Source organism: Streptomyces sp. NPDC054975, from assembly GCF_053609105.1.
The window spans coordinates 1-111,694 of the sequence record NZ_JBSGWV010000010.1 but is presented as its reverse complement, the minus strand read 5'-3'; the positions used below and the strand labels follow the sequence as shown (position 1 = coordinate 111,694).

The window sequence follows — 111,694 nt, the reverse complement described above, 5'->3', positions numbered from 1 at the left end:
CCGGGCCGCCGGCGTCATCCGCGACAGCGCCCACGAGGCGCTCCAGGACCTCCGCGAGATCATCGGGGTCCTGCGCGCGCCCGGCGAGGGCGGCGAGGGCGACCGGCCCCAGCCGACCCTGGCCACCCTCGACGAACTCGTCGCCGAGTCCCGCGCCGCCGGGGCGAAGGTCGTCCTGGACACCACCGTCGACGACCCGGCCGCCGTCCCCGCCGCCACCGGCCGTACCGTCTACCGGATCGCGCAGGAGGGGCTCACCAACGCCCGCAAGCACGCCCCGGGCACCGACGTCACGGTCACCGTGCGCGGCCGCCCCGGTGAGGGACTGACCGTCGACATCCACAACCCCGCCCCCACCGGCGAGGTCCCGCACGTCCCCGGATCCGGCCAAGGCCTCATCGGGCTCACCGAGCGCGCCACCCTCGCCGGCGGGCGCCTCGACCACGGACCGGCCCCCGACGGCGGCTTCACGGTCCACGCCTGGCTACCGTGGCCCCCATGACCATCCGGCTGCTCATCGTCGACGACGACCCCCTGGTCCGCGCGGGACTCACCCTCATGCTCGGCGGCGCCGACGACATCGACATCGTCGGCGAGGGCACCGACGGCCGGGACGTCCCCGACCTCGTCGCCCGACTCGCCCCCGACGTGGTCCTCATGGACATCCGGATGCCGTACGTCGACGGCCTGACCGCCACCGAACGGCTGCGCGCCCGCCCCGACGCGCCCCAGGTCGTCGTCCTCACCACCTTCCACGCCGACGAACAGGTCCTGCGCGCACTGCGGGCCGGAGCCGCCGGTTTCGTCCTCAAGGACACCCCGCCGGCCGAGATCGTCGCCTCCGTGCGCCGGGTCGCGTCCGGCGACCCCGTCCTCTCCCCGGCCATCACCCGCCAGCTGATGACGCACGTCGCCGGCCACCAGGAGCAGCCGCGGCGCGCCACCGCGGGCGGCCGCCTCGCCGAACTCGCCGAACGGGAACGCGAGGTCGCGATCGCCGTCGGCCGCGGCCAGTCCAACGCCGAGATCGCCGCCGCCCTCTATCTGAGCGTGCCGACGGTCAAGACCCACGTCTCGCGCATTCTGGCCAAACTCGGCCTCAACAACCGTGTCCAGATCGCCCTCCTGGTCCATGACGCGGGCCTCCTGGACGAGGACGGCTCCTAGGCACGATCTAGGGTGGGTGAATGTCCGTCATCGATCTGGGGGAGTACGGCGCGGACTTCACCGCGAACCCGTATCCCTACTACGCCAAGCTGCGCGAGAGCGGCCCCGTCCACCACGTACGGATGCCCGACGGCTGGGAGTTCTGGCTCGTCGTCGGCCATGAGGAGGGGCGGGCCGCCCTCACCGACCCCCGCCTGGTCAAGTCGCCCTCCGTCATCGGCTTCACGCCGGTCGACGAGGAGGTCATCGGCCCCAACCTGCTCGCCGTCGATCCGCCGGACCACACCCGGCTGCGCAAGCTCGTCGCACGGGAGTTCACCGCCCGGCGGGTGGAGGCCCTGCGCCCCCGCGTCCAGGAGATCGCCGACGAGCTGGCCGACGCGATGGCACCGGCCGGCCGCGCCGACCTCGTGGACGCCTTCGCCTTCCCGCTGCCCATCACCGTCATCTGCGAGCTCCTCGGCGTGCCGGCGGCCGACCGCGACACCTTCCGCGTCTGGTCGAACGAACTGGTCGCGCCGACCGGCGGCACGCCCGAGCGGGAGGTCGTCGAGGGGTTCGGCGCCTACCTCGACGCGCTCATCGAGGACAAGCGGGCCGCGGGTCCCGCGGACGACCTGCTGTCCGCGCTGATCGCGACCCGCGCCGAGGACGGCGACCGGCTCTCGCTGCCCGAACTGCGGGCGATGGCCTACCTGTTGCTCATCGCCGGGCACGAGACGACCGTCAACCTGATCTCCAACACCATGCGGGCCCTCTTCGCCCACCCGGACCAGCTCGCCGACCTGCGGGCCGACTTCGGCCTTCTGGACGGAACGATCGAGGAAGGGCTGCGCTACGACGGCCCGGTGGAGACCAGCACCTTCCGGATCGCCAAGGAGGCGACCACCATCGGGGGCACGCCCATCCCCGCCCTCGCGCCCGTCTTCGTCTCCTTCGCCGCGGCCGGCCGTGACGCGACCCGCTTCCCCGAACCGGACCGCTTCGACATCCGCCGCGAGCCGCGCGGGCACCTCGCCTTCGGGCACGGCCTGCACTACTGCCTCGGTGCGCCGCTCGCCCGCCTGGAGGGCGCCATCGCGATCCGGACACTCCTGGAGCGCTTCCCGCGGCTGGAACTCGACCCTGACGCCGCTCCGTGGGAGTGGATGCCCGGCCTGCTCATCCGCGGCGTGCGCCGCCTTCCCGTCCGGTGGTGACCCTCTGAGGGGTCGGCGCCCGAGGTGGTCCGGCGCGGTCAGTGCCGGGCCACTCGCCGCCTGCGGGGACCGAGCAGCACGCCGAGGATCACCATGCCGGCGCCGAGGCCGAGGTGGAGCCAGTTGTCGGCGTCGTTGAGCGGGATGACGTTGTCCTCGCCGTCGAGGTCGATGACCAGTCCGTAGACCCACAGGGCGAGATAGATGACGCCGCCGCCGATCAGGAACGCCCGGGCGCCGGGGGCGGTGCGGGCCATGACGAGTCCGGCGACCCCGAACAGCAGGTGCACGAGGTTGTGCAGGATCGACACCTGGAACACACCGAAGAGCTCGGCCTCCGAGTGCTCCGCGAACTCGAGAGCGTCGTGGTTCGTCGTGACCCCCGGGATGAACCCGAGGACCCCGACCACCAGGAAGACCACTCCCACCAGCAGGGCCACCAGCTGCACCATGGCGCGGGTCCTGGCCATGACGATCGCCTCCTCGACGCGCACGTCGGTCAGCACCGCGTCTACCCGTTCCGCGGCGGGTCAGCCGCCCGCTCGGGCAGCTGTCGAGGAAATCTCGTCCAGGGCGACCGGGCGCCGCTCGCACCGCGAGCGCTCGCACGCCTCGGCGATCCGGAGCGCCTCCAGGGCCTCCCGGCCGTCGCAGGCGTTCGGCGCCTCGCCCCGTACCAGCCGTACGAACGCGTCCAGTTCGGCCTCGTACGCCGGAGCGAACCGCTCCAGGAACCCCGCCCACGGCTTGACCGGGGCCGCCGGGCCCGACAGCTCCACCGAGGTGAGCGGGGTCCGGTCGTCCAGGCCGACGGCGATCTGATCCCGCTCGCCCGCCAGCTCCATCCGTACGTCGTACCCGGCGCCGTTGCACCGCGTCGCCGTCGCCGTCGCCAGCGTGCCGTCGTCCAGGGTGAGCACCGCCGCCGCCGTGTCCACGTCGCCCGTCTCCCGGAACATCGCCGGGCCCGCGTTCGAACCGGTCGCGTACACCGAGACGACCTCCCGGCCGGTCACCCAGCGCAGTATGTCGAAGTCGTGCACCAGGCAGTCCCGGAAAAGGCCCCCGGAGAGCGGCAGGTACGCGGCGGGTGGCGGGGCCGGGTCCGAGGTCGCCGCCCGTACGGTGTGCAGCCGGCCGAGCCGCCCGGAGCGCACCGCCTCACGGGCCGCCGCGTACCCGGCGTCGAAGCGGCGCATGAACCCGAGCTGCAGCTCCGTCCCCGCCGACTCCACCGCCCGCAGCGCGCCGAGCGTGCCCGGCACGTCCAGGGCGATGGGCTTCTCGCAGAAGGCCGGCAGCCCGGCGCCCGCCACGCGGGCGATCAGCTCGGCGTGGGCGGCGGTGGCGGAGGCGATGACGACGGCGTCCAGGGCGTGGTGGTCCAGGAGCGCGTCGACGGTCGGCGCCACCTCCGCGCCGAGCGCCCCGCCCACCCGCGCCGCCCGGTCGGCGTCCGCGTCCGCCACGACCAGGGCGGTCACCTCCGGATGGCGGGCGAGCGCGCCCGCGTGGAAGGCGCCGATACGACCCGTTCCGATCAGTCCGATACGCATGGCCCCCAAGGTGGTGCCGGACCGGGACCCTGTCAAGGATTTGTCAGGACAATCGGACTTCACCACTTCCTGTCATCATCTCCTCGGGCTACGCTCCCGTCCGTGTCCCCGCAGTCCAAGCAGCCCTCGTCCGAGCCGCCACCCCTCTCCGTGGACCGCACCAGCCCGGTCCCGCTCTACTACCAGCTCGCCCGGCAGCTGGAAGCGGCCATCGAGAACGGGTCCCTGGCCCCCGGCAGCCTGCTCGGCAACGAGATCGACCTCGCCACCCGCCTGGGCCTCTCCCGCCCCACCGTCCGGCAGGCCATCCAGTCCCTGGTCGACAAGGGCCTCCTGGTCCGCAGGCGCGGCGTCGGCACGCAGGTCGTGCACAGCCAGGTCCGGCGCCCGCTGGCGCTCAGCAGCCTCTACGACGACCTGGAGGCGGCCGGCCAGCGCCCCGCCACCCGGGTCCTCGTCGACCGCGTCGAACCCGCCACCGCCCCGGTCGCGGCCGCCCTCGGCGTACCGGAGGGAAGCGACGTCCGGTACGTGGAGCGGCTCCGTACCGCGCACGACGAGCCCATGGCGTACCTGCGCAACCACCTGCCGGCCGGGCTGCTCGACCTGGACGCCGGCCGACTGGAGACGACCGGGCTCTACCGCATGATGCGCGGCGCCGGTATCACTCTGCACAGCGCCCGCCAGACCGTCGGCGCCCGGGCCGCCACGGCCGCCGAGGCCGAACTGCTCGCCGAGAACGAGGGGGCACCGCTGCTCACGATGGAACGCACCACCTTCGACGACACGGGCCGGGCCGTCGAGTACGGCTCCCACCTCTACCGGGCCTCCCGGTACGCCTTCGAGTTCCAGCTCCTGGTCCGCCCGTGAGCCACTGACGACCCACTGAAGTCCGCGCGACCCCCATGACCGATACTGCAATGCACGCAGAAGGACACAAAGGAGGGCACGGCCTCGTGACCAGGCTTCGGACAGGAGGGGTACGCGCCGCAGTCGGCGCCGTGCTCGCGGTGGCGCTCACCGCCGCACTCGCGGGGTGCAGCAGCACCGGCGGGAAGCGTGCGGAGGACGCCCGCAAGGCGGCCGCGGCCCAGGGGAAGGCCGCCGTGAACACCCCCCGGTGGACCTTCGCCATGGTGACCCACTCCGGCGACGGCGACACCTTCTGGGACATCGTCCAGAACGGCGCCGAGCAGGCCGCCGTCAAGGACAACATCAACTTCCTCTACGCCCACAGCGACGAGGCGCAGGCACAGGCCCAGCTCATCGACTCGTACATCGCGAAGGGCGTCGACGGACTCGTCGTCACGCTCGCCAAGCCCGACGCGATGAAAGCGGCCGTCGAGAAGGCGGTCAAGGCCGGCATCCCGGTGATCACCGTGAACTCCGGCTCCGAGCAGTCCAAGGCCTTCGGGGCGCTCACCCACATCGGCCAGGACGAGACCGTCGCGGGCGAGGCCGTCGGAGACGAGCTGGACGAACGCGGGAAGAAGAAGGCCCTGTGCGTCCTGCACGAGCAGGGCAACGTCGGCCACGAGCAGCGCTGCGCCGGAGCGAAGAAGACCTTCGACGGCGAGATGGCGAACCTGTACGTCGACGGCACCAACATGCCCGACGTCCAGGCCTCCATCGAGGCCAAGCTCCAGGCGGACCCGGCCATCGACGCCGTCGTCACCCTCGGCGCGCCCTTCGCCGACGCCGCCGTCCAGGCGAAGAAGGCCGCGGGCTCCCAGGCCGAGGTCGACACCTTCGACCTCAACGCCAAGGTCGCCTCCGGCCTCTCCGCGGGCACCCTCGGCTTCGCCGTGGACCAGCAGCCCTACCTCCAGGGCTACGAGGCCGTCGACCTGCTCTGGCTGTACAAGTACAACGCCGACGTCCTCGGTGGCGGCAAGCCGGTCCTGACCGGCCCGCAGATCATCACCAAGGACGACGCCACCGCGCTGAAGGGCTACACGGAGCGGGGCACCCGATGAGCGCGAGCGCGCCCACGGGGAACGGCCTGGACCATGTCGACGAGCGGCTGCTGCGGACCTCCCCGCTGAAGAAGCTGCTTGCCAGGCCCGAGCTCGGCTCGGTCGTCGGCGCGGCCGCGGTCTTCGTCTTCTTCGCGATCGTCGCCGACAGCTTCCTGAAGGCCTCCAGCCTGGGCACCGTCCTCTACGCGGCCTCCACCCTCGGCATCATGGCGGTGCCCGTCGCGCTGCTGATGATCGGCGGCGAGTTCGACCTGTCGGCCGGCGTGCTGGTCACGACCTCGGCGCTGATCTCGTCGATGTTCAGCTACCAGATGACCGCGAACGTCTGGGTCGGCGTCGGCGTCTCGCTGCTCGTCACCCTCGCCGTCGGCGTCTTCAACGGCGTCATGCTGACCCGAACCAAGCTGCCGAGCTTCATCATCACCCTCGGCACCTTCCTGATGCTGACCGGTCTCAACCTCGGCCTCACCAAGTTGATCAGCGGCACGGTCTCCACGAAGTCGATCGCCGACATGGAGGGCTTCCCCTCCGCGAAGAAGCTGTTCGCCTCGCAGCTGACCCTCGGCGGCGTCGATCTCAAGGTCACCATCCTGTGGTGGATCGTCCTGGTCGCGCTCGCCACCTGGATCCTGCTGCGCACCCGCTTCGGCAACTGGATCTTCGCCGTCGGCGGCAACGCCGACGCGGCCCGCGCGGTCGGCGTGCCGGTCCTCCGCACGAAGATCGGCCTCTACATGGGGGTGGCGTTCTGCGCCTGGATCTCCGGCCAGCACCTGCTCTTCTCCTTCGACGTCGTCCAGTCGGGGGAGGGCGTCGGCAACGAACTGATCTTCATCATCGCCGCCGTCATCGGCGGCTGCCTGATCACCGGCGGCTACGGCTCCGCCATCGGCTCGGCGGTCGGCGCGTTCATCTTCGGCATGACCAGCAAGGGCATCGTGTACGCGGAGTGGAACCCGGACTGGTTCAAGTTCTTCCTCGGAGCGATGCTCCTGCTGGCGACCCTGCTGAACGCCTGGATCCGCAGGCGCGTGGAGGCGACGAAATGACCACGGAAGCCACCCCTCTCGTCGAGCTGGACGACGTCAGCAAGTTCTACGGCAACATCCGCGCCCTCGAAGGGGTCTCCCTGGAGGTCCACGCGGGCGAGATCACCTGTGTCCTCGGCGACAACGGCGCCGGCAAGTCCACCCTCATCAAGATCGTCGCGGGCCTGCACCGACACGACGCCGGCGCCTTCCGCATCGAGGGCGAGGACGTCTCTCTGGCCAACCCGCGCGAGGCGCTGGACCGCGGCATCGCCACCGTCTACCAGGACCTGGCCGTCGTCCCGCTCATGCCGGTCTGGCGGAACTTCTTCCTCGGCTCCGAGCCGACCAAGGGCGTCGGACCCTTCAAGCGCCTCGACGTGGAGCTGATGCGCGAGACGACCCGTACCGAGCTGCTGCGCATGGGCATCGACCTGCGCGACGTCGACCAGCCCATCGGCACGCTCTCCGGCGGCGAGCGCCAGTGCGTGGCCATCGCCCGGGCGGTCCACTTCGGTGCCAAGGTCCTGGTCCTGGACGAGCCGACCGCCGCGCTCGGCGTCAAGCAGTCCGGGGTGGTCCTGAAATATGTGGCCGCCGCCCGTGACCAGGGCCTCGGCGTGGTCCTCATCACCCACAACCCGCACCACGCCTATCTCGTCGGCGACCGGTTCGTGCTGCTCAAGCGCGGCGTCATGGCCGCCGGCCACACCAAGGACTCCGTCACCCTGGACGAGTTGACCCGGCAGATGGCGGGCGGCAGCGAGCTGGAGGACCTGCGGCACGAACTGGAGCGCCCGAACCCCGCGTGACGGCACCCTTCCTTCGTGGCCGCCCCGCGATCCGTCGTCACGGCCCCCCGACACCGCACCTGGCAGAATCGAGTCGATGAGTACCTACCGCGACCTCACCCCCGGAGGCGCCGCACGCGCCACGGTGCTGCGGACCGTCGGCACCCGGGAACGGCGCTCCCACCTGACCGCGCCCCGGGTGCCCACCGTCGGCATCGACATCGGCGGTACGAAGGTCATGGCCGGGGTCGTCGACGCGGACGGCACGATCCTGGAGAAGGTCCGCACCGAGACGCCGGACAAGTCCAAGAGCGCCAAGGTCGTCGAGGACACCATCGTCGAACTGGTCCTGGACCTCTCCGACCGGCACGACGTGCACGCCGTCGGCATCGGGGCGGCCGGCTGGGTCGACGCCGACCGCGCCAGCGTCCTCTTCGCCCCGCACCTCGCCTGGCGCAACGAGCCGCTGCGCGACGCCCTCCAGTCCCGGCTCGCCGTCCCCGTCATGGTCGACAACGACGCCAACACCGCCGCCTGGGCCGAGTGGCGCTTCGGCGCCGGGCGCGGCGAGGACCACCTCGTCATGATCACGCTCGGCACGGGCATCGGTGGCGCGATCCTGGAGGACGGGCGGGTCAAGCGCGGCAAGTACGGGGTGGCCGGCGAGTTCGGCCATATGCAGGTCGTCCCCGGCGGCCACCGCTGCCCCTGCGGCAACCGGGGCTGCTGGGAGCAGTACAGCTCCGGCAACGCCCTGGTCCGCGAGGCCAGGGAGCTGGCGGCCGCCGACTCCCCGGTCGCGTACAACATCATCGAGCGGGTCAAGGGCCACGTCCCGGACATCACCGGCCCGCTCATCACGGAGCTGGCGCGCGAGGGCGACGCCATGTGCGTCGAGCTCTTCCAGGACATCGGACAGTGGCTCGGCGTCGGCATCGCCAACCTCGCGGCCGCCCTCGACCCCTCGTGCTTCGTCATCGGCGGAGGTGTCAGCGCCGCCGACGACCTGCTGATCGGCCCGGCCCGGGACGCCTTCCGGCGCCATCTCACCGGCCGCGGCTACCGCCCCGAGGCCAGGATCGCCAAGGCGCAGCTCGGCCCGGAGGCCGGCATGGTCGGCGCCGCCGACCTCGCCCGGCTCGTCGCCCGCCGCTTCCGCCGCGCCAACCGCCGCCGTCTCGAACGCTACGAACGCTACGAGCGGTACGCCCAGGTCCTCCGTGGCACCACGGACGCCCGCTCCTCCTCCCGTACCACCCAGGACCCGCCTTCATGACGCTCCCCTCCCCGACCCTCTCGCCCGAGCAGGAGACCAAGCTGCCGGAAGACCGGCGGCACATGATCCGCCGCCGGTGGCTGACGGCGATCATCATCGTGCTGCTCGTCGGCATCCCCGCCGGGTATCTGGTGATCTCCGCCGGGCAGAGCCGCGACAGCGGCCGCGACAAGGAGCGCGAGTCCTCGGCCACGGGCCTGAGCGACAACTGGCCCTCGCTGATGAAGCGCCGCATCTTCGAGGTCCCGATCCCCCCGGGCAGCTCGGAGGTCGCCTACTACGAGACCAGCAACTGGAAGACCAGCCGTCTGTACGTCCAGTTCACGACGAGCGCGGGCCGCCTCGACACCTTCCTGAAGGAGGTCGGCTCCAGCCGCACCGGGCTGGCCCCCGGCTCGGTCACGGTGAGCGACCGCGACGCGGACATCGTCGGCTGGACGTTCCCGGCGGACCGCGACTGGTCCTCCACCACGGTCACCCGCTCCAAGCCCCGCCCGTCGCAGGACATCACCGTCGACCTCACCGATCCGGCGTCACCCACGGTCTACGTGGTCTCCACGACGACACCCTGACCGGCCGCCGCGCGCGACACCCGGCGGCGAATCGGGGACCGGCCTGAGGCAGGCCCGCTCAGCGCGTCGCCAGGGTCTGCGCGACGCAGCTGGTGCGCATGGCCTCCAGGGCCCTGGCCTGACGCCGGGCGCGGCGGATCAGGGCGTCCAGGCGGGCCGGGTCCAGCCGGGAGTCCGTACGGGCCAGCGTGCGCAGCGAGCGCCAGCACGCCTCCTTGCCCTCGACGCCCAGCCGCATCGCCTCCAGCTCGACGACATCGCTCAGCGGCGAGCGGGTGAAGAGCCGGCCGTTCAGCTTCAGCCGCCCCGCCCTCTCCAGCACGCGTCCCAGCGCCGCCCGGCTCCGGCGCCGCGGGACGCCGAGCGTGGACATGGTCCGGCGCAGGGTACGCCGGTCCTGCCGCACCTCCTCCGCGAGCGTCTCCAGCTGAGGCCCGAGCGGACGGCCGCGATGGGCCCGGGCCATGCGCCGCGTCAGGGCGACACCCGTCGTGGCTCCGGTGAGGTGGTCGTTGAGGTAGGTGTCGAGCAGCCGCGGGTCGGGGGCGTCAGGCGCGTCCTGGGCCCGGGAGTGCCGGACCCGGCGGAGGACGGCGCGAAGGCCCCTGAAGGGGAGCGCGACCGCGAGCGTCCGGCGCCACAAGGCCCGCCGGCGCCCGGTCCCGTGGTCGTACCGCCCGAGCCGGCCCGCCCGCGCCCAGGCGGTGAGCCAGGCGATCTCCTTGGCCGCGTCCATCAGGTACGCGGGGCTGATCCGGCCGGGCGGCACGTACGCCAGGTCGACGGCGAGGAGGGTCGCTGCCGTCCCGACGCCCGTGCGTCGCGCGTGCCGCAGCCCTTCGGGGGTCCGCGCCGCCCGCAGCATGCTCACTCCCGAGACCACCAGGAGACCCCCGGAGGTCTTCTGGAGCCAGTCGTCCGTCTTGGGGCCGTAGACGCGTTCGAAGGTACGCAGCGACACCAGGGGCCACAGGCCGCCGGCCACGTTGAACAGTCCCTGCGCGCGGGCCACCGTCACTGGCGTGACCATGGACGACTCCTCTCGGGGAAGTGGTGCGACGGTCGGCGGGTGGTACGCCCGCTCATGAGCCGTCCGAGCCGCGGAAGGCGTCCCGCGCGCGGTCCATCAGGGCCGTGAAGGGACCGATCGTCCACTGCGCGGCGGTCGAGCCGGCCGTCGTGGGGTGGGGGTGCGTGGGGGCCAGGCGTTCGGCCATGCGCAGGCGACGCCCCATGGACCGGCGGTCCTCGATGTCGCAGCGGGCGCGGATCGCGGGGAGTTCCTCGTGCTCCTCGTGCCGGGCGTGGTCCTCCACCGCCTGCTGGAAGGCGGTGAGGCGGGCGTCGAACTCCTCGCTGTGCACGTCGAGCCCCTCCAGTTCGGCCAGCGCCTCGTTGGCCCGGGACTCCTCCGCGTTGCGGGCCGCCGCCTCGTCCTTGCCCGCGACGCGCCTGGCCACGGGCCGCAGGACCATCTCCTCGGCGGCCTCGTGGACGGCGAGCAGGCCCCGCAGCTCGTCGAAGCGCCGACGCTTGGCCTCGCCGTCCGCGTCGAGGGTCTCGGCGAAGAGCTGCCGGATGCGGTCGTGCTGCTGGAGCAGCTGTTCCACGATGTCGTCCTCGGCGTCCGCCGCGCTTCCCGTCGCTCCGGAGGCGGCCGACCCGGACACCTGGCGTTCCTGCGTACGGATACGGGTGCGCAGGCGCGCTTCGAGGCGGCCCTCCACGACGCGGGTCTCGAACGCGGGCTGTGGCGCGGTGGCGGGACCGGTCACGTTCCAGCCGTCCGTGAGCCGGAAGGTGCTGCCGTGCCAGGGGCAGCGGACGCAGCCGTCGACGATCGTGCCCTCGGCGAGCGGCCCGCCCATGTGGCTGCACCGGGCGGCCAGGACGCGGACGTCGTCGTCGGCCATGCGGACGATCACGACCGGAACCTCGCCGATCCGGCCCTGCCAGGGCCCGCCCTCGGGCAGGGCCGCGACCTCGCCGAGGTCGTGCCAGCCCGGGTCGACCAGGGCGGTGACCTCCTCGGCGTGGTTCGCCCCCGCGGCCTGCCGGTACGCCAGATGGCCGCCGATCGCCCCGCCGACGCCGATCGCCGTCAGGCCGCAGTACCCCCAGACCTTCCCGCGCCAGTGCCGGCCGCGGGACCGGGCCGCGAAGGAGGCCGCGTAGCAGGCCACGCCGGTGATGTTGGCCGCCGCGTGCACGAGCCCCACCCGTAGCTGCGGGCGGCGCAGCTCGGCCCAGTCGGTCCAGCCCGCCACCGCTCCCGGTATGGCCCCCGCGAGGCCGGTGCCGACCAGGACGTGGGCGGCGCGGCGCTGGCCGGGCAGCAGGTCGAGCACGGCGGCCGAGACCCAGGCACCGATCGGCACCTGGACGAGGAGCGGGTGGAGCGGGTGGCCGAGCCACCGTCCGTGCAGGGCGTCCCGGGCCGGCCCGAGCGGCAGGCCTTGAACGGCCCGGCGCACGGCGTCGACGACGCGGTCGGCCCTGGGCGAGTTCTCGATGCGTTCCATCACCCCCAGGACCCGGCCGGGGCCTCTGCTCGAAGGCAGCGCCGAGCGGGCGGCTGCGAGGGTACGGCTGCGTGTTCCATGGGTGTCCATGGCGGGCGTGTAACCCGTGGGCTCCGCGGGAAACGACGCGGCGGCAGAAGCCTGGGACCCGAAGACGCGCGCGGGCCGAGGCGCCTTGGCCCGAGAGGTCCCCGCCCCGCGTGGCCCCAGCCCGGGAGTCCCAGCCCCGCGTGGCCCCGGGGCCACGGGAAGCATGGCTTGCCTTCGAGAGGGCAGCCGGACCTGAGACGAAATGGGGGGATCTTCTCGGAGGTTCGTATGAGCAAAGCCCACGACCACGCCCGCGCGCCCGTCCTGGAGGCCCTGGAGGAGTACGGCCGCGCGGGCCGTATCGGCTTCACCCCGCCGGGCCACAAACAGGGCCGCGGAGCCGACGCCCGCGCCCGTGCCGTGCTGGGCCCGGGGGTCTACCTCTCGGACGTGCTCGCCACCGCCGGCCTCGACGACCGGACCAGCTCCGGCCGCGTCGTGGAGCGGGCCCAGCGGCTGATGGCGGACGCCGTCGGCGCGGACCACACGTTCTTCTCGACCTGCGGAAGCTCCCTCTCCGTCAAGAGCGCCATGCTCGCGGTGGCCGGACCCCACGAGGAGCTGCTGGTCGGACGGGACGCCCACAAGTCGGTGGTCTCCGGGCTGATCCTCTCCGGGGTGCGCCCGGTGTGGGTCGAGCCGAACTGGGACCCCGACCGGCACCTGGCCCACCCGCCGTCCGCGCAGGCGTTCGAGGAAGCGTTCGAGCGCCATCCGGACGCCAAGGGCGCCCTGGTCACCAGCCCGACGCCGTACGGAAGTTGCGCGGATCTGCGCGCCCTCGCCGAGGTCTGCCACCGGCGCGGTCGCCCGCTGATCGTCGACGAGGCGTGGGGCGCGCACCTGCCCTTCCACCCGGATCTGCCGACCTGGGCGATGGACGCCGGCGCGGATGTGTGCGTCACCTCGGTGCACAAGATGGGCGCGGGACTCGAACAGGGCTCCGTCTTCCACCTCCGCGGCGATCTCGTCGATCCCGCCGTCCTGAGGTCCCGCGAGGACCTCCTCGGAACCACGAGTCCTTCCGTCCTCGTCTACGCGGCCCTCGACGCCTGGCGACGCCACATGGTGCAGCACGGCGAGGAGTTGCTCCAACACGCCCTGGACCTCGCGGGCCGGGTGCGCGCCCAGATCGAGACCATGCCCGGACTCCATGTCGACGGCCCCGAGTACGTGGTCCCCGGGCGGGCCGCTGAGCTCGACCCGCTGCCCGTGGTCATCGACGTGTCGGCCCTGGGCATCCAGGGCTACGACGCGGCCGACCGGCTGCGGGAGGAGCACCGCATCGATCTGCACCTCGCCGATCACCGGCGGGTCAGCGCCCAGTTGACGCACGCGGACGACGAGACGACCACCGGCGCCCTGCTGGCCGGTCTCGCCGCCCTCGCCGAGAACCCCTCCGGCAACGGCAGGCGCGCCCGGGACGGCGGCACCGGGCAGCCGACGACGGGTCCCCGTGTCCACGTGCCCTCGCCCCAAGAGCTGCGGCTGGAGCAGGAGATGCTGCCGCGGGACGCCTACTTCGGCGCCACCGAGCAGGTCCCCCTCGACGAGGCGGAGGGGCGGATCGCCGCCGAGATGCTCACCCCCTACCCGCCGGGCATTCCGGCGGCCCTGCCGGGGGAGCGGCTGACCGGCCCGCTGCTGGAGTACCTGCGCACGGGCAGGGCGGCGGGGATGGTCGTACCGGATGCCGCCGACACCGAACTGAAGTCGGTACGCGTCCACGTACCCGGTTGACCGCTCAACCACCCCCTCGCTCGGCTCCTGTGGCGAAAACGACCTGAGGGACGGAAGCTTGGTGGAGCCGCGTCACCGACCGGCGCCGCTGCCCAGGAGGCGAGTCGCGAGATTCCCCTCCGGCGGGAATCGGGAGATTCCCGCCCGAGCGCTCGGGCGGCCGCAGGTCCGGCCCCCGAGCGGGCCGGCGTACCGAACGGCCGAAGCAATCCCCTCAGGTCGCCGTGGAGATCATCATGGAGCACTCCCTGGCTCCCCGCTGGGAGCACGCCGTCGTCACCGGTGGAGCAGGTTTCGTGGGTTCCCACCTGTGCACCGCCCTGCTCGACGCGGGAGCGGCCGTCACCTGCGTCGACGACTTCAGTACCGGTCGGCGCGCGAACGTCGCCGCCCTGCTCGACCGGCCGGGCTTCGAGGTGGTCGAGGCCGACGTCGCGGAGCCCTTCCACGTCTCCCGACCACCCGATCTGGTCCTGCACTTCGCCTCGCCGGCCTCCCCGGCGGACTATCTGCGGCTTCCGCTGCACACCCTCGACACCGGGAGCCTGGGCACGCGCAACGCCCTGGCGCTGGCGCGGGAGGCCGGAGCCCGGTTCGTGCTCGCGTCCACCTCCGAGGTGTACGGCGACCCCCAGGAGCATCCGCAGAGCGAACGGTACTGGGGGAACGTCAACCCGGTCGGGCCGCGCAGCGTGTACGACGAGGCCAAGCGCTTCGGCGAGGCGCTGACCACCGCGGAGGCCGCGACGCGGGGCACCGACGCCGCGATCGTACGGCTCTTCAACACCTACGGGCCCCGGATGCGCGGCTACGACGGCCGCGCCGTCCCCACCTTCGTGCGCCAGGCACTGGCGGGCGAGGACGTGACGGTCACCGGGGACGGCCTCCAGACCCGTTCGCTCTGCTACGTGGACGACACCGTCCGCGGCGTGCTCGCGGTCGCCGCGCACGGCATGCGCGGCCCGGTCAACCTGGGCAACCCGGACGAGATCAGCATGCTGGACCTGGCCCGTTGGATCGTCCGGCTCACCGGTTCGGACTCGCGGATCCGGTTCGTCGAACGCCCCACGGACGATCCCGCCGTCCGCTGTCCCGACATCACCCTGGCCAGGGACAAGCTCCAGTGGGAGCCCCTGGTGGGAGCCGAGGAAGGTCTCGGCCGGACCATCAGCTGGTTCCGCGCCCATCCCGACGACGCCTGATCCCGTCCCGTCAGGCTCCCCCGGCCGCCGCCGGGGGAGTACCGCCCCGACCGCAGAAAGGGCCTGGACCATGCGCGTTCTCGGTGTCAACGCACTCTTCCACGACCCCGCCGCCGCCCTCGTCGTCGATGGCGAGACCGTCGCCGCCACGGAGGAGGAACGTTTCTCCAGGCGCAAGCACGGCAAACGCCCCGTCCCGTTCTCCGCCTGGGAGCTGCCGGAACAGGCCGCCCGCTGGTGTCTGCGACGCGCCGGACTGCGCCCCCAGGACCTCGACGCCGTCGCCTACTCGTACGACCCCGCCCTCGCGCGCCCCGCGGAGGACATGGGGCTCGACGACCCGTGGGACCACCTCCGGCAGACCTACGCGCGCCAGGCCCCCGCCTTCCTCGCCACGGCGCTCCCCGGCCTCGACCCCGGCTCGGTGCACTTCGTCGGCCATCACCTGGCACACGCCGCGTCGACCTGCTTCGCCGCCGAAGGCGCCGACACCTCCGCCGTCCTGGTCCTCGACGGCCGTGGCGAACGGGCCTCCCACCTCGCCGCCCGGCGCGTGGGCGACCGCGTCGAACCGCTGCACGCCCAGGAACTCCCGCACTCCCTCGGCCTCGTCTACGAGGAACTCACCGACCACCTCGGATTCCTGCGCTCCTCCGACGAGTTCAAGGTGATGGCGCTCGCCTCCCACGGCAGCCCGCGACTCCACGCCGAGCTGCGCCGGTACGTCCACCCCACCGGCGACGGCGGCTTCGTCGCCACCGGCGTCCCCTGGGCCGAACTCTGCCCGCCCCGAGGGCCGGAGGAGCCGTGGACCCAGGAGCATGCCGATCTCGCCGCGAGCGCCCAGGCCGTCCTCGAGGAGACCCTCCTCGACCTCGTGCGCTGGCTGCACGGCAGGACCCACGAGGACACCCTCACCCTCGCCGGCGGTGTCGCCCTCAACTGCGTGGCCAACTCCCGTATCGCACGCGACGGTCCGTTCCGCCGGGTCTGGGTGCAGCCGGCCTCCGGCGACGCCGGGACCGCGCTCGGCGGCGCCCTGCTGCTCTCCGCCGGGGCGGGCGACGCGCCCGCGCCGATGCCCGGCGCCGACCTCGGCCGTGACTGGAGCGACGCGGAGCTCGCCGCCCGGCTCAAGACCGCCGCCGTACCCTTCGAGCGGCCGCCCGACATCGCCGAGACGGTCGCCGAGGCCCTCGCCGACAACGCCATCGTCGCCTGGTTCCAAGGGCGTTCGGAGTACGGACCGCGCGCGCTCGGCCACCGGTCCCTGCTCGCCCACCCCGGCCACGCGGGCAACCTCGAACGGCTCAACGACGTGAAGGGCCGCGAACAGTTCCGCCCCGTCGCCCCCATGGTCCTCGCGGACCGGGCCGCCGACATCTTCGACGGTCCCCTGCCCAGCCCGTACATGCTCTTCGTGCACGACGTCGCACCGGAGTGGCGCGAACGCATCCCGGCCGTCGTCCACGTCGACGGCACCGCCCGCATCCAGACCGTCGACCCGGCGACCGAGCCGCTCGTGGCCCGTATGCTCGGCGCGTTCGAACGACGCACAGGACTTCCCGTGGTCGTCAACACCAGCCTCAACACGGCCGGAAGGCCGATGGTCGACGATCCCCGTGACGCCCTGGAGTGCTTCGGCTCCTCTCCCGTGGACCTGCTCGCCATCGGTCCGTTCGCGGTCCGTCGCGGCGACCTGTACCGGGCCGACCGCAACGGGTGGGCACGGTGAACCGCCCCCGCGTGGCACCTCCGTTCGCGGTGGTCGTCCCCACCCTGGGCCGTCCCTGCCTGGCCCGCTGCCTCGAAGCCCTCGCGGCGGCGGAGGGGCCCCGCCCGGCCCGGGTCGTCATCGTCCACGACCGCCCCGGTCCCGACGGCGCGACCCTCGCGGTCGACCTCCCCGAGGCCCTGCGCGCCCTCACAATCGTCGTCCCCGGCGAGGCCAGGGGGCCCGCCGCGGCGCGCAACACGGGGGCGCGCGCGGCCGGGCCGGTGCCCTGGATCGTCTTCCTCGACGACGACGTCGTCCCCTCGCCGACCTGGGGCACCGACCTGGCCACGGACCTGGTCACGGCGGCGCGCGACACGGCGGCGGTCACCGCCAGGATCGACGTGCCCCTCCCGCCCGACCGGCGCCCCACCGACTGGGAACGCACCACCGCCGGTCTCGCCACCGCCCGCTGGATCACCGCCGACATGGCCTTCCGCGCCGAGGCGTTGACCGCCGCGGGCGGCTTCGACGAGCGCTTCCCGCGCGCGTTCCGCGAGGACGCCGACCTGGCCCTGCGGCTGCTCGACGGCGGCTGGTCCCTCGCCGCCGGAACCCGCAGGACCACGCACCCGGTACGGCCCGCCGACCGCTGGGTCTCGGTGCGCCAACAGGCGGGGAACGCCGACGACGTCCTGATGCGACGCCTCCACGGACGTGACTGGTGGGACCGCGCGGACGCCCCTCACGGCCGCATCCGCCGCCATGTCGCCGTGACCGGGCTCGGTCTGGCGGCCCTCGGCTGCCTCGTGCTCCGCCGGCCGGCGGCCGCGGCCGGCTGCGCGCTCGGCTGGCTCGTGGGCAGCGCCGAGTTCGCCGTCGCCCGCATCGCCCCCGGGCCGCGCACGCCGTCCGAGGTCGCCACGATGGTCACCACGAGCCTCCTCATCCCGCCCGTGGCCTGCTGGCACCGCCTGCGCGGCCACGTCGTCCACCGCGCCGCCCAACCCCGGAACCCGGCCCTCCCGCCACCCCCGGGCGACGCGTCCGACGCGGCCACGGCCGCCCCGGCCCCCACGAGCGAGGAGGTGGGCACATGACCGGCACGCACCCCACCACCCACCCGAGCAGCCCGCACGAGCTCGGGATGCCGCAGCCGTGGCTGGTCATGGGGGGTCCGGCGAGGAAAGGCCGCCCCTACGCGGGCGCCGACGCCGTGTCGGCCGGCCGGATGGCGGGCGACGAAGCGCTGCCGAGGGGCGAGTTCCTCGACGGTGACGGGGTGTCGGCGGGCGTGGGCTTCGACGGTGACGGGGCGGGGGCGCTGCCGGTGGGCGTGCGCTTCGACGGCCACGGCACCGAGGAGCTGCCGGCGGCTGTGCTCTTCGACCGCGACGGGACGCTCGTCGTGGACGTGCCCTACAACGGCGACCCGGACCTCGTCGCGCCCGTGCCCGGCGCGCGGCCCGTGCTCGCGGCCCTGCGGCGGCTCGGGATCCCGGTCGGCGTGGTCACCAACCAGTCGGGCGTGGGACGCGGACTCATCACCCCCGGGCAGGCCGAGGCCGTCCGGCGCCGGGTGGAGGAACTCCTCGGCCCCTTCGCCCTCTGGGCGATCTGCCCGCACCGCCCGGAGGACGGATGCGTCTGCCGCAAGCCCGCTCCCGGCCTGGTCCTCACCGCCTGTGCCGTGCTCGGCGTCCCGCCCGCGCGAACCGTCGTCGTCGGCGACATCGGCTCCGACATGGAAGCCGCGCGGCGCGCGGGCGCCCGGGGCGTCCTCGTACCGACGCCGGTCACCCGTCCCGCCGAGATCGAGTCGGCCCCCACGTCGGCTCCGGACCTGCGGTCCGCCCTCCCGCTCATCCTGCGGGCCGACGGCCACGACGCCGTACGCCCCGTGAGCCCCCTGCGCCTCGGGGGCGAGCGATGAGCGGCCCCCGCACCCTCGTCGTCCGCCTGGACAGCGCGGGCGACGTCCTCCTGGCCGGGCCGGCCGTCCGGGCCGTGGCCGCCGGGTCCAGCCGCACCACGATGCTGTGCGGCCCGCAGGGCGCGCCCGCCGCGCGTCTGCTCCCCGGCGTCGACGAGGTGCTCGTCCACGACGCGCCCTGGGTCGGGCTCGACCCGCCGCCCGTCTCGCCCGAGCTCTGCCGGGCGCTCCTGGACACCCTGTCCACCCGCCGCTTCGACAAGGCCCTCGTCCTCGTCTCGTACCACCAGAGCGCGCTGCCCGCCGCGCTGCTCCTGCGCCTCGCCGGCGTGCCGTGGATCGCGGCCGACAGCGAGGACTACCCCGGCTCCCTGCTCGACCTGCGCCACCACCGCGCCCCCGGCCGGCACGAGGCGGAGGCGGCACTCGACCTGGCGTACGACAGCGGTTTCACGCTCCCGTACGGCGACGAGGGCGCCCTGCGGGTGCACCGGCCGCCCGACACCACGCACCTCACCGGCCCCGAGCCGTACGTCGTGCTGCACCCCGGCGCGGCCGTCCCCGCCCGGGCCTGGAGCCCCGAGCGGGCCGAGCGCGCCACCGAGGCCCTCCGACGGGCCGGACACCGCCCCGTGATCACCGGAAGCCCGGGGGAGAAGGACCTGACCGCCCGGGTCGCCGGCCGCCACGGCCTCGACCTCGGCGGCGCCACCGCCGACCTGGAGGAACTGGCCGGCGTCCTCGCCGGGGCGACCGCCGTCGTCACCGGGAACACCGGCCCCGCGCACCTCGCCGCGGCCGTCGGCACCCCCGTCGTCTGTCTCTTCGCGCCGGTGGTCCCCGCCGAGCGCTGGCGCCCGTTCCGCGTCCCGCACGTGCTCCTCGGCGACCAGGCGGCGCCGTGCGCCGGGAGCAGGGCGCGCCAGTGCCCGGTCGCGGGGCACCCCTGCCTCGACGCGGTCGACGACGCCGAGGTGACCGCCGCCGTCGCCGCGCTCCTGCGCCCCGAAGCAGCAGCCACCACGGGGCCCGCCGGAACCGCCGACCTCGCGGGAACCGCCGGAACCGCCGGAACCGCCGGCCCCACCGAAACCACCCGAACCTCCGGCCCCACCAGAACCACGAGCCCCGCCGGAACCCCAGGAAACGCCGGCCCCGCCGGCCTCGCCGGGACCCCCGCCGCACTCGGCGGTGGTGCGCCCGGCACGAAACGAGGAGCGGCCCGATGAACATCCTGCTGTGGCACGTCCACGGTTCCTGGACCACCGCCTTCGTCCAGGGTCCGCACACCTACCTGCTGCCCGTCACACCCGAACAGGACGCCGACGGCCGGGGCCGGGCCGAGACCTTCCTCTGGCCGTCCTGCGCCCGCGAGGTCACCCCCGAGGAACTCGCCCACATGCCGGTCGACCTCGTCGTCCTGCAGCGACCCCACGAGGAGGAGCTGGCGACGCGCTGGCTCGGCGGCCGACGGCCCGGCCGTGACGTACCGGCCGTGTACGTGGAGCACAACACCCCGCGCGGCCACGTCCCCGAGACCCGACACCCGTGCGCGGACCGCGACGACCTCACCCTCGTCCACGTCACCCACTTCAACCGCCTCTTCTGGGACAACGGTTCGACGCGCACCGAGGTCGTCGAGCACGGCATCGTCGACCCCGGCCACCTCTACACCGGCCACCTGCCCCGCGCCGCCGTCGCCATCAACGAACCGGTCAGACGCCGCCGTTACACCGGTACGGACCTGCTCCCTGCGCTCGCCGAGGTGGCCCCGCTCGACGTCTACGGCATGCGCACGGAGGGCCTCGCGGACCACCTCGGCCTGCCCGCCGACCGCTGCCGCGGCTCAGAGCTGACGCAGGGCGCCCTGCACGCCGCGATGGCCCAACGCCGCTTCTACCTCCACCCGTTCCGCTGGACCTCCCTGGGCCTCTCCCTCCTGGAAGCCATGCACCTGGGGATGCCGGTGGTGGCCCTCGCCGCCACCGAGGCCGTCGAAGCCGTCGTCCCGGGCACCGGCACCCTCTCCACCCGTCCCGAGGAACTCGCCCGGGCGGCCCGCCGCTACCTCGCCGAACCCGAGGCCGCCGCCGCGGACGGCATCCGCGCCCGACAGGCCGTGCTCGAACGCTACGGCCTCAAACGCTTCCTGGACGACTGGGAGCGCCTCATCGCGGAGGTACGGTCATGACTGCTTCTCCCGTCCACGGCGGCGAGCCGCTTCACATCGCCCTCGTCTCCGAGCACGCGAGCCCGCTCGCCACCCTCGGCGGTGTCGACGCCGGCGGCCAGAACGTCCACGTCGCGCAGCTGGCGGGCGCGCTCGCCGACCGGGGCCACCGCGTGACCGTCTACACCCGGCGCGACAACGCGCGGCTGCCCGTCACCGTCCCCCTCCGGGACGGCGTGGAGGTGCACCACGTGCCGGCGGGCGCCGCCGAGGAGATACCGAAGGACGATCTCCTGCCCCACATGCGCGAGTTCGGCTCCTACCTGAGCGACCGGTTCCGTGCCCGCGCGCCCGACGTCGTCCACTCCCACTTCTGGATGTCGGGCCTCGCCGCGCTGGCGGCGGTGCGCCGGACCGGGCCGCCGCTGCTGCACACGTACCACGCCCTGGGCGTGGTGAAGGCGCGGCACCAGGGGAGCGAGGACACCAGCCCGCCGGAGCGCATCGCCTGCGAGCGGCGCGTCGGGCTCGGCTGCGACCGGATCGTCGCCACCTGCGGCGACGAGGTCACCGAGCTGGTCGCCCTGGGCATCCCCCTCGACAAGATCGACATCGTGCCCTGTGGCGTCGACCACGAACACTTCCGCCCCACGGGGCCGGTGGCCGCTCCGGGGCCGTACCGCTTCCGCCTGCTCCATCTGGGGCGCCTCGTCCCGCGCAAGGGCGTCGGGGTCTCCATCGCCGCCCTCGCGCGGCTGGCGGACACCGAACTCGTCGTCGCCGGAGGGCCGCCGCCGGAACGGGTCGACAGCGACCCCGAGGTACGGCGGCTGCGCGCGCTCGCCCGGCAGTGGGGCGTCGGCGACCGGGTGCGCTTCACCGGAGGCGTACCGAGCGACGACGTGCCCGCTCTGCTGCGGAGCGCCGACGTCGTGCTCTGCCCGGCGGACTACGAGCCCTTCGGCATCGTGCCGCTGGAGGCGATGGCCTGCGGCCGGCCCGTCGTCGCCAGCGCCGTCGGCGGACAGCTCGACACCGTCGCCCACGGGGTCAACGGGCTCCACGTGCCGCCCAGGGACCCGCAGGCGCTCGCCGCGGCCGTGGCCCGGCTGCTCGCCTCCCCGGCCCTGCGCGACGCCTACGGGGCGGCCGGCCGGCGCCGCGTCCTCGACCGCTTCGGCTGGGCGACCGTCGCCCGCGCCACCGAGGCGGCCTACCGCGCCGCGCTCCGCACCCGTCGGCCCGTCCGGCGCACCGTAGGCCAGCCCGTCGCCGAGGCCCTCTGACCCCCGCGCACCGCGCGCCCCAGGTTGCCGGAAGGAGGTGGGGCACCCCGCTCCGCGAAGCGGGCCGCCCGACGCCATGACCGAATCACGAGGGTACGAAAGCGCCGAACGGCACTGCCGATCGCTCCAGGCCGCCCTGGAGCGGCTGCGCCGCGACGAGCTGGGCCTCCTCGCCCACTGGGGTGAGCGCCTGGCCGCCGTCCTTTCCCGGGGCGGGCGGCTGCTCGCGGCGGGCAACGGGGGGAGCGCCGCCCAGGCCCAGCACCTGACGGCCGAACTCGTCGGGCGCTACCAGCGCGAACGGCCCGCGTTCTCCGCGCTCTCGCTGCACGCGGAGTCCTCCAGCGTCACCGCGATCGGCAACGACTACGGCTTCGAGCAGGTCTTCGCCCGCCAGGTCGCCGCCCACGGCCGCCCCGGAGACGTCCTCATGACGCTGTCGACCTCCGGGCGCAGCCCCAACCTGCTGTCCGCCGCGATGACCGCCCGGTCGGCGGGACTCACCGTCTGGGCCCTGTCCGGCCCCTCGCCCAACCCGCTCGCCGAGGCGGCCGACGAGGCGCTGTGCGTCGCGGGCGCGACGACCGCCACCGTCCAGGAGACCCACCTGGTCGCCGTCCACCTGCTGTGCGAGTTCTTCGACGCGGCCCTGGCACCGGCGCCCGCCGCGGCGAGAGCGCCCGCGACCGCCCCCGGCCCCGTCAACGGCAAGGCGCCGGCCCGGGCCCCCTCGACGGTCGCCGCCCTCAGGAGGCAGGCATGAACCCGCGCAACCCGCTCGTGGTCGTCGGCGACGTGCTGCTCGACCAGGACATCGAAGGGGAGGCCACCCGGCTCGCCCCCGACGCGCCCGCCCCCGTCGTCGACGTCCTCGACGACCGCTCACGCCCCGGCGGCGCGGGGCTCGCCGCCGTGCTCGCGGCCCGCCTCGGGCACGACGTCGTCCTCGTCACCGCGCTCGGCGACGACGAGGCGAGCACCCTCGTGCGCCAGGCCCTGGACGGCCGTGTCCGCACGGCCGGGATCCCCCTGGACGGCACCCTGCCCGTCAAGACGCGGGTGCTCGCCGCCGGACGTCCCCTCGTCCGCGTCGACCGCGGCGGCGGCACGCCCGGCCGGCCAGGTCCCGAGGTCCTCGCCCTCCTCGCGTCCGCCCGTGCCATCCTCGTCGCCGACTACGGCCGGGGCACCGCCGACGCCCTGCGCGGCGCGCTGGCCGAGGCCGCCGTGCGGACCCCCGTCGTCTGGGACCCCCACCCGCGCGGCGGCGCGCCCGTGCCGGGCACCCGGCTCGCCACCCCCAACGCCGCCGAGGCCACCGCCCTGTGCACGACGCCGGGCACCTCGCTCCGCGCCTTCGCCCGGCGCGGTACGGAACTGGCCGAACGCTGGCGGGCGGCCACCGTCGCCGTCACCCTCGGCCGGCGCGGCGCCCTGCTCACCCGGCCCGACGCGGCCGCGCCCCTGCTCGTCCCGGCGCCCTACCGCGCCACCGGGGACCCGTGCGGCGCGGGCGACTGCTTCGCCGCGACCGCCGCCGGGGCGCTCGCGGCCGGGGCGCTCCCCGAGGAGGCCGTCGCCCTCGCCGTCGCCGAGGCCGCCGACTTCGTCGCCGCGGGGGGAGCCGGCGGCCAGGACCTCTGGACCGCCGCGTCCCCCTCGCCGCCGGAGCGGTCCGACACCCCGCCCGCCGACGCGCTCGACCTGGCACGCCGCGTCCAGGCGGGCGGCGGGACCGTCGTCGCCACCGGCGGCTGCTTCGACCTTCTGCACGCCGGCCACGTCGGCCTCCTGGAGAGCGCCGCGCGAATCGGCGACTGCCTCGTCGTCTGCGTCAACTCCGACGCCTCCGTCACCCGCCTCAAGGGCCCGGGGCGCCCCCTCACCCCGCTCGCCGACCGCATGCGGGTGCTCGGCGCCCTGGGCAGCGTCGACGCGGTCGTCCCGTTCGACGAGGACACCCCCGAGCGCCTGCTGCGCGACCTGCGCCCCGACGTATGGGTGAAGGGCGGCGACTACGCCCCCGACGACCTGCCGGAGGCCGAGGTCCTCCGCCTCTGGGGCGGTCAGGCGGTGATCCTGCCGTACCTCGACGGCCGCTCCACCACCACCCTCACCCACCGGGCCGCCCGCGCCGCCGCCCCCGTCCCACCGGCCACCGCATGAGCGCCCACCGCCCGCAAGGGCCCGAGCGCCGTGGCGGGCGTCCTGTGGCGCTCGTGCTGCGGGCCCTCGGCCTGGGCGACCTCCTCACCGCCGTACCCGCGCTGCGGGCGCTGCGGAGGGGGCTGCCCGGCTACGAGATCGTGCTCGCCGCTCCGGCCCGGCTGGCGGACGCGGCGCGCGCGACGGGCGCCGTCGACCGGCTCGTCCCGGCGGAGGCGCCCGGACGGGGCGTGCCCGCGACGTTCACCTGGACCGGCGAGCCGCCCGCTCTCGGCGTCGACCTGCACGGCAGCGGGCCGCAGAGCCATCGCCTCCTGGCCGGTCTCGCCCCGGACCGGCTGTGGGCCTACACGTACCGGGGCGGCCCGTCCTGGCGCCCGGAGGAGCACGAGCGGGAACGCTGGTGCCGGCTGCTGCGCTGGTACGGCCTGGACGCGGACCCCGCCGACCTGCGGATCCCCGCCCCCGAGACCCCCTCCCCGGCCCCCGGCGCCGTGCTCGTCCACCCGGGCGCCGACGCCCCGGCCCGGCGGTGGCCGCCGTCGCGGTACGCGGCCGTGGCCAGGGGCCTTCGGGAGAACGGTCACCGGGTCGTCATCACGGCCGGGCGGGGGGAGCGGGCCACCGCCGCGGAGGTCGCGCGGGCCGCGGGACTGCCCGCCTCCGCCGTCCTCGGGGGCGCCGCCGACCTGCCGTTCCCGGCGTTGGCCGCGCTCTTCGCCGAGGCCCGCTGCGTGATCGTCGGGGACACCGGGCCCGCCCACCTCGCCTCGGCCCTCGGCACCCCGTCGGTCGTGCTCTTCGGCCCCGTGTCCCCCGCCCTCTGGGGCCCTCCGCCGGACGGACCCCACCGGGCCCTGTGGCACCCGGCTCCGGAGGACGGGGACCCGCTCGGCGCGGACCCGCTCCGCCCGGGCGACCCGCACGGGCGACTGCCCGACGCCCGGCTGCTCCGCGTCACCGTGGACGAGGTCCTGGACGCCGTGACCGCACTCGTCGGCCCCCTCCGGACGGCCGGGAGCGCTTCATGAGCCCGCGCGGACCGGCCGGCCGGCCGCCGTCACGCGACGGCGGCCTGCTCGGCGCGTCCGGCGAGCGCGGGCGCGGGTACCGGTACGGGCACGGTGGCGGGCACAGTGACAGGTACGGACACCGGCACGGGCACGGTGACGGGCGCCGGTACGGAGCCGGCGGCCGCGACCTGGCGGCGACGGACCAGGAAGCCCGCGCCGACCACGGCGGCCACCAGCAGGCCACCGGAGACCAGCGCCCCGCGCGCTCCGAGCGTCTCCATGAGGAGGCCCAGGGTGGGCGGCGCCGCCAGGCCCCACAGCGTCCGGACGCTGTTCCACGTCCCGAGGACCCGTCCCCGCATGTGAGGCGGCGGGTCGGTCTGGAGCACGGTGTTCTGCGCGGTGTCCGACAGGGACTCCGCGACGGCCATCGGCAGCACGAGGACCACGAGGACCGCGATCGACGGCGAGAGCCCCGCCAGGACCTGGAGCAGCGCGCCACCCGCCGTGAGCAGCCCGACGAGCCGGACGCCCGGCCGCGTCAGGCGGGCCCCGAGCACCGCACCCACGATGCCGCCGACGGCCAGCGTGGCCGACACGGCGCTGAAGGAGCCCGCGTCCCCTGCGAGCGGCCCGGTGACCAGCACGACCAGGGTGAGCGAGTAGTTGCGCCCGAAGAGCGCGCCGATGGCGTTGAGCCCGGCGAGCGCCCGCAGCCGGGGCCGGCGTGCGAAGAAGACCAGACCCTGGCGCACCCCGCTGCCCACCTCGTCCGGTGCGGGAAGGCCCTCGGCAGCGGTCTTCCGGTCCCGGTCCACGGCCGAACCGGCGACCACCTCGCCGTCCTTGCGGACCGGCTTGAGGAACGGGATCACACAGGCGACGAAGAGGAACGACAGCCCGTTGGCGGCGTAGGCCGCGCCCGTGCCCAGCACCCCCACCGTCACGCCGGCGAGCGCGGCGCCCGCGAGACGTCCGGCGCTGTGCACCAGGGAGCCGACACCGATGGCCGACGGGACGTCGGGCGTACGGACCAGGTCGTTGCCGAGCAGCGAGCACGCGGGCCCGTCGACCGTCGCGATGAGACCGGTCACCGCCGCGAGGCCCATCAGGACGGCCAGGTTCAGCTGGTCGGTGGCCACCAGGATCGCGGTGAGCAGCGCGACCGCGCCGAGCAGGCCCTGCGCGACGGCGGCCGTCACCTTCCTGGGCCAGCGGTCGACGAGCGCGCCACCGACGGCGCCCATGAGCAGCCCGGGCGCCACCTGGACGGACATCGACAGACCGGTCGCCGCCGCCGACCCGGTGATCTGGAGCACCAGCAGGTTCTGGACCGTGAGCTGCATCCACGTACCCGCGTTGGAAACGAAGTTGGCGACCGCCCACCAGCGCATGCTGGGGTAGCGCAGCGACCGCCACGGGGAGCGGTCCGAGCCGGCCGCGGACGTGCGGCGGAACCGGGACGTACGGCGCGGGGTGGGGGAGTCTTCGGGCGGGGACACGGGGGAGTGCGACAAGGGGGTACCCAGGAGAGGGAGGGGACGGCGGCGTCGGAGAGCGCCTGGCGGCACTCGAGGACCGCCGACGTCCCGGCCCGTTCGACGCAGGGCCGTGTACGGGTGGGAAAGGGCAGGGCGGATCCCGGCGATCCATCGTGGCAGACGGCCCCCAAGGAGGCGCGGCCCACCGGCCGGACACCCGCCGGGACAGCCCCGTTCAGACCCCAATCCCGCGTCGTCCCATGCGACTTGACGCTTCTCGTGTGCTTGCTCACACCGCGGCGGAACGGCCGCCGCGGACGCCCCCAAGGAAGGACGGGAGGACCGCTATGAACCCGGTCACGAACAGTGCGGCCGACGCCCGGGCGGATGTCGTACTCGACGGCATGCAGGCCCTGGTCACCGGAGGCGCGCGCGGCCTCGGCGCCGCCATCGCGCGCAGACTCGCGCGGGCGGGCGCGGCGGTGCTCGTCGCGGACGTGCGCCAGGACCTCGCCAAGGAGCTCTGCGAGAGCCTGGTCGCCGAGGGCCGCCGGGCCCGCCCGGTCGTCCTGGACGTCACCGACCCGGAGGCCGTGGCGGAGCTCTTCCAGGACCTGGACACCAGGGGCGAGGCCGTCGACATCCTGGTCAACAACGCGGCCGTCGACGTCACGAAGTCGACGGGGGACCTGACGGCGGACGAGGTGACCCGCGTCATCACGACGAACCTGCTCGGGCCGATGTACCTCTGCCTGGAGGGCTACGGGCGCATGGTCGGGCGTGGCGGGGGCCACATCGTGAACATCCTCTCCACGGCGGCCGTCCGAACCTGGACGGAGGCCGGGCCGTACGCGGCGGGCAAGACCGGACTGCGGGCGTTCACCCACACCCTCTTCAAGGAGGCCCAGCGCGACTGCCGCGGCATCGGCGTCACCGGTGTCATCGCGGGCGGCATGGAGACGGCCTTCATCCTCGAACGCTTCCCGGACACCGACGTCTCCCTGCTGCAGAGCCCCGAGATCGTCGCCGACACGGTCATGTACGCCCTGTCCGTACCTCCCGGAAGCGCGCTCGCCGAAGTCGTCGTCGTGCCGCGCGGGGAGCCGTCATGGCCGTGACCGCGCCCATGGGCTTCACGGACCGCGCGGACTTCGCTCCGAGGACCGCGATCGTCACCGGCTCCGACTCGGGGATCGGGCGCGCCGTCGCCGTCCGCCTGGCCGAGGAGGGCATGGACGTCGGGATCACCTGGCACCACGACAAGGCGGGCGCGGCGGCCACCTCACGGGCGGTGCGCGCGGCCGGCCGGCGCGCCGCCCTGGCCCGTCTGGACCTGGCGGCGCTGCCGGAGGCGGCCGGGGTGATCGACGTACTGGCCGAGAGCCTCGGGGGCGTCGACGTCCTGGTCAACAACGCCGGCACCGGGGTCGTCCGGCCCTTTCTCGACCTGGACCTGCCCACCGTCCGGCAGGTGATCGAGGTCGACCTCCTCGCCCCGCTGCTGTGCGCGCAACGCGCGGCGCGGCGCATGATCGAGCAGGGCGGGGGCGGGCGGATCGTGAACATCACCTCCGTCCACGACCGCCGTCCGCGGCCCGGCGCGGGCCCCGCCTGCGCGGCGTACGCGGGCCTCGGCCTGCTCACCGAGGTCATGGCCCTCGAACTGGCGGAACACCGCATCACCGTCAACGCCGTGTCCCTGGGAGAGACCGCCACCGACCCGGAGGACGACCGCGCGACGGCCGCTCACCACCGCCCCGGGGACGCCGCGGAGGTGGCGGCCGCCATCGCCCTCCTCGTGACCGACGACGCGTCCCACGTCACCTCGGGCGGGCGGGCGGCCTGAGGGCCTGCTCCCGCCGTCCGCGCAGGGTCACTCCGCCTCGCCCTCGTCACCGTTCTCTCCCGTACGTACGTGCATGGCGGCCTCCTCGGCCGTCGCCGCGCCGTCGTCGGGGCCGACGTCGTGGGCCTTCAGCGGACTGTGCCGGCCGCGGGCGTCGTCCACCGACGTGAGCCGGCCGGCGCGCAGCGAGCCCACCTCCTGCTCGGCCTCCTCCGCGTCGCCGTCCGCCGGGGTTCCGGCCTCGGCCGCGTCGGGCACCTCCTCGGCGAGCCGCTCGTCCAGCGTCGCGCCCTCCTGCTGTTCCCGCTGGGTGGTGCCGTGGCGGTAGGCCGCGCGGGGGCGGTCGGGCGGTGAGTAGCCGGGTTCGGTCATGGCGTCGAGGAGCGACGGGTCGACGGCGTTCTCCAGGTCGAGGTCGTCGACGGGGCGGTCGTTCCCCTCGCCCGTGGCCGGCTGGTAGACGTCGTCCCCGCGGCCTTCCTGCTGCTGCTCGGGCTCGTTCCGGGCCATGGCGAACTCCCTCCGGTGATCGTTCCCCTGGCGCGTGCCCGGCCCCCGCGGGCGCAAACGACACAGCGCCTCACAGGGCTTCGGCGGCCGTGCGCAGGTCGGCGACCAGGCCCGCGTACGCCGCGTCGCGGTCCTTGGAGCGCAACACGGCCGATGGATGGACGGTCGCGAGCACCCGCGTGCCGTCCTCGGCGCCCGGCAAGGGGCGCGGGACACCCCGGTCGGTGCCGACCCGGAACGACGAGCCGAGCAGGGAACGGCCGGCCGTGGCCCCCAGGACGATGACCAACTCGGGCGAGACAAGACGGAGTTCCGCCATCAGCCACGGACGGCAGGCGAGGGTCTCCCGAAGACTCGGCGGCTTGTGGATGCGGCGCTTTCGGGCCTCGTCCAGAGTGAACTTGAAGTGCTTGACCGCGTTGGTGACGTAGAGGCCCTCCTCGTCGATCCCCGCCTCACGCAGGGCCTTGGAGAGCAGCCGGCCGGCAGGCCCCACGAACGCCACACCCTCCCGGTCCTCCTGATCGCCCGGCTGCTCGCCGACGAGCATCACCCGGGCGTCCGAGTCACCCCGGCCGAAGACCGTGCCCGTCGCGTCCCGGTGGAGGGGGCACCCCTCGCAGTCGGCCGCCGCCCGCCGGTGCGCCGGCAGTCCGCCACGCTGCGGCAGATACGGCGTCGCGTCGTACGGCTCGGGTCCGGATCCATCCTCGCGTCGGCCCGGCATCCCGCACCTCCCCGGCTCGGGGGCGTCGTTCGTGCCCGGTGCGAGTGCCCGCCGGTCACGGTGGCGAAACGGGGTCGAACGCCCGCCTGGCCCGCAGGATTGACCTCGATCGGCCCGGGAAGACGCCCACCGGCGGTGCACGACGCCGCCCGACACCCCCGCACGGACCGTTCGAGCCCCCGGAGGATCGACACCATGAGCAGGGCCTTCGACGTCGCCTCATTCCTGGACAACGTGCTCGTCGCCCGGGCCCAGCGGCAGCGGCCCTCGTCGCTGGCGGGCCGCACCGTCGTCGTCACGGGCGCGAGCGCGGGCGTGGGCCGGGCCGTGGCCCGGGCCTTCGGTGAGCAGGGGGCGCGCGTCGCGCTGCTCGCGCGCGGGCGGGTCGGTCTGGAGGCCGCGGCGCAGGACGTCGAGCGGGCCGGCGGACAGGCCCTGGTGGTGCCGGTGGACATGGCACGGCCCGCCGCGGTGGAGGAAGCGGCCGAGCGGGTGGAGCAGTCCCTCGGCCCCATCGACGTCTGGGTGAACAACGCCTTCGCCTCGGTCTTCGCGCCGTTCCTCGACGTCGACCCCGACGAGTACGCGCGCGTGACGTCCGTGACGTACCTCGGTTACGTCAACGGGACGCGCGCCGCACTGCGCCGCATGCTGCCCCGCGACACCGGTGCGGTGGTGCAGGTCGGCTCGGCGCTCGGCGAGGTGTCGGTGCCGCTCCAGTCGCCGTACTGCGGCGCCAAGCACGCGATCAACGGCTTCAGCGCCTCCGTACGGCTCGAACTCCTGCACCAGCGCAGCGGCGTGGCCCTCACGATGGTCCAGCTGCCCGCCCTGAACACCCCGCAGTTCTCCTGGGCCCTGTCCCGGCTGCCGAACCGACCCCGGCCCGTGGCGCCGGTCTTCCAGCCCGAGGTGGCCGCGCGGGCCGTCGTCCACGCCGCACTGCACCCCCGCCGCAAGGAGTACCGGGTGGGCGCCTCGACCGCCGCGGCCGTCATGGCGCGCAGGCTCGTCCCGGGCGTCGTGGACCGCTACCTCGCCCGCACCGGGTACAGCTCCCAGCAGACCGACACGCCCACGGAGGGCGGGACGCCGGACCACCCGCTCTGGCAGCACAACCTCTGGGAACCGCTGGACGGACCCGGCGGCCGGGACCAGGGGGCCCACGGCGCCTTCGAGGCGGAGTCGGCCGGGCGCTCGCCGTACGCCGCTCTGGCGCGCCACCCGGCCGCCGTCGCCGGCGCCGCCTCGGCAGCCGCCGGCCTCGCCTTCGGCGCCTTGCGCCAACGCGCGCGCCGCGGCGGAGGACGTGGCCCGGGCCGTTAATCCTCCCGATCGTCAGGGGTCTCCCACGAGTCCCGGCGGGCCCGGGCGGGAGGGTTCGGCTCCGTGGGCGGCGTGGCGCCCGCCGCCCGGCGGGCAGACACCCGCCGGATGCCGAACCAGATGGCGGCGACCAGGAGTCCGGCCACGACCACGCCGACGATGATGAGGAAGAGCGACGACCCGAGGGTGGCCGCGAGAGGCAGCTCAGTGATCATGCGCTGCGCCTACCCCCTCTCGCCGTCCGCACGCCTCCGCGTACGGCCCGGCCGCTCCCAGGCGTCCGCGCGCGTACGCCTGGGAGGGGAGGGCTCCGTTTCTCCGTGGATGCCCCGCTTCCGCCCCGCACATCCGCACCCGAGCCTCTGCGTAACCGTGCGGTATGAGAGCGTGCTCGGCGTGAGTGAGACACCGACGAACACCCTGCAATACCGCCTCGACGGGAGGGAAGACGCCCCGGTTCTGGTCCTGGGCCCTTCGCTGGGCACGACCATGCACATGTGGGACCGGCAGATACCCGACCTCACCCGCCAGTGGCGCGTCGTCCGGTTCGACCTGCCCGGACACGGCGGGGCCCCCGCCCGGCCCTTCACCTCCGTCGCCGAGCTCGGCGACCGGCTGCTCGCCACCCTCGACGAGCTGGGCGTCCAGCGCTTCGGCTACGCGGGCTGCTCCATCGGCGGAGCGGTCGGCCTCGACCTCGCGCTGCGCGCACCCCACCGGGTCGCCTCGCTCGCCCTGGTGGCCGCCTCGCCCCGGTTCGGCAGCGCCGACGAGTTCCGCCAGCGCGGTGTGATCGTCCGTACGAACGGCCTCGACCCGATGGCCCGTACGGCCCCCGAGCAGTGGTTCACCCCCGCCTTCTCCGCCGCGCAGCCCGCCATCGTCGAGTGGGCCGTACAGATGGTCCGCACCACCGACCCCGGCTGCTACATCGGCGCCTGCGAGGCGCTCGCCCTCTTCGACGTCCGGGACGCCCTCGGCCGGATCGGCGTCCCCGCCCTGGTCCTCGTCGGCTCCGAGGACCAGGTCACCGGCCCCGCCGAGGCGCGCACCCTCGTCGCCGGGATCGCCGACGCCCGGCTCGCCGTCGTCCCCGGCGCCTCCCACCTGGCCCCCGTCGAGCAGCCCGCCGCCGTCACCGAGCTGCTGAACGGCCACTTCGCCGGGATCGTCCACGACACCCAGGCCACGCTGCCCGCGCCTCCCATGCCGCCCGTCTCCGCCACCGTCGTCCCGGTCGCCGAGATCGCGCCCGCCGAGCCGGCCGCCGAGGCCGCCGCCGGGAGCCTGCGCCCCGACCCGTACGAACGGGGCGACAAGCTCCGCCGTGAGGTCCTTGGCGACGCCCATGTGGAGCAGGCCCTGGCCGACGAGTTCGGCGCCGACCTCCAGTCCCTCGTCACCCGCTACGCCTGGGGCGAGGTCTGGAATCGGGACGGCCTGGACCGCCGCACCCGCAGCTGCGTCACCCTCACCGCCCTGATCGCCGGCGGCCACCTCGACGCCCTCGCCGACCACACCCGGGCCGCCCTGCGGAACGGACTGACCCCCGACGAACTGCGCGAGGTCGTCATCCAGACCGCCGTCTACTGCGGGTTGCCGACCGCCGAGAGCGCCCTGCGCGTCGTCGGCCGAGCGATCAAGGAGGAGACCACCCCCCAGGCGTAGGCTGGCCGGGCCCGTACGGCCCGTCGTGAGGTGGAGTCCTGTGAAGCTGACGAAGAAGTCGCACGCCTGCGTCCGCCTGGAGAAGGACGGGCGGACGCTCGTCATCGACCCGGGCGGCTTCAGCGAGCAGGACGCCGGCCTCGGCGCCGACGTCCTCCTCGTCACCCACGAACACCCCGACCACTTCGACGAGGACCGGCTCCGGGCCGGTCTGGAGGCCAACCCGGCGGCCGAGATCTGGACCCTGCGCAGCGTCGCGGAGCAGCTCTCGGCCGCCTTCCCCGGGCGCGTCCACACCGTCGGCCACGGTGACACGTTCACCGCCGCCGGTTTCGACGTCCAGGTCCACGGCGAGCTGCACGCGGTGATCCACCCGGACATCCCGCGGATCACCAACATCGGCTTCCTGGTGGACGGCTCGGTCTTCCACCCGGGCGACGCGCTGACCGTGCCCGACCACCCCGTGGACACGCTGATGCTGCCGGTGATGGCCCCGTGGAACAAGATCTCCGAGGTCATCGAGTACGTACGCGAGGTCAAGCCGCGCCGCGCCATCGACGTGCACGACGCCCTTCTCACCGACCTCGCCCGGCCGATCTACGACCGGCAGATCGGCGCGCTCGCCGGTACCGACCACGGCCGGCTGACGCCCGGCGACTCCACGGAGCTGTGATCGCGCGGTGAACGACCGGGGCCGACGGACAACCACTGTCATACCCCGCCGTTAGGCTTGCGCTCATGCGCATCGCCACCTGGAACGTCAATTCGATCACCGCCCGCATGCCCCGACTCCTGGCCTGGCTGGAGAGCACCGGCACGGATGTGCTGTGCGTCCAGGAGACCAAGTGCACCGCCGAGCAGTTCCCCACCGACGAGCTGCGCGAGCTGGGGTACGAGTCCGTGGTCAACGCCACCGGCCGGTGGAACGGCGTGGCCCTGCTCTCCAAGGTCGGCCTGGAGGACGTCGTCATGGGCCTGCCGGGCGGGCCCGAATACGAAGGCGTGCAGGAGCCCCGGGCCATCTCCGCGACCTGCGGACCGGTCCGGGTCTGGTCGGTGTACGTGCCGAACGGCCGCGAGGTCATCCACGAGCACTACGCGTACAAGCTCCGCTGGCTGGAGGCGCTCCAGGCGGCCGTCGCCGAGGACGCGGCCGCGGCCCGCCCCTTCGCCGTGCTCGGCGACTACAACATCGCGCCCACCGACGACGACGTCTGGGACCGGGCGGCCTTCGAGGGCCTCACGCACGTCACCGAGCCGGAGCGGGCCGCGCTGGCCGGTCTGCGGGAGACGGGCCTCACGGACGTGGTCCCGCGCCCGCTGAAGTACGACCACCCCTTCACGTACTGGGACTACCGCCAGCTCTGCTTCCCGAAGAACCGGGGCATGCGCATCGACCTGGTGTACGGCAACAAGCCGTTCGCCGACGCGGTCAAGGACAGCTACGTGGACCGCGAGGAGCGCAAGGGCAAGGGCGCCTCCGACCACGCCCCGGTCGTCGTCGACCTGGACGTCTAGAGGTTCCCGGAGGCGTCCCCCGCCTCCCGGACCGCCGGTCGCTCGTTCTCCCGCGTGCGGATGATCTCCGCGCGCCGGGTGGTGCCACGGGAGGGTGAAATGCGACGCTGTTCGGATGAACATCCCGTTCCTGGACAACTGGCGCAAGCGGCACGAAGCCGATCATTCCCCCTTGGTCGCGGCCTTCGACAGTGACCCAGAGGGGATGGGGGAACTGCTCGCCGAGTGCGAACTGCTGCGCGCCCGGGTGCAGGACCACGGGGTGACGCTGGACGACACCCCGCACTCGCTCGCCGCCCTCGACCAGCTCCCGCCCCGCTGGCGCGACGACCCGGAGGAGCTGCCCTGGATCGGCAACGACGCGGGCCTCTATCTGGGCACCGTCATCGTGCGGAACGTGCCGGGCGCGAGCTGGCAGGTGTGGCCCGGCGGTCAGCCGGTCGTGCGGCTCGCCTCGGGCCGGGAGATCAACGTGGTCGAGGCCGGGCTCGACTGGGCGATGACGGGATCGCCCGAGCTCTCCCAGATGTACGGAGAGGCCGCCGAGTTCTGAACCCGTGGCTCCGCCCCCGCCAGGACACCCTTTTGCAGTAAATACGGCTTATGCCGCCTTTATGCGTGTCGAGCGCGAAGTCCCCTTGTGCGACGGATAGTTTGCGCTGACCTCGGCACACGGAGAAGGGGGCAGGGGAGCGTATGACGGTCGTCGATCCGTTGATCGAGCTACGGGACGTCAACAAGCACTACGGCACGTTGCACGTCCTTCAGGGCATCAGCCTCACCGTCGGGCGCGGGGAGGTGGTCGTCGTCATCGGGCCCTCGGGCTCGGGCAAGTCGACCCTCTGCCGGGCCATGAACCGGCTGGAGGCCGTGGAGTCGGGCGAGATCATCATCGACGGACAACCCCTCCCGGAGGAGGGGAAGGCGCTGGCCCGGCTGCGGGCCGAGGTCGGGATGGTGTTCCAGTCCTTCAACCTCTTCGCCCACAAGACCGTCCTCGCCAACGTCTCCCTCGCGCAGATCAAGGTCCGCAGGCGCAAGAAGGAGGAGGCCGACCGGCGCTCGCGGGAGCTCCTGGACCGGGTCGGCCTCGCCGCCCACGCCGACAAGTTCCCCGCCCAGCTCTCCGGCGGCCAGCAGCAGCGCGTCGCGATCGCACGCGCCCTCGCCATGGACCCCAAGGCGCTCCTCTTCGACGAGCCGACCTCCGCCCTCGACCCCGAGATGATCAACGAGGTCCTGGAGGTGATGCGGCAACTCGCCCGCGAGGGCATGACCATGGTCGTCGTCACCCACGAGATGGGCTTCGCCCGCTCCGCCGCCAACCGGGTCGTCTTCATGGCCGACGGCCGCATCGTCGAGGACCGCACACCCGAGGAGTTCTTCACCAGCCCGCGCAGCGAACGCGCCAAGGACTTCCTGTCCAAGATCCTCAAGCACTGAGCGGGGGTGGACATTACATGCACCGTACGCGACGTCCTCTCGCCGTCCTCGCGCTGCTCGCCGCCGCGTTGACCACGCTGGTTGCCTGCGGCAAGGAGGGCAGCCCGCCCGTCAAGGGCCCACAGCCCGGCGAACTCCCCGCCTACCAGGTCCGGTCCGCGTTCCAGCTGCCCGACTCGCCGACCTGGCAGCGGGCGAAGAAGCGCGGCCACCTCGTCGTCGGAGCCAAGGAGGACCAGCCCTACATGGGGGAGAAGGACCCGGCCACCGGCCGGTACTCCGGCTTCGACATCGAGATCGCCAAGATGCTTTCCGCCTCGCTGGGTTTCGACCCGTCCTCGATCAGCTTCCGTACGATCGCCTCCGCCAACCGCGAAACCGCGCTGCAGAACGGCCAGATCGACTACTACGTCGGCACCTACACCATCAACGACAACCGCAAGAAGCTCGTCGGCTTCGGCGGCCCGTACTACATGGCCGGTCAGTCCCTGCTCGTACGCACCGACGAGAACGACATCGACGGGCCGCAGGACCTCGACGGCAAGCGCGTCTGCTCGGCCGCCGGATCCACCCCGTACCAGCGGATCGAGAGGGACTACCCGAAGGCGGAGCTGGTCGCCTACGACACGTACTCGGTCTGCGTCGACAACCTGCTCACCTACCAGGTCGACGCGGTCACCACCGACGACACGATCCTCATGGGCTACGCGGCCAAGGTCCCCGACGAACTCAAGGTCGTCGGCAAACCGTTCTCCCACGAGCCGTACGGGGTCGGCGTGCCGAGGAGCGACAACGCCCTGCGCCTCGCCCTCGACGACGCCCTCGCGGTCCACGAGAAGAACGGCGACTGGAAGAAGGCCTACGACGTGACCCTCGGCCTCTCCGGGGTCCCCGCCCCGCAGCCGCCACCCATCGACCGCTACCCGGCGAGCTGAGGAGGCAGCGCCCGACATGGACGTCTTGACAGAGAACTTCTCGCTCTACGGCAAAGGCTTCCTCGGCACCGTCGAACTCACCGTCTACGCCTCGGCCCTGGCCCTCGTCCTCGGCTTCGTGATGGCCGCCTTCCGGGTCGCGCCGGTCGGCTCCTTCCGGGTCTTCGGCACGGTCTGGGTCACCGTCCTGCGCAACACCCCGCTGACGCTCCTCTTCTTCGCGGTGATGCTGGGCCTGCCGCGGTTCGGAATCGTGCTCCCCTTCGAGCTGTTCGCCGTCCTCGCGCTCGGCTGCTACACCTCGGCCTTCATCTGCGAGGCGCTGCGGGCCGGCATCAACACCGTGCCGCGCGGCCAGGGCGAGGCGTCCCGGAGCCTCGGCATGACCTTCGGGCAGACGCTCCACGCGGTCATCCTGCCGCAGGCGTTCCGCTCGGTGATCCCGCCCATCGGCTCCACCCTGATCGCGCTCGCCAAGAACTCCGCCATCGCCGGGGCGTTCAGCGTCACCGAACTCCTCGGCACCTACAAGACGTTGAGCGAACTCGGCTACAACATCATCTGGACCTTCGTCTGGATCGCCGTCGGATATCTCATCATCACCCTCACCATCAGCGCCCTCTTCAACGTCCTGGAGAAGCGCTGGGGAGTCGCCCGATGACCGAGTCCACCGCCCTCTACGACATCCCCGGACCCCAGACCCGCAGGCGCCATCTGCTCTACGGCGTCCTCTCGACCCTCGTGCTCCTGGCCCTGGTCGGCCTGGTCCTCCATCTCCTCTTCGACACCGGCCAGTTCACGGCCACCAAGTGGTCGCCCTTCGAATACATCGGCATCCAGGAGCTGTTGCTCCGCGGTCTCGGGAACACCCTCAAGGCCTTCGCGTACGCCTCCGTGCTCTCCCTCGCCCTCGGCGCCGTCCTCGCCGTCGGACGCCTCTCGGAGCGGGCCGTCTTCCGCTGGGTCTCGACCCTGCTCGTCGAGTTCTTCCGCGCCATGCCCGTGCTGGTGATGATCTTCTTCATCTTCGTGGCGCTGAAGGTCCAGGCGCTCCCCGCGCTGGTCGCCGGACTGACCCTGTACAACGGCTCGGTGCTCGCCGAGGTGTTCCGTACGGGCATCCACGCGGTCGGCCGGGGCCAGGGGGAGGCGGCGTACGCGCTGGGGATGCGCAAGACCCAGGTGATGACCTACGTCCTGGTGCCGCAGGCGCTGCGCGCGATGCTGCCGGCCATCATCAGCCAGCTCGTGGTGGCGCTGAAGGACACCTCGCTCGGATTCCTCATCACCTACGAGGAGTTCCTGCACGCGGGCAAGCTGATCGCGTCGAACCTCGACTACGACCTGCCGTTCATCCCCGTCGTCATGGTCATCTCGCCGATCTACATCGGGATGTGCGTCCTCCTCTCCTGGTTCGCCACCTGGGTGGCCAGGAGGGAGAAGCGCGATCCCAGGACACAGGCCGTGGACGTCGCCCCGGCCGAACCAGGGACGCTGCTGCCGGGTGGGGCTCTCCCCACGGGGCCGTAGCGGCCGCGCAGTAGCTCGCGGGGAGCTTGGCCCGCCCGGCAGCAGCCGGTGATCACTCCGCCCGCAGTGGGACCGACACGTACGAGGGGTCGGCCGCCGGGGAGGAGAAGGTCAGCTGTGCGCCGGTCGGGTTGTGCTCGATGTAGAGCGGGTCGACGGTGTCGACGACCAGGGCGAGACGGTGGCCCGCGGGCACGTCGTAGGCCGTGGAGAAGAGCTCCAGGTCGACGGTGAACGGGGTGCCGGGCGTCTTGTCGTGGAACGTGTACGGGGCATTGCTGACCAGCTTGCCGAGGCCGAGCGGGCCCACGTCGTAGAGGTACGCGACGAGGGTGCCGCTCCCCTTGGTGGAGATGACCGTGGTGTGCAGCTTCGCCGTGCCGCGCACCCGCTGCGGCGCGTCGTACCGCTCGGACTGCCACACGCCGGCGAAGGAGCGGGGCAGGAGCGGGATCGAGGCGACGGGCGGGGCCTTGACCAGCTGGTCCAGGAGGTTGGAGAGCAGGACGACGCCGCCGTTGGCGCCCGAGTCGATGTTCGCCCAGATCCGCTGCGAGCCGCCGAGCGCGATCTTGCGTTCGTTCGCGCCGACCGACTTCCAGTCCGGATAGCCCTCGTAGCCGCCGGTCGACCGGGACTTGAGCTGCACGGGCCGCTCGCGGTCGATGCCGTTGTCGACGCCCTTGAGGTGGTGGTCGAACCAGCGGTGGGCGCTGGTCCAGGTGTCGTTGGGGAGCCCGAGCAGGCCGGTCGCCTCGGCGGTGGCGTGGTCGCCGGGGCGGAACTCCAGGCGCTTGGGGCCCTGGAGCTTCTCGTAGAAGGAGGCGTACTGGTTGGGCGGGAAGATGGTGTCGCCCCAGGCGTTGCCGAGCATGATCGCGGCGCCGTTGGCGTTGATCCGGTCCAGGTAGGTGGCCGGCGACCGCTTCTGTCCCCACGCGATCATCTCGCCTTCCTTGGCGAGGTTCGAGGAGAGGAAGTCGCCGAGGATTCCCTGGAGTTCGGGGCCGGGGCGGCCGGTGAGGTAGCCCGCGCCGCCGAGCAGCGCGGCGGCCTGGAGGTGCTGGGTGCGGCCGCTGTAGATGGACTCGATGAGGTCGGCCCAGCCGCTGAGGGCCGCGACGGCCTGGATCCGCTTGTCGTGCGCGGCCGCGAGGAGGCTGATGCCGGCGCCGTAACTCACTCCCGCCATACCGACCTTGGCCGGGTCGGCGGGGGTGTGGGCGAGGGCCCAGTCGATGACCTTGGACGCGTCGGCCACGTCCTTCGGGCCCGCTGTCTCGATCTCGCCGCCGGACTGCCAGAAGCCCCGGGAGTTGTAACTCACCACGACGTAACCGGAGTCGGCGAGCTTCTGAGCCTGGACGAGGTACTCGATCTGGGGCATGGCCCAGCTGGTGGGCAGGACGATCACGGGGTGGCGGGCCGAGGCGTCGGCGCCGGCGGGGGTGACCACATTGGCCTTGAGGACGGTGCCGCCGTCGCCGGCGATGTCGACGAAGCGGACGGAGGGGGCGGACGGGCCGGACTGCGCGGCGTGGGCGGCGGGGGCGAGCCCGAGGGCCGTCCCGGCCACCAGGGTGGCCGAGACGGTGAGGGCGAGAGGTGCACGCACGGGTCACTCCTTGCTCGTGTCACTGGTGGGGACAGTGCAAAAGTGACCCGACGGTAACCTGCCGGACTTACCCAAGGTAACCGGCCAGTAAGTTACGCGAGGGTAACGATTGTTGAACGCGTGATCAGCGCAGGGCGCTCTTGGCCTGCCACTCCTCCCACGAGAGGTTCCACTCGCCGTACCCGTTGTTCAGGGCCTGCGTCCCCTTGGCGTCGGAGCCGGTGACCTCGAAGGGGTCGCCGACCTGCACCTGGTCGTACACGGAGCGCGCGTCGGCGTCGCTCATCCCGATGCAGCCGGAGCTCTTGTTGGCGCTGCCGAAGTACGCCGCGTTCCAGGGCGCCGCGTGCGCGTACATGCCCGACCAGGTCAGCCGCATCGAGTAGTCGACCATCTTGTCGTAGGCGTCACCGAGGCCGACGGTCTCGGAACGCATGTTGATCGTGCCCTCCTTGGACATCAGGACCGTCTTCCCGCGCCAGGACGCCTTCTCGCCACCGGGCGTACCGGCCGACATGGGTACGTCCTTCACCGTCCGGCCGTCGCGCAGCAGGGTCAGCCGGTGGTTGTCGAGATCCACCTTGACCAGCTGGTTCATCCCGATCGAGAAGGTGGTGGTGTAGTCACGGACGAACCAGCCGCCCGCGACTCCGGAGTCGATGCCGCTCAGCGAGGCGTCCAGCGTGACCTTCGTGCCGGACGTCCAGTACGTCTTCGGCCGCCAGTCGACCCGGTCCTTGCCCGACCAGTCCCGCATCCAGCCCCAGGAGCCCTCGGTGTTGTTCGAGGTGGTGACCTTGAGCTGCTTCTCCACCTCGGCCTTGTTCTTCACCGGGTGGTCGAACACGATCGACAGCGGCTGAGCGATGCCGACGGTCGTGTTCTTCCCCGGGGCCAGCGTCAGCTTGTTCACCTTCTCGGGGGCGACCGTGGTGAACGCGGCCTTCGCGCTCCCGCCGGAGGCGTCCCGCGCCTCGACGGCGTACGCGGTCCCGGGCGTGGTCTTCCGCGTGGAGGTCCACTTCTTCCCGTCCGCGGAGACCTTCCCGTCGAGCCGCGCGCCCTTCGAGTCGGTCACCGTCACCTCGCGCAGGGTCCCGTCGGCCAGCGTCACGGTGACCGGCTCGCCGGCCTTCGCGCGGTCGCCGGTGAGGTTCACGGATATCCGCGTAGGGGGCACCTCCTTCCGGCCGCCTTCCCCGCCGTCGCCCCCGGAGGCCGCCGCACCCCCGGAGCACGAGGTGAGCGCGGCGACGGCGAGGACCCCGGCGGTGGCGGTGAGCAGGGCGCGCGGGCGGGTGCGGTTCACAGGGACAACCTCCGTAGTGATCTCTCTTGCCGAGGGAAGAGGGCAGGAAGACGGCGAAGGTTGCGATAATCCGACCTATTCCGGTGATGTCGGATGTGAGATGGGCGATACCGGTGGGCGCCGCGGGGCCGTCTGGAAATCCGGCCGGGGGCGGACCACTCTGGGGCCGTGGACAAGAGCAGCGACGTTCCCGACGTCTTCGACCCGCGGATCTACGCCGACGGCCTTCCGCACGAGGCCTACCGCGCGCTGCGCGACCACTGGCCCGTCGCCCGGCAGGAGGAGCGGGCGGTCCTCGGATGGCCCGCCGGAACCGGGTTCTGGGCCGTGACGCGCCACGCCGACGTCGTACGGGTACTCAAGGAGCCCGCCGCCTACTCCTCGTACCTCGGCGCCACCCAGATCCGCGACCCCGACCCGGCCGACCTGCCGTTCATCCGGCGGATGATGCTCAATCAGGACCCTCCGCACCATGGCCGGTTGCGGCGGCTCGTCAGCCGGGCCTTCACGCCCGGGCGGATCGAGCGGTTCACCGAGACCGCGCGGTCGCGGGCCCGTGGCCTGCTGGCGGCCGCCGTGGACTCCGGCCCCGAGGTCGACCTCGTCCACACCGTCACCGACGACTACGCGCTGCTCAACCTGACCGACCTGCTCGGGGTGCCCGCGAGCGACCGGGGCCTGCTGCACACCTGGACCGAGCGGGTCATCGCCTATCAGGACCCCGACGAGCCGCCCGTCCTCGACGACCGGGGCAGGCCCGTCAACCCCCGGTCACCCGCGATGCTCGCCGAGATGTTCGACTACGCCCAGGAACTCGCCGCGTACAAGCGGAAGAACCCCGCGGACGACGTCATGACCGTGCTCGCGGGCTGCGAACTCCGCCCCGCCGAAATGGAGATGTTCTTCTTCCTGCTGACCGTCGCGGGCAACGACACCGTCCGCAGCGCCGCCCCCGGCGGACTGCTCGCCCTCGCGGAACACCCGGACGAACGCCGAAGGCTCTGGAGCGGAGAGGCCGCCGTGGACCGGGCCGTCGAGGAACTGCTGCGCGTCCACCCGCCCGTGCTCTCGTTCCGGCGGACCGCCACCCATGACACCGAACTCGCCGGCCGCCGCATCCGCGCCGGTGACAAGGTCGTCGTCTTCCACGCCTCGGCCAACCACGACGAACGCGTCTTCGCCGACCCCCACCGCCTCGACCTGGACCGCGGCCCCAACCCGCACGTCTCCTTCGGCGAAGGCCCGCACGTCTGCCTCGGCGCGCACTTCGCCCGGCTGCAACTGCGCGTCCTGCACGAGGAAGCGCGTCACACCCTGCGGGACGTCGAACTCACCGCCCCGCCACGGCGGCTGGTCTCCAACTTCATCAACGGCCTCAAGACGCTGCCGGTTCGGCTGCGGGCGCGGTCCGCGCGGCCGACGTGACATCGGCGACCAGCTCGACCACGTCGGGGCCGTACGCGTCGGAGTTGACGACCTTGAGAAGGAGTACGAAGGGGCGCGAGCCGTACGTCCGCGCCAGCTTCTCGTGGTGCCGGGCCAGATAGCGGGCCGCGGACCGGTTGGACACCGCCGCCTGACCGCAGAAGAGGAAGACCGGCCGTCCGCCGTCGCCTCCGGTGAGCCGCGCCAGGATCACATACTCGGTCGTTCCGTTCACGAGCCGGTACGCCTCGCCGCCGACGGTGAACATCACCCGGTCCTCGACCGTCTCCGCGTTCACGTTCACCGCCAGGCCGGGAAGCAGCGACGCGAGATGCGCGGCCATCCGCCGGTTCGAGGACGGCCCGCCGACACAGAACTCCGCGCGGTCCCCCAGGCCCTGCCGGGCCTCGTCGTGCTGCACTATCTCCGGCCGCGCCCCGCAGTCCTTGATCAGGGCCGACAGTTCGAGGAGCGCGGAGACGTCGACGTGGTGCACCGCCCGCTCGCTGCCCGCCTTGCGGTTCACCACGAGCAGGCACTCGGAGCCGTCGCGCAGCCCGAAGAACGCCTGCTTGCGCCGGAGCTTACGGCGCCACAGGTACGTCCGGGTCAGCCAGCCCAGCGAGCCGCTGACCCCGGTGGCCAGGACGCCCAGCACGACGTTGCGCAGGTCTTCGTTCATGGGCGCGCATGGTAGCGGTACGACGCACCGGTGTTCGAGGCGGTCCTGACGAGAGGACGGGGCGGAAGTTACGCTGCGCGGACGGCCGTTGACTGGAGGTACAAGTGCGACGCTCCACCGCTCGGAAGTTCTCTTCTCTCGCCGTCGCCGTGACGGTGCTCTCGGTGGGCGCGGCGGCGCCACCGACCGGTCCCGGCCCGCAGCCGCCCGTGAAGGAGCCCGTGGCCGTCGGTCACGGCGGCGCCGTCGCCAGTGTCGACGCCGACGCCTCCGCCGCCGGCATCGAGGTGCTCCGCAAGGGTGGCAACGCCGTCGACGCGGCGGTCGCGGTGGCCGCCGCCCTGGGCGTGACCGAGCCGTACTCCGCGGGCATCGGCGGAGGCGGGTACTTCGTCCACTACGACGCCAGGACCCGTACCGTGCGGACGATCGACGGCCGGGAGACCGCGCCCGCCTCGGCGGACGCGAACCTCTTCGTCGAGAACGGCGCTCCCATCCCCTTCGAGGAGGGCATGACCAGCGGCCGTGGCGTCGGCACCCCCGGCACCCCGGCGACCTGGAAGGCCGCGCTCGACGCCTGGGGCAGCAAGCCGCTGCGTACGCTCCTCGAACCGGCCGAGAAACTCGCCCGCGACGGATTCACCGTCGACGCCACCTTCCGTGCCCAGACGGCCGCCAACGAGGCCCGCTTCAGGGACTTTCCGGCCTCCTCCGAGCTGTTCCTGCCGGGCGGCCAACTCCCCGTGGTGGGCTCGACGTTCAAGAACCCCGACCTCGCGCGTACGTACGAGAAGCTGAGCCGGGAGGGTGTCGGGGCGCTCTACCGGGGCCCGCTGGCCCGGGACATCGTGAACACCGTCCGCAAGCCCCCGGTACGGGACGGCGCCACTCGGGTCGTTCGCTCCGGCGACCTGACGGAGCGTGACCTCGCCACGTACGAGACCGGACGGCAACGGCCGACGAAGATCTCCTACCGGGGCCTCGACGTCTACGGCATGGCCCCTTCCTCCTCCGGCGGCACGACCGTCGGCGAGGCCCTCAACATACTGGAGCGCACCGACCTCTCCTCCGTCCCGCGCGCCGCCTACCTGCACCGCTTCATCGAGGCGAGCCGGATCGCGTTCGCCGACCGGGGCCGCTGGGTCGGCGACCCCGCCTTCGAGGACGTGCCGACGCGCGAGCTGCTCTCGCAGCGGTTCGCCGACTCGCGGGAGTGCCTGATCCGTGACGACGCCGTCCTGACCAGCCCGCTCGCGCCGGGCGACCCGCGCGACCCGGCGGGGTGCCGGAGCGGCGGGACGGCCGCGCCCACCACGTACGAGGGCGAGAACACCACGCACCTCACGGTCGCCGACCGGTGGGGCAACGTCGTCGCGTACACGCTGACCATCGAGTCGACGGGCGGCAGCGGCATCACCGTCCCGGGCCGCGGCTTCCTGCTGAACAACGAGCTCACCGACTTCTCCTTCGCCCCGGCGAACCCGGCCGTCCACGACCCGAACCTCCCCGGCCCCGGGAAGCGGCCGCGCTCCTCCATGTCCCCGACGATCGTGCTCGACCGGCACGACCGTCCGGTGCTCGCGCTCGGCTCGCCGGGCGGCGCGACGATCATCACCACCGTGCTGCAGACCCTGACCGGAGTCGTCGACCTCGGCCTGCCGCTCGTCGACGCCATCGCGGCGCCCCGGGCGAGCCAGCGCAACCAGACGACGACGGAGCTGGAACCGGGCCTGTGGAACAGCCCGTTGCGGGGGAAGCTGGAGGCCGTCGGCCACGGCTTCCGGCAGAACCCGGAGATCGGCGCGGCGACCGGCGTCCAGCGCCTGCCGGACGGGCGCTGGGTCGCCGCCGCCGAGACCGTACGGCGCGGCGGGGGCTCGGCGATGGTGGTCCGGCCGGCGGGATAGCCGCGGCGGCCGCGGGCGCCTCGACCTGGGCACGTGAGGTCCGGCGAGGTGCCCGCCCGCCGTCCCGCGTGCTGCCCGGCGGGCGCCCGTCGGCCTCGTCGGGCACAGGGGGAGCCGATTACTGTACCGGTACTAGAATGACGGCATGGTGCGTACACCCCTGACCCCTGAAGAGCGCGAACGCGGCGAGCGTCTCGGTCGCCTGCTCCGCGAGGCGCGTGGTGGCCGCTCGATGGTAGAGATCGCGGCGGCGGCCGGCCTCTCCGCCGAGACCCTCCGCAAGATCGAGACCGGGCGCGCCCCGACCCCCGCCTTCTTCACCGTCGCGGCGCTCGCGGGTGTCCTTGGTCTGTCGATGGACGAACTCGTCGTCCGGTGCGCGCCGGTCCCCGTCTGACCTTCGCACCGCCGTGCGGTCCGGCCCGGCGCCTGCGTACCCTCGACCGCATGATTCCCGAGGAACTGCGGCGCGGCCGCTACGTCAGCCTGACCACCTTCCGCCGGAACGGCACCGGTGTCGCCACCCCGGTCTGGTACGCCGTGGAGGGCGACGAGCTGTACGCCTGGACCCGCAGCGACTCCTGGAAGGTCAAGCGGCTGCGGAACGACCCGCGTACCGTGGTCGCGGTCTGCGACCTGCGCGGGAACGTGGCGGAGGACGCGGTGCGCCTGGAGGGCGCCGGCCGGCTCCTGGAGGGCGAGGAGCTGCGGCGCGTCCGGAAGCTGCTCTCCCGCAAGTACACCTGGCAGTACTGGCTCGTCGACTGGCCGGCCACGATCGCCCGGCTGGGCAAGCGGCCGCACACGGGGATCGCGGTCAGCTTCTGACCCGTTCGCCGCGAGGCGGGCGCCGGGCGAAAACAGCCTGTAGCCGTCCCGTAACACGACTGGGGTCGAATGCCCGTGGGCCGGAAGGTCCCAGTCGAGTGCACGGGCGGTGCGGCGAGATGACGGTGTATCAACTCCCGGCGGAAGTGGACGCGTTCGCGCGTCACCTGGGCGAGATGGTGGCGCACCTGGTGCCGGGTGAGGGCTGGTACGGCGTCTTCGCCGGCCGGGACCCCGAGGGCCTGCGGGCCTGCTTCGACGGTACGGAGATCCCGCCCTGGGACGTCGTCGAGTCGCTGCTCCAGGACCTCGGCGAGTCGCCCCAGGGGTACGAGGCGGCCCGGCTCAAGGCCCTGCACGGAGCGGCGGCCGCGGCCCACGACCGGCGGCCGGGCGGGGCGGAGGCGCTGCGCGAGCGGCTGGCGGCGATGGACCAGGAGCGCCGGTCCGCCGAGGCCCGCACCCTTGAGCTCACCGCCCGTCTCCGGGAGGCCCAGGCAGCCCCGGACGCCGACCGGCTCGCCGACGAACTGGCCTGGGCCCGGGACGACCACGCCCGCGCGACGGCGCGGATCGCGGAACTGACGGCGCGGCGTGCGGCGCTCGGACCCGACCGGGAGGGCGAGCGGGGTGGGGGCGGGGGCCCCGCGCCACGGCGTAGGCCGCGCGGTGCCCGGTACGCCTGGCTCGACGACGCCGAGGAGGCGCACGAGGCCGTGCCCGACCCCGGGGTCGAGCTGCCCATGGCCGGGGCCGCGCCGAGAGGGGCCCGGTTCGGCGGCGTCGAGGCCGCACCCGGCCCCGCAGCGCCCACGGCCCGTACGGCGTCGGGGGAGAGCGGGGCCGCCGGGGTGGACGCCGTCCGCGCCGCCGGCAACGCCGTGTACGCGCTCCGGCGGCTGCGCGCGCAGGGCCGCAGCGGCGAGGCCCACGCGCTGCTCTGCGAGGCAGTCGCCGGGCCGCCCGGCTGGCTTCCGGCGCTCGCGGCGGAGCTGCACCGCGTCGGCCTCGGCGCCGACTGGTCCACCCTCCTCTGGGAGGCGGCGTCGCTGCCACCCGTACGCCTCGCCGCCGTCGCGGGGGCGCTCGCCGACGCGGGCCGCGCCGAGGACTGTGAGCAGCTGCTGCGGCAGGGGGTCGCCCGCCCCGTCGACGAGCTGGCCGACGCGTGCACCGCGCTGCGCGCCGAGGGCCATCACCGCGAGGCCCACGCCCTGCTGGCGGCCTTCCTCCGGTCGCGTACCTCGGAGGACGCGGCCCGGCTTGCCGCCGTCGACCCGCACGGCCTCGTCCCTCAACTCCGCGCCGCCGCACGCGCGGTGTCGTCTGCCCGTGAGCGCGACCTGCTGCACGCCCTGCGCGTCGGCGGCCTGGCCGGAACCTGATCCCGAACCCCGCAGGTGGCCACCTTCCACCGTGCGGGCCGTGCGGCATCCGACGTGGCCGAACGTGTCGGTGCGTGTCCGACATGGACCACTCGGGTATGAAACATGATCGACTCCGGCGGTTCACGGCGGTGGTCTTGCTCCGGGGTGTGACGGGGCTTACGTTCTCCTCCTACGCACCGTGTCTACGTGCGTAGAGGCTCTCTGACGCCGCGCCGAAGGAGCAGCTCATGACCGACGTCGTACGCGCCGCACTCGTCCAGGCGACCTGGACCGGCGACACCGAATCCATGATCGCCAAGCACGAGGAGCACGCCCGCGAGGCGGCCCGGCAGGGCGCCAAGGTCATCGGGTTCCAGGAGGTCTTCAACGCCCCCTACTTCTGCCAGGTGCAGGACCCCGAGCACTACCGCTGGGCCGAGCCCGTCCCGGACGGGCCGACCGTCACCCGCATGCGGGAGCTGGCCCGCGAGACCGGCATGGTGATCGTCGTCCCGGTCTTCGAGGTCGAGGGCCCCGGCTTCTACTACAACACCGCCGCCGTCATCGACGCCGACGGCTCCTACCTCGGCAAGTACCGCAAGCACCACATCCCCCAGGTCAAGGGCTTCTGGGAGAAGTTCTACTTCCGTCCCGGCAACGTCGGCTGGCCGGTCTTCGACACCGCCGTCGGCAGGGTCGGCGTCTACATCTGCTACGACCGCCACTTCCCGGAGGGCTGGCGCCAACTCGGTCTCAACGGCGCTCAGTTGGTGTACAACCCCTCGGCCACCCACCGGGGGCTCTCCTCCTACCTCTGGCAGCTGGAGCAGCCCGCGGCCGCCGTCGCCAACGAGTACTTCGTCGCCGCCATCAACCGCGTCGGCATCGAGGAGTACGGCGACAACGACTTCTACGGCACCAGCTACTTCGTCGACCCACGCGGCCAGTTCGTCGGTGACGTCGCCTCCGACAAGGAGGAGGAACTCGTCGTGCGCGACCTCGACTTCCGCCTCATCGACCAAGTGCGCCAGCAATGGGCCTTCTACCGCGACCGACGCCCCGACGCCTACGACGGGCTGGTGCAGCCGTGAGCGACCTCTACGCACGCCACCGCGCCGTGATCCCCGACTGGATCGCCCTCTACTACAAGGACCCCATCGAGATCACCCACGGCGAGGGCCGCCACGTCTGGGACTCCGACGGCACCCGGTACCTCGACTTCTTCGGCGGCATCCTGACCACCATGACCGCGCACGCCGTGCCCGAGGTCACCAAGGCCGTCGCCGAGCAGGCCGGCCGGATCATCCACTCCTCCACGCTCTACCTCAACCGGCCCATGGTGGAGCTGGCCGAGCGGATCGCCACCCTCTCCGGCATCCCCGACGCCCGCGTCTTCTTCACCACCTCCGGCACCGAGGCCAACGACACGGCCCTGCTGCTCGCCACCGCGTACCGCCGCTCCAACCAGGTCCTCGCGATGCGCAACAGCTACCACGGCCGCTCCTTCTCCACCGTCGGCATCACCGGCAACCGCTCCTGGTCCCCGACGAGCCTCTCCCCGCTCCAGACCCTGTACGTCCACGGCGGCGTCCGCACCCGCGGCCCCTACGCCCAGTACAGCGACGAGCGGTTCATCGAGGCCTGCGTCGCCGACCTCGAAGACCTGCTCGGCCACACCCGGGACGTCGCCGCGCTGATCGCCGAACCCATCCAGGGCGTCGGCGGCTTCACCTCCCCGCCCGACGGGCTCTACGCCGCCTTCCGCCGCGTCCTCGACCGGCACGGCATCCTGTGGATCTCCGACGAGGTGCAGACCGGCTGGGGCCGCACCGGCGACCACTTCTGGGGCTGGCAGGCGCACGACCAGGCAGGTCCGCCCGACATCCTCACCTTCGCCAAGGGCATCGGCAACGGCATGTCGGTCGGCGGAGTCGTCGCCCGCGCCGAGATCATGAACTGCCTCGACGCCAACTCCATCTCCACCTTCGGCGGCTCCCCGGTCACCATGGCAGCGGGCCTCGCCAACCTCTCGTACCTCCTCGAACACGACCTCCAGGGCAACGCCCGGCGCGTCGGCGGCCTGCTCATCGAGCGGCTGCGGGCCATCGGCGCGGGCATCGACGCCGTACGGGAGGTCCGCGGCCGTGGCCTGATGATCGGCATCGAACTCACCCGGCCCGGCACCGACGAGGCGGACCCGGCGGCGGCCTCGGCCGCCTTGGAGGCCGCCCGCGAGAACGGCCTGCTCATCGGCAAGGGAGGCGGCCACAACACCAGCACCCTGCGGATCGCACCGCCGCTCTCGCTCACCGTCTCCGAGGCCGAGGAGGGCGCCGCACTCCTCGAACAGGCCCTCCGTTCCCTGTAGTTCACCGACTTCAGCCAGGGGGAGACCCGTGAGCACCCGCACCCTCATCCGCGGCGGCCTCGTCGTCACCGCCGCCGACGAGATCCACGCCGACGTTCTGATCGAGGACGGCCGGATCGCCGCCCTGGCGGCGCACGGCTCCGACGCGGCCGCAGGCTGGACCGCCGACCGCACCCTCGACGCCACCGACCGCTACGTCATCCCGGGCGGCGTCGACGCGCACACCCACATGGAGCTGCCGTTCGGCGGCACCTTCGCCTCCGACACCTTCGAGACCGGCACCCGGGCCGCCGCCTGGGGCGGCACCACCACCATCGTCGACTTCGCCGTCCAGAGCGTCGGCCACTCCCTGCGCGAAGGTCTCGACGCCTGGTACGCCAAGGCCGACGGCAACTGCGCGATCGACTACGGCTTCCACATGATCATGTCGGACGTGAACGAGTCGACGCTGAAGGAGATGGACCGGCTCGTCCAGGAAGGCGTGAGCTCGTTCAAGCTGTTCATGGCCTATCCGGGAGTCTTCTACTCGGACGACGGCCAGATCCTGCGCGCGATGCAGCGGGCCGCCGACGACGGCGGGCTGATCATGATGCACGCCGAGAACGGCATCGCCATCGACGTACTGGTCGAACAGGCCCTGGCGCGTGGCGAGACGGACCCCCGCTACCACGGTGAGGTCCGCAAGGTCCTCCTGGAAGCCGAGGCCACCCATCGGGCGATTCAGCTCGCGCGGGTCGCGGGTGCCCCGCTGTACGTCGTCCACGTCTCGGCGGAGGAGGCCGTCGCCGAGCTGGCGGCCGCCCGGGACAAGGGCCTTCCGGTCTTCGGCGAGACCTGCCCCCAGTACCTGTTCCTGTCGACGGACAACCTGGCGGAGCCGGGCTTCGAGGGCGCCAAGTACGTGTGCAGCACGCCCCTGCGGCCGAAGGAGCACCAGGCGGCGCTCTGGCGCGGCCTGCGCACCAACGACCTCCAGGTGGTCTCCACCGACCACTGCCCGTTCTGTTTCACCGGCCAGAAGGACCTGGGACGCGGGGACTTCTCGAAGATCCCCAACGGCCTGCCGGGCGTGGAGAACCGCATGGACCTGCTCCACCAGGCCGTCGTGGACGGGCACATCTCCCGCCGTCGCTGGATCGAGATCGCCTGCGCCACGCCGGCGCGGATGTTCGGCCTCTACCCCCAGAAGGGCACGATCGCGCCGGGCGCGGACGCCGACGTCGTGATCTACGACCCGCACGCGCGGCAGACCTTGTCGGCGGAGACCCACCACATGAACGTCGACTACTCGGCGTACGAGGGAAGGACGGTCACCGGTCAGGTCGAGACCGTTCTCTCGCGCGGCGAACTCGTCATCGACCAGCGGAAGTTCACCGGCCGCGCCGGGCACGGCGTCTTCACCCCGCGATCCACCTGCCAGTACCTGAACTAGGAGAACGACGACGTGGACTTCGGACTCGTCCTGCAGACCGACCCGCCCGCCTCCGAGGTCGTCGGCCTGATGCGCCGCGCGGAGCGCAACGGCTTCCGCTACGGCTGGACCTTCGACTCCGCCGTGCTCTGGCAGGAGCCGTTCGTCATCTACAGCCGCATCCTCGAACACACCACCAAGCTCCACGTCGGCCCGATGGTGACGAACCCCGGCACGCGGACGTGGGAGGTGACGGCCTCGACCTTCGCCACGCTCAACGACATGTACGGCAACCGGACCGTCTGCGGCATCGGGCGTGGCGACTCCGCCATGCGCGTCGCCGGCCGCAAGCCCAACACCCTGGCCCGGCTCGGCGAGGCCATCGACGTCATCCGCGACCTCGCCGAGGGCCGTGAGGCGGTCGTGGACGGCAACCCCATCCGGATCCCCTGGGTGGCGGGCGGGAAGCTGCCGGTCTGGATGGCCGCGTACGGACCGAAGGCCCTTGCACTGGCCGGGCAGAAGGCCGACGGCTTCATCCTCCAGCTCGCCGACCCGTTCCTGACGGAGTGGATGGTCAAGGCCGTCCGCCAGGCCGCCGCCGACGCCGGCCGCGACCCCGACACGGTCACCATCTGCGTCGCCGCGCCCGCGTACGTAGGCGACGACCTGGCCCACGCCCGCGAGCAGTGCCGCTGGTTCGGAGGCATGGTCGGCAACCACGTGGCCGACCTGGTCGCCAAGTACGGCGAGCACTCCGACATGGTGCCCGAGGCCCTCACCGCGTACATCAAGGACCGGCACGGCTACGACTACAGCCACCACGGCCGCGCGGGAAACCCCTCGACGGACTTCGTCCCCGACGAGATCGTCGACCGCTTCTGCCTCCTCGGCCCGGCCGAGGCCCACGTCAAGAAGCTGCGCAGGCTACGGGAGCTGGGTGTCGACCAGTTCGCCGTGTACGCGATGCACGACGCCAAGGAGGCCACCATCGACACGTACGGCTCGGACGTCATCCCCGCCCTTCGCTGAGGCCACCGGCCCGGAATGCGCTTCTCCGCCCACCGGACGGGGGCGAAGGCGGGGCTCAGCGGTTGAAGGTCAGTCGCGGTGCCGCGTTGCGGGCCAGTGTGTGCGCCTGGTCGGGCCACCAGGTGCCGGCGGGCGGGTCGACGATGCCGTACTCGGGGTCGATCGTGCCGCCGGTGTTGCGCGTGCAGCTGCCGTCGGACTCGCCGGGGATCTTGATCCACAGGTAGGCGTCGACGAGCGGGACGCCGGTGTCGGCGGTCGGGCGCGGGCCGAGACCGCGGCCGGGCGCGTTGCACCAGATCTCCGGGTCGCCGGTGTACTTGCCGGGCTCCGGGGTCCAGGCGCCCAGGCCGTTGCGGCTGGTGTCGATGACGAAGTGGCGTAGCGCGTCGGCCGGGGGAGTCCCCATGGCCTGGGCGTACCAGGCGTCGGTCCAGCGCCAGGTGGTGGGGTCGGCGGAGTCGACCGCGTTGCCCGGGGCGCCGTCGTTGGGCGCGGCGGCCGAGTAGTACTGGGTGGCGCACCAGTCGGTGTGGCCGCGGGCGTGCTCGGGCCCCTCGGTGGCGTACCACATGCACTGGGAGATCCAGGTGCCGTAGCGCGCGTTGTGGTCGGTGGGGTGGGTGTTGGAGACGTTGAGGGCGAAGCCGTCGCTGTGCTGGACGCCGGCGTCGAGCAGGCGCCGCGCCATCTCGCCGACCGGCCGCCACAGGACGTTGCCGGCGTCGAGGTAGACCGCGGTGCGGGCCTTGGACTTGAGAGTCGTGACGGCGTAGGCGAGGTCGGCCACGCGGGTCGCCGTGAGCTCGCCGGTCGGGTCCACGTCCGGTCCGCAGTCGTTCGGGAGGAGAGCCAGGCCGTCGGGCTCGACCACGACGACGGCCTTGCTGTCGCCGATGCCTGCGGCGAAGGCGTCGATCCACTGCCGGTAGGCGGCGGAGGACGCGGCGCCGCCGCTGGAGTACTGCGAGCAGTCGCGGCCCGGGACGTTGTAGGCGACCAGGACGGGGGTGCGGTTCACCACCCGGGCCTCGCGGACGAGGCCCCTCACCTTGGCCCGGACCTCGTCTGGCGTGCCCTCGGTGAACCACTCGGCCTGTGGCCAGCTCGCGAGCCTGGCCATGTTCACGGCGTTCGTGAAGTCGCCGTTGCCGAGGTCGGTGAGTGCCTGCTTGGCGGCCTTGCTGTGTGGGTCCACGTAGAACCTGGTGGCCGGGGTGAGCGGGTCCGTGGTGGGTGCGGCCTGCGCCTGTCCCTGCGTCGCGGTGAGGGCGGCGCAGGCCGCGAGCGCCGCGAGGGCGGCGGTCGCACGGCGCCGTAGGGTGCGTGGCTTCATGAGGGCTCCTGGTCGGAGGGGCGGAGGGTCGGAGGGTCGGAGGGTGTCGGAGGTGTGGGGTGCCGGTGGTGCCTGTGGCCCGGTCGCGGGGCGGCGGAGTGCGGGCCACAGGAGTCGGACGTCAGTAGCCGTGGACCATCTTGTAGGCCACCTCCGGGAGGAACTGGCCGGCCGTGGAGCCGGTTCCGACGCCGCAGTTGCCGTCGGACTCGCCCGGAGCCTTGATCCACAGCAGCATCTCGGCGCCGCCCCCCAGCCGGGTGGGCGTACCGATGCGGCGGCCGGCCGCGTTGCACCACTCGCCGTTGGAGCCGTTGCCGTTGCGGCTCGTGTCGACGACGAACGGCTTGGTGTAGCCGTAGCGGGCGGCCAGTTCGCTGTTGACGGCGTTGCCGTAGGCGGTGTTCTGGGCGGTGGTGTAGTAGTTCGAGATGTTGAGGGAGAAGCCGTGCGCCTGTCGGAGCCCGGCCTCGTGGAGGCGCTGGGCCATCGTCGCCGCGCTCACCCAGCCGGGGTTGCCGGCGTCGAGGTAGACCCAGGTGTTGGGGGACTGGCGGTTGAACTCGGCGACGGCGCCGCTGATCATGCCCTGGCGTTCGCGAATCTGACTCTGGTTCAGGCAGCCGTAGTCCGCGAGGGAGTCGGGTTCGAGGAGGACGACGGCCGGGCGGCCCGCGATCCCGCCGGCGAACTGCGCGATCCAGCTCGCGTAGGCGGCGGCCGACGAGGCTCCGCCTCCGGAGTGCCCGCCGCACGAGTCGCGCAGGTAGATGTTGTACGCGACCAGGATGGGCAGCTTGTCGTGGTGGTCCGCCGCGCCGACGTACGCGCCCGTCGCGGTACCGATCGTGCCGCTCCAGGAGCCGAACCAGTGCGCCATGGGTGTGTTGGCGAGCGACGCGTTGATCGCGGGGGCCCGGCCGTCGCCGGGGTTGGCGGCGACCCACTTCTTCGCGCTCGAGTCCGGGTCCACGTAGAACCCGCTGGTCATGGTGGTGGGATCCGCCGCGTGGGCGGACCGGGCGAGGGCGAGCGTCAACGGCAGCGCGGAGAGGGCTGCGACGAGGGCGCGGATTCGGCGGCGCATGGCGGTACCTCGGTTTCCTGACGGCGGACGCGTCGCCCGCTCTCGTCCCGAGCGGTGCGACGCACTGAGGAAGTGCGGTGGTACGAGGTCCCCGGTGTGGCCGTGGCTCCGGCCCCGGGGGCACCAGCACGCCATGGACGAACGGAGATCCGTGGAAGCGCTCCCATTGGAAGCGGTTCCAGTTCGCGATCCTGAGGTCCGGGGCGTGCTCGTATCGTGTGTTCCGCCGATCGGCACTGTCAAGAGGCCCTGTTTGACCGGTACTTCACAGGGCGGCGATCAGCCTTTACAGTCCGGGAACTGGAATCGCTCCCAGCCTTCCAGGGCGTTCAGGCCGCGACAGGAAGGCGGATCATGGCCGAAGAGGTGCCGCGCCGGCAGTCGACCCTCGACGAGGTGGCCGAACTGGCCGGAGTCTCGAGGTCGGTGGCCTCGCGTGTGCTCAACAACGCCCCGCACGTCAGCCGCGCCAAACGCGAGGCGGTCGAACAAGCCGTCCACCGACTCGGATACGTACCGAACCCGACCGCCCGCGCGCTGGCGACCCGTCAGACCGGCGCGGCCGCCCTGGTCGTCTCGGGGGAGGATCCGTCGATCTTCGCGGACCCGTTCTTCGCCCAGGTGATCGTGGGCGCTTCGGCGGCCCTGGAGGACGCCGATCTGCACCTGATGCTGTGTCTGGCCGCCTCCGACCGGGGGCGCAGGCGCGTCGAGCAGCTGCTCCGGTCCAAGGGGGCCGACGGTGTGATGCTCATGGCGCTGCGCGAGAACGATCCGCTGGCCCGCATGGCGCAGGAGGCGGAGATGCCCGTCGTGTTCGGCGGGCGCCCGGTCGGTCTGGACCCCCGGTGGTACGTGGACGTCGACAACGTCGGCGGAGCGCGCGCGGCGACCGAGCACCTGATCTCGCTCGGCCGGACCCGCGTCGCCACGATCTGCGGGCGGCTTGACACCGAGGTGGGGCGCGCCCGCCACCGCGGCTACCGGGACGCGATGCTGGCGGCGGGCCTGGAGCCCTGTCCGCCGCAGGCCGGCGACTTCACCGAGTCGAGCGGAGCGGAGGCCATGGCCGCGCTGCTGGCACGCCATCCGGACCTGGACGGGGTGTTCGCCGCCAGCGACAACATGGGGGCGGGGGCGCTGCGCACCCTGCGCGAGGCCGGCCGCCGCGTCCCCGCCGACCTCGCCGTGATCGGCTTCGACGACCTGGCGGTGGCCCGGATCGCCGATCCGCCGCTGACCACGGTGCACCAGCCCATAGACGGTCTCGGCCGTGAGATGGCGCGCATGCTCGTCGCGCTCATCAACGGACAGGACCCCACTCCGCTGATCCTCCCCACGCGCCTGGTCCTCCGCGCCAGCGCCTGACGGGTCGCGTCGCGGCGGGTCTCCCGGCCCGCGGCCTCCGCCCGCCCGAGTTCACCGTGCGCTCTCCCATCCGCGCTCCTCCGTGCCCGACGAACGCCCCCGGCCGACCCCCGCCCTGCGCGCGGCGCACCACCTCGACCTCCACGGGGCGTCGACCGACAGGGTTTTCATGAGCCTTGGCGACGGACCATCTCGTTGATCCAGACCGGGGCGAACGGAGACGTGCAGCCGGGGGACGTCGGGTAGTCCTTGAGCACCTCCAGGCGCTCCCCGATGCCGATCGCGCGGCTGCGGTGCTCGGGGTGCTCGATGCCGATCTGGGCCAGACAGGTGTTCATCGCCCACTGCAGGCGGTCCGGGGCGTCCTTCATCTCCGTCTCGATGACGTCGAGGAGTCCGGTCAGGTCGAGGCCCTGGGGCTTCTTCACCACGCGCTCGGCGGTCAGCGCCCAGCCGGCGCTCGCGACCACGGGATCCGGGTCGGCGGACCAGGCCACGCGCAGCTCTTCGGCATGCGGGCTCTTCTTGACGACGTAGTTCACGAGCCAGTCGTGGACCTTGGGCGCACGGGTCTCGCGCACCATGGCGTCCAGCTCGTCCCGTTCGTACGCCTTCGGGCGGCTGATCAGGATCGCCAGCAGCCGCGCCGCCGTGTCGTCCGTCTCCCAGAGCCCGCGCGCGAGCTCCTGCTGCGTCTTCAGCCGCTTCGCGACCGCCCGCAGCTTGCCGAGGTTCACGCCGTGGTCGTCGCCGTGCCTCTCGTTCACCGCGCGTGCCTTCGGGTCTTCGAGCGCGGCCAGCTCGGCCATCACCTCGGCGACCGTCGTCCCGGTCGAGGTCGTCTCGGCCACCTCAGCCTCCTGTCCCTTACGTGCGACATTCAGCCTACGACGCACCTCGGACAACGGCCGGGGAGCCTGCTGGGCCCACCCCCAAGGCCTTCCGCGCCACCCGGGCGGCCCGACTGGAGGACGACCCCGGACCGCCCACCCGAGCCGACTCCCTAGCGTTCCGCGTCAGGGGACCAGCCGGGGACGTGCTCCTGAACCGCCGCCTCCCAGGCGGCCACGCCGCCGGGCAGCGGCCAGGCCCTGGTGACGTCCGGAGCCGCGACGATGCTCCGCAGGGTCTCCGCCAGGCGGCGCCCTTCGGCGGCCACGCGCACGGTAGCCAAGGGCCCCTCCAGTGCGGCGACCTTCTTCTCGTACTCCCGTATCGGCCGCTCGGCGCAGAGGGCGATCCAGTCCTCGTCCACCGCCCGTGACAGGACCAGCAGGCGCGGCCTGCCGCCCTCGGCGAGCACGGCGGTCAGCCGGTCGTGACCGTCAAGGACCACCGGAGAGTTGAGGCCGCTGATCCACCAGGCGAGCACCGGCGGAAGGACGCCCTCGCGGTGCTGACGGCGGTACGCCTTCACGCGCGGCGCCTCCGGATGCGACAGCGCCCGCAGGGGCAGCAGATCCCGGGCGTCCTCCTCCGGATCGCCGTGGCCGAACCAGGTGAGATGACCCCGGTCGGGGTCGTGGGCGAGGAGTTTGGGCCAGTTGACGTCCGCGAACCACCCGGAGAGACCGGCCGTGAGGTTCCATTCCCCCTCGTGGAGAGGCCCGTTGACGGCCCCGCGCAGAGCCGCCTCGGCAAACGCCGCCCAGCGCTCGGTCCACGCCTCGCTCCCCGGCTCGGCGAACTCGGCACAGGCACGCGCCTGTTCGGCCCGGATCGGCCCGAGCGGGGAGACGTAGCGGCCGGTCCTGGCGTAGTGCAGTCCCCGCAGCGTGGCCCGCTGCCGGGCGAAGAGCACGGGCTTCCCGTCCTGGCACAGCACGAGCCGTCCGCCGTCGGCACACTCCATCCGCAGCCCCGGACTCGCCGGCTCCTCGACACGCATCCGAACAGCCTACGAGCGCCCGTGGCGGGTCACGGCACCCGGGCCGTCCACCCGGGCGTCGAGAACTTCGTCGCCGCCAACTCCTTCGCCCGCGCCGACTCCTCCTCCGTGACCCGGCCCTCGGTCAGGCCGTAGCGGTCTCGGAAGGAGGCGATCATGCGGGCGATGACCGCCTCGCGGGGAAGGCCCGTCTGGCGGCGGAGGGGGTCCACCCGCTTCTTCGCGCTCTTCGTGCCCTTGTCGGAGAGCTTCTCGCGGCCGATCCGCAGGACGTCCGTCATCTTGTCGGCGTCGATGTCGTACGCCATCGTCACGTGGTGCAGGACCGCGCCCGCGCCCGCCACCACACGTTTCTGCGCCGCGCCCGCGATCTTTCCCGCCTCCGTGGCGATGTCGTTCAGGGGCTGGTACCAGGCCTTGACGCCCATGTCGCCGAGCGCGCCGAGAACCCAGTCGTCGAGATAGGCGTAGCTGTCGGCGAAGGACAGACCCTGAACCAGGGCGTCGGGGACGGAGAGCGAGTACGTGATGGTGTTGCCGGGCTCGATGAACATCGCCCCGCCGCCGCTGATCCGGCGCACCACCTCGATGCCGTGCCGCTCGGCCGCCTCCGGGTCCACCTCGTTGCGCAGGGACTGGAAGCTGCCGATGACCACGGCCGGCGCGCCCCACTCCCAGACCCGCAGCGTCGGCGGGCGGCGGCCCGCCGCGACCTCGGCGGTGAGGACCTCGTCCAGGGCCATGTGCAGGGCCGGGGACTGCGGCGGCTCGTGAATCAGCTGCCAGTCGTAGTCCGTCCAGTCCGTGGCGTGCGCGAGCGCCCGGCGGACGGCCACCCCGATGCCCTCCGTCGTGAGCCCGTACATCTCCGTGCCCGGGGGCAGCGCCGCGTCGATCCGGGCCGCGAGCCCCGACGCGTCGGTGTCGACGGGCGCGCCCTCCAAGGCGCGGTCGATGGCGAGGATCGCCTCGTCCGGCTCCAGGAAGAAGTCGCCCGCCACCCGGACCTCCGCCAGGACGCCGTCGCGCGTCTCCAGGTCGACGACCACCAGCTTTCCGCCGGGAACCTTGTACTCGCCGTGCACGGGCCCTCCCTCTCACCCCTCTGCCCTGTAAGGGGTGAACCGGTCCAAAGCGTACTCCGTGGGCAAACGGAGGGTGACAAGGTCGGCGCTCTGGTTGTCAGACCGCCGTGCTTAGCTGGACGCATGATCGATGACTTCCTTGACCACGTCCTCGCCGGCGGTACGACCGAGGTGGAGGAGGCGGTCCGCAAGGCGGCCGCGACCGAGATCACGCCACGCTTCCGGCAGCTCGCCGTGCACGAGATCGTCGAGAAGAACGGCCCGCACGACCTGGTGACCATCGCCGACCAGGCCGCCGAGGCCCACCTCACCGCGTCCCTGACGGCACTGCTCCCGGGCTCCGTCGTCGTCGGCGAGGAGTCCGTCCACGCCGACCCCGCGGTCTACGAGGCGCTCCAGGGCGACGCCCCGGTCTGGATCGTCGACCCGGTCGACGGCACCCGCCAGTTCGTGGGCGGCGAGCCCGGCTTCTGCACCCTCGTCGCCCTCGCCCGGCGCGGCGAGGTGCTCGCCTCCTGGACGTACGCACCGGTCCTCGACGAGATGGCGATCGCGGTGCGCGGCCGAGGGGCCACGCTCAACGGCGCGCCGATCCGGTCCGGCGCACCGGCCCCCGGAGCGGTGCTCGACGTCGCCACCTCCCACCCCGACTACACCACCGAGGACCAGAAGCGCGCCCTGCTCGGTCTCGACGTCGACGGCGTACGGCCCCGCCCCTGCGGCTCCGCCGGCCTGGAGTACCTCGCCGTGGCCCGGGGCGAGCTCGACGGCACCGCCTTCTCCTGGGAGTACGCGTGGGACCACGCCGCGGGTCTTCTTTTGGTGACCGAGGCGGGTGGCGCGCACACGACGCTCGCGGGCGAGCCGTTCCGCATCACCGGAGGCAACGCGCTGCCGTTCACGGCGGCACGGGACCAGGCCACCGCCGAGCGGATCCGGACACTGCTGCGGGGGCTGTGATCCCCGCTCGCCCGCCGGAATATCCTGGGACCCTTGGCCATCGGCTGACGAAGGAGTCCAAGGTGCCGTCGATGCTCGATGCCGTCGTCGTGGGGGCAGGGCCCAACGGACTGACCGCCGCGGTGGAGCTGGCCCGCCGGGGCTTCTCCGTGGCCGTGTTCGAAGCCATGCCGACCGTGGGGGGCGGCGCCAGGACCGAGGAGCTGACCCTCCCCGGCTTCCGCCACGACCCCTGTTCCGCCGTGCACCCGCTCGGGATCGGTTCGCCCGCCTTCTCGACGATGCCGCTCGACCGGTACGGCCTGGAGTGGCTGCACCCCCGCCTGCCCATGGCCCACCCGTGGGACGACGGCACCGCCGCCGTGCTCTCCCGGTCCGTCGCCGAGACCGCCGCCTCCCTCGGCGCGCGCGACGCCGGCACGTACCGCCGCCTGGTCGCCCCGTACCTCGGCAAGTGGTCCACCCTGACGCGGGACTTCATGTCCCTGCCGCTCTCCGCGCTGCCCCGGGACCCGGTCACGCTGGCCCGGTTCGGCCTCGACGGTCTGCGGCCGTCGACCTGGCTCACCCGCCGCTTCCAGGACGAGAAGGCACGCGCCCTGTTCTCCGGCCTCGTCGGCCATGTCATCGCCCCGCTCGACGGGTTCGCGACGTCGGCGGTCGGCCTGGTCTTCGCGCTCGCCGCGCACGAGGGCGGCTGGCCGATGCCCCGGGGCGGTTCGCAGTCCATCTCGGACGCCCTCGCCGCGTATCTGAAGGACCTCGGCGGCGCGGTCCACACCGACTACGAGGTCAAGCGTCTCGACGACCTGCCGCCGGCCCGCGCGTACGTCTTCGACACCTCGCCGACCGCCCTCGCCCGGATCGCCGGCTTCGGCGGGTACTACGACCACTACCGGTACGGCGCCGCCGCCTTCAAGATCGACTACGCCCTCGACGGGCCCGTGCCCTGGACGTCGGAGGCCGCGCGCGAGGCCGGGACCGTCCAGGTCGGGGCCACCAGTGGCGAGATCGGCACCGCCCTGAGCCAGGCCTCCTCCGGCACGGCCCCCCGGACACCGTTCCTCATCACCGCCCAGCCCAGCCTCGTCGACCCCGGCCGCGCGCCCGAGGGCAAGCACGTCTTCTGGGCGTACGGCCATGTGCCGAACGGCTGGGAAGGCGACCTCACGGACGCCATCGAGCGGCAGATCGAGCGCTTCGCGCCCGGCTTCCGCGACCGCGTCCTGGCCCGCGCGACCGCAGGACCGGCCGAACTCGCCGCCCGCAACGCCAACTACGTGGGCGGCGACATCGCCTGCGGCGCGGCCCGCGGCCTCCAGCTGCTGCTGCGCCCCAAGCTCTCCCTCTTCCCGTACTCGACCCCGCACCCCGCCGTGTTCCTCTGCTCCTCAGCGACGCCGCCGGGTCCGGGCGTGCACGGCATGTCCGGGCACAACGCGGCGAAGGCGGTCTGGCGCAGGCTCCGGGCGGCCGGGCGATGATGGCCGCATGACCACACGACCGGTGATCGAGCTCGTCCTCGGCGACCTCACGGACCAGCACGCCGACGCCCTCGTCAACGCGGCGAACTCCTCCCTGCTCGGCGGAGGCGGCGTCGACGGCGCGATCCACCGCCGGGGCGGCCCGGAGATCCTGGCCGAGTGCCGCGCACTCCGGGCCGGTCACTACGGCAAGGGCCTGCGGACCGGCCAGGCGGTCGCCACCACCGCGGGCCGGCTCGACGCGCGCTGGGTGATCCACACCGTGGGCCCGGTCTGGTCCCGCGAGGAGGACCGCTCGGAGCAACTGGCCTCCTGCTACCGCGAGTCGCTCCGCGTGGCCGACGAACTGGGCGCGCGGACCGTCGCCTTCCCGGCCATCTCCACCGGGATCTACGGCTGGCCCATGGACGACGGCGCCCGCATCGCGGTGGAGACCGTACGGAGCACGGAGACCGCCGTCGAGGAGGTCAGGTTCGTCCTCTTCGACGACGAGGCGTACCGGGCGTTCGTCCGGCAGGTCCCTTCCTCGTAGCGCGAGGTCGGTCGCGCGCAGCGGCCAGGCGGTCAGACGATGACGGAGCCGCGGGCCAGGAGCTGGGCGACCGCCAGGCCCGCCACCACGAGGGCGGCCCGGAACGGCCATCGGCCGACCTCGGGCCACCGCGGGACGGTACCGGCGACGGCGGCGCACACCGCTGCGCCGGCGCACACCCACCCCGCCGGCCCCGCCGCCCCGGGCGGCCCCAGCGTCACGACCGCGACCGCGGCCACCATCGTGATCAGCGCGATCCAGCGACAGGCCACGGGACCGAGGCGCTGCGGCAGACCCCGCACGCCCGTCGCGAGATCGTCCGCGATGTCGGGCAGCGCGTTCACCCAGTGGGCGCCGACGCCGAGCAGGGCGCTCGTGGTGACGGCCCACCAGGCGGGCCAGGCGTGCGTCGGCGCGCCGAGCGTGACGAAGGCGGGCAGGGACGCGAACCCGACGGCGTACGGCACGGGCGAGAACACCGTGCCCTTCAGGACGAGGTTGTACGCCCACCCGCCGACGACCACACCCGCCAGGTGAACAAGCGCGGCCGCCACGCCGCCGAGCAGGGAGAGCGGCACGCAGACGAGGAGCGCCGCGCCGGCGGCCAGAGCGGCCGTCCGTGGTCGCAGAGCGCCGGCCGCGAGCGGTTTGTCGCGGCGGCCGCTGACGGCGTCCCGGTCCGCGTCCACCGCGTCGTTGCACCACCCGACCGACAACTGACCGGCCAGCACCGCCGCCCCGACCGCCACGGCGCCCCCCGCTCCGCGCCCCGACACGGCCGCCAGCGCGGTGACGAAGACGGTCACCGCGAGCGTCGGCTCCGGGTGGCAGGAACGCAGCAGAGCCGTGAGCCGGTGTGTCGCTCGCACCGGAACGGCAGCGGGGTATAGAGACACGGGTGCAAGGTAGTCGGGCCACCGGTCGTGAGGAGACATCCCGGAATGCGTGTCCCCACAGTCCCCCGGTTCGCTCCCGAGACGCTCCCCGCCGCACACGCGGGCGACGACGTCGCCGCCCCGACCGACCCGGACGCCCGCGAGAGCGTCGTGGCCGCAGTCCGTACGGCCCTGCCCGAGCACCGGTACGACCAGAGCGAGCTCACGGAGCTGATCGGTGACCTCTGCCTCGCCCCGGGAGCGGACCGCGCCCTGCTGCGGCGGCTGCACGGCGCCTCCGGCGTGCGGACCCGGCACCTCGCCCTCCCGCTCGACCGGTACGCCGCCATGCGGGACTTCGGCGAGGCCAACGCCGCGTGGATGGCCGCCGGCCTGGAACTCGGTGAACGGGCACTGGCGTCCGCGCTCGAAGCCGCCGGGCTCTCTCCCTCGGACGTCGACCTCCTGGTGTGCACGTCCATCACCGGAATCGCCGCGCCGTCGCTCGACGCCCGGCTCGCGTCACGCATGGGCATGCGGCCGGACGTCAAGCGGATCCCCGTCTTCGGTCTCGGATGCGTGGCGGGAGCCGCCGGTCTCGCCCGGCTCCACGACTACCTGCGCGGCCATCGCGGCGACGTGGCCGTGCTGCTCAGCGTGGAACTGTGCTCGCTCACCCTGCAGCAGCGCGACGACTCACCGGCCAACCTCGTCGCCGGTGCCCTCTTCGGCGACGGCGCGGCGGCGGTCGTCGCGCACACCGCTCACGCGGACGACCGCCGGCCCGGCCGGCCGACGGTGGTGGCCACCCGCAGCCTCCTCTACCCGGACACCGAGCACCTGCTGGGCTGGGCGATCGGGGCGGGAGGGTTCCGCCCGGTGGTGGACGCGGGCATCCCCGACGTCGTCACGGCCCGGATCGGGCCGGACCTCCGGGCCTTCCTCACCGCCCATGGCCTGGTCCCCGACGACATCGGGGTCTGGCTCTGCCATCCCGGGGGCCCGCGGATCCTCACGGCCGTGGCCCACACCTTGGACCTCCCGGAGAGAGCCCTCGACTCCGCCCGCCGGGCCTTGGCCGCCTCGGGGAACATGTCCTCCGCCTCGGTGCTGCGGATCCTGGAGGACGTCACCACCGGCCACCCTCCGCCGCCGGGTTCGTGGGGGCTGATGATGGCGATGGGCCCCGGCTTCTGTGTCGAGTTCGTCCTGCTGCGCTGGTGAGGAAGCCCCGATCATGCTCTGGTACACCCTGCTCCTGGCGGCCGTCGCCGCGGAACGCCTCGTCGAACTCGTCGTCGCGCGACGCAACGCGGCCTGGACCTTCGCCCGTCTCGGAGTCGAGTACGGCCGTGGTCACTACCCGGTCATGGTGGCCCTGCACACGGCTCTCCTCGCGAGCTGTCTGATCGAGCCCTGGCTGACGGACCGGCCGTTCCTGCCGCTTCTCGGCTGGACCATGGTGGCCGTCGTCGTCCTGGCCCAGGCGCTGCGCTGGTGGTGCGTCATGACCCTGGGGCCGTACTGGAACACGCGTGTCATCGTCGTCCCGGGCGCGCGTCTCGTGCAGGCCGGGCCCTACCGCTTCGCGCGCCACCCGAACTACGTCGCGGTCGTCGCCGAGATCGCGGCGCTGCCCCTGGTGCACTCCGCGTGGCTGACCGCCGTCGTGTTCACCGTGGCCAACGCCCTGTTGCTCGCCGTCCGCGTCCGGTGCGAGAACGCCGCCCTGGGCCGGGCGATCGCGGCGTGACCCGCACGCACGACCTGCTGATCGCGGGCGGCGGTCCGGCGGGACTGGCCACCGCGCTCCACGCCGTGCGGGCGGGGTTCGACGTCGTGGTGGCGGAACCGCGCGCGATGCCCGTCGACAAGGCCTGCGGGGAGGGGCTGATGCCCGGGGCCGTCAGGGAACTGCGCGCGTTGGGACTGGACGTGCCCGGCCGGCCGATCGCCGGCATCCGTTACCGGCAGGGCCCGCACCACGCCCAGGCCGAGTTCCGGCACGGCTCCGGCCTGGGAGTGCGGCGCACCGCCCTGCACGCAGCCCTGCACACGGCCGTCCTCGCCGCCGGAGTTCCCGTCCTGCCGCTGCGCGTGCGGGACGTGCGCCAGGACGCCGAGGGCGTCCTGGACAGCGCCACGGGAGTGCGCGCCGACTGGCTGGTCGCCGCCGACGGGCTGCACTCGCCGGTGCGGCGTTCGCTCGGCCTCGGGGTGCCCGACGCGGGCACCCCGCGTTACGGGCTCCGCCGGCACTACGCCGTGGCGCCGCCTTCCCCGTACGTCGAGGTCCATTGGGGGCCTTACGGTGAGGCGTACGTGACCCCGCTCGGACCACAGCTCCTGGGCGTCGCGCTCCTGACCTCCCGTCGCGCCCCGTTCGACGAGCAGCTGACCGGCTTTCCCGAACTCGCCGCCACACTGCCCCGGCAGGCCGCGGTCGGCGATGTGCGCGGTGCGGGTCCCCTCCGCCAGAAGGTACGTACACGCGTCCACGGGCGCGTCCTGCTCGTGGGCGACGCCGCCGGATACGTCGACGCGCTGACCGGCGAGGGTGTCTCCCTGGCTCTCGCCGGTGCCAGGGTGCTGATCGACCAGCTGCGCCGCGGCTCGCCCGGGGCGTACGAGGCCGCGTGGCAGCAAGCGACCTTCCGGCACAGGCTGCTGACCGACTGCCTGGTGCGGGCTCGCCAACAGCCCTGGCTGGCAGAGAGGATCGTGCCGGCCGCGGCCCGGCTTCCCTTCGTCTTCACCCTCGCGGTGAACGCTCTCGCCTGATGGCGGCGCACCGCCGGGAGCGCGATAAGCTGCCAACGCCCCGCGGGGGAAGTCCGGTCGAAGTCCGGCGCTGACCCGCAACGGTAGGCGGAGTGACGAACCTGTACGCAGGTCCGCGCACCCGTGAGCCCGATTACCCGCGGCGGTGAAGGCTCCTGACAGCTCGCCGTGGACTGCGAGAGGGCGCTGCGCCGGACGTACCGCGTCGTCGGCTGCTCCCTGACGTGTGGCACGGCCCAAGGCGAAGGCGACCCGCCGTGGCCCTACCCGTCGAACAGAGCGGCATCGCCGCGCCGCCGGACGCCCCTCGCACGGGAACCGGGCCTGCCCCGCCACGGCGCGTCCCCCTGCCGCCTCTTCTCGTCGCCCTGTGCGCCGCGCTGGTGCTCTCCCTCGCCTGCGGGGCGGGGATCGGGGCTTCGGGTCTCTCCTGGGGCGAGGTGCTCCATCACCTCCGGGCCGGGCTGACGGGTGGAGCGATCACCCCCGACGAGGTGTCGGCGTACACCATCGTCTGGGAACTGCGCTTCCCACGCGCCCTGTTGGCCGCGGTCGTCGGCGCGGGACTCTCGGCCGTCGGGGTCGCCGTGCAGGCGATGGTCCGCAACGCGCTCGCCGATCCGTTCGTCCTCGGCATCTCGTCGGGCGCCGCTGTCGGAGCCAACGCCGTCCTGCTCTTCGGCGCGCTGGGCGCGCTCGGCATCTGGGCGCTGTCCACGGCCGCGTTCCTCTCCGCGCTCCTCGCCATGGTGCTGGTGTACGCGATCGCCCGCACCGCTCGCGGTCTGACCCCGATGCGGCTGGTCCTCACGGGCAGCGCGATGTACTACGGCTTCTCGGCCGTCACCACGTTCATGGTCTTCGCGGCCGAGCACGGCGAGGCCGCCCGCTCCGCGATGATGTGGATGCTCGGCAGCCTCGGCGGGGCCGACTGGGCCTCCCTGCCCATCGCCGCGGGCGCCGTGCTCGCCGGCCTCGTCCGCCTCGCGCTGTCGGCACGCCGACTGAACGCGCTCGCCATGGGCGACGAGACGGCGGCCGCCCTGGGCGTGGACGCGGGGTGGCTGCGCAAGGAGCTCTTCGTGGTCTCCGCGGCCGTCACCGGCGCCGTGGTCGCCGTCAGCGGTGCCATCGGCTTCGTCGGGCTGATGGTTCCCCACGGCGTACGCATGCTGGTCGGCGCCGACCACCGGCGGGTGCTGGCCGTCGCACCTCTCGTGGGCGCGGTGCTGATGATCTGGGTGGACATCCTCTCCCGCGTCGTGATGGCACCGACGGAACTTCCCGTGGGCGTGCTCACCGCGGTGATCGGCGTGCCGTGCTTCGTCCTGCTGATGAGACACCGGTCGTACAGCTTCGGAGGCTCCTGATGAGGATCGACATCGACGACCTGACCGTGGCGCTCGCGGGCGCGAAGCTCGTGGAGGACGTCACTCTGCGGGCGGGCGAAGGCGAGCTCGTCGGGCTGGTCGGACCCAACGGCAGCGGGAAGTCCAGCCTGCTGCGGTGCGTCTACCGGGCGCTGCGCCCGACGGCCGGCACGGTCCGGCTGGACGGGCAGGATCTGCACGCCATGAGCGCGCGGGAGGGCGCCCGGCGCCTGGCCGCCCTTCCCCAGGAGTCCGTCGCCGAGTTCGACTTCACGGTCACCGAGGTCGTGGCGATGGGGCGGTTGCCGCACCAGAGCGCGGCCGCCCGCACCACGGCCGAGGACCGGCAGACGTGCGAGGCCGCGTTGGCACGGGTCGGCGCAGGCCACCTCGCCGACCGCGGCTTCCTCACGCTCTCGGGCGGGGAGAAGCAACGGGTCCTGATCGCCCGCGCCCTGGCCCAGCAACCGCAGGTGCTCGTCCTCGACGAACCCACCAACCACCTCGACATCGCCCAGCAGTTGGAGGTGCTGTCCCTGGTACGGGACAGCCGGATCACGGTGCTCACCGCACTCCACGACCTCAACCTCGCCGCCGTCCACTGCGACCTGCTGTACGTGATCCAGCGCGGCCGGATCGTCGCCTCCGGCGCTCCGCACGAGGTACTGACACCCGAACTGCTGGCCGGGGTCTTCGGCGTACGGGCGCACCGCGTGCCGCACCCCGAATCCGGGGCCCCGCAACTGCTCTTCGACCGTCTCCCGCCCGCCCTTCCCACCTCGTGAGGAACACGTCATGCGCTCTCTTCCACGCCCCGCCACCCTCCTGCTCGCCACGGCTCTCGCGCTCAGCGGCTGCGGTGCCGAGGTCACCTCGCAGGGCAGCGGGGAGGGCGCGGCCAAGGCAGCCGGCCACTACCCCGTGACCATCGACAACTGCGGCGAGAAGAAGACCTACGACGCCGCACCCAAGCGGGTGGTCACCAATGACGTCGGCATCACGGAGATCATGTTCGCGCTCGGCCTGGAGGACCGCATGGCGGGCTACGTCATGCCCGACGACAAGGGAGATCTCGACTCCGTCCCCTGGAAGGACGCCTACGGGAAGACCACCTGGCTGTCGAAGAAGACGATCAACAAGGAGCTGGTCCTCGACTCCCGCGCCGACCTGGTCTTCGCGGGCTGGAACTACGGCTTCAACGAGGGGGAGGGGTTCACCCCCGCGGAGCTGAAGAGTGTGGGCGTCGGCTCGTACGTGCTGACCGAGTCGTGCCGCAACGGGCGCGGCACGGCACGGGGCGTGATGCCGCCGCTCGAGGCGCTGTACGTGGATCTGCGCAACCTGGGGAGGCTCTTCGATGTCGAGGACCGCGCCGAAGCCCTCGTCGCGACCTTCCAGAAGCAGGTGGCCGAAGCGCAGGCGAAGGCCCCGAAGGGCGCCGACCGGCCGCGTGTCTTCCTCTACGACGCCGGCCGCGACAGGCCCCTGACGTCCGGCGCCTACGCGGGGCCGCACGACATCATCACCAAGGCGGGGGGCGACCACGTCATGAAGGACCTCAAGGACAGCTGGACGACGGTCGGTTGGGAGACCGTCGTCGAGCGGGACCCCGAGGTCATCGTCATCAACGACTACGGTGACGTCAGCGCGGAGCAGAAGCGGCAGTTCCTGAAGTCCTACCCGCCGCTCGCGGGCGTTTCGGCGATCAAGAACGACCGCATCGTCGTCCTCGACTACGTGGAACTGGTGGAGAGCCCGCGCAACCCGGCGGCGATCGCCTCCTTGGCCGCCGAGTTGCGGAACCTGAAGCGGTAGGGACGCCACAGGGCCTGCGGACGCGGACACGGCGCGCTCCCCAGGCCCTTTGCGCGCCGTCTCAGTCGCCCGCGGCGGGCGTGGAGGACCTGGCCACCACGCGGGCGAGGACGATCGCCACGAGGGTCAGCCCGCCCAGGGCGGCCGCCGTGCCCGGGTACCCGCCGAGCGCGAGTCCCACGCCACCGAGCCCGGCGCCGAGGAAGACGCCGAAGCTCATGCCGGCGGCGTTGATGCTCAGCGCGGTCCCGCGCAACGAGCCGCACCGCCGGACGAGCAGCGTGGTGACGCAGGCCGCCACCGTCGCGTGCCCGACACCGATGAGCGCCGTCAACGGCAGGGCCAGCAGCAGCGACTGCGTGAAGAAGACCCCGACCAGGGCGGACAGCGCCACCAGCAGCGCGAGCGTCATCAGCCGCTCGTTGGAGATCCTCGGCCGCTCGGCGCTCAGCAGCCGGCCGGCGAACAGGTTCCCGAGGAAGAACGAGGCACCGCTGAGCGTCCACACGATCGCGAACGTCTCCGGCCCGAGACCGAAACGCTCGTCGTAGAAGGCCGCGAGGTAGGCGAGGTACCCCATGAACGCCGCCGTGCGCAGCATGGCGACCAGCAGCAGCGGGACCACTCCGGGAAGCGCTCCCAGAAGACGGAAGGACTCCAGGTACCCCGGCTTCTTCGGCTTGTCCGCTGCCTCCGCGTTCGCGTCGGGCCCGTCGTCGCGACGGCGGCCTCGCAGCAGGAAGTACAGGGCGAGTACGGCCGCGATCGCGGCGATCGCCCACAGGTCACCCTGCCACCCCCACAGCAGAGCGGGCACGGCCACGAGGGGCGCCGCGAGCAGGGCGGTCAGAGACTGCGTGGCCGTGATGAGGGTCGCCGCGCGGCCCGCGGCGGCGTCGGTGTCGAACCGATCGGCGGCGGCCGCGGTGAGCGCCGGGTTGAGTACGGCCGTACCGGCGCCGACGAGCAGGCAGAAGGCCGCGAGCAGCAGGAAGTCACCGCTCGCGCCGAGCGCGGCCGAGACGGCGAGGACGGCGAGCCCGCCCGCCGCCGCCCACTCCTTGCGGACGCGGTCGATCAGCGGCGCCAGCGCGGTGCCCACGGCCAGGGCCGCCAGACCGCCGAGCCCGCGCAGCTGGCCGAGGGCGGCGACACCGCCGTCCGCCGCGTGCGCGATGGGAACGAGGAAGGTGCTGTAGATCGTGAAGGGCACCAGCCCCACGGCCGAGGCGAGCATGAACGGCCACAGGAGGCGCGTCATCCTCAGGTCGCTCGGTACGGCTGCGTCGCCCGCGCGCACACCCGCGCTCGCGCCGCTCACGGTCTCCTGGGTCTCGCTGCTCATGCCTGGCCCGCCCGGTACCGGTACAGCGCGGTCTCGTCGGCGCTGAACTGGGAGAAGGGGAAGGGCTCGGCGGACAGCGCGCTCACGCCCGCGCCCAGGAAGGCCCGCGCGACGGCGCTGCCGGTCTGCGCGTACACAACCAGCGGGATCTCCTGCTTGCGGCAGTGCTCGAGGATCTGGTCGAAGCTGTCGTTGCCGAGGGTCATGCCGGTGGCGACCACGGCGTCCGCCGAGGCCAGGACCTCCGCCATGTCGGTGGTCACCGGGTCGCCCCAGTGGGTGGTGCGCAGGTTGAAGTCGCAGGGCAGCGGGACGCCGCCCTGCTCGCGTATCGCCGCGACGAGCGGGTTGACGACGCCGATGAGCGCCACCTTCGCCCCGGGCTCGATGTCGAGGAGTCCGGCGACGGCTGCGTCCCTGGCCTGTGCCCGGGTCTCCGGTGTACCGGTGGGCAGGGTGACGGTCTCGGCGCCCGGCGCGTCGCGGTGCGGCTGTACGCGACCGAGGTAGGCGTCGAGCGCGGCGATGCGCACCGGCGCCGACGCGTGCCGGACGAGGGTGTCGAGGGTGTGTCCCGAGGCGTCGGCGCAGAAGTCGGGGGCGAGTTCGCCGGCTTCGAAGGAGCAGGCGCCGAAGGCGTCGCCGGACCTCAGCAGCAGGTAGTGGTTGCGGTACGTGACCTGGCTGCCGGCCAGCCGCGTGGTGTGGTGGAGCCAGAACGCGCTGGTGACGGCCAGCTCCTGGGGGCGGGGACCGAAGGCACCGTCGAGGACGGCCTCCTGGAGTTCGGAGACGGACTGGGGCTGTGAGGGAGGCATGGCGACGTTCTTTCTCGGGGGTGGGAGGGATACGGGTGGTGGGACGGGCGGGCAGGGGAGCGCGGCAGTACCCGTACGGATGGTCCGGGTGCCAGGCGGCGCTCCGGGGCTTCGTCGGCCCCGGCGGCGTGGACGCTAGGCCCTCTCGGGCACCAGGGCGGGAGCGCCACGCAGCAGCGTGCTGTCCGGGGCGGGCGGCCAGTCCATCGCGGACCACGGATGGCGCAACTCGCCCTGCGCCGTGACCTCGTGGGGGCGCATGGAGCCGAGGCCCACGGCCTCGGGGTGGTGGGCGTAGGCGCTGTCCACGTAGCGGTGCCCGGTGTCGGCGGCGAGGAAGACGTACGTCCGGTCGGTGTCGCGCTCGCGTTCCCAGAGCGTGGCGAGATAGGCGGCGCCGGCCGACAGACCGGCGAAGATGCCGCTGGCCCGGAGGAGTTCGACGGCGCCCGACATGGCGTAGTCGAAGTTGACCCAGTGGATGCGGTCGTACAGGTCGTGCCGGACGTTCTGGAACGGGATGGAGCTGCCGATACCGGCGATGATCATGTCCGGGTCCAGGACGTGCTCGGCGCCGAAGGTGACGCTGCCGAACGGCTGGACGCCGACGAGCGCCACGTCGCGGCCCGCCTCACGCAGATACGTGGCGATGGCCCCGGTGGACGCCCCGGTGCCGACCCCTCCGACGAGGGAGAGGGGCCCCTCCGGGACCTCCTTGCGGATCAGGTCGGCGACGTCGCGGTAGCCGAGGTAGTGGATGTCGTCGTGGTACTGCCGCATCCAGTGGTAATGCGGGTTCTCCCGCAGCAGTTCGCCGATCCGCTCGACGCGCAGATTCTGGTCGAGGCGCAGGTTCTTCGACGGGCGGACCTGCTCCAGGGTGGCGCCCAGGATCTCCAGCTGGACGCGGAGCGTGCGGTCCACCGTCGTGGACCCGACGATGTGGCAGTGGAGGCCGTAGCGGTGACAGGCCAGCGCCAACGCGTGGGCGTAGATGCCGCTGGAACTGTCGACAAGAGTGTCACCGGGCTTGATCTGCCCGGTCTCCAGCAGGTGGCGTACCGCGCCGAGTGCCGAGTACAGCTTCATCGTCTCGAAGCGCAGACAGATCGCCCCCGGCGGGACGGTGACGACATCGGGTTCCTTGACGGCCTCGGCTATGTGCTCGTGCATGTCCTTCTCCTCCTGGTCGGACGGTCAGGCGGCGGCGTGACGGCTCAGCTTGAAGAGGTACGCCTGACAGTTGTCGCCCTCCCAGGTCTGGCGGTGCAGGATCTCGGGGCGGAAGCCCACCTCGATCCCGTGGCCGACGATCCGCTTGAGCTCGGCGGTGTTGGACACGATCAGGTAGATCTCGCCCTCCGGGGCGAGCAGGTCGCGGGTGACGATCTGGTCGAAGAAGCGCAGGACGATCTCGGCGCCGACGCAGACGTTCCGGACCACCGTCGGGTCGTCGCTGGGCCGTGTGGAGACCGCGGGCGGGTTGAAGGTGATGACGTCCAGCCGGGCGGAGTCGGGGAACTCCTCGAACAGGTTGGACACCAGCGGCCGCAGGACGGTCCCGGGACGGTCCCCGACGAGGCGCGCGTAGTGCTCGGCCGCCGTCGCCACGCTGTCCGGGTGGACGTCGGCCGCGTAGATCTCCCGCGCCCCGAGCGTGCCGGCGATCACGGCCTCGACGCCGAGGCCGACGCCCATGGCCGCGTACGTCCTGTCCTTGACGGGGATCGTGCCGTCCAGCAGACGGTCGTGGACGATGCGGCTGGTGTCGCCGGGCTTGAAGACGCCGGGCGGCAGCGTGAACGTCCAGTCGTTGTAGAGGTACGCGCGGGTCGTGTGGATGTCGGACTTCGCGCTGTTGATCGCGAGGATCTCGTCCCGGGGGAGTGTGTCGGGGAGCGATTCCAGCACGGTGCGGGCGTCGTCCCGTGACGCGGCCGCGTCGGCTGCGAGCCGGTCGGTCATGTGTCCTCCGTTGTCGGATGGATGGTGGAAGGTCCGTGGTGTTCCGCGGTGCTCGGTGACGCCCGCGGGGGCCCGTGGGCCGGGGCGCACGTGGCGCCCGCGACGTCCCGGCTGTCAGGAACCGGATGCGGTCGCGGCGGTCGGTTCCGGGGCCTCCAGGGCCGTACGGAGATCCATGGCGCGGACGAGCTGTCGGGTGAGCCCGTCCCGGGGCTCCCGCAGCACCTGGTCCGGTGAGCCGGTCTCGACGACGTGACCGCCGTCGAGGACGACGACGTGGTGGGCGACGGCGGCGAGGAGCTCCAGGTCGTGACTGACCCAGAGGAGCGCGGTGCCGTGCTCCTCCCGAAGCCGCGCGAGGGCATCGAGGACCGCGTCGGTGGCGGCCGGGTCGAGGGCCGTCGTGATCTCGTCGCAGATCAGGACGTCGGGGGCGGCGACGACCGCCCGCGCGAGCGCCGCGCGCTGCAACTCGCCGCCGGACAGGCCCCCGGCCCGCCGGTCGACGGTCCCGCCGTCAAGACCCAGCCGCCCCAGCAGTCCGTACGCCTCGGCCCGCGCCTTGCCGGGCGGGAGGCCCCGGAGCCGTACGGCCGTACGGGCGACCTGCTCGACCACCGTGTGCCGCTCGTCGAAGGAGGCGCGTACCTCCTGCCACACGTACTGCACGCGCCGCTTCTGCTCGGTGGTCCGCCGCCGCAGGACGGGAAGCGCCGCCCCGTCCAGGAGGACCCGGCCGCGGTGGCGTTCGTGGAGCCCGGCGACACAGCGGGCCAGAGTGGTCTTGCCGCTGCCGGACAGCCCGGCCACGCCGACACAGGCGCCGGATTCCAGGGCCAGGTCCACTCCGTGCAGGACCGGGCCCCGGCCCCGGCTGTGCAGGTGGGCGGAGAGGCCGCGCACCTCCAGGAGCGGCGGCCGGCCCGGGACGCGGGGGGTGTGGCGGACGGTCGTCGGCTCGGGCCGGGCGGGCAGGGCTTCGTCCGGAGTGCCGGCGGCCGCCACGCGACCCCGGCGGAGCAGGACGACGTGGTCGGCGAGCGCCCGTACGAGATCGTGGTCGTGGCTGAGCAGCAGGATCGCGAGTCCCCCGCGGGCGAGCGCCGCGAGCTCGCCGGCCAGCCGCATCCGGGTCACCGTGTCGAGACCGGTGCTCGGCTCGTCCAGGACGAGGGCGCGCGGCCGGCACACGAGGGTCTGGGCGAGCGCCACGCGCTGGCGCTGTCCACCGGAGAACTGGTGGGGAAAGCGCCGTTCGACGTCCCGCCCCGGGGAGAGCTGGGCGGCCTGGAGCGCCTGGCCCACCGCCGACGGACCGGCGTCGTCCGGGTGGTGCAGCCGGGCGAGTTCGGCGAGGACGGCGCCGGTGCGGCGGGCCGGGTTCAGCGCGCTTCCCGGGTGCTGGGGCATGTAGGCGATGGCGCGCCCGGGCAGCGAGGCCGCGTCCTCGGTCACCCCTCGCCCGTCCACGGCGGTGACGTCCCCGACGGTGACCCGGCCGCTCAGCCGTACGCCCGGGCCCGCCTCGCCGAGCAGCGACAGGGCGGCGGTGGTCTTGCCGCTGCCGGACGGGCCGACTAGCGCGGTCACCCGGCCCGCGTGCAGGTCGAAGTCCACCGCGTCGAGCAGCACCGTCTCCCCGGCGCGTGCGGTCAGCCCGCGGACGGTGACGAGGGCGGACGGCGCTGTCATCGGACGGCCTCCTGGGTACGGCGGGAGCGGGCCAGCACGCGGTCGGCGAGCAGGTTGAGTCCCACGGTGAACATGACGAGCAGGGCGGCGGGCGCGAGGACCGCCCATGGCTGGAGCAGCAGGCCTTCACGGCTGCGCGAGACGCTCACCGCCCAGTCGGGCGCCGTCGGGTTCAGCCCGAGCCCGAGGAAGTTCGCCGAGGCGGCCAGGAAGACGGCCAGGGTGATCCGGGTGCCGATGTCGGCGGCGACCGGGGCGAGCACCGAGCGTGCGACGTGGTCGAGCTGGATACGGGCCCGCGACTCGCCCTGCACCCGCAGGGCCTCGGTGACGGGACTGCTCGCCGCGTCCAGCGCGGCCGCCCGCACCAGCCGTGCGACGGGCGGGACGTTGACCGCGGCGACCGCGAGGGCGATGGCGACGGGGGAGCCGCGCCAGCCCACCGCGACCACGCTGATCACCAGCAGGGTCGGCAGCGGAAGCAGCACGTCCAGCGGGCGGATGAGCAGTTCGTCCGCCCACCGACGCCGTGCCGAGGCCGCCAGCAGGCCCACGAACCCGCCGACGAGGTAGGCGACGGCGACCGCGCCGAGCGCCATGCCCAGCGCGCTGCGCCCGCCGTGCATCAGCAGGGCCAGCACGTCGCGGCCCAACCCGTCCGTTCCCAGGAGGTGTTCGGCGTCCCGTCCCGCGTACGGGGCGGACACACCGGTGGCGGGCACGTCGGTGAGCAGGGGCCCCAGCACGGCGACACCCAGGGGCAGCGCGAGGAGCAGGGCACCGACGGGCGCCGTGGCCAGGGCGATCCTCCCGGCCCCGGGCCGGGCGCCGGCACGCTTCAGGAGCTTCACCGAAGGACCTCCGTCCGGGGTACGAGCCGATGGCAGAGCAGGTCGGCCGCGAGGCTGAGGAGCAGGGCCGCGGCCGCGACCACCAGGGCCAGGCCCTGCACGGTGGGCACGTCCCGGGCCTCCACCGCCCGTACCAGGGCGGTGGCCACGCCGGGGATGGCGAAGACCGCCTCGACGATCAGCACGCCGCCGACCAGGTTGTCGCCCACCCGCGCCAGTTCCTGGATGCCGGGGACGGCCGCGTTGGGCAGGACGTGCCGCAGCACCAGGGTCCGGCGCGGTACGCCCAGGCGCCGGGCCTGGACGACGTATCCGGCCCTCAGCACGGTCACCATGCCCGCCCGTACCTGCCGGGAGAGCAGACAGATCATGCGGGCGGCCACCACCGCGACCGGCAGGACGAGCAGGGCCGGCTGCACGAGCAGGTCCGCGGCCTCCACGCCCACCCAGGTCGCGGGCAGCCAGCCGAGCTTCAGCGACAGGCCCGCCACGAGCAGCAGGGCCAGGACGAAGTCCGGTACGGCGTTCAGGGCGAGGGTGATCGTGGTGACGGCCCGGTCCAGGCGGCCGCCTTCGCGCAGGCCCGAGGCGATACCGAGGGCGACGGCGAGGGGGACCACCACGGCGAGCGTCACCGCCGCGAGGACCAGCGTCGTGCCGACCGTCCCGGTCAGGATGTCGAGGACCGGGCCGCCGTTGACCAGAGAGGTGCCCAGATCGCCCGTGAGGACCCCCGACGCCCAGTCGGTGAACCGTTCCAGCGGCGGCCGGTCCAGCTGGAGTTGCTCGCGCAGCGCGGCCACCTGGGCGTCGGTGGCGTCCTCGTTGTTACGGACGTCGGCGGCGTCGCCCGGCAGCAGCGCGGTCAACAGGAAGACCAGCACGGCGAGGAGGGCGAGCTGGACCGCGCCGAGGGCGATCCGCTGCAGGGCGTACCCGCGCATACTCAGGCCAGCCACGCCTTGTCGAAACGGGCCGAGTCCATGGTGTTCGGCGGAGCCGCCGCCATGCCCCGCACCCGCGAGGAGACGCCGTTCAGCCAGTCCGGGTGACCCCAGACGAGCAGGCCGCCCTCGTCGTGGACGGTGCGCTGCAACTGGCCGTAGAGCTTGGTGCGTTCGGCCTCGTCGGTGATGGACTGGGCCTTGGCGAAAGCGGCGTCGAAGTCCTTGCGGCGCCAACCGGAGGCGTTGAAGGCCGACTTCGTGAGCAGCCGGTCGTTGATGTAGGTGGGGATGGCCATCGCACCGGAGCGGTGGCTGCCCATCACGCCCTTGGTCAGCTGGTCCTTGAAGTAGGTCTCCGACGACCCGGTGGTGATCTTGATCCGCAGCCCGGCGTCGGCGGCCTGCTCGGCGAAGAGCGTCGCCGCCTCCACGAAGCCGTTGGCCACCGACGAGGTGTAGATCGAGAGCGTCTTGTTCAGCACACCGGCCTTCTTCAGCAGGGCGCGCGCCTCCGCGACGTCACGCGTCCGCTGCGGGACGTCCTCGGGGTAGTACTGGTAGCCCTTGCCGAACATGTCGTTACCGACCACGCCCTGGCCCGCGAGCACCACCTGGACCAGCTTCTCCCGGTCGGCGAGCAGCTTGAACGCGAGGGTGACGTCGGGGTTGTCGAAGGGCTCCTGGTCGCACTTCATCACGATGGCGTGGGCCGTGCTGCCCTTGGCGGCCAGGATCCGGACCGCCTTGTCGGCCTGGACGGTACGGGCGAAGGTGGGGGTCATCTCGTAGCCGAACTCCGCCTCGCCGGCCCGCAGGGCGTTGCCCCGGGCGTCGGCGTCGGCGGACAGGACGCGCAGCTCGTCGACGTACGCGCCGCCGCCCCAGTGGTCGTCGAAGCGTTCGGCGACGAAGGAGCGGCCGGCCTGGAAGGACTTCAGCAGGAACGCTCCCGTGCCCACGGGCCTGGCCGGGTCGGCGTAACGGGAGCTGACGACGGCCGTGCCCAACGTTCCGAGCAGGGCGGGGAATTCCGCGCTGGGCCGGCTCAACGCCAGCTCCACGACGTTCTTCCCGGCGCTCCGGCTCCTCTTGAGGTCGATGACGGAGAGCAGGCTCTGCGCGAAGTGGGTGGTGGCCTTCGGGTCGAGGATGCGGCCGAAGGTGAACAGCACGTCCTCGGGCGTGAGCGGCTTGCCGTCGTGGAAGAGCGCCTCGCGCAGGGTGAACCGCCACACGGTCGCGTCGGCGTTGGGCTCCCACTTCGTGGCGAGCCGCGGCACGGGCGCCATGTCGGCGTCGAGCTCCACGAGCCGGTCGAAGAGGGCCTTGGTGCGCGCCATGTCGATGGCGAGGGACTCCGCGTGAGGGTCGATCGTCTCCTGCTCCCCGCCGCCGGTGAACAGGGCCCGGAACTGCCCGCCCCGCCGGGGAGCGGCCTTCCCCTCGGGGGAGGTTCCGTTCCCGGTGCCGGTTCCACAACCGGTGAGGGCCAGGGCCCCGGCCGTACCGGCGGCACCGGCCAGGGCGAGGAACTCTCGACGGTTCCGGAATGTCGACATGCTGCTCCCAAAGATCATTTGACGTGGGCGGCGCGCACGGAGATCCCGGGTCGTGAGGCGCGACGGGGCCGTGGCGCCGAAAGCTTTACCTAGATGAAAATGATTGTCAATCCCGACTGCTGCGGGCGGCTCGGGAACTCCTCAGGGGGCCAAGGGCGTTCCCAGGAGGACGCGTGGAACGTGCGCGGTCGAGCGAACGGTGAGCCGAAGGTGGCACGGATGGCGATGTGGGACCGGATCAAGGACCAGGCCAAGGGGCTGCAGCAGCAGGCGCAGGGAGCACGGAACCCCGGTGGTCGGGCGCGGCCGGGCGCAGGGTCGGGCGGGGGATCGAAGGCGCAGCTCGTAGGGGTGCTCAAGTCCCAGCTCTCCTCCCTGAAGGCGGAGCTCAAGAGCGGTGCGTACCGGGACGCCAGCATGGCCATGTGCGCGCTCGTCGCGGCCGCCGACGGGTCGGTCGACCCGGCCGAGCGGCAGCATGTGGAGTCGCTCATCCTGCAGAACGACGTCCTGCGGAACTTCCCGCCCGACCAGCTGCGGCAGCGGTTCAACAAGCACGTCGACCAGTTGACGGTCAACTTCCCGCAGGGCAAGGCCGAGGCCATGCAGGAGATCGCCAAGGCGGCCAAGAAGCCCGTGGAGGCCAAGGCGGTCGTGCAGACCGGCTTCGTCGTCGCCGGCGCGGACGGGTACGTCGCCCCGGCCGAGGAGCAGGTCCTCCGCGAGGCGTGCGCGGCGCTCGGCCTGTCCCCGCAGGAGTTCGGCCTCTAGGGCCTCGAAAACGAAAGACCCTGGAAGCGGCGGGTCGTCTCAGCGGACGTCTTCGCGCGCCGTCGGGCGCGGGTAGACCTTGGACTGCTTCACGCTTCCGTAGGCGAAGCTGGACTCGATCGAGGCGATGCCGGGAATGGCGTGGATGTGGTGGCGCACGAGCGATTCGTACGCCTCCAGGCTCTCGATGACGACCCTGAGCAGATAGTCGCTGCTGCCCGCCATCAGATAGCAGTCCTGGATGTGCTCGATGCGGCCGACGTGCTCCTCGAAGACGTCGACGATGTCGCGGGTGTGGCGCTCCAGGCGGATCCGGACGAAGACCGTGATCGGCAGGCCGAAGGCGACCTGGTCCACCATGGCCGTGTAGCCGCGGATCAGGCCCGCCTCCTCCAGGCGCCGCACCCGCCGAAGGCAGGGGGACGGGGAGAGCCGGACGCGGTCGGCGAGGTCCTGGTTGGAGAGCCGTCCGTCGGCCTGGAGCTCGCGGATGATCTGGAAGTCGACCGCGTCCATCGTCACTCCTGGCGCTTCGTGAACACTTCTTGGCAGATTCTGCCCTCACGCTAGGCCGGGAGGGCAGAACTGGCAATCGGCTGCCTCGCGAGAAGCCCTACCGTTGCTCGAAACAGTGGATTCGAGCGGGAGGCTCCGCGTGAGCGGCATACCGACGGTGGCGACACCGGCCCCGACGGGGGAGGCACCGGCCCCCACGGGGGCGGCACGCCGGACCGGAAGGCTCTCGCCCCAGGCGGTGGGCCTCGGCGCCCTCCTCGTCACCGTGGCGATCTGGGCCGCCTTCGCGCTCAGCGCCCGCGCCCTCGGCGCCTCCACCCTCCTGCCCGCCGACGCGGCCCTGCTGCGCTTCGGCGTGCCGCTGGTCGTCCTGGCTCCCGCCCTGTGGCGGCGCAGGCGGCGCCTGCTCGCGGTGCGGCCCGGGCCCGCCGTCAAGATCGTCTGCGGCGCGGGTGTCCCCTTCTTCCTCGCCGCCATGTACGGCGGCTCGCTGACCTCGGCCGCCTTCGTGGGGGCGATCGTCCCCGGCATGGTCCCGCTCTTCGTCTCCGCCCTCATGGTCGCCGGCGGCAAGAGCGTCCCCCGCTCCACGCAGGCGGCCGGCCTCGCCCTGATCGTCGCCGGAGTCGCGGCGCTGGTCTGGCGGTACACGGCGGCCCTGGACGCGGACGTCCTGCTCGGCGCCGGAACGCTGCTGCTCGCCAGCGGCCTCTGGGCCCTGTACACCGTCGGCCTGCGCGAGGTGGACCTCGACCCCGTCGGCTCCATCGGGCTGCTCTGCCTGCCCTCCTTCGCCGTCGTCGCCCTGCTGGCCCTGACCGGCGTCCTGCCCACCGGCCTCGCTCACGCCGCCCCCGACGACATCGCGCTCTTCCTCGTCGTCCAGGGCCTCGGCGTCGGCCTCTGCGCCGGGCTGCTGTACGCGTTCGCCATCCGCCGCCTCGGCCCGGAGCGCAGCTCGGTCGTCGGCAGCCTCAGCCCGGTCGTCGTCGTGCTGCTCGCCCTACCCCTCCTCGACGAGTCGCCGACCCTGTCCGTGCTCGTCGGCGTCCCCCTCATCACCCTCGGCGTCGCGCTCGCCAACCGGCGCCCCCGAACCAAGGTCTCCGCCCATGCTTGAGCTGCTCGCCGCCCCGCCCGTGGACCCGCTGTGGGACCTGTCGGCCGCGTTCGCGGCCGACCCGCGCCCCGAGCGCCTCGACCTCGTCCTCGGGGTCTACCGCGACCACACCGGCGCCACCCCCGTCATGGCCGCCGTCAAGGAGGCCGAGATACGCCTGGCCGAGCGCGCCGACTCCAAGGAGTACCGCGGCCTCTCCGGCAACACCGCCTTCAACGAGGCGATGCTCTCGATGGTCCTCGGCACCGAGGCCAGGACCGCCCGCGCGACGGCCGTCCAGACCGTGGCGGGCACCGGGGCCCTGCGCCTCCTCGCCGACCTCGTACGCCAGACCCGCCCCGGCACCACGGTGTGGATCAGCGACCCCGCGTACGTCAACCACCGCCCCATCCTGGAGGGCGCCGGGCTCACGGTCCGGACGTACGGGCACGCCGACGGCATGGTGGACGACCTGCGCGGCGCGCGCCGGGGCGACGTGGTCCTGCTCCAGGGCTGCTGCCACAACCCCACCGGCTCCGACCCCGACGCCGCGACCTGGGAGGAGCTGGCCGGGCTCGCCGAGACGGCCGGCTGGGTCCCCTTCGTGGACCTCGCGTACCACGGGCTCGGCGACGGCCTCGACGCCGACCTGTGGGCCACCCGGATGCTGGCCGACCGGCTGCCCGAGGTGCTGATCGCCGTCAGCTGCTCCAAGAACTTCGGCCTCTACAGCGACCGCACCGGCTGCGCCATCGTCCTCGGCCCGTCCCGGCAGACGCTGCGGCACGTGGAGACGGCCCTGCAGAACGCCGCACGCGTCATGTACTCGATGCCGCCCGACCACGGCGCCGCCGTCGTCGCCACCGTCCTTCAGGACGCCGGGCTCCGGGCCACCTGGCAGGCCGAACTCGACGCCATGCGCGGGCGGATCACCGCCAACCGGGCGGACCTCGTCGCACACCTGGGCGCCCTCGGGCGCCCGGACGTGGCGGACTCGCTCCGGCGCCAGAAGGGCATGTTCTCCATGCTGCCTCTGACACCGGAGCAGATGCGCCGGATGCGCGACCGGTCCGGCATCTACGGCACGAACGCGGGCCGCATCAACATCGCCGGAGTCTGCGCGCACCGGATCCCGTTCCTCGCGCAGGGCATAGCCGCCGCCCTGGACTCTCCCGCCACGCCTCCGGGCGCCACCCCACCGACCATGGCCGGGCAGCGGCACGGGTGGTGAGGCCGGCCGTCGGCAGCCTCGGTCCGGCCGCCCCTGTGGAGCCGTACCGCAGGGTGCTGCGCGGAGGGCTCGGCTAGGGTGATCGGGTAGGAAGGCACCCCCCGGGGTTAGGTCGAAGCGTTGGACACTACTCAGTCGCCGAGCGAGACGCCGGAGCGACCGCCGGCGGCCATCGGCTACGCCGGTGTCCTGCGCGAACTGCTCCCGATCGCCCTGTGGCGCGAGGACGAGGACGGCCGCGTCGTCGAGTGGTCCCTGGCCGCCCAGGACCTGCTCGGATACCGCCCCGACGACGTCCTCGGACGGCCCGCGTCACCCATTCTGGTGCCCGACGCCAACCAGGAGCTCGCCGAGCAGCTGACCCGCCGCGTCCAGGCGGGCGAGACCGTCGTCGGCACCCTCCCGGTGCGGCACCGGGACGGTCACGAAGTGACCATGGAGATGTGGATCGTCCCCGAGGTCGACCCCCGCGGGCGGCCGGGAGCCATGCTCATCGCGGTGGAGACCTCCGAGGTCCTGCGCATGCGGGACTCCCTCGCCGCGCTCCAGAGCCTCTTCACCCAGTCACCGATCGGCCTCGCCACCCTCGGCCCCAGCCTGCGGTTCATCCGCGTCAACGACGCGCTGGCGCGGATGAACGGCGTACCGCCCGCCGACCACGTCGGCAGACGGCTCACCGAGGTCGTGCCCGGGGTCAACGCCGTCGCCCTCGAGGCCACCATGCGGCAGGTCCTGGAGAGCGGCGAGGCCGTCGTCGACGTACGCCGCACCGGCCGGACCCCGGCCGACCCCGACCACGACCGCACCTGGTCCTGCTCCTACGCCCCGCTGCTCGACGGATCCGGCCGCCGGCTCGGCCTGATCGCCTCCCTCATCGACATCACCGAGGGCCAGCGGGCGCTCGTCGAGGCCGAACGGGCCAACCGGCGCTTCGCCCTGCTCGCCGAGGCGGGCACCCGCATCGGCACCACCCTCGACCTGCACCAGACCGCCGAGGAGATCGTCCAGGTCCTCGTGCCCCAGCTCGCCGACTCGGCCGACGTCCAGCTGCTCGAATCCGTGCTCGAACCGGACGAGGCGGGCGCCTCCACCTTCGGACTGCTGCGCCGCCTCGCCGCCGTCTTCCCCGACCCGACCGCCCCCACCGCGCTGCTCACCCGCGGACAGACCTTCCAGATCCCGCTGGGAACGCCGTACGAGCAGGTCATCACCGACGCCCGGCCGATGAACCTCTACCACTCCGACCTGCCGGCGCTCTTCCCCGACCCGCGCAGCGCACCCCTGCGCTCCTACTTCGAGGCCAGCATCGGTTCGGCGCGCATCGTCCCGCTCGTCGCCCGCGGCAAGGTCCTCGGCTCCGTCTCCGTGACCCGGCTCAACGAGCGCGAACCCTTCGACGAGCAGGACTTCGTCCTCATCGACGAACTCGTCGCCCGCGCCGCCCTGAACATCGACAACGCCCGCATGTACACCAGCCAGCGCGCGGCCGCCCTCACCCTCCAGCGGAGCCTGACCAACAACGCCCTGCCGAAGGTCGAGGGCCTTGAACTCACCGGGCGCTACCTCCCCGCCAGCGACCACGACGTCGGCGGCGACTGGTTCGACGTCATCGCCCTGCCCGAAGGCAGGACCGGCCTCGTCATCGGCGACGTCATGGGCCACGGCATCCACGCGGCGGCCGTGATGGGCCAGCTCCGTACGGCGGTACGGACCCTCGCCCGGCACGGCGTGCCGCCGGCGGAACTGCTCCGCTCCCTCGACGCCGTCGTCGCCGAACTGGGGGAGGACGAGATGGCGACCTGCGTCTACGCCGTCCACGACCCGGCCGCCGGAAGCGTCGTCCTGTCCCGGGCCGGACACCCGCCGCCCGCCGTGGCCACCGCAGACGGGGCGATCACCTTCCTGGAGGGGCCGCCCGGCACCCCGCTCGGCACCGGCGGGCAGGACTTCGCCACCGAGGAGGTCCTGCTGCCCCCGGGCAGCCTGCTCGTGCTGTACACCGACGGACTCATCGAGGCCAGGGACCGCGACCTCGACGAGGGCATGGACCGGCTCGCCGAGGCCCTGCTCCACCTGGAACGGCCGCTCAGTCAGGTCTGCGACGACATCCTCGACCAGCTCCTGCCCTGCGCGCCGCCGGACGACGTGGCCGTGCTGCTGGCCCGTACGTCGTTGTGACGGCGGGAACGGGCCGGGCGGCTCACCAGGCGAGGTCCTCCAGGGCGTCCAGGTCCGGCTCCGGCAGCGGTGGGACCTCCGAGTCGGCCGTGGTCAGGGGCAGTTCGGCCCAGATGACCTTGCCCCGGTCGGTGTACCGCGTGCCCCACCGCTCGGCGAACTGGGCCACGAGGAAGAGCCCGCGACCGCCCTCGTCGGTCGTCGCCGCGTAGCGCAGGTGCGGAGCGGTACTGCTGCCGTCGGAGATCTCGCAGATCAGCCGGCGGTCGCGCAGCAGCCGGACCCGGATGGGCGGGGCGCCGTACCGGATGGCGTTGGTGATCAGCTCGCTGAGGATGAGCTCGGCCGTGAACGCGATGTCGTCCAGGCCCCAGGCGGCGAGCTGCGCCGCGCCCGCGCCGCGGACCCGGGAGACGTCCGCCGGATCGACGCTCACGTCCCACTCCGCGATCCGCTCGGCCTCCAGCAGGCGGGTGTCGGCGACGAGCAGCGCGATGTCGTCGTCCGGCGCGGGCACGAGCACGGCCGTCAGGACGTCCGCGCAGGCCTGCTCCGGGGTGCGGCCGGTGGTCGCCAGGGCGTCCCGCAGCAGCGCGAGACCGGTGTCGAAGTCCCGGTAGCGGTCTTCCAGGAGACCGTCGGTGAACAGCACCAGACGGGTCCCCTCCGGCAGGTACGTCTCCGTGACCTCGAACGGCATCCCGCCCACCCCCAGCGGCAGCCCGGCGGGCAGCTCGGGGTACTCGACCCGCCCGTCCGGGTGGACGAGCGCGGGCCCGGGGTGCCCGGCCCGGGCCATGGTGCAGCGGCCGTCGGCGGGGTCGTAGATGACGTACAGGCAGGTGGCGCCGGTGATCCGCTCCTGCCCCTCGTCGGCCCCCGCCGCGCCGACCCTGCGCCCCGGCCCGGAGGAACCGGTGCTCTCGGACTCGTCCTCGGCGCCGCCGTCCGCGGCGCCCCGGTCGATGCGGTCGATGCGGTCGATCAGCTCGTCGAGGTGGCCCAGGAGCTCGTCCGGCGGCAGGTCGAGGGTGGAGAAGTTGAGAACCGCCGTCCGCAGCCGGCCCATCGTGGCCGCCGCGTGCAGCCCGTGCCCCACCACGTCACCGACGACCAGCGCCACCCGCGCGCCCGGCAGCGGGATCACGTCGAACCAGTCCCCGCCGACCCCGGCCTTGGCGGGCAGATAGCGGTACGCGACGTCGACCGCCGACAGGTCCGGCAGGATCCGGGGGAGCAGGCTGCGCTGGAGTGTCACCGCCATCTCGTGCTCGCGGGTGAAGCGGCGGGCGTTGTCGATGGAGACCGCGGCGCGCGCCGTGAGCTCCTCGGCGAAGTTCAGATCCTCCTCGTCGAAGGGCTCCTCGGTCTCGGAGCGCCAGAAGTTCGCCATCCCGAGGACGACACCCCGGGCCAGCACCGGAACCGCCACCAGCGAGTGCAGCCCGTACGCGAGGGCCGTCGCGGCCCCCTCGGGGTCCTGGGCCCGCCAGCCGTCGGCCGTGGACAGCTCGGCCACCAGGACCGCGCGACCGCCGTCGAGCGCCTGCGCCATCGGTGTGGTCGGCACGACGCACCGGATCAGGTCGCCGACGGGCTGGAGCGGATTCTCGGAGCTGATGCCCGTCAGCGCCGTCCGCCGCATCTCGGTGAACGACCCCGACGGCTCCTCGCCCCGCAGCACCGGTTCGAGCAACTCCACGGTGACGAAGTCCGCGAAGCGCGGCACGGCCACCTCCGACAGCTCCTCGGCCGTCCGCACCACGTCCAGGGACGTGCCGATGCGCACCCCGGCCTCGTACAGCAGTTGCAGCCGGCCCCTGGCCACCTCGGCGCGGCCGGAGACGGTGGCGAGCTCGGTCGAGTCCCGCAGCGTCATCACGGTGCCGGTGGGGCGGCCGCGGTAGGGCTTCGTGGGGCGCACGTTGACGGCGAGCAGCCGGTCGCCCGCCAGGTGCACCTCGTCGTTGACGACCCGGTCGGAGGAGAGCAGCGCGGCCGTACGGGGATCGAGACCCAGCTCGGTGACGTGCCGCTGCTCGGCTTCGGGCCCCAGGTCCAGCAGCCGCCGGGCCTCGTCGTTGGCGAGGAGCAGCCGCCGGTCCGCGTCGATGATGAGCACCCCCTCGCGCACGGCGTGCAGGACCGCCTCGTGGTGCTCGTTGATCCGGGTCATCTCGACCGGCCCGAGCCCGTGGGTCTGCCGGCGCAGCCGCCGGCTGATCAGCGCCGCGCCGCCCACGGCGAGCAGCAGGGCGCCCGCGGCCGTGCCGAGCAGCAGCGGCAGCTGGCCCTCGACCGCGTTGCCGACGTTCTCGACCTCGATGCCGGTGCTGACCAGTCCGACGACGTCCCCGTCCTCCGTGCGCACCGGGACGACGGCCCGGACCGCGTCCGTCGGCTCGCCGTGGAAGATCTCCGTGAACGACTCGCCCGCCCGGGCGCGCGCGAGGTCTCCGGTGGCGCGCTCGCCGATCAGATCGGGCCGGGGGTCCGTGTAGCGGATGCCGTCGGGGGTCATCACGGCGAGGAAGTCGAGCCCCGCGGCCAGCCGGGCGTTCTCGGCCCGCTGCTGGAGCACGGAGGTCGGGTCGGGCTGGCGCAGGGCGTCCACGATCCCCGGAGCGTGCGCGAAGGCCTCCGCGGCGGCGAGCGAGCGGTTGCGGGCGTCGGTCTCCGTGTCGTACCGGGCCTGGAAGATCAGGGCGAGCGTGCCCACGGCGACCAGCACCACGACGATGACCGCCTGCAGGGCGAACACCTGCCCCGCGACGCTGCGCAGTCCCAACCCCTTGGGCCGACGGCCCAGCCGTCCGCTCATGGGGTGCTTCTTCTTCTCGGAGATTCGGCTGTCGTCAGGGATGGTCCAGTCACCCGTCCACTTCCTCGGTTCCTCGGCCCGCCGGCGGCCATGGAGATCCGCTCCTTCCATGCTCCTACCCCGGAGGCCGGATATCGAGGCGAAGTGGTCCAGGAGCGGTCCGGACGTGTCCCCGGGCGGGCGCCCGGCGTGTCCCGGGGGAGTGCCGTGGGACGCCCGGACCGGGGCGCGCCCGGAAAGGTCCATGTCGTTTTCTCGCCAGCGGACGCCCCCGCCGGTCCCGGATCATGGAGCCATGTACACCGACACCGAGCGCTGCGTACGAGCCGTCCGGTCGAAGGACGCCCGCTTCGACGGCGTGTTCTTCACCGCCGTGCTCACGACCCGGATCTACTGCCGCCCCAGCTGCCCGGTCGTCCCGCCCAAGGCCGAGAACATGGTGTTCCACCCCAGCGCGGCATCCTGTCAGCGCGCCGGGTTCCGGGCGTGCAAGCGCTGCCGCCCCGACACGAGCCCCGGCTCCCCCGAGTGGAACGTCCGCGCCGACGCCGTCGCCCGCGCCATGCGGCTGATCCAGGACGGGATCGTGGACCGCGAGGGAGTGCCCGGCCTCGCCGCCCGGCTGGGCTACTCCACCCGCCAGATCGAACGCCAGCTTCTCGCCGAACTCGGCGCCGGACCGCTCGCCCTGGCCCGCGCCCAGCGCGCCCAGACCGCACGGCTGCTGATCGAGACGACACCGATGCCGATGGCCGAGATCGCCTTCGCCGCCGGTTTCTCCTCGATCCGTACCTTCAACGACACCGTCCGCGAGGTCTTCGCGCTCGCCCCCGGCGAGCTGCGCACCCGCGCGTCCCGGTCCTCGGCCGCGCGCTCGGTCACCGCCGCCGACGCGCCGAGCACCCCGGGCGTGATCGCGCTGAGGCTGCCGTACCGCGCCCCGCTCAACCCCTCCAACCTCTTCGGCCATCTCGCCGCCACCGCCGTCCCGGGCGTGGAGGAGTGGCTCCCCCACGGCCTTGACGGCGTGGGCGGAACCACCACCGGCGCCTACCGGCGGACCCTGACCCTGCCGCACGGCCACGGCATCGTCGCCCTCTCCCCGCGGCCCGACCACATCGCGTGCCGGCTCTCCCTCACCGACCCCCGCGACCTGACCCACGCCATCAGCCGCTGCCGCTGGATGCTCGACCTCGACGCCGACCCCGTCGCCGTCGACGAACAGCTGAGCACGGACCCCCTGCTCGCCCCGCTGGTGGAGCGGGCGCCCGGACGGCGCGTGCCGCGGACGGTCGACGCGGCCGAGTTCGCGGTACGGGCCGTGCTCGGCCAGCAGGTCTCCACGGCGGCCGCCCGCACCCACGCCGCCCGGCTCGTCGCCGCGCACGGCGTCCCCGTCGAGGACCCCGAGGGCGGCCTCACCCACCTCTTCCCGACCGCCGAGGCTCTCGCCGGGCTCGACCCCGAGGCCCTCGCCCTGCCCCGCAGCCGCCGCACGACCCTCCTCACCCTCGTCGGGGCCCTCGCCGACGGCTCGCTGAGTCTCGGCCCGGCCACCGACTGGGACGAGGCGCGCGCCCGGCTCCTCGCCCTGCCCGGCTTCGGCCCCTGGACCACCGAGGTCATCGCGATGCGGGCGCTCGGCGACCCCGACGCCTTCCTCCCCGGCGACCTCGGCGTCCGTCGCGCCGCCGCCGGCCTCGGCCTGCCGTCCACGCCCGCCGCGCTCACCGCCCGCGCCGCGCGGTGGCGGCCCTGGCGCGCGTACGCCGTCCAGTACCTCTGGGCCACCGACAGCCACCCGATCAACCACCTCCCCGCGTAAGGAAGCCGTCCCGCCATGACCGACGTCCGGCACACCGTCGTCGACAGCCCCTACGACCCGCTGACCCTCGTCGCCGTCGACGGCGTCCTCAGCCGCATCCACATGACCGACCAGCGCCACCGCCCCGCCGAGGAAACCTTCGGCGCACCGGACCCGCGCCCGTTCGGCGAGACGGTCCGCCAGCTCGACGCGTACTTCGCCGGTGAACTCACCGCGTTCGAGCTGCCGTTGAACCTCATCGGTACCCCGTTCCAGCTCCGCGTCTGGGAGCGGCTGCGCCACATCCCGTACGGACAGACGCGCACCTACGGCGAGTTGGCCGAGGAGCTCGGCAACCCCGGGGCCTCGCGCGCCGTCGGCCTCGCCAACGGCAAGAACCCGGTCAGCATCGTCGTCCCGTGCCACCGCGTCGTCGGCGCGAGCGGCTCCCTGACCGGCTACGGCGGCGGCCTCGACCGCAAACGGCGTCTGCTGGCCTTCGAGTCGGGCGCGGCGCCGGACGCGCTGTTCTAGCTGGTGAGACCGGCCTGGAGCCGTTCCAGGAGCGCCGGGAGGGCGGTGCCGATCGGCTCGCGGACGATCTCGTCGGCGAGTTCGTCGTACGGCGTGGGCTGGGCGTTCACGATGATCAGGCGGGCCCCGTGCTCGGCGGCGATCCCCGCTAGCGAGGCGGCCGGCTGCACCTGCAGGCTCGTCCCGACCGCGATGAAGACCTCGGCGGCCTTGGCGATCGACATGGCCTCGCCCAGCACCATCGGATCGAGCCGCTGCCCGAACATGACGGTCGCCGACTTCAGGATCCCGCCGCACGCCTCGCACGTCGGATCGTCCTCACCGGCCCGTACCCGGTCGAGCGCCGCCTCCATCGAGGAGCGGGCGTGACAGGCCGTGCACACCACCCTCCGCGCGGAGCCGTGGAGTTCGAGCACCTTGCGCTCCGGGAGACCGGCGATCTGGTGCAGGCCGTCGACGTTCTGAGTGATCACCCGCACCGCGTTCCCGGTCCGCTCGAACCCGGCGATGGCGCGGTGCGCGGCGTTCGGCTCCGCCCGCAGCACCGGGCCGTCGAGCCGCGTCCGCCACGCGCGCCGCCGGATGTCGGCATCGGCCATGTAGTGCTCGTACGTGGCGAGCTTCTCGGCCTGCGGGTCACGCGTCCACACCCCGTCGGGGCCCCGGTAGTCGGGGATGCCGGAGTCCGTGGAGATACCGGCTCCGCTGAGAATCGCGACCATGGTCATGGGCCGAGCGTAGGCCGGTCCGCGCGCCCGCGGCGAACGCATTTTCGGGTCGGGGCGTGCGCGAGCGGCGACCGCGCATGCGATGCGGTCCGGGCCTTCTTACGATGAAGACGTACGTCTCCCTGTTCTGTCTGGGCTCGACCGGGGCGAGGGACCATGGCCGCAGAAGACGCCGCCGCCGAAGATGTCGGCCCCGCCGGGCGACCCGCGGGGCTGAAGGCGAACGCCATCGGCTTCGTCGACGCCCTCGTCATCGGGCTCAACTCGACCTCCCCCGCCTACTCCCTCGCGGCCGTGATCGGCCCCGTCGTCGCGCTGGCCGGGATCTACGCGCCCGGCGTGATGTTCGCGTCCTTCGTGCCGATGCTGCTCATCGCGTCGGCGTTCTACTACCTGAACAAGGTCGACCAAGACTGCGGCACGACCTTCTCCTGGGTCACCCGCGCCATGGGCCCCTGGGCCGGCTGGCTCGGCGGCTGGGCCATCGCGATGACCGGAGTCCTGGTCGTCGGCTCCCTCGCCGACGTGGCCGTGAGCTTCGCGCTGCTCGCCGTCGGCCTCGACGGCTGGGTGGAGAACACCTTCGTACGCCAGCTGCTCACCGTGCTGCTCATCCTCGCGATGACGGCCATCTGCGTCATCGGCACCGAGCTGTCCGCCAAGGTGCAGAACGTCCTCATCCTGGCGCAGGTCGCCTGCCTGCTGATCTTCGTGGGCGTCGCGCTCCACAGCGTCTACGCCGGCACGAGCGCGTACGATTCGGCCGAGCCCTCCCTCAGCTGGCTCAACCCCTTCGGCGCCGGTGGCGCCGCGCTGACCGGCGGGCTGCTCCTGGGCGTCTTCATCTACTGGGGCTGGGAGTCGGCCGTCAACCTCACCGAGGAGGTCAGGGACTCCGCGACCGCCCCCGGCAAGGCCGGGATCTGGTCGACGGTCATCCTGCTCGTGACGTACGTGTCCGTCGGCTTCGCGGTCGTGGCCTACGCCGGGCCCGCGTTCCTGGCGGAGAACGCCGAGGAGGAGGAGTTCATCTTCGCCCTGCTCGCCGGGGACGTCCTCGGCGGCTGGGACTGGATCCTGCTGCTCGCCGTCGCCACCTCGGCGATCGCCTCCACGCAGACCACCATCATCCCCGCCTCGCGCACCGCGCTGTCCATGGCGCGCCGCCGCGCGCTGCCCGCGCACTACGGGCACATCAGTCCGCGCTTCCGTACCCCTGACGTCAGTACGTGGTGGGTCGCCGGCATCGCCATCGGCTGGTACCTCGTGGTCAACCAGATCAGCAGCAACGCCCTCTTCGACTCGCTCACCGCGCTCTCGCTGCTGATCGCCTTCTACTACGCGCTCACGGGCATCGCCTGCGCGGTGTACTACCGCCGCCACCTCCTGGAGAGCGTCCACAACTTCCTGCTGATCGGCCTCGGCCCGCTGGTCGGCGCGGGACTGCTGACGTGGCTTCTCGTCAGGTCGGTCGCCGACATGTCCGACCCCGAGAACTCCTACAGCGGCATCTCGTGGTTCGGCCTCGGCCCGCCGCTCGTCATCGGCATCGGCATCGCCCTCACCGGCGTGATCGTCATGCTCGTGTGGCGTCTGCGGTCCCCGGTGTACTGGCGTGAGCGCCCGAGCGTGGTCGACCCCCGGCTGATCCACGGCCCCCCGCCGCCCGGAACGGAGCCCTGAGATGTCGGTCGTCCTGGGCTACGACGAATCCCCGGGCGCCGCCCGCGCGTTGCGGATCGCGGTCGAGGTGGCCGCCGCCTTCGACGAGACGCTCGTGCTGGTCTACGGGGCGGCGGCCCCCGGACCCACCGGCGAGGAGTACGCGTCCCACGTCGAGGCCATTCGTGAGGCCGGACGGCAGGGTCTCGAGCACGCGGTCACCGAGGCCGACCGGGCGGGCGTGCCGACCGTCGTCGAGGTGATCGACGAGAAGCCGGCACAGGCCCTGATCGACGCGGCGGAGCGCCACGCCGCCCGCGTCATCGTGGTCGGCAGCTGGGGCGAGAGCCCGATGCGGGGCGCGCTCCTTGGCTCGACGCCCCACAAGCTGCTGCACATGTCGCGCGTCCCCGTGCTGTGCGTACCGCCCGAGGAATGAGGATCGGCGCTCAGCGGACCGGGAGGCCGTTCTCCAGCTCCACCGGGCCCGCGCCCCGCGCGAGGACGTCGAGGGCCGCGACCACCCGCAGGCCCAGCGAGCCCACGAGATGGTCGGTCACCTCGGCGGGGTCGATGAGCTTCCAGGAGAGCAGCTCCTCCTCCTGGAGCCGGATCGCGGCGAACCGCTCGTCCGCCAGCACCCCGCCGTCGTAGATGTACGCCACGATCGGCGGCCGCCCGGTGCCGTGCGACCAGTCGACCGCGAGCAGCGTCCCCAGCTCCACGTCCAGGCCGATCTCCTCGGCCGTCTCGCGGCGCGCCGCCTGACGGGGCGTCTCACCCGCGTCGGACTCGATCGTGCCGCCGGGCAGCGTCCAGCCCTCCCGGTAGTTCGGCTCGACGATCAGGACGCGGCCCGCGGCGTCCCGGAAGAGCGCGGCGGCACCGGCGAGCACCTTGGGCAGGCCGGCGATGTACGCGGTGTAGTCGGTGGTCGTCATGCGGTCAGCGTAGCCAGTCGCAGAGTCCGCTCGGCCAGCTCGCCGATCCGCACCTGGTCGAAGCCGAACACCGCGCTGCGCACCTGGTCCCGCAGCGGCTCCGACCACTGCGGCGGGATCGCGGCCGCCCCGCACATCACCCCGGCCACCGAGCCGGCCGTCGCCCCGTTGGAGTCGGTGTCCAGGCCGCCCCGGACGGTCAGGGCGATGGTGGCGGTGAAGTCACCGCCGCCGTAGAGCAGTCCGGCCGTGAGGACCGCCGCGTTGGGGACGGTGTGGATCCAGCCCAGGCCGGCCGTCCGTTCCGCGAGTTCGGCAAGGGCGTCGGACCACTCCACCCCCGACTCGTGCAGCGCGATCGTGTGCCGGACGGTCCGTGCCAGCCGGCTGCCGGCGGGGACGCGCTCAAGCGCCGTCTCCAGCGCGGTGCGGACGTCCGGCGCGGTGAACGCGGCGGCGATCAGGGCGGCCGCCCACATCGCGCCGTACACCCCGTTGCCCGTGTGGGAGAGGACCGCGTCGCGGCGGGCGAGCGAGGCGGCGCGACGGGGGTCGCCCGGGGAGGTCCAGCCGTAGACGTCGGCCCGGATCAGCGCGCCGATCCACTCCTGGTGCGGGTTGTCGTACGTCGCGGTGAGCGGCGGCTTCAGCCCGTTGGCGAGGTTGCGGTAGGCGGTCCGTTCGGCGGTGAAGGTCTGGAGGTACGGCAGCCGCAGCAGCCAGACCTCGCCCACCTGCTCGGTCGTGAAGGCGAATCCCCGGGTCTCCAGGAGGTGCAGGCCGAGGATCGAGTAGTCGACGTCGTCGTCCCGGCAGCTCCCCTGGATCCGGCCGCGCACGCACTGCGGCCACTCGGGCCGCAGTTCGAACCCCTGCGCCTGGGCGTCGGGCGGCGGCGGGGGCAGGTAGTCGGTGAGCGGGAGCGCGTCCGTCGCGCGCAGATACCGGTCGATGAGTGCGGGTGTCCACAGGTCGCCGCGCTCGACGGGCTTGCCGAGCATGTTCCCGGCGATCCGTCCGGTCCAGCCGCCGAGGATGCGGTCACCGAGTTCGCCGTGCCTGATCGCCATACGTCCGGTCTACCGGCCCGCATCCCCAGGGGCCGCCCGAACACGCCGGGGAACCGGTGGCCGCGCCCGCGTCGGCGCCCGCGTGAGGCCGGGACCGCGGGGCGGCGGCCGTGGGTCAGCTGCCGCCGCCCGGCTGCTCCTCGTCCGGGTCGCTGCGGGACTTCGCCACGCGCCGCAGGCGGTGATGGCGGGAGGCGCCCTGCTCCGTCATCGCCTCGCCGACCATCGCCCGCACCGCGTCCCGTACGCCGTGCAGCGCGTGGTGCCGGGCGGGGCCCGCCCCGGGGTCCTCGCGCAGCTCTTTCAGCAGGGCCCAGCACAGCCCCAGCATCACGATCACGAACGGCAGAGCCACCAGGATCGTCGCCGTCTGCAGCGAGTTCAGCCCGCCGGCCACCAGCAGCACCGCGGCGACCGCCGCCATGAGGATGCCCCAGGTCACCACCAGCCACGTCGGCGGGTGCAGCGACCCCCGGCTCGTCAGCGAGCCCATCACCAGCGACGCCGAGTCGGCGCTGGTGACGAAGTACGTCATCACCAGAATCATCGCGATCACCGACGTCACCGTGCCGATCGGCAGCGCGTCCAGCATCGCGAAGAGCGAGGCCTCCGCACCGTCCTTCACCGCGCCCGCCAGATCGGCGGCGCCGGTCGACTCCAGCCGGATGGCCGTACCGCCCATCACGCAGAACCAGACGACCGTCGCCCCGCTCGGCACGAGCAGCACCCCGACGAGGAACTCCCGGATCGTGCGGCCCCGCGAGATCCGGGCGATGAACGTGCCGACGAACGGTGCCCAGGACAGCCACCACGCCCAGTAGAAGATCGTCCACGCGCCCAGCCAGGCGGAGTCGCTGAACGCGCCCGTACGGCTCGCCATCGGCAGCAGCTGGTGCAGGTAGCCGCCCACGGAGGCGGGGATCGTGTCCAGGATGTAGACCGTCGGTCCGAGGAGGAAGACGAAGAGCATCAGGCACGCGGCGAGCACGATGTTGACCGTCGACAGCCACTTCACGCCCTTGTGCAGCCCCGAGAACGCCGACAGGACGAACGCGGCGGAGAGGGAGGCGATGATGATCAGCTGGGTCGCGGTGGAGTCCTCGACGTCCATCGTCAGGTTCAGGCCCTTGGAGACCTGGAGCGCGCCGACGCCGAGGCTGGTCGCCGTGCCGAAGACCGTGGCGAAGACGGCCAGCAGGTCGATCGCCCGGCCCTGCCATCCCGCGGCCCGCCGGGCCCCGATCAGCGGGACGAACGCGGAGCTCAGCCGGCTGCCACGGCCCTTGCGGAAGCCCGCGTAGGCCAGGGAGAGGCCGGCGATGCCGTAGATGGCCCACGGGGTGAGCGTCCAGTGGAAGAACGAGTACTCCATGGCCGTACGGGCGGCCCCGCCGGTGCCGGGCAGGGTGCCGCTGGCCGGGGGCGGCGCGAGGTAGTGCTGGAGCGGCTCGGCGACGCCGTAGAACATCAGGCCGATCCCCATGCCCGCGCTGAACATCATCGCGATCCAGGCGAGATTGGTGAACTCGGGCTCCGCGTCGTCGGGGCCGAGCCGGATCCGTCCGTAGCGGCTGAAGGCGATCACCACGCAGAGCACGAGGAACGTATCGGCGGCGATCACGAACAGCCAGGCGAAGTTGTCCAGGACCCAGCCGAGGGCGGAGGAGGAGGCGCTGTCGAAGGAGTCCTTGCCGAGGGCCGCCCACGCGACCATCGCGACGACCGCCGCCCCGCCGATGCCCACGACCGTGACGTCGGGGGACTTCTGATCGATCGGATCCGATTCCGTGCTCATATGGACCCACTATGGTGCGGAATTTCGCCTTATCAGGGGGTGGCACGCCGTCTGGGGGTGCGGATAGGGTCGGCCTCGGCGCGACTGCACGTTCGAAAGCAAGGGATGCAAGGTGACGGACGGAGCAGTAACTGAGGTCGCACGCGTACTCGTCGCGGCCGACAAGTTCAAGGGCTCGCTCACGGCCGTACAGGTCGCGGAGCGGGTCACAGCAGGTCTGCGACGGGTCGTCCCGGAGCTGGAAGTGGAGACCCTGCCGGTTGCGGACGGCGGCGACGGTACGGTCGCGGCCGCGGTGGCGGCCGGTTTCGAACGCCGTGAGGTTCGGGTGACCGGACCTGTCGGCGACTCGGTGACGGCGGCGTTCGCGCTGCGCGGCACGACGGCCGTGGTGGAGATGGCGGAGGCCTCGGGCCTTCAGCTGCTGCCGAAGGGCGTGTTCGCCCCTCTGACGGCGACGACGTACGGCTCGGGCGAGCTGCTGCGGGCGGCGCTGGACGCGGGCGCGACGACGATCGTCTTCGGCGTCGGCGGAAGCGCGACGACGGACGGCGGCGCCGGGATGCTGGCCGCGCTGGGCGCGGTCTTCCTGGACGCGGAGGGTGACCCCGTGGGCCCGGGCGGAGCGGCGCTGGCGTCCCTCGCGACCGCGGACCTGTCGGGCCTCGACCCGCGCTTCGCCTCGGTGGACCTGATCCTGGCGAGCGACGTGGACAACCCGCTGACCGGCCCGAAGGGCGCGCCGGCGGTCTACGGCCCGCAGAAGGGCGCGACCCCGGAGGACGTCCAGACGCTGGACGCGGCGCTGGCGCACTTCGTCACGGTCCTGGAGAAGGCCATCGGTCCCAAGGCCGCGGAGTGCGCGGTCGCGCCGGGCGCGGGCGGCGCGGGCGGCATCGGGTACGGGGCGCTCGTCGGCCTGGACGCGAGCTTCCGCCCCGGCATCGAGCTGATGCTCGACGTCCTCGGCTTCGCCCCGGCCCTCGACCGGGCCACGCTCGTCATCACCGGCGAGGGCTCGCTCGACGAGCAGACCCTGCACGGCAAGGCCCCGGCAGGCGTCGCGGCGGCGGCGCGGGCGGCGGGCAAGGAGGTCGTCGCGGTCTGCGGCCGCCTGGCCCTGTCGGAGGAGGCCCTCACGGCGGCCGGCATCCGCCGCGCCTACCCCCTCTCGGCCCTCGAACCCGACCCCGCCAAGTCCATGCCCAACGCGGGCCCCCTCCTGGAGGAGGTCGCGTCGACGATCGCCCGGGACCACCTGGCGTAGCGGGCGGGATCCTCGCGGGCGGGTCGGACGGCCCGCGAGGGCGCCGTTCGAGGAGCAGTCCCCGGCAGGGTTTCGGGAAGGGGTGGGGCGGGGGAGTTCGTTCAGAGCCGCGCCCGCCCCGGCCCCGCGCCCGGCCCCCGCCCCACGCCGGCCCCCGGCCCCCGGCCCGCCCCCTCACCCCGTCGTCGCCCCCGTCAGGCGGAACGCGTCCAGGGCCAGGGTCATCTCCGTCAGGTCCCTCGGGCGGGACAAGGACCTCGACGTCAGCTGCTCCAAGCGGCGCAGGCGGTTGAAGACCGTGTTCCGGTGACAGTACAGACGGGACGCCGCCCGCCCCGCCGAACCCTCGCAGTCCAGCCACACGTCCAACGTCTCCAGCAGGATCGCCCGATCCGCCGGATCCAGTTCCAGCAACGCCCCCAGCACATCCGCCACCAGCAGCCCCGCCAGCTCCGGCTGCCCCACGACCAGCGCGCCCGCCATCCGCCGGTCCAGCCGCACGATCGAACGCGAGTCCGGCGGACTCGTCCGCAACGCCAGCTCCGCGAGCCGCCGCGCCCGGCCCAGCTCCGCGAGCCCCGTCACCACCGGGCTGATCCCGCCCGGCCCCGGGCACCGCCCCTCAAGAAGCTCCGACAGCGCGTCCAGACCCGTGCCCTCCGCCAGCGACACCACCCCGATCTCGCAGTCCGCGCCCATCCGCCACAGGAACCGCACCCCCGCCCCCTGCACCCGCCGGTGGAACGGCTCCGGCACCTCCCGGCGGTCGTGCCGCAGCACCACCACCGCGTACCGCCCGTGCTCCGGCAGGTCCAGGCCCGCCGCCGCCCGTGACGTGACCTCCGGCGACCGCTGCCCCTGGAGCAGCGCGTCCAGGAGCGCCTGGAGCTGCTCGTCGGTACGCCGTCGCAGCTCCAGCTCCGTCGCCCGGTACGCCTCCGTCGCCGTGTCCGCCTGCGCGTTCACCGCCGACCAGATGATCGTCGCCGACTGCGTCAGCGCGGCGAGCCGCGGCGGGAACGCCGACGCGTCCTCGATCAGCGCGTCCCACACCAGCTGCCCGGCCTGCCGGTACGCGTGCACGAGCAGCTCCAGCGGCATGCCCTGCTCGGCCCGCCGCCGCCCCACCTCGTCCGCGTGCTGCAGATCCCGCCGGGGCGAGTCACGCGGCGCCGAGATCATCTCGATCCCGATCCGCATCGCCTCGTGCGCCTCCCGCCAGTGCTGGTCGTAGGGCACGATCCGGCCGTACGCCGGCTCGTACTCGTGCAGCTCCCTCAGATGCTCGTCCACCAGCTCCGGCAGTCGCTCCAGAAGCGCCGTGCACGCCTGCGCCAGCAGCTTCCAGTCATCGCCGGTCCGCGGTCTGCGCCGTCCCATGCCCGGAGGATGCCACCCCGGGCCCCTTCCCGACAGGCCCCTGACACGCGGTGTTGTGCGCGTGCACAAGCCACCGCCGCGCCCGCTGGTCACCGGCAGCGTTTCGGCCGCCGCACGTGGACGGACGGGCACCGCGGTGCTGGGGTGAGCGCCACTGAACGGGCCACGGAAGGGGAGCCATGGGAGGGACCGCACTCGCCCTCGAGGTAGCGGACCTGTCGGCGGGATACGGACCGGTACGCGCGCTGAGGCAGGTGTCGCTCACCGTGCCGGAAGGCGGAGTCGTCACCGTCCTCGGCGGCAACGGAGCGGGCAAGTCCACGCTGCTGCGCGCCGTCTCGCGCACACTGTCGTTCCACGGCGGAGCCGTCACCTCCGGCACGGTGACCTTCGGCGGGCGCCCGATCGGCGGGCTCGCCCCCGACCGGGTCGTCGCCGCCGGGGTCTCCCAGGTGCCGGAGGGACGGCAGGTCTTCGCACGGATGACCGTCGAGGACAACCTGCGCGCCGGGGCGCTCGGCGCGAGCGGCGACCGAGCGGAGAAGGCGGCGGCCCTGAAACGGGTCCACGAACTCTTCCCCGTCCTCGCCGAACGATCCCACCAGCGCGCCGGACTCCTCTCCGGCGGCGAGCAGCAGATGCTCGCCGTCGGCCGCGCCCTGATGGCCTCACCGAAGCTGCTGCTCCTGGACGAGCCCTCGCTGGGCCTCGCCCCGCTGATGGCCGCCCGGATCGCCGACACGATCCGTGAGATCAACGCCCAGGGGACCGCCGTGCTCCTCGTCGAACAGAACGCGGCGCTCGCGCTGCGGCTCGCCACCCGGGCGTACGTCCTGGAGGTCGGCGAGGTCACCCTCTCCGGCCCGGCCGCCGAGCTCGCCGCCTCCGACGAGGTCCGCCGCCGCTACCTGGGCGTCGTGGACGAGGACGCCGCCGCCGACGCGGCGATCGCCACCACCGCCCACCCGGTCCTGCCCCGCTGGGAGGAGACCCGATGAGCGAGCAGCTCCGCGTGCCCGCCCTGGAAGTACGTGACGTCACCGTCCGCTTCGCCGGGCTCACCGCCCTCGACGCCGTCTCCTTCACCGTCCGCCCCGGCACCGTCCACGCCGTCATCGGACCCAACGGCGCCGGCAAGTCCACCTGCTTCAACGTGCTCTCGGGCGTCTACAGAGCCACCTCCGGCAGTGTCCGCTTCGGCGAGCACGACCTCACCACCCTGCCCCCGCACAAGATCGCCGAGCTCGGTGTCGCCCGCATCTTCCAGAACCTCGCGCTGCCGCCCCGCGCCACCGTCGAGGACAGCCTGATGCTCGGCCGCCACCGGCTCACCCGCACCGGCTTCCTCGCCGCCGGGCTCCGGCTGCCGTCCGCCGCCCGCGAGGACGCCCGCCACCGCGCCCGCGTCCGCGAGATCGCCGCCTTCGTCGGCCTGGAGAAGCAGCTCGCGCAGCCCGCGGGTTCGCTCCCGTACGGCCAGCAGAAGCTGGCCGAACTCGCCCGCGCGCTCTGCATGGAGCCCCAGCTGCTTCTCCTCGACGAACCCGTGGCCGGCATGACCGCCGACGAGCGGCGCCGTACCGCCGCCGTCATCGCCGGGGTCCGCGACAGCCTCGGGATCTCCATCGTCCTCGTCGAGCACGACATGGGAGTGGTGATGCGGCTCGCCGACGCCGTCACCGTCCTCGACTTCGGCCGCCGGATCGCCGACGGCGCCCCCGGCGACGTACAGAACGACCCGGCGGTCGTCCGCGCCTATCTCGGAGAGGAGACCGCCGAGTGACCACCTTCGCCGAACTCCTGCTCAACGGCGTCTCGTTGGGCTCGATCTACGCCCTCATCGCCCTCGGCTTCGTGGTGATCTTCCGCGCCACCGAGGTCGTCAACTTCGCCCACGCCTCCCTGCTGCTCGCGGGCGGTTACTTCACCGCGGTCCTCCACGATCGTCTCGGCTTCTGGCCCGCCCTCGCGGTCGGCATCGCGGGGGCGGCGGCCGTCGGCGCGGCCGTCGAGTTCCTCGTCATGCGCCGCTACCGGGGTTCCGACCACAGCGTCCTCGCCATCGTCACCATCGGCGTCGACATCCTGCTCGCCACCGAGCTGACCCGCCGCATCGGCACCGACATCCTCTCGCTCGGCGACCCGTGGGGCGACGCCGTCCTCACCTTCGGCCCGGTCACGATCGCGGAGACCCGGATCGCGGCGTTCCTCGTCGCGGCCCTGCTCATCACGGCGTTCCTGCTGACCTTCCGGTACACCTCCTGGGGCGTCGCCATGCGCGCCGCCGCCGAGAACCAGGAGACCGCCGCCCTCATGGGCATCCGGCTCGGCCGCGTCTCGCTCGGCGCCTGGGCGGTGGCCGGCGGACTCGCCGCCGTCGCCGCGCTCTTCCTCACCGTCTTCCCCACCCCGGGCCTGGAACGCTCCACCTCGTTCGCCGCGATGAAGGCCTTCCCCGCCGCCATCCTCGGCGGCCTCGACTCCACCACCGGCGCCCTCGTCGGCGGCCTCCTGGTCGGCGTCACCGAATCCCTCGCCACCGGCTACCAGGGCGATCTGACCTTCCTCGGCCGGGGCATCGGCGACCTCGCCCCGTACCTGGTGATGGTCGCGGTCCTGCTGATCCGTCCGGCCGGACTCTTCGGTACGAAGGAGCTGGCCCGTGTCTGAGACCCTCGCACCCCGGGCCGCCGCCTCCCTCGCGCGGCCGCGTGTCTACGGCTGGGCCGTCGCCGGCCTCGTCCTCGCCGCCTTCCCCTTCTACCTGGACCGCTTCTGGCTCCAGGCCGGCCTCTTCGCGATGGCCGCCGCGATCGGCGCCATCGGCATCAACCTGCTGACCGGCGCCACCGGCCAGCTCTCCATGGGCCACGCCTTCTTCCTCGCCGTCGGCGCCTACGGCTACTGCGCGTTCGCCGGGGACGGGACCGACGGCCTCACCGGACTCGGACTGCCCGGCTGGCTCGCGGCCGTCCTCGCCGTGGTCCTCGCGGGCCTCGCGGGCGGGTTGTTCAGCCCCATCGCGGGCCGGCTGCGCGGCGCGTACCTCGGTATCGCCACCCTCGCGCTGATCTTCATCGGCCAGCACGTCCTGTTCAACGCGCACGACCTCACCGGCGGCTTCAACGGCCGCGCGGTGCCCCCGCTCAGCCTCTTCGGGATCACCTTCGACGACAGCGAACTCCTCGTCGCCCAGGTGCCGTTCGGCTCCGCCGAGAAGCTCTGGTACCTCGGGCTCGTCCTCCTGCTCGCGGGCGCCCTGTTCGCCCGCGGGGTCCTGCGCGGCCGCCCCGGCCGCGCCATGAACGCCATCCGGGACCACCGGATCGCCGCGGGCGTCATGGGCATCCCCGTGGCCCGCTACCGCGCCTCCGTCTTCGTCCTGTCGTCCATGTACGCGGGTCTGGCGGGCGTGCTCCTCGCGCTGGTCTTCCAGCGGACCGTGCCGGAGTACTTCGGCATGCTGCTCTCCCTCGAGTACCTGGCCATGATCGTCATCGGCGGTCTCGGCTCGGTCGCCGGCGCGGTGATCGGAGGCGTCTTCGTCTCCCTCCTGCCGCAGCTCCTCAACCGGTACAGCGACGCGCTCCCTCTGGTCTCCGCCCCCGGGACCGGTGGGATCGCGCCGGGGGAGGCCGCGCGCTACCTCTACGGCGCCGCCGTCGTCGCGGTGGTGCTCTTCCTGCCCGGAGGCCTGGTCCGCCTGGCCGCCCGCAGACCCAAGCGAACGACCCAACCCTCGCACTCCTCTGGGGAGGAACGATGACCCACCGACGACCGACGTCCAGAACCCTGGCCTTCACGCTCGCCACCCTCGTCGCCCTGACCGCCGCCGGCTGCAGCTCCAAGGCCAAGAGCGGCGACGACAAGGGCACCGGCGCGGGCGGGGTGAAGGCCGGCAAGGGCGTCACCGACACGACCATCACGCTCGGCGCGCTCACCGACATGACCGGTGTGTACGCCACCCTCGGCAAGAGCGTCACCCAGGCGCAGCAGCTGTACATCAAGCAGGTCAACGCGGCCGGCGGGATCTGCGGCCGCCAGCTGGAACTGACGGTCCGCGACCACGGCTACGACCCGCAGAAGGCACTCTCCGCGTACACCGAGCTGGAGCCGAAGGTCGTCGGCTACACCCAGTTCATCGGCTCCCCGTTCGTCGCCGCCGTCAAGCAGCGCGTCGACGGCCAGGACAAGGGGCTCGTGCTGCCCCAGGCCTGGTCCGCCTCGCTGCTCGGCTCCCCGTACATCCGCGTCCTGGGCTCCACGTACGACGTCGAGACGATCAACGCCGTCGACTTCCTGGTGAAGGAGAAGGGCCTGAAGGCGGGCGACAAGCTCGGCCACGTCTACTTCGAGGGCGACTACGGCGAGAACGCGCTCGCGGGCTCGAAGCACGCGGCCGAGAAGGCGGGCCTGACGGTCGTCGAGCAGAAGATCAAGCCCACCGACAACGACATGTCGGCGCAGGTCGCCGCGCTCAAGCAGGCGGGCGTCAAGGGCATCGTCATCAGCGCGGGCCCGCGCCAGGCCGCCTCCCTGGTCGGCGTCGCGGCCGCGACCAAGCTCCAGGTGCCGGTCGTCGGCAACAACTCGGCCTTCTCCCCTCAGCTCCTGGGCACCCAGGCCGGTCCCGCGCTGGAGAAGATGTACTGGTTCGCCTCGCCGAGCCTGCCGATCGGCGCGGACACGCCCGCGGCGAAGAAGGTCGCCGCCGACTACAAGGCCGCCTACCCGAGCGACAGCCTCGACAACGGCATCGTCGCCGGCTGGACGGCCGCCAGCGTCTTCGGCGAGGCCCTGAAGAAGGCCTGCGCCTCCAAGGACCTCACCCGTGAGGGCGTCGACAAGGCGCTGCTGACCCTGAAGGACGTCGACCTCGGCTTCGGCATGAAGCACGACTTCACCGACCCGAAGGCCCCCTCGTCCCGCGAGTCGGTCATCATCCAGCCCGACAAGACCGTCCCCGGCGGCATGCGCGCGGTCCGTGAGCCCTTCGTCTCCGACGCGGCGAAGGAGTTCACCCCGAAGGTCGGCTGACCCGGCCGCACCCGTACGGATCGCCCCGCCGCGCACCCCCGCGCGGCGGGGCTCCGGCACGTCACCTCCCGGAAACAAGGCAGTGTGAAGCTCGGGCCCATGAACACGCACGCCCCCGTGACCGCCATCGACCGACTCGACCCCGCCCGGATCCGCGCCCATGCGCGGGGCGGCCTCGCCGCCCTCCTCGTGGACGCCGTCGACGGCGGCGCCTCCCTGGGCTTCCTCGCGCCCCTGGACCCGGCCGAGGCCTCCCGCTGGTGGCAGGGCGTCGCCGACGAGGCGGAGCGGGGCGTACGGGACGTCTGGGCGGCCCTCGGCCCCCAGGGCGAGATCCGCGGGGCCGTCACGCTCGTCCGGACCGACAAGCCGAACGGCCGCCACCGCGGCGAGGTCGCCCGGCTGATCGTCCACCACGCCGCCCGCGGCCGTGGCCTGGGCGCCCGTCTGCTCGAGGCGACCGAGGCGCACGCCGCGCGCGAGGGCCTCACGCTCCTGGTCCTGGACACCCAGACCGACAGCCCCGCCGAGGGCCTCTACCGCAAGGCGGGGTGGACACCGGCCGGCACGATCCCGGACTTCGCCGCCGACCCCACGGGCACCCTCCGCCCCACCACGCTCTACTACAAGCGCCTGCCCTGATCCCGGACACGACGAAGGGCCCGGCGCTCGAAAGCACCGGGCCCTTCGTCGTACACGTACATCTCCCGCTTACGGCAGCTGCGCCGCCTCCGCCTGGCGGGCCTCACGGCTCTCGCGGCGGTTGTCCCGGAAGGTGTTCACTCGCCGGGCCGTCGCGAAGAGGGGGATCACGGCGCCCAGCACCACCTGCAGCGCGCAGCCGGTCTGCAGCAGGAGCTGCCCGCCCGGAGCGTCGAACGCCCAGGCCGCCAGCATGCCCATCGCGCCCACGATCCAGCTGAGCATCGCCACCGCGAGGATGCCCCGCGGCTTCGGGTACTCGACCCGGCTCACCATCAGCCAGGCGACACCGATGATCGCGAGGAGCGTCGGGATGAACGGCAGCTCAAGGAGCACGATCGAGACGACCGTCAGCGCGCCGAAGGGGCTCGGCATGCCCTGGAACATCCCGTCCTTCATCGTCACGCACGAGAATCTCGCCAGCCGCAGCACCACCGCGAGCAGCACCACGATCGCGGCCACCGCCGAGACCTTCTGCTGCGCGTCATCCGCGACCATGCCGTACACGAGTACGAAGTAGGCCGGGGCCAGACCGAAGCTGATCAGGTCCGACAGGTTGTCGAGCTCGGCGCCCATCGGCGACGAGCGCAGCTTGCGCGCCACGATGCCGTCGAACAGGTCGAAGATCGCCGCGGCCAGCATCAGGATCACGGCGGTGGCGGCGCTGTTGCGCGCCATGCCGGTCTCCGTGCTGCCGGTGAGGTGCGGGATGAGGATGCCGGTGGTGGTGAAGTACACCGCCATGAATCCACACGTCGCGTTACCGAGCGTGAGGGCGTCCGCTATGGACAGCCTCAGCGACAGCGGCATCTCCTCGGCCTCTTCGGCGTCCTCCGCGTCCGCGTCGGCGGCCCAGTCGGCCGCCCGGGTGTCGGGATCAATCACGGTCAATGCGAGTCACCCCCGCGGTCGTGGTCTGACCGACCTCGACGGCGACGTCGACACCTTCCGGAAGGTAGATGTCAACGCGCGACCCGAAACGGATCAGACCGATGCGCTCGCCCTGCTCGACCTTCGTCCCCTGGGGGATGTACGGCACGATGCGCCGGGCGACGGCACCGGCGATCTGCACCATCTCGATGTCACCGAGCTCGGTGTCGAAGTGCCAGACAACGCGCTCGTTGTTCTCGCTCTCCTTGTTGAACGCCGGGACGAACCCGCCGGGGACGTGCTCCACGGACGTCACCGTGCCGGCCAGCGGCGCGCGGTTGACGTGGACGTTCAGCGGGCTCATGAAGATGGCGACCCGGGTGCGTCCGTCCTTCCACGGCATGATGCTCTGCACCACACCGTCGGCGGGGGAGATGACCCGGCCCTGAGCGATCTCGCGCTCGGGGTCGCGGAAGAACCACAGCATGCCCGCCGCCAGAGCGGTGGTGGGCACGGCGATGGCCGCGGCACGCCGAGACTTGCGCGCACGCACGAGGCTCAGCGCCGCGGTGGCGACGGTCGGCAGAAGCCACGGCGATGCTCCGCGTGCGATACGTACGCCGGAGAGGCTGTCGCGAGGTGCAGAGGTTTGGCTGTGGGGCATGGATGACCTTCGTAGCGGATGATGCCGCACTGGCAACGGGGGACGGCGGCTTTCAAACGATGCTATCGGTTGCGGGCCGCAACTGGGTAAGCCAGAAGCCGAGTCGGCGGCCGGAAGACGAACACAGGGTGTGATCTTCTTCGCGGCCGAACCGACTCAAAAGCGACAATCAACCCTGGAATCGGTACTCCTCGAGGAGCCGGCGACCGATGATCATTTTCTGGATCTCGGCGGTACCTTCACCGATGAGCAGCATCGGCGCCTCGCGGTAGAGGCGCTCGATCTCGTACTCCTTCGAGAACCCGTATCCGCCATGGATACGGAAGGCGTCCTCCACGACTTCCTTGCAGTATTCGGAGGCGAGGTACTTCGCCATCCCTGCTTCGAGGTCGTTTCGTTCCCCGGAGTCCTTTTTGCGTGCTGCGTTCACCATCATGGCATGAGCGGCCTCGACCTTGGTAGCCATCTCGGCCAGCTTGAACTGAATCGCCTGGTGCTGGGCGATCGCCTTGCCGAAAGTGTGACGTTGCTGGGCATACGAGACACCCAGTTCGAAGGCACGCTGAGCGACGCCGCAGCCACGCGCCGCGACATTCACGCGGCCGACCTCCACGCCGTCCATCATTTGGTAAAACCCTCGGCCGGTTACCCCGCCGAGGACCCGATTGGCCGGAATGCGCAGTCCGTCCATGATGAGTTCGGTCGTGTCGACGCCCTTGTAACCCATCTTGTCGATCTTCCCCGGGATGGTGAGGCCGGGGCGGACCTCTCCGAAGCCGGGCTCCTTCTCGACGAGGAAGGTCGTCATCGACTTGTGGGGCGCCGTGCCCTCGGGGTGTCCTTCGTCACTTCGGACGAGAACGGCGACCAGCGTTGACGTTCCGCCGTTCGTCAGCCACATCTTCTGGCCGTTGAGGACGTACTCGTCGCCGTCCTGGACGGCCTTCGACGTGATGGCCGACACATCGGAGCCGAGGCCCGGCTCCGACATCGAGAACGCGCCACGCGTCTCGCCGGCCGCCATCCGGGGCAGGAAGTAGTCCTTCTGCTCCTGGGTGCCGTGCTGCTTGAGCATGTACGCCACGATGAAGTGCGTGTTGATGATGCCGGAGACCGACATCCAGCCACGCGCGATCTCCTCCACGCACAGCGCGTAGGTGAGCAGCGACTCACCCAGGCCCCCGTACTCCTCGGGGATCATCAGACCGAAGAGACCGAGCTCCTTCAGCCCGTCCACGATCTGCTGCGGGTACTCGTCACGGTGCTCCAGCTCGGTCGCGACCGGGATGATCTCCTTGTCGACGAACTCCCGGACGGTCTTGAGGATCTCCTGCTGGACGTCCGTGAGCCCGGCGGTCTGGGCGAGTCGGGCCATGGCTACTTCTCCGTCTTCTTGGAGGGCTCGATCAGCGTGGGGCGGCCGGGCTGCTCGCCGCCGCGCTCCTTGATGTACGTCTCGGTGGGCACCATCACCTTGCGGCGGAAGACGCACACGAGGGTGCCGTCCTGCTTGTAGCCCTTGGTCTCCACGTACACGATCCCGCGGTCGTTCTTCGACTTCGACGGGGTCTTGTCGAGGACCGTGGTCTCGCCGTAGATGGTGTCGCCGTGGAAGGTCGGCGCCACATGGCGCAGCGACTCGATCTCCAGGTTGGCGATCGCCTTGCCCGAGACGTCCGGCACGGACATGCCGAGCAGCAGCGAGTAGATGTAGTTGCCGACGACGACGTTCTTGCCGAAGTCCGTCGTGTTCTCGGCGTAGTTCACATCCATGTGCAGCGGATGGTGGTTCATCGTCAGCAGACAGAAGAGGTGGTCGTCGTACTCGGTGACCGTCTTTCCGGGCCAGTGCTTGTAGACGGCTCCGACTTCGAACTCTTCGTAGGTGCGGCCGAACTGCATGGGACTCAGGCCTCCGGGATCTCGAACGAGCTGGTGCGCTTCATGCCGGCGGCGCGGCCCTTGCCGGAGATGACCAGGGCCATCTTGCGGGAGGCCTCGTCGATCATCTCGTCGCCGAGCATGGCCGAGCCCTTCTTCCCGCCGGCCTCGGAGGTGTAGTAGTCGTACGCGTCCAGGATCAGCTCGGCGTGGTCGTAGTCCTCCTGCGACGGCGAGAAGATCTCGTTCGCGGCGGCGACCTGGTCCGGGTGGAGCACCCACTTGCCGTCGAAACCGAGGGCGGCGGCGCGCTGTGCGACCGCCTTGTAGCCCTCCTGGTTGCGGATCTGCAGGTAGGGGCCGTCGATCGCCTGGAGGTTGTTGGCGCGGGCGGCCATCAGGATGCTCATCAGGATGTGGTGGTAGGCGTCCGCCGGGTAGCCGGGCGGCTGCTCGCCGACGACCAGGGACTTCATGTTGATGGAGGCCATGAAGTCGGCCGGGCCGAAGATGATCGTCTCCACGCGCGGCGAGGCCTGCGCGATGGCGTTGACGTTGTTCAGGCCCTGGGCGTTCTCGATCTGCGCCTCGATGCCGATCTTGCCGACCTCGAAGCCCATCGTCTTCTCGATCTGCGTCAGGAGCAGGTCGAGCGCCACGATCTGCTGGGCGTCCTGGACCTTCGGCAGCATGATGCAGTCGAGGTTCTGCCCCGCGCCCTCGACGACGGTGACGACGTCACGGTACGTCCAGTGGGTCGTCCAGTCGTTGACCCGCACGACCCGCGTCTTGCCGGTCCAGTCGCCCTCGTTGAGGAACTTCACGATCGTGTGCCGGGCGTCGGGCTTGGCGAGCGGCGCGCAGGCGTCCTCCAGGTCCAGGAAGACCTGGTCGGCGGGGAGCCCCTGGGCCTTCTCCAGGAAGCGCGGGTTGGAGCCGGGGACCGCCAGGCACGAGCGACGCGGGCGGAGACGGTTCACAGTCATGCGGGGACCTCCAGGGGGTCGAGCTTGTTCGCTTTCCGGATCTCGTCGACGATACGGCCGATGATCTCGGTGATGCCGAAGTCCTTCGGCGTGAAGACGGCGGCCACACCCGCGCGCTTCAGTTCTACGCCGTCGGCGTTCGGGATGATCCCGCCGACGATGACCGGGATGTCCTGCGCGCCCGCCTCCCGGAGGCGGTCCAGGACGTCCGGCACCAGCTCGGCGTGCGAGCCGGAGAGGATCGAGAGGCCGACGCAGTGCACGTCCTCCGCGAGGGCCGCGTCGACGATCTGCTCGGGCGTCAGCCGGATCCCCTGGTAGACCACTTCGAAACCGGCGTCACGCGCGCGTACGGCGATCTGCTCGGCCCCGTTGGAGTGCCCGTCCAGGCCCGGCTTGCCGACCAGGAGCCGCAGCCGGCCGGCGCCCAGCTCTGCGGCCGTCTTCGCCACCTTCTCCCGTACGAGAGCCAGCGGGGTGCCCTCCTCGGCCGTCACCGCGACCGGGGCCGAGGAGACGCCCGTGGGGGCGCGGAACTCGCCGAAGACGTCCCGCAGCGCCCAGGACCACTCGCCGGTCGTGACACCGGCGCGCGCGCACTCCAGGGTGGCGGCGAAGAGGTTCCCCTCGCCGGCCGCCGTCGCCTTGAGCGCCGCCAGCGACTCCTGGGCACGGTTCTCGTCGCGGTTGTCCCGCCACTCGTGGAGCCCCGCGACGACCTTGGCCTCGTTCGCCGGGTCGACCGTCATGATCGCCGTGTCGAGGTCCGCGGTGAGCGGGTTCTCCTCGGTCGTCTCGTAGATGTTGACGCCGACGATCTTCTCGTCACCGGCCTCGATCCGGGCGCGCCGCTCGGCGTGCGAGGAGACCAGCTGCGACTTGAGGTAGCCGGACTCGACGGCGGCCATCGCACCGCCCATCTGCTGGATCCGCTCGATCTCGGCCAGGCACTCCTCGACGAGCGAGTCGACCTTGGCCTCGATGACGTGCGAGCCGGCGAAGATGTCCTCGTACTCCAGCAGGTCCGACTCGTGAGCCAGGACCTGCTGGATACGGAGCGACCACTGCTGGTCCCAGGGGCGGGGCAGCCCGAGCGCCTCGTTCCAGGCGGGCAGCTGGACGGCGCGCGCGCGTGCGTCCTTGGAGAGGGTGACGGCCAGCATCTCCAGGACGATCCGCTGGACGTTGTTCTCCGGCTGCGCCTCGGTCAGACCGAGCGAGTTGACCTGCACCCCGTAACGGAACCGGCGCTGCTTCTCGTTCTCGATGCCGTACCGCTCGCGGGTGATCCGGTCCCAGATGCGGCCGAAGGCGCGCATCTTGCACATCTCCTCGATGAAGCGGACGCCCGCGTTCACGAAGAAGGAGATACGGGCGACGACCTCGCCGAAGCGGTCCGCCGGGACCTGGCCGGAGTCCCGGACCGCGTCGAGCACCGCGATCGCGGTGGACATCGCGTACGAGATCTCCTGGACCGGAGTGGCCCCCGCCTCCTGCAGGTGGTAGCTGCAGATGTTGATCGGGTTCCACTTCGGGATGTGGTTCACCGTGTAGGTGATCATGTCCGTCGTGAGGCGGAGCGAAGGGCCGGGCGGGAAGACGTGCGTCCCGCGCGACAGGTACTCCTTCACGATGTCGTTCTGGGTGGTGCCCTGGAGCCTGGTGACGTCCGCGCCCTGCTCCTCGGCGACCACCTGGTAGAGCGCCAGGAGCCACATCGCCGTGGCGTTGATGGTCATCGAGGTGTTCATCTGCTCCAGGGGGATGTCCTGGAACAGACGGCGCATGTCACCGAGGTGCGAGACCGGGACCCCGACCCGGCCGACCTCGCCGCGGGCGAGGATGTGGTCGGGGTCGTAGCCGGTCTGCGTCGGGAGGTCGAACGCGACCGACAGGCCGGTCTGACCCTTGGCGAGGTTGCGCCGGTACAGCTCGTTGGACGCCTCGGCGGTCGAGTGACCGGCGTAGGTCCGCATGAGCCACGGCCGGTCCTTCTGACGCTCTGTCATGTGCGGTCCCGGTCTCAGATGTTGCGGAAGCGGTTGATGGCGTCGATGTGCTTCGCGCGCATCTCCGGGTCGCGCACGCCCAGGCCCTCCTCGGGCGCGAGGGCGAGGACGCCGACCTTGCCCTGGTGGAGGTTGCGGTGGACGTCGTAGGCGGCCTGGCCGGTCTCCTCCAGGGAGTAGACCTTGGAGAGCGTGGGGTGGATCTTGCCCTTGGCGATCAGGCGGTTGGCCTCCCAGGCCTCGCGGTAGTTGGCGAAGTGGGAGCCGATGATCCGCTTCAGGGACATCCACAGGTAGCGGTTGTCGTACTCGTGCATGTAGCCCGAGGTCGAGGCGCAGGTGGTGATCGTGCCGCCCTTGCGCGTGACGTAGACGGAGGCGCCGAACGTCTCGCGGCCCGGGTGCTCGAAGACGATGTCGATGTCCTCGCCGCCGGTGAGCTCGCGGATGCGCTTGCCGAAGCGCTTCCACTCCTTGGGGTCCTGGGTGTGCTCGTCCTTCCAGAACTTGTAGCCCTCGGCGTTGCGGTCGATGACCGCCTCGGCGCCCATCGACCGGCAGATGTCGGCCTTCTCGGGGGAGGAGACGACACAGATCGGGTTGGCGCCGCCGGCCAGCGCGAACTGCGTGGCGTACGAGCCGAGTCCGCCGCTCGCGCCCCAGATCAGGACGTTGTCGCCCTGCTTCATGCCGGCGCCGTTACGGGAGACCAGCTGGCGGTACGCGGTGGAGTTCACCAGTCCGGGCGACGCCGCCTCCTCCCAGCTCAGGTGGTCGGGCTTCGGCATCAGCTGGTTGGACTTGACGAGCGCGATCTCCGCCAGACCGCCGAAGTTGGTCTCGAAGCCCCAGATGCGCTGCTCGGGGTCGAGCATCGTGTCGTTGTGGCCGTCCGAGGACTCCAGTTCGACCGAGAGGCAGTGCGCGACGACCTCGTCGCCGGGCTTCCAGGAGTTCACGCCCGGGCCGGTGCGCAGCACGACGCCCGCGAGGTCGGAGCCGATGATGTGGTACGGCAGGTCGTGGCGCTTGCTGAGGTCGCTGAGCCGGCCGTAGCGCTCCAGGAAGCCGAAGGTCGACACCGGCTCGAAGATCGAGGTCCAGACCGAGTTGTAGTTCACGGAGCTGGCCATGACGGCCACCAGGGCCTCGCCCGGGCCGAGCTCGGGGAGCGGCACGTCGTCGACGTGGAGCGACTTGCGCGGGTCCTTCTCGCGGCTCTCGAGGCCCGCGAAGATCTCGGTCTCGTCCTTGTGGACGGTCACGGCGCGGTACGACTCGGGAAGCTTGATGTTGGCGAAGTCCGAGGACGTGGAGTCCGGGGACTGGATCGCGTCCAGGATGTCCTTCACGGGGTGCCTCCGGCGGTGCGTTACGTCAGGGGGAGTTACTGCGGTGGAGGTGTGCCGTCGGTTCGGCGGGTGGAGCGGTGGCTGCGCCGGGTGGGCGCTTTTCGACGTTGCCTGTGACGCAGGCGTCCGGGCGCACAATCACGATCGCTTGTGGGGACAGCCGGCGCACGAGGAGACCTCTGCGCGCCGACCGCCCGGACAACATCAACGTATGGCACCGCGTGTCACCTGACAAGGCACTGCGTGCCAACAATTTCACTCATATGCAATCCGCCGGTCACACATGAGCGATGATCGATCGAAGGT

103 protein-coding genes, 1 pseudogene and 1 riboswitch (1 of these 105 cut by a window edge) are annotated in these 111,694 nt (G+C 72.7%); of the genes and pseudogenes, 65 read left to right on the top strand and 39 right to left on the bottom strand.

Annotation, left to right across the window (positions count from 1 at the left end; genetic code table 11):
• The 3 genes in view from ACWF79_RS13365 to ACWF79_RS13355 are tightly spaced (at most 20 nt apart) and all read left to right on the top strand, a layout consistent with a single transcriptional unit that may run on beyond the window.
• Positions 1-502, top strand: the 3' end of a protein-coding gene (locus tag ACWF79_RS13365; RefSeq protein WP_453728208.1) for a sensor histidine kinase. Its footprint begins 719 nt before the window's first position; 502 of the gene's 1,221 nt are visible here — the last part of the coding sequence; its start codon lies beyond the left edge, outside the window; the stop codon is at positions 500-502.
• A complete protein-coding gene (locus tag ACWF79_RS13360) occupies positions 499-1,167 on the top strand; it encodes a response regulator (RefSeq protein ID WP_453728207.1) in 669 nt (222 codons plus the stop codon). The genes ACWF79_RS13365 and ACWF79_RS13360 overlap by 4 nt, the downstream gene beginning before the upstream one ends.
• Positions 1,168-1,187: 20 nt before the next feature.
• Positions 1,188-2,366 carry a cytochrome P450 family protein gene (locus ACWF79_RS13355; protein ID WP_453728206.1) on the top strand — a complete coding sequence of 393 codons (1,179 nt, stop codon included), beginning with the start codon at positions 1,188-1,190 and terminating at the stop codon, positions 2,364-2,366.
• A 38-nt stretch (positions 2,367-2,404) separates the two neighbouring features.
• On the opposite strand, the gene ACWF79_RS13350 is transcribed toward ACWF79_RS13355, so the two are convergent.
• Positions 2,405-2,872, bottom strand: a complete 468-nt coding sequence (locus tag ACWF79_RS13350; RefSeq protein WP_453728205.1) for a DUF4383 domain-containing protein — start codon at positions 2,870-2,872, stop codon at positions 2,405-2,407.
• Positions 2,873-2,896: 24 nt separating this feature from the next.
• Entirely contained in the window at positions 2,897-3,922 is a 1,026-nt protein-coding gene (locus ACWF79_RS13345; protein WP_453728204.1) for a Gfo/Idh/MocA family protein, read from the bottom strand.
• Between the two features lie 150 nt (positions 3,923-4,072).
• Here ACWF79_RS13345 and ACWF79_RS13340 point away from each other — a divergent pair, with 150 nt between their 5' ends.
• The 6 genes from ACWF79_RS13340 (at position 4,073) to ACWF79_RS13315 (ending at position 9,568) form a co-directional block, all read left to right on the top strand.
• A complete protein-coding gene (locus tag ACWF79_RS13340) occupies positions 4,073-4,792 on the top strand; it encodes a GntR family transcriptional regulator (protein ID WP_453728253.1) in 720 nt (239 codons plus the stop codon).
• 86 nt (positions 4,793-4,878) lie between these two features.
• On the top strand, positions 4,879-5,898 hold the full coding sequence (locus tag ACWF79_RS13335) for a sugar ABC transporter substrate-binding protein (RefSeq protein ID WP_453728203.1): 1,020 nt from the start codon (positions 4,879-4,881) through the stop codon (positions 5,896-5,898).
• Positions 5,895-6,950, top strand: a complete 1,056-nt coding sequence (locus ACWF79_RS13330) for an ABC transporter permease (protein WP_453728202.1) — start codon at positions 5,895-5,897, stop codon at positions 6,948-6,950. The genes ACWF79_RS13335 and ACWF79_RS13330 overlap by 4 nt, the downstream gene beginning before the upstream one ends.
• Positions 6,947-7,741 (top strand): ATP-binding cassette domain-containing protein, encoded by a 795-nt coding sequence (locus ACWF79_RS13325; RefSeq protein ID WP_453728201.1) that lies wholly within the window; start codon positions 6,947-6,949, stop codon positions 7,739-7,741. The genes ACWF79_RS13330 and ACWF79_RS13325 overlap by 4 nt, the downstream gene beginning before the upstream one ends.
• Positions 7,742-7,817: 76 nt before the next feature.
• The gene (locus ACWF79_RS13320; RefSeq protein WP_453728200.1) at positions 7,818-8,996 is read left to right on the top strand and encodes an ROK family glucokinase; all 1,179 of its coding nucleotides are present in this window, start codon (positions 7,818-7,820) and stop codon (positions 8,994-8,996) included.
• Positions 8,993-9,568, top strand: a complete 576-nt coding sequence (locus tag ACWF79_RS13315; protein ID WP_453728199.1) for a hypothetical protein — start codon at positions 8,993-8,995, stop codon at positions 9,566-9,568. The genes ACWF79_RS13320 and ACWF79_RS13315 overlap by 4 nt, the downstream gene beginning before the upstream one ends.
• A gap of 58 nt (positions 9,569-9,626) precedes the next feature.
• Here the strand turns inward: ACWF79_RS13315 and ACWF79_RS13310 are convergent, their stop codons facing one another.
• Together ACWF79_RS13310 and ACWF79_RS13305 are read right to left on the bottom strand one after the other, a co-directional pair.
• Positions 9,627-10,598, bottom strand: coding sequence for a hypothetical protein (locus tag ACWF79_RS13310; RefSeq protein ID WP_453728198.1), 972 nt, complete (start codon positions 10,596-10,598; stop codon positions 9,627-9,629).
• 52 nt (positions 10,599-10,650) lie between these two features.
• Entirely contained in the window at positions 10,651-12,090 is a 1,440-nt protein-coding gene (locus tag ACWF79_RS13305; RefSeq protein ID WP_453728197.1) for a Rieske 2Fe-2S domain-containing protein, read from the bottom strand.
• A gap of 318 nt (positions 12,091-12,408) precedes the next feature.
• On the opposite strand from ACWF79_RS13305, the gene ACWF79_RS13300 reads away from it, so the two are divergent.
• The 11 genes and pseudogenes from ACWF79_RS13300 to ACWF79_RS13250 all read left to right on the top strand — a co-directional run bounded on the left by ACWF79_RS13300 (position 12,409) and on the right by ACWF79_RS13250 (position 25,422).
• Positions 12,409-13,920: an aminotransferase class I/II-fold pyridoxal phosphate-dependent enzyme gene (locus ACWF79_RS13300; protein WP_453728196.1), complete on the top strand. Its 1,512-nt coding sequence runs from the start codon at positions 12,409-12,411 to the stop codon at positions 13,918-13,920.
• A 236-nt stretch (positions 13,921-14,156) separates the two neighbouring features.
• Entirely contained in the window at positions 14,157-15,122 is a 966-nt protein-coding gene (locus ACWF79_RS13295) for an NAD-dependent epimerase/dehydratase family protein (protein WP_453728195.1), read from the top strand.
• 70 nt (positions 15,123-15,192) lie between these two features.
• Positions 15,193-16,857 carry a carbamoyltransferase family protein gene (locus tag ACWF79_RS13290; RefSeq protein WP_453728194.1) on the top strand — a complete coding sequence of 555 codons (1,665 nt, stop codon included), beginning with the start codon at positions 15,193-15,195 and terminating at the stop codon, positions 16,855-16,857.
• 11 nt (positions 16,858-16,868) lie between these two features.
• Positions 16,869-17,936: a glycosyltransferase family 2 protein gene (locus ACWF79_RS13285; RefSeq protein ID WP_453728193.1), complete on the top strand. Its 1,068-nt coding sequence runs from the start codon at positions 16,869-16,871 to the stop codon at positions 17,934-17,936.
• Positions 17,933-18,769, top strand: a complete 837-nt coding sequence (locus ACWF79_RS13280) for a D-glycero-alpha-D-manno-heptose-1,7-bisphosphate 7-phosphatase (protein WP_453728192.1) — start codon at positions 17,933-17,935, stop codon at positions 18,767-18,769. Before ACWF79_RS13285 ends, ACWF79_RS13280 begins: the two co-directional genes overlap by 4 nt.
• Positions 18,766-19,794 (top strand): annotated as a pseudogene (locus ACWF79_RS13275) (glycosyltransferase family 9 protein); the annotation flags it as partial. The gene ACWF79_RS13280 and the pseudogene ACWF79_RS13275, both read left to right, overlap by 4 nt.
• A 200-nt stretch (positions 19,795-19,994) precedes the next feature.
• On the top strand, positions 19,995-20,960 hold the full coding sequence (locus ACWF79_RS13270; protein ID WP_453728191.1) for a glycosyltransferase: 966 nt from the start codon (positions 19,995-19,997) through the stop codon (positions 20,958-20,960).
• Positions 20,957-22,225: a glycosyltransferase gene (locus tag ACWF79_RS13265; RefSeq protein ID WP_453728190.1), complete on the top strand. Its 1,269-nt coding sequence runs from the start codon at positions 20,957-20,959 to the stop codon at positions 22,223-22,225. Before ACWF79_RS13270 ends, ACWF79_RS13265 begins: the two co-directional genes overlap by 4 nt.
• A gap of 76 nt (positions 22,226-22,301) precedes the next feature.
• A complete protein-coding gene (locus ACWF79_RS13260) occupies positions 22,302-22,988 on the top strand; it encodes a D-sedoheptulose-7-phosphate isomerase (RefSeq protein WP_453728189.1) in 687 nt (228 codons plus the stop codon).
• Positions 22,985-24,391, top strand: coding sequence for a PfkB family carbohydrate kinase (locus ACWF79_RS13255; protein WP_453728188.1), 1,407 nt, complete (start codon positions 22,985-22,987; stop codon positions 24,389-24,391). Before ACWF79_RS13260 ends, ACWF79_RS13255 begins: the two co-directional genes overlap by 4 nt.
• A complete protein-coding gene (locus ACWF79_RS13250; RefSeq protein WP_453728187.1) occupies positions 24,388-25,422 on the top strand; it encodes a glycosyltransferase family 9 protein in 1,035 nt (344 codons plus the stop codon). The genes ACWF79_RS13255 and ACWF79_RS13250 overlap by 4 nt, the downstream gene beginning before the upstream one ends.
• 29 nt (positions 25,423-25,451) lie before the next feature.
• Here the strand turns inward: ACWF79_RS13250 and ACWF79_RS13245 are convergent, their stop codons facing one another.
• The gene (locus ACWF79_RS13245) at positions 25,452-26,798 is read right to left on the bottom strand and encodes an MFS transporter (RefSeq protein WP_453728252.1); all 1,347 of its coding nucleotides are present in this window, start codon (positions 26,796-26,798) and stop codon (positions 25,452-25,454) included.
• Between the two features lie 434 nt (positions 26,799-27,232).
• Here ACWF79_RS13245 and ACWF79_RS13240 point away from each other — a divergent pair, with 434 nt between their 5' ends.
• Positions 27,233-28,003 carry an SDR family oxidoreductase gene (locus ACWF79_RS13240; protein ID WP_453728186.1) on the top strand — a complete coding sequence of 257 codons (771 nt, stop codon included), beginning with the start codon at positions 27,233-27,235 and terminating at the stop codon, positions 28,001-28,003.
• A complete protein-coding gene (locus tag ACWF79_RS13235) occupies positions 27,994-28,731 on the top strand; it encodes an SDR family oxidoreductase (protein WP_453728185.1) in 738 nt (245 codons plus the stop codon). Before ACWF79_RS13240 ends, ACWF79_RS13235 begins: the two co-directional genes overlap by 10 nt.
• 27 nt (positions 28,732-28,758) lie before the next feature.
• Here the strand turns inward: ACWF79_RS13235 and ACWF79_RS13230 are convergent, their stop codons facing one another.
• Positions 28,759-29,241, bottom strand: a complete 483-nt coding sequence (locus ACWF79_RS13230) for a DUF5709 domain-containing protein (protein ID WP_453728184.1) — start codon at positions 29,239-29,241, stop codon at positions 28,759-28,761.
• 70 nt (positions 29,242-29,311) lie between these two features.
• Complete coding sequence (locus tag ACWF79_RS13225; RefSeq protein ID WP_453728183.1) at positions 29,312-29,968, bottom strand: UdgX family uracil-DNA binding protein; 657 nt, start codon at positions 29,966-29,968, stop codon at positions 29,312-29,314.
• Positions 29,969-30,163: 195 nt separating this feature from the next.
• On the opposite strand from ACWF79_RS13225, the gene ACWF79_RS13220 reads away from it, so the two are divergent.
• On the top strand, positions 30,164-31,294 hold the full coding sequence (locus tag ACWF79_RS13220; protein WP_453728182.1) for an SDR family oxidoreductase: 1,131 nt from the start codon (positions 30,164-30,166) through the stop codon (positions 31,292-31,294).
• Here ACWF79_RS13220 and ACWF79_RS13215 read toward each other — a convergent pair.
• Entirely contained in the window at positions 31,291-31,509 is a 219-nt protein-coding gene (locus ACWF79_RS13215) for a DUF6479 family protein (RefSeq protein WP_453728181.1), read from the bottom strand. The two genes, ACWF79_RS13220 and ACWF79_RS13215, sit on opposite strands and share 4 nt — an antisense overlap.
• 181 nt (positions 31,510-31,690) lie before the next feature.
• On the opposite strand from ACWF79_RS13215, the gene pcaDC reads away from it, so the two are divergent.
• From pcaDC to ACWF79_RS13175, 8 genes are all read left to right on the top strand, one after another.
• Positions 31,691-32,962, top strand: coding sequence for a bifunctional 3-oxoadipate enol-lactonase/4-carboxymuconolactone decarboxylase PcaDC (gene pcaDC / locus ACWF79_RS13210; protein WP_453728180.1), 1,272 nt, complete (start codon positions 31,691-31,693; stop codon positions 32,960-32,962).
• Positions 32,963-33,002: 40 nt separating this feature from the next.
• Positions 33,003-33,635, top strand: a complete 633-nt coding sequence (locus tag ACWF79_RS13205; protein ID WP_453728179.1) for an MBL fold metallo-hydrolase — start codon at positions 33,003-33,005, stop codon at positions 33,633-33,635.
• Between the two features lie 65 nt (positions 33,636-33,700).
• Complete coding sequence (locus ACWF79_RS13200) at positions 33,701-34,480, top strand: exodeoxyribonuclease III (protein ID WP_453728178.1); 780 nt, start codon at positions 33,701-33,703, stop codon at positions 34,478-34,480.
• Positions 34,481-34,595: 115 nt separating this feature from the next.
• Positions 34,596-35,033: a DUF6278 family protein gene (locus ACWF79_RS13195; protein ID WP_453728177.1), complete on the top strand. Its 438-nt coding sequence runs from the start codon at positions 34,596-34,598 to the stop codon at positions 35,031-35,033.
• A gap of 143 nt (positions 35,034-35,176) precedes the next feature.
• Positions 35,177-35,923, top strand: a complete 747-nt coding sequence (locus tag ACWF79_RS13190) for an amino acid ABC transporter ATP-binding protein (RefSeq protein ID WP_453728176.1) — start codon at positions 35,177-35,179, stop codon at positions 35,921-35,923.
• A 17-nt stretch (positions 35,924-35,940) separates the two neighbouring features.
• A complete protein-coding gene (locus ACWF79_RS13185) occupies positions 35,941-36,858 on the top strand; it encodes a glutamate ABC transporter substrate-binding protein (protein WP_453728175.1) in 918 nt (305 codons plus the stop codon).
• 16 nt (positions 36,859-36,874) lie between these two features.
• A complete protein-coding gene (locus ACWF79_RS13180; protein WP_453728174.1) occupies positions 36,875-37,519 on the top strand; it encodes an amino acid ABC transporter permease in 645 nt (214 codons plus the stop codon).
• Complete coding sequence (locus ACWF79_RS13175) at positions 37,516-38,388, top strand: amino acid ABC transporter permease (RefSeq protein WP_453728173.1); 873 nt, start codon at positions 37,516-37,518, stop codon at positions 38,386-38,388. The genes ACWF79_RS13180 and ACWF79_RS13175 overlap by 4 nt, the downstream gene beginning before the upstream one ends.
• Before the next feature lie 52 nt (positions 38,389-38,440).
• Here ACWF79_RS13175 and ACWF79_RS13170 read toward each other — a convergent pair whose 3' ends face one another.
• Positions 38,441-40,003, bottom strand: a complete 1,563-nt coding sequence (locus ACWF79_RS13170) for an alpha/beta fold hydrolase (RefSeq protein ID WP_453728172.1) — start codon at positions 40,001-40,003, stop codon at positions 38,441-38,443.
• A gap of 124 nt (positions 40,004-40,127) precedes the next feature.
• Positions 40,128-41,312, bottom strand: a complete 1,185-nt coding sequence (locus ACWF79_RS13165; protein WP_453728171.1) for an Ig-like domain-containing protein — start codon at positions 41,310-41,312, stop codon at positions 40,128-40,130.
• 168 nt (positions 41,313-41,480) lie between these two features.
• Here ACWF79_RS13165 and ACWF79_RS13160 point away from each other — a divergent pair, with 168 nt between their 5' ends.
• On the top strand, positions 41,481-42,737 hold the full coding sequence (locus ACWF79_RS13160) for a cytochrome P450 (RefSeq protein ID WP_453728170.1): 1,257 nt from the start codon (positions 41,481-41,483) through the stop codon (positions 42,735-42,737).
• Here the strand turns inward: ACWF79_RS13160 and ACWF79_RS13155 are convergent.
• Positions 42,688-43,419 carry a hypothetical protein gene (locus ACWF79_RS13155; RefSeq protein WP_453728169.1) on the bottom strand — a complete coding sequence of 244 codons (732 nt, stop codon included), beginning with the start codon at positions 43,417-43,419 and terminating at the stop codon, positions 42,688-42,690. The two genes, ACWF79_RS13160 and ACWF79_RS13155, sit on opposite strands and share 50 nt — an antisense overlap.
• A 104-nt stretch (positions 43,420-43,523) precedes the next feature.
• Between ACWF79_RS13155 and ggt the strand changes: the two genes are divergently transcribed.
• The 8 genes from ggt (at position 43,524) to ACWF79_RS13115 (ending at position 52,332) form a co-directional block, all read left to right on the top strand.
• Entirely contained in the window at positions 43,524-45,326 is a 1,803-nt protein-coding gene (gene ggt / locus ACWF79_RS13150) for a gamma-glutamyltransferase (RefSeq protein WP_453728168.1), read from the top strand.
• A 145-nt stretch (positions 45,327-45,471) separates the two neighbouring features.
• The gene (locus ACWF79_RS13145) at positions 45,472-45,723 is read left to right on the top strand and encodes a helix-turn-helix domain-containing protein (protein ID WP_453728167.1); all 252 of its coding nucleotides are present in this window, start codon (positions 45,472-45,474) and stop codon (positions 45,721-45,723) included.
• A gap of 50 nt (positions 45,724-45,773) precedes the next feature.
• Positions 45,774-46,154: a PPOX class F420-dependent oxidoreductase gene (locus tag ACWF79_RS13140; protein ID WP_453728166.1), complete on the top strand. Its 381-nt coding sequence runs from the start codon at positions 45,774-45,776 to the stop codon at positions 46,152-46,154.
• A 119-nt stretch (positions 46,155-46,273) separates the two neighbouring features.
• Positions 46,274-47,539: a UL36 very large tegument protein gene (locus ACWF79_RS13135; RefSeq protein ID WP_453728165.1), complete on the top strand. Its 1,266-nt coding sequence runs from the start codon at positions 46,274-46,276 to the stop codon at positions 47,537-47,539.
• A 230-nt stretch (positions 47,540-47,769) separates the two neighbouring features.
• Positions 47,770-48,612: a nitrilase-related carbon-nitrogen hydrolase gene (locus ACWF79_RS13130; protein ID WP_453728164.1), complete on the top strand. Its 843-nt coding sequence runs from the start codon at positions 47,770-47,772 to the stop codon at positions 48,610-48,612.
• Entirely contained in the window at positions 48,609-49,889 is a 1,281-nt protein-coding gene (locus ACWF79_RS13125) for an aspartate aminotransferase family protein (protein ID WP_453728163.1), read from the top strand. Before ACWF79_RS13130 ends, ACWF79_RS13125 begins: the two co-directional genes overlap by 4 nt.
• A 28-nt stretch (positions 49,890-49,917) precedes the next feature.
• Positions 49,918-51,321: a dihydropyrimidinase gene (hydA, locus tag ACWF79_RS13120; protein ID WP_453728162.1), complete on the top strand. Its 1,404-nt coding sequence runs from the start codon at positions 49,918-49,920 to the stop codon at positions 51,319-51,321.
• Positions 51,322-51,333: 12 nt separating this feature from the next.
• Positions 51,334-52,332: a TIGR03842 family LLM class F420-dependent oxidoreductase gene (locus ACWF79_RS13115; protein WP_453728161.1), complete on the top strand. Its 999-nt coding sequence runs from the start codon at positions 51,334-51,336 to the stop codon at positions 52,330-52,332.
• Positions 52,333-52,387: 55 nt separating this feature from the next.
• Here the strand turns inward: ACWF79_RS13115 and ACWF79_RS13110 are convergent, their stop codons facing one another.
• A complete protein-coding gene (locus tag ACWF79_RS13110) occupies positions 52,388-53,668 on the bottom strand; it encodes a glycoside hydrolase family 6 protein (RefSeq protein ID WP_453728160.1) in 1,281 nt (426 codons plus the stop codon).
• 121 nt (positions 53,669-53,789) lie between these two features.
• On the bottom strand, positions 53,790-54,755 hold the full coding sequence (locus ACWF79_RS13105; RefSeq protein ID WP_453728159.1) for a glycoside hydrolase family 6 protein: 966 nt from the start codon (positions 54,753-54,755) through the stop codon (positions 53,790-53,792).
• 354 nt (positions 54,756-55,109) lie between these two features.
• Here ACWF79_RS13105 and ACWF79_RS13100 point away from each other — a divergent pair, with 354 nt between their 5' ends.
• Positions 55,110-56,123, top strand: coding sequence for a LacI family DNA-binding transcriptional regulator (locus ACWF79_RS13100; protein WP_453728158.1), 1,014 nt, complete (start codon positions 55,110-55,112; stop codon positions 56,121-56,123).
• 167 nt (positions 56,124-56,290) lie between these two features.
• Here ACWF79_RS13100 and ACWF79_RS13095 read toward each other — a convergent pair whose 3' ends face one another.
• The 3 genes from ACWF79_RS13095 to ACWF79_RS13085 all read right to left on the bottom strand — a co-directional run bounded on the left by ACWF79_RS13095 (position 56,291) and on the right by ACWF79_RS13085 (position 59,096).
• Entirely contained in the window at positions 56,291-56,932 is a 642-nt protein-coding gene (locus ACWF79_RS13095) for a DNA alkylation repair protein (protein WP_453728251.1), read from the bottom strand.
• A gap of 194 nt (positions 56,933-57,126) precedes the next feature.
• Positions 57,127-58,011 carry a hypothetical protein gene (locus ACWF79_RS13090; protein ID WP_453728157.1) on the bottom strand — a complete coding sequence of 295 codons (885 nt, stop codon included), beginning with the start codon at positions 58,009-58,011 and terminating at the stop codon, positions 57,127-57,129.
• Positions 58,012-58,040: 29 nt separating this feature from the next.
• On the bottom strand, positions 58,041-59,096 hold the full coding sequence (locus ACWF79_RS13085) for a lipoate--protein ligase family protein (protein WP_453728156.1): 1,056 nt from the start codon (positions 59,094-59,096) through the stop codon (positions 58,041-58,043).
• Between the two features lie 123 nt (positions 59,097-59,219).
• Here ACWF79_RS13085 and ACWF79_RS13080 point away from each other — a divergent pair, with 123 nt between their 5' ends.
• The 3 genes from ACWF79_RS13080 to ACWF79_RS13070 all read left to right on the top strand — a co-directional run bounded on the left by ACWF79_RS13080 (position 59,220) and on the right by ACWF79_RS13070 (position 62,072).
• On the top strand, positions 59,220-60,056 hold the full coding sequence (locus ACWF79_RS13080; protein ID WP_453728155.1) for an inositol monophosphatase family protein: 837 nt from the start codon (positions 59,220-59,222) through the stop codon (positions 60,054-60,056).
• Between the two features lie 71 nt (positions 60,057-60,127).
• On the top strand, positions 60,128-61,540 hold the full coding sequence (locus tag ACWF79_RS13075) for a phytoene desaturase family protein (RefSeq protein WP_453728250.1): 1,413 nt from the start codon (positions 60,128-60,130) through the stop codon (positions 61,538-61,540).
• Between the two features lie 7 nt (positions 61,541-61,547).
• Positions 61,548-62,072 carry an O-acetyl-ADP-ribose deacetylase gene (locus ACWF79_RS13070; protein WP_453728154.1) on the top strand — a complete coding sequence of 175 codons (525 nt, stop codon included), beginning with the start codon at positions 61,548-61,550 and terminating at the stop codon, positions 62,070-62,072.
• A gap of 32 nt (positions 62,073-62,104) precedes the next feature.
• Here the strand turns inward: ACWF79_RS13070 and ACWF79_RS13065 are convergent, their stop codons facing one another.
• Complete coding sequence (locus ACWF79_RS13065) at positions 62,105-63,007, bottom strand: UbiA family prenyltransferase (RefSeq protein ID WP_453728153.1); 903 nt, start codon at positions 63,005-63,007, stop codon at positions 62,105-62,107.
• 6 nt (positions 63,008-63,013) lie between these two features.
• Between ACWF79_RS13065 and ACWF79_RS13060 the strand changes: the two genes are divergently transcribed.
• From ACWF79_RS13060 to ACWF79_RS13035, 6 genes are all read left to right on the top strand, one after another.
• Positions 63,014-64,171: a type III polyketide synthase gene (locus ACWF79_RS13060; RefSeq protein WP_453728152.1), complete on the top strand. Its 1,158-nt coding sequence runs from the start codon at positions 63,014-63,016 to the stop codon at positions 64,169-64,171.
• Positions 64,172-64,184: 13 nt separating this feature from the next.
• The gene (locus ACWF79_RS13055; protein ID WP_453728151.1) at positions 64,185-64,700 is read left to right on the top strand and encodes an isoprenylcysteine carboxyl methyltransferase family protein; all 516 of its coding nucleotides are present in this window, start codon (positions 64,185-64,187) and stop codon (positions 64,698-64,700) included.
• Positions 64,697-65,728 (top strand): NAD(P)/FAD-dependent oxidoreductase, encoded by a 1,032-nt coding sequence (locus ACWF79_RS13050; protein WP_453728150.1) that lies wholly within the window; start codon positions 64,697-64,699, stop codon positions 65,726-65,728. Before ACWF79_RS13055 ends, ACWF79_RS13050 begins: the two co-directional genes overlap by 4 nt.
• A 23-nt stretch (positions 65,729-65,751) precedes the next feature.
• A riboswitch (cobalamin riboswitch) is annotated at positions 65,752-65,888 on the top strand.
• A gap of 97 nt (positions 65,889-65,985) precedes the next feature.
• Positions 65,986-67,098 (top strand): FecCD family ABC transporter permease, encoded by a 1,113-nt coding sequence (locus ACWF79_RS13045; protein WP_453728149.1) that lies wholly within the window; start codon positions 65,986-65,988, stop codon positions 67,096-67,098.
• Positions 67,098-67,883: an ABC transporter ATP-binding protein gene (locus ACWF79_RS13040; protein WP_453728148.1), complete on the top strand. Its 786-nt coding sequence runs from the start codon at positions 67,098-67,100 to the stop codon at positions 67,881-67,883. The genes ACWF79_RS13045 and ACWF79_RS13040 overlap by 1 nt, the downstream gene beginning before the upstream one ends.
• Before the next feature lie 10 nt (positions 67,884-67,893).
• On the top strand, positions 67,894-68,913 hold the full coding sequence (locus tag ACWF79_RS13035; protein WP_453728147.1) for an ABC transporter substrate-binding protein: 1,020 nt from the start codon (positions 67,894-67,896) through the stop codon (positions 68,911-68,913).
• A gap of 61 nt (positions 68,914-68,974) precedes the next feature.
• Here ACWF79_RS13035 and ACWF79_RS13030 read toward each other — a convergent pair whose 3' ends face one another.
• The 8 genes from ACWF79_RS13030 to ACWF79_RS12995 all read right to left on the bottom strand — a co-directional run bounded on the left by ACWF79_RS13030 (position 68,975) and on the right by ACWF79_RS12995 (position 78,090).
• Positions 68,975-70,258 carry an MFS transporter gene (locus ACWF79_RS13030; RefSeq protein ID WP_453728146.1) on the bottom strand — a complete coding sequence of 428 codons (1,284 nt, stop codon included), beginning with the start codon at positions 70,256-70,258 and terminating at the stop codon, positions 68,975-68,977.
• A complete protein-coding gene (locus ACWF79_RS13025; protein ID WP_453728145.1) occupies positions 70,255-71,076 on the bottom strand; it encodes a Rossmann-like domain-containing protein in 822 nt (273 codons plus the stop codon). Before ACWF79_RS13025 ends, ACWF79_RS13030 begins: the two co-directional genes overlap by 4 nt.
• Positions 71,077-71,211: 135 nt before the next feature.
• Positions 71,212-72,249, bottom strand: coding sequence for a pyridoxal-phosphate dependent enzyme (locus ACWF79_RS13020; RefSeq protein ID WP_453728144.1), 1,038 nt, complete (start codon positions 72,247-72,249; stop codon positions 71,212-71,214).
• 24 nt (positions 72,250-72,273) lie between these two features.
• Complete coding sequence (locus ACWF79_RS13015) at positions 72,274-73,041, bottom strand: methyltransferase (protein ID WP_453728143.1); 768 nt, start codon at positions 73,039-73,041, stop codon at positions 72,274-72,276.
• A gap of 114 nt (positions 73,042-73,155) precedes the next feature.
• The gene (locus ACWF79_RS13010) at positions 73,156-74,733 is read right to left on the bottom strand and encodes an ABC transporter ATP-binding protein (protein WP_453728142.1); all 1,578 of its coding nucleotides are present in this window, start codon (positions 74,731-74,733) and stop codon (positions 73,156-73,158) included.
• Entirely contained in the window at positions 74,730-75,584 is an 855-nt protein-coding gene (locus tag ACWF79_RS13005; RefSeq protein WP_453728141.1) for an ABC transporter permease, read from the bottom strand. Before ACWF79_RS13005 ends, ACWF79_RS13010 begins: the two co-directional genes overlap by 4 nt.
• Positions 75,581-76,543, bottom strand: coding sequence for an ABC transporter permease (locus tag ACWF79_RS13000; protein ID WP_453728140.1), 963 nt, complete (start codon positions 76,541-76,543; stop codon positions 75,581-75,583). Before ACWF79_RS13000 ends, ACWF79_RS13005 begins: the two co-directional genes overlap by 4 nt.
• Entirely contained in the window at positions 76,531-78,090 is a 1,560-nt protein-coding gene (locus tag ACWF79_RS12995) for an ABC transporter substrate-binding protein (RefSeq protein WP_453728139.1), read from the bottom strand. Before ACWF79_RS12995 ends, ACWF79_RS13000 begins: the two co-directional genes overlap by 13 nt.
• Before the next feature lie 219 nt (positions 78,091-78,309).
• Between ACWF79_RS12995 and ACWF79_RS12990 the strand changes: the two genes are divergently transcribed.
• Entirely contained in the window at positions 78,310-78,861 is a 552-nt protein-coding gene (locus ACWF79_RS12990) for a tellurite resistance TerB family protein (protein WP_453728138.1), read from the top strand.
• Positions 78,862-78,900: 39 nt separating this feature from the next.
• Here ACWF79_RS12990 and ACWF79_RS12985 read toward each other — a convergent pair whose 3' ends face one another.
• Positions 78,901-79,377: an Lrp/AsnC family transcriptional regulator gene (locus ACWF79_RS12985; RefSeq protein WP_453728137.1), complete on the bottom strand. Its 477-nt coding sequence runs from the start codon at positions 79,375-79,377 to the stop codon at positions 78,901-78,903.
• A gap of 139 nt (positions 79,378-79,516) precedes the next feature.
• On the opposite strand from ACWF79_RS12985, the gene ACWF79_RS12980 reads away from it, so the two are divergent.
• The 3 genes from ACWF79_RS12980 to ACWF79_RS12970 all read left to right on the top strand — a co-directional run bounded on the left by ACWF79_RS12980 (position 79,517) and on the right by ACWF79_RS12970 (position 83,885).
• A complete protein-coding gene (locus tag ACWF79_RS12980) occupies positions 79,517-80,497 on the top strand; it encodes an EamA family transporter (RefSeq protein ID WP_453728136.1) in 981 nt (326 codons plus the stop codon).
• The gene (locus ACWF79_RS12975; RefSeq protein WP_453728135.1) at positions 80,490-81,707 is read left to right on the top strand and encodes an amino acid aminotransferase; all 1,218 of its coding nucleotides are present in this window, start codon (positions 80,490-80,492) and stop codon (positions 81,705-81,707) included. Before ACWF79_RS12980 ends, ACWF79_RS12975 begins: the two co-directional genes overlap by 8 nt.
• 120 nt (positions 81,708-81,827) lie before the next feature.
• Positions 81,828-83,885, top strand: a complete 2,058-nt coding sequence (locus ACWF79_RS12970; protein ID WP_453728134.1) for a SpoIIE family protein phosphatase — start codon at positions 81,828-81,830, stop codon at positions 83,883-83,885.
• A gap of 22 nt (positions 83,886-83,907) precedes the next feature.
• On the opposite strand, the gene ACWF79_RS12965 is transcribed toward ACWF79_RS12970, so the two are convergent.
• Entirely contained in the window at positions 83,908-86,706 is a 2,799-nt protein-coding gene (locus tag ACWF79_RS12965) for a SpoIIE family protein phosphatase (protein ID WP_453728133.1), read from the bottom strand.
• A 295-nt stretch (positions 86,707-87,001) separates the two neighbouring features.
• On the opposite strand from ACWF79_RS12965, the gene ACWF79_RS12960 reads away from it, so the two are divergent.
• Together ACWF79_RS12960 and ACWF79_RS12955 are read left to right on the top strand one after the other, a co-directional pair.
• Entirely contained in the window at positions 87,002-88,531 is a 1,530-nt protein-coding gene (locus tag ACWF79_RS12960; protein WP_453728132.1) for an AlkA N-terminal domain-containing protein, read from the top strand.
• Between the two features lie 15 nt (positions 88,532-88,546).
• Entirely contained in the window at positions 88,547-89,044 is a 498-nt protein-coding gene (locus tag ACWF79_RS12955; RefSeq protein WP_453728131.1) for a methylated-DNA--[protein]-cysteine S-methyltransferase, read from the top strand.
• On the opposite strand, the gene ACWF79_RS12950 is transcribed toward ACWF79_RS12955, so the two are convergent.
• Positions 89,041-89,772 (bottom strand): SIR2 family NAD-dependent protein deacylase, encoded by a 732-nt coding sequence (locus ACWF79_RS12950; RefSeq protein ID WP_453728130.1) that lies wholly within the window; start codon positions 89,770-89,772, stop codon positions 89,041-89,043. The two genes, ACWF79_RS12955 and ACWF79_RS12950, sit on opposite strands and share 4 nt — an antisense overlap.
• A gap of 156 nt (positions 89,773-89,928) precedes the next feature.
• Between ACWF79_RS12950 and ACWF79_RS12945 the strand changes: the two genes are divergently transcribed.
• Both ACWF79_RS12945 and ACWF79_RS12940 read left to right on the top strand, forming a co-directional pair.
• On the top strand, positions 89,929-91,455 hold the full coding sequence (locus ACWF79_RS12945; RefSeq protein WP_453728129.1) for an APC family permease: 1,527 nt from the start codon (positions 89,929-89,931) through the stop codon (positions 91,453-91,455).
• Between the two features lies 1 nt (position 91,456).
• Entirely contained in the window at positions 91,457-91,873 is a 417-nt protein-coding gene (locus ACWF79_RS12940) for a universal stress protein (protein WP_453728128.1), read from the top strand.
• Between the two features lie 10 nt (positions 91,874-91,883).
• On the opposite strand, the gene ACWF79_RS12935 is transcribed toward ACWF79_RS12940, so the two are convergent.
• From ACWF79_RS12935 to ACWF79_RS12925, 3 genes are all read right to left on the bottom strand, one after another.
• On the bottom strand, positions 91,884-92,375 hold the full coding sequence (locus ACWF79_RS12935) for an NUDIX domain-containing protein (RefSeq protein ID WP_453728127.1): 492 nt from the start codon (positions 92,373-92,375) through the stop codon (positions 91,884-91,886).
• A complete protein-coding gene (locus ACWF79_RS12930) occupies positions 92,372-93,445 on the bottom strand; it encodes an ADP-ribosylglycohydrolase family protein (RefSeq protein WP_453728126.1) in 1,074 nt (357 codons plus the stop codon). The genes ACWF79_RS12935 and ACWF79_RS12930 overlap by 4 nt, the downstream gene beginning before the upstream one ends.
• 115 nt (positions 93,446-93,560) lie before the next feature.
• Entirely contained in the window at positions 93,561-95,240 is a 1,680-nt protein-coding gene (locus tag ACWF79_RS12925) for a BCCT family transporter (RefSeq protein WP_453728125.1), read from the bottom strand.
• 112 nt (positions 95,241-95,352) lie between these two features.
• Between ACWF79_RS12925 and ACWF79_RS12920 the strand changes: the two genes are divergently transcribed.
• Positions 95,353-96,507, top strand: a complete 1,155-nt coding sequence (locus ACWF79_RS12920) for a glycerate kinase (RefSeq protein WP_453728124.1) — start codon at positions 95,353-95,355, stop codon at positions 96,505-96,507.
• A 174-nt stretch (positions 96,508-96,681) separates the two neighbouring features.
• On the opposite strand, the gene ACWF79_RS12915 is transcribed toward ACWF79_RS12920, so the two are convergent.
• Positions 96,682-97,887, bottom strand: a complete 1,206-nt coding sequence (locus ACWF79_RS12915) for a PucR family transcriptional regulator (RefSeq protein WP_453728123.1) — start codon at positions 97,885-97,887, stop codon at positions 96,682-96,684.
• 179 nt (positions 97,888-98,066) lie between these two features.
• On the opposite strand from ACWF79_RS12915, the gene ACWF79_RS12910 reads away from it, so the two are divergent.
• The 6 genes from ACWF79_RS12910 (at position 98,067) to ACWF79_RS12885 (ending at position 103,566) form a co-directional block, all read left to right on the top strand.
• Positions 98,067-98,885: an ABC transporter ATP-binding protein gene (locus ACWF79_RS12910; protein WP_453728122.1), complete on the top strand. Its 819-nt coding sequence runs from the start codon at positions 98,067-98,069 to the stop codon at positions 98,883-98,885.
• The gene (locus ACWF79_RS12905) at positions 98,882-99,670 is read left to right on the top strand and encodes an ABC transporter ATP-binding protein (protein ID WP_453728121.1); all 789 of its coding nucleotides are present in this window, start codon (positions 98,882-98,884) and stop codon (positions 99,668-99,670) included. The genes ACWF79_RS12910 and ACWF79_RS12905 overlap by 4 nt, the downstream gene beginning before the upstream one ends.
• Positions 99,667-100,557, top strand: a complete 891-nt coding sequence (locus ACWF79_RS12900) for a branched-chain amino acid ABC transporter permease (protein ID WP_453728120.1) — start codon at positions 99,667-99,669, stop codon at positions 100,555-100,557. The genes ACWF79_RS12905 and ACWF79_RS12900 overlap by 4 nt, the downstream gene beginning before the upstream one ends.
• Complete coding sequence (locus ACWF79_RS12895; protein WP_453728119.1) at positions 100,550-101,653, top strand: branched-chain amino acid ABC transporter permease; 1,104 nt, start codon at positions 100,550-100,552, stop codon at positions 101,651-101,653. Before ACWF79_RS12900 ends, ACWF79_RS12895 begins: the two co-directional genes overlap by 8 nt.
• On the top strand, positions 101,650-102,924 hold the full coding sequence (locus ACWF79_RS12890; RefSeq protein WP_453728118.1) for an ABC transporter substrate-binding protein: 1,275 nt from the start codon (positions 101,650-101,652) through the stop codon (positions 102,922-102,924). Before ACWF79_RS12895 ends, ACWF79_RS12890 begins: the two co-directional genes overlap by 4 nt.
• A 99-nt stretch (positions 102,925-103,023) precedes the next feature.
• Positions 103,024-103,566 (top strand): N-acetyltransferase family protein, encoded by a 543-nt coding sequence (locus ACWF79_RS12885; RefSeq protein WP_453728117.1) that lies wholly within the window; start codon positions 103,024-103,026, stop codon positions 103,564-103,566.
• Positions 103,567-103,635: 69 nt separating this feature from the next.
• Here ACWF79_RS12885 and pssA read toward each other — a convergent pair whose 3' ends face one another.
• From pssA to ccrA, 7 genes are all read right to left on the bottom strand, one after another.
• Positions 103,636-104,511, bottom strand: coding sequence for a CDP-diacylglycerol--serine O-phosphatidyltransferase (pssA, locus tag ACWF79_RS12880; protein ID WP_453728249.1), 876 nt, complete (start codon positions 104,509-104,511; stop codon positions 103,636-103,638).
• Positions 104,504-105,160: a phosphatidylserine decarboxylase gene (locus ACWF79_RS12875; RefSeq protein ID WP_361962999.1), complete on the bottom strand. Its 657-nt coding sequence runs from the start codon at positions 105,158-105,160 to the stop codon at positions 104,504-104,506. The genes pssA and ACWF79_RS12875 overlap by 8 nt, the downstream gene beginning before the upstream one ends.
• Positions 105,161-105,329: 169 nt before the next feature.
• Positions 105,330-106,535, bottom strand: a complete 1,206-nt coding sequence (locus ACWF79_RS12870; protein WP_453728116.1) for an acyl-CoA dehydrogenase family protein — start codon at positions 106,533-106,535, stop codon at positions 105,330-105,332.
• A 2-nt stretch (positions 106,536-106,537) separates the two neighbouring features.
• On the bottom strand, positions 106,538-107,062 hold the full coding sequence (locus ACWF79_RS12865) for a MaoC family dehydratase (protein WP_361962995.1): 525 nt from the start codon (positions 107,060-107,062) through the stop codon (positions 106,538-106,540).
• Between the two features lie 5 nt (positions 107,063-107,067).
• Positions 107,068-108,027 (bottom strand): HpcH/HpaI aldolase/citrate lyase family protein, encoded by a 960-nt coding sequence (locus ACWF79_RS12860; RefSeq protein WP_453728115.1) that lies wholly within the window; start codon positions 108,025-108,027, stop codon positions 107,068-107,070.
• A complete protein-coding gene (locus tag ACWF79_RS12855; RefSeq protein WP_453728114.1) occupies positions 108,024-110,036 on the bottom strand; it encodes a protein meaA in 2,013 nt (670 codons plus the stop codon). Before ACWF79_RS12855 ends, ACWF79_RS12860 begins: the two co-directional genes overlap by 4 nt.
• Before the next feature lie 14 nt (positions 110,037-110,050).
• On the bottom strand, positions 110,051-111,388 hold the full coding sequence (gene ccrA / locus ACWF79_RS12850; RefSeq protein WP_453728113.1) for a crotonyl-CoA carboxylase/reductase: 1,338 nt from the start codon (positions 111,386-111,388) through the stop codon (positions 110,051-110,053).
• Between the last annotated feature and the right edge of the window lie 306 nt (positions 111,389-111,694).

Excerpts from the sequence above, each read along its gene's own strand:
- ACWF79_RS13360 (WP_453728207.1), top strand. The coding sequence starts at position 499 with ATGACCATCCGGCTGCTCATCGTCGACGACGACCCCCTGGTCCGCGCG.
- ACWF79_RS13355 (WP_453728206.1), top strand. The coding sequence starts at position 1,188 with ATGTCCGTCATCGATCTGGGGGAGTACGGCGCGGACTTCACCGCGAAC.
- ACWF79_RS13345 (WP_453728204.1), bottom strand. The coding sequence starts at position 3,922 with ATGCGTATCGGACTGATCGGAACGGGTCGTATCGGCGCCTTCCACGCG.
- ACWF79_RS13330 (WP_453728202.1), top strand. The coding sequence starts at position 5,895 with ATGAGCGCGAGCGCGCCCACGGGGAACGGCCTGGACCATGTCGACGAG.
- ACWF79_RS13325 (WP_453728201.1), top strand. The coding sequence starts at position 6,947 with ATGACCACGGAAGCCACCCCTCTCGTCGAGCTGGACGACGTCAGCAAG.
- ACWF79_RS13320 (WP_453728200.1), top strand. The coding sequence starts at position 7,818 with ATGAGTACCTACCGCGACCTCACCCCCGGAGGCGCCGCACGCGCCACG.
- ACWF79_RS13315 (WP_453728199.1), top strand. The coding sequence starts at position 8,993 with ATGACGCTCCCCTCCCCGACCCTCTCGCCCGAGCAGGAGACCAAGCTG.
- ACWF79_RS13310 (WP_453728198.1), bottom strand. The coding sequence starts at position 10,598 with ATGGTCACGCCAGTGACGGTGGCCCGCGCGCAGGGACTGTTCAACGTG.
- ACWF79_RS13305 (WP_453728197.1), bottom strand. The coding sequence starts at position 12,090 with ATGGAACGCATCGAGAACTCGCCCAGGGCCGACCGCGTCGTCGACGCC.
- ACWF79_RS13300 (WP_453728196.1), top strand. The coding sequence starts at position 12,409 with ATGAGCAAAGCCCACGACCACGCCCGCGCGCCCGTCCTGGAGGCCCTG.
- ACWF79_RS13295 (WP_453728195.1), top strand. The coding sequence starts at position 14,157 with ATGGAGCACTCCCTGGCTCCCCGCTGGGAGCACGCCGTCGTCACCGGT.
- ACWF79_RS13290 (WP_453728194.1), top strand. The coding sequence starts at position 15,193 with ATGCGCGTTCTCGGTGTCAACGCACTCTTCCACGACCCCGCCGCCGCC.
- ACWF79_RS13280 (WP_453728192.1), top strand. The coding sequence starts at position 17,933 with ATGACCGGCACGCACCCCACCACCCACCCGAGCAGCCCGCACGAGCTC.
- ACWF79_RS13270 (WP_453728191.1), top strand. The coding sequence starts at position 19,995 with ATGAACATCCTGCTGTGGCACGTCCACGGTTCCTGGACCACCGCCTTC.
- ACWF79_RS13265 (WP_453728190.1), top strand. The coding sequence starts at position 20,957 with ATGACTGCTTCTCCCGTCCACGGCGGCGAGCCGCTTCACATCGCCCTC.
- ACWF79_RS13260 (WP_453728189.1), top strand. The coding sequence starts at position 22,302 with ATGACCGAATCACGAGGGTACGAAAGCGCCGAACGGCACTGCCGATCG.
- ACWF79_RS13255 (WP_453728188.1), top strand. The coding sequence starts at position 22,985 with ATGAACCCGCGCAACCCGCTCGTGGTCGTCGGCGACGTGCTGCTCGAC.
- ACWF79_RS13250 (WP_453728187.1), top strand. The coding sequence starts at position 24,388 with ATGAGCGCCCACCGCCCGCAAGGGCCCGAGCGCCGTGGCGGGCGTCCT.
- ACWF79_RS13245 (WP_453728252.1), bottom strand. The coding sequence starts at position 26,798 with ATGCGCTGGTGGGCGGTCGCCAACTTCGTTTCCAACGCGGGTACGTGG.
- ACWF79_RS13240 (WP_453728186.1), top strand. The coding sequence starts at position 27,233 with ATGAACCCGGTCACGAACAGTGCGGCCGACGCCCGGGCGGATGTCGTA.
- ACWF79_RS13235 (WP_453728185.1), top strand. The coding sequence starts at position 27,994 with ATGGCCGTGACCGCGCCCATGGGCTTCACGGACCGCGCGGACTTCGCT.
- ACWF79_RS13230 (WP_453728184.1), bottom strand. The coding sequence starts at position 29,241 with ATGGCCCGGAACGAGCCCGAGCAGCAGCAGGAAGGCCGCGGGGACGAC.
- ACWF79_RS13225 (WP_453728183.1), bottom strand. The coding sequence starts at position 29,968 with ATGCCGGGCCGACGCGAGGATGGATCCGGACCCGAGCCGTACGACGCG.
- ACWF79_RS13220 (WP_453728182.1), top strand. The coding sequence starts at position 30,164 with ATGAGCAGGGCCTTCGACGTCGCCTCATTCCTGGACAACGTGCTCGTC.
- ACWF79_RS13215 (WP_453728181.1), bottom strand. The coding sequence starts at position 31,509 with ATGATCACTGAGCTGCCTCTCGCGGCCACCCTCGGGTCGTCGCTCTTC.
- ACWF79_RS13200 (WP_453728178.1), top strand. The coding sequence starts at position 33,701 with ATGCGCATCGCCACCTGGAACGTCAATTCGATCACCGCCCGCATGCCC.
- ACWF79_RS13195 (WP_453728177.1), top strand. The coding sequence starts at position 34,596 with ATGAACATCCCGTTCCTGGACAACTGGCGCAAGCGGCACGAAGCCGAT.
- ACWF79_RS13190 (WP_453728176.1), top strand. The coding sequence starts at position 35,177 with ATGACGGTCGTCGATCCGTTGATCGAGCTACGGGACGTCAACAAGCAC.
- ACWF79_RS13185 (WP_453728175.1), top strand. The coding sequence starts at position 35,941 with ATGCACCGTACGCGACGTCCTCTCGCCGTCCTCGCGCTGCTCGCCGCC.
- ACWF79_RS13180 (WP_453728174.1), top strand. The coding sequence starts at position 36,875 with ATGGACGTCTTGACAGAGAACTTCTCGCTCTACGGCAAAGGCTTCCTC.
- ACWF79_RS13175 (WP_453728173.1), top strand. The coding sequence starts at position 37,516 with ATGACCGAGTCCACCGCCCTCTACGACATCCCCGGACCCCAGACCCGC.
- ACWF79_RS13155 (WP_453728169.1), bottom strand. The coding sequence starts at position 43,419 with ATGAACGAAGACCTGCGCAACGTCGTGCTGGGCGTCCTGGCCACCGGG.
- ACWF79_RS13145 (WP_453728167.1), top strand. The coding sequence starts at position 45,472 with ATGGTGCGTACACCCCTGACCCCTGAAGAGCGCGAACGCGGCGAGCGT.
- ACWF79_RS13140 (WP_453728166.1), top strand. The coding sequence starts at position 45,774 with ATGATTCCCGAGGAACTGCGGCGCGGCCGCTACGTCAGCCTGACCACC.
- ACWF79_RS13135 (WP_453728165.1), top strand. The coding sequence starts at position 46,274 with ATGACGGTGTATCAACTCCCGGCGGAAGTGGACGCGTTCGCGCGTCAC.
- ACWF79_RS13130 (WP_453728164.1), top strand. The coding sequence starts at position 47,770 with ATGACCGACGTCGTACGCGCCGCACTCGTCCAGGCGACCTGGACCGGC.
- ACWF79_RS13110 (WP_453728160.1), bottom strand. The coding sequence starts at position 53,668 with ATGAAGCCACGCACCCTACGGCGCCGTGCGACCGCCGCCCTCGCGGCG.
- ACWF79_RS13105 (WP_453728159.1), bottom strand. The coding sequence starts at position 54,755 with ATGCGCCGCCGAATCCGCGCCCTCGTCGCAGCCCTCTCCGCGCTGCCG.
- ACWF79_RS13100 (WP_453728158.1), top strand. The coding sequence starts at position 55,110 with ATGGCCGAAGAGGTGCCGCGCCGGCAGTCGACCCTCGACGAGGTGGCC.
- ACWF79_RS13095 (WP_453728251.1), bottom strand. The coding sequence starts at position 56,932 with ATGGCCGAGCTGGCCGCGCTCGAAGACCCGAAGGCACGCGCGGTGAAC.
- ACWF79_RS13090 (WP_453728157.1), bottom strand. The coding sequence starts at position 58,011 with ATGCGTGTCGAGGAGCCGGCGAGTCCGGGGCTGCGGATGGAGTGTGCC.
- ACWF79_RS13080 (WP_453728155.1), top strand. The coding sequence starts at position 59,220 with ATGATCGATGACTTCCTTGACCACGTCCTCGCCGGCGGTACGACCGAG.
- ACWF79_RS13075 (WP_453728250.1), top strand. The coding sequence starts at position 60,128 with ATGCTCGATGCCGTCGTCGTGGGGGCAGGGCCCAACGGACTGACCGCC.
- ACWF79_RS13070 (WP_453728154.1), top strand. The coding sequence starts at position 61,548 with ATGACCACACGACCGGTGATCGAGCTCGTCCTCGGCGACCTCACGGAC.
- ACWF79_RS13065 (WP_453728153.1), bottom strand. The coding sequence starts at position 63,007 with ATGTCTCCTCACGACCGGTGGCCCGACTACCTTGCACCCGTGTCTCTA.
- ACWF79_RS13060 (WP_453728152.1), top strand. The coding sequence starts at position 63,014 with ATGCGTGTCCCCACAGTCCCCCGGTTCGCTCCCGAGACGCTCCCCGCC.
- ACWF79_RS13055 (WP_453728151.1), top strand. The coding sequence starts at position 64,185 with ATGCTCTGGTACACCCTGCTCCTGGCGGCCGTCGCCGCGGAACGCCTC.
- ACWF79_RS13040 (WP_453728148.1), top strand. The coding sequence starts at position 67,098 with ATGAGGATCGACATCGACGACCTGACCGTGGCGCTCGCGGGCGCGAAG.
- ACWF79_RS13035 (WP_453728147.1), top strand. The coding sequence starts at position 67,894 with ATGCGCTCTCTTCCACGCCCCGCCACCCTCCTGCTCGCCACGGCTCTC.
- ACWF79_RS13030 (WP_453728146.1), bottom strand. The coding sequence starts at position 70,258 with ATGAGCAGCGAGACCCAGGAGACCGTGAGCGGCGCGAGCGCGGGTGTG.
- ACWF79_RS13025 (WP_453728145.1), bottom strand. The coding sequence starts at position 71,076 with ATGCCTCCCTCACAGCCCCAGTCCGTCTCCGAACTCCAGGAGGCCGTC.
- ACWF79_RS13020 (WP_453728144.1), bottom strand. The coding sequence starts at position 72,249 with ATGCACGAGCACATAGCCGAGGCCGTCAAGGAACCCGATGTCGTCACC.
- ACWF79_RS13015 (WP_453728143.1), bottom strand. The coding sequence starts at position 73,041 with ATGACCGACCGGCTCGCAGCCGACGCGGCCGCGTCACGGGACGACGCC.
- ACWF79_RS13010 (WP_453728142.1), bottom strand. The coding sequence starts at position 74,733 with ATGACAGCGCCGTCCGCCCTCGTCACCGTCCGCGGGCTGACCGCACGC.
- ACWF79_RS12995 (WP_453728139.1), bottom strand. The coding sequence starts at position 78,090 with ATGTCGACATTCCGGAACCGTCGAGAGTTCCTCGCCCTGGCCGGTGCC.
- ACWF79_RS12990 (WP_453728138.1), top strand. The coding sequence starts at position 78,310 with ATGGCGATGTGGGACCGGATCAAGGACCAGGCCAAGGGGCTGCAGCAG.
- ACWF79_RS12985 (WP_453728137.1), bottom strand. The coding sequence starts at position 79,377 with ATGGACGCGGTCGACTTCCAGATCATCCGCGAGCTCCAGGCCGACGGA.
- ACWF79_RS12975 (WP_453728135.1), top strand. The coding sequence starts at position 80,490 with ATGCTTGAGCTGCTCGCCGCCCCGCCCGTGGACCCGCTGTGGGACCTG.
- ACWF79_RS12965 (WP_453728133.1), bottom strand. The coding sequence starts at position 86,706 with ATGAGCGGACGGCTGGGCCGTCGGCCCAAGGGGTTGGGACTGCGCAGC.
- ACWF79_RS12960 (WP_453728132.1), top strand. The coding sequence starts at position 87,002 with ATGTACACCGACACCGAGCGCTGCGTACGAGCCGTCCGGTCGAAGGAC.
- ACWF79_RS12955 (WP_453728131.1), top strand. The coding sequence starts at position 88,547 with ATGACCGACGTCCGGCACACCGTCGTCGACAGCCCCTACGACCCGCTG.
- ACWF79_RS12950 (WP_453728130.1), bottom strand. The coding sequence starts at position 89,772 with ATGACCATGGTCGCGATTCTCAGCGGAGCCGGTATCTCCACGGACTCC.
- ACWF79_RS12945 (WP_453728129.1), top strand. The coding sequence starts at position 89,929 with ATGGCCGCAGAAGACGCCGCCGCCGAAGATGTCGGCCCCGCCGGGCGA.
- ACWF79_RS12940 (WP_453728128.1), top strand. The coding sequence starts at position 91,457 with ATGTCGGTCGTCCTGGGCTACGACGAATCCCCGGGCGCCGCCCGCGCG.
- ACWF79_RS12935 (WP_453728127.1), bottom strand. The coding sequence starts at position 92,375 with ATGACGACCACCGACTACACCGCGTACATCGCCGGCCTGCCCAAGGTG.
- ACWF79_RS12930 (WP_453728126.1), bottom strand. The coding sequence starts at position 93,445 with ATGGCGATCAGGCACGGCGAACTCGGTGACCGCATCCTCGGCGGCTGG.
- ACWF79_RS12925 (WP_453728125.1), bottom strand. The coding sequence starts at position 95,240 with ATGAGCACGGAATCGGATCCGATCGATCAGAAGTCCCCCGACGTCACG.
- ACWF79_RS12915 (WP_453728123.1), bottom strand. The coding sequence starts at position 97,887 with ATGGGACGGCGCAGACCGCGGACCGGCGATGACTGGAAGCTGCTGGCG.
- ACWF79_RS12910 (WP_453728122.1), top strand. The coding sequence starts at position 98,067 with ATGGGAGGGACCGCACTCGCCCTCGAGGTAGCGGACCTGTCGGCGGGA.
- ACWF79_RS12905 (WP_453728121.1), top strand. The coding sequence starts at position 98,882 with ATGAGCGAGCAGCTCCGCGTGCCCGCCCTGGAAGTACGTGACGTCACC.
- ACWF79_RS12890 (WP_453728118.1), top strand. The coding sequence starts at position 101,650 with ATGACCCACCGACGACCGACGTCCAGAACCCTGGCCTTCACGCTCGCC.
- ACWF79_RS12885 (WP_453728117.1), top strand. The coding sequence starts at position 103,024 with ATGAACACGCACGCCCCCGTGACCGCCATCGACCGACTCGACCCCGCC.
- ACWF79_RS12875 (WP_361962999.1), bottom strand. The coding sequence starts at position 105,160 with ATGCCCCACAGCCAAACCTCTGCACCTCGCGACAGCCTCTCCGGCGTA.
- ACWF79_RS12870 (WP_453728116.1), bottom strand. The coding sequence starts at position 106,535 with ATGGCCCGACTCGCCCAGACCGCCGGGCTCACGGACGTCCAGCAGGAG.
- ACWF79_RS12865 (WP_361962995.1), bottom strand. The coding sequence starts at position 107,062 with ATGCAGTTCGGCCGCACCTACGAAGAGTTCGAAGTCGGAGCCGTCTAC.
- ACWF79_RS12860 (WP_453728115.1), bottom strand. The coding sequence starts at position 108,027 with ATGACTGTGAACCGTCTCCGCCCGCGTCGCTCGTGCCTGGCGGTCCCC.
- ACWF79_RS12855 (WP_453728114.1), bottom strand. The coding sequence starts at position 110,036 with ATGACAGAGCGTCAGAAGGACCGGCCGTGGCTCATGCGGACCTACGCC.